General features: G+C 70.7%; 102 protein-coding genes (1 of these 102 cut by a window edge). 58 read left to right on the forward strand and 44 right to left on the reverse strand.

Annotated elements, in window-relative coordinates; all coding sequences use genetic code 11:
- Positions 1–191: 191 nt before the first annotated feature.
- A complete protein-coding gene (locus ACIA5C_RS01730) occupies positions 192–962 on the forward strand; it encodes an IclR family transcriptional regulator (protein WP_396050152.1) in 771 nt (256 codons plus the stop codon).
- A gap of 21 nt (positions 963–983) precedes the next feature.
- Positions 984–2,204, forward strand: a complete 1,221-nt coding sequence (locus ACIA5C_RS01735) for a CaiB/BaiF CoA transferase family protein (protein ID WP_396050154.1) — start codon at positions 984–986, stop codon at positions 2,202–2,204.
- Between the two features lie 4 nt (positions 2,205–2,208).
- Here ACIA5C_RS01735 and ACIA5C_RS01740 read toward each other — a convergent pair whose 3' ends face one another.
- The 5 genes from ACIA5C_RS01740 to ACIA5C_RS01760 all read right to left on the reverse strand — a co-directional run bounded on the left by ACIA5C_RS01740 (position 2,209) and on the right by ACIA5C_RS01760 (position 7,127).
- Positions 2,209–3,057 carry a shikimate dehydrogenase gene (locus ACIA5C_RS01740; protein ID WP_396050156.1) on the reverse strand — a complete coding sequence of 283 codons (849 nt, stop codon included), beginning with the start codon at positions 3,055–3,057 and terminating at the stop codon, positions 2,209–2,211.
- Between the two features lie 80 nt (positions 3,058–3,137).
- Complete coding sequence (gene pqqB / locus ACIA5C_RS01745; RefSeq protein ID WP_396050158.1) at positions 3,138–3,956, reverse strand: pyrroloquinoline quinone biosynthesis protein PqqB; 819 nt, start codon at positions 3,954–3,956, stop codon at positions 3,138–3,140.
- Positions 3,953–5,308, reverse strand: coding sequence for a pyrroloquinoline quinone biosynthesis protein PqqE (pqqE, locus tag ACIA5C_RS01750; RefSeq protein WP_396050160.1), 1,356 nt, complete (start codon positions 5,306–5,308; stop codon positions 3,953–3,955). The genes pqqB and pqqE overlap by 4 nt, the downstream gene beginning before the upstream one ends.
- Positions 5,305–5,985: a pyrroloquinoline quinone biosynthesis protein C gene (locus ACIA5C_RS01755; protein ID WP_396050162.1), complete on the reverse strand. Its 681-nt coding sequence runs from the start codon at positions 5,983–5,985 to the stop codon at positions 5,305–5,307. The genes pqqE and ACIA5C_RS01755 overlap by 4 nt, the downstream gene beginning before the upstream one ends.
- Positions 5,986–6,080: 95 nt before the next feature.
- Complete coding sequence (locus ACIA5C_RS01760; RefSeq protein ID WP_396050164.1) at positions 6,081–7,127, reverse strand: ThuA domain-containing protein; 1,047 nt, start codon at positions 7,125–7,127, stop codon at positions 6,081–6,083.
- Positions 7,128–7,312: 185 nt separating this feature from the next.
- Here ACIA5C_RS01760 and ACIA5C_RS01765 point away from each other — a divergent pair, with 185 nt between their 5' ends.
- From ACIA5C_RS01765 to ACIA5C_RS01775, 3 genes are all read left to right on the forward strand, one after another.
- A complete protein-coding gene (locus tag ACIA5C_RS01765) occupies positions 7,313–9,403 on the forward strand; it encodes a PQQ-binding-like beta-propeller repeat protein (protein WP_396050166.1) in 2,091 nt (696 codons plus the stop codon).
- Position 9,404: 1 nt separating this feature from the next.
- Positions 9,405–10,160, forward strand: coding sequence for a citryl-CoA lyase (locus ACIA5C_RS01770; RefSeq protein ID WP_396050168.1), 756 nt, complete (start codon positions 9,405–9,407; stop codon positions 10,158–10,160).
- A gap of 113 nt (positions 10,161–10,273) precedes the next feature.
- The gene (locus ACIA5C_RS01775; protein WP_396050169.1) at positions 10,274–10,579 is read left to right on the forward strand and encodes a hypothetical protein; all 306 of its coding nucleotides are present in this window, start codon (positions 10,274–10,276) and stop codon (positions 10,577–10,579) included.
- Positions 10,580–10,586: 7 nt separating this feature from the next.
- On the opposite strand, the gene ACIA5C_RS01780 is transcribed toward ACIA5C_RS01775, so the two are convergent.
- Positions 10,587–11,642 carry an acyltransferase family protein gene (locus ACIA5C_RS01780; RefSeq protein WP_396050171.1) on the reverse strand — a complete coding sequence of 352 codons (1,056 nt, stop codon included), beginning with the start codon at positions 11,640–11,642 and terminating at the stop codon, positions 10,587–10,589.
- Between the two features lie 340 nt (positions 11,643–11,982).
- Between ACIA5C_RS01780 and ACIA5C_RS01785 the strand changes: the two genes are divergently transcribed.
- The 3 genes from ACIA5C_RS01785 to ACIA5C_RS01795 all read left to right on the forward strand — a co-directional run bounded on the left by ACIA5C_RS01785 (position 11,983) and on the right by ACIA5C_RS01795 (position 17,017).
- Positions 11,983–13,380, forward strand: a complete 1,398-nt coding sequence (locus ACIA5C_RS01785) for an RICIN domain-containing protein (protein ID WP_396050173.1) — start codon at positions 11,983–11,985, stop codon at positions 13,378–13,380.
- A 79-nt stretch (positions 13,381–13,459) separates the two neighbouring features.
- Positions 13,460–16,486, forward strand: coding sequence for a M14 family zinc carboxypeptidase (locus ACIA5C_RS01790; protein ID WP_396050175.1), 3,027 nt, complete (start codon positions 13,460–13,462; stop codon positions 16,484–16,486).
- Between the two features lie 135 nt (positions 16,487–16,621).
- Positions 16,622–17,017 carry a hypothetical protein gene (locus ACIA5C_RS01795; protein WP_396050177.1) on the forward strand — a complete coding sequence of 132 codons (396 nt, stop codon included), beginning with the start codon at positions 16,622–16,624 and terminating at the stop codon, positions 17,015–17,017.
- A 73-nt stretch (positions 17,018–17,090) separates the two neighbouring features.
- Here ACIA5C_RS01795 and ACIA5C_RS01800 read toward each other — a convergent pair whose 3' ends face one another.
- The 4 genes from ACIA5C_RS01800 to ACIA5C_RS01815 are packed head-to-tail and all read right to left on the reverse strand — an operon-like array spanning position 17,091 to position 20,230.
- Entirely contained in the window at positions 17,091–18,059 is a 969-nt protein-coding gene (locus ACIA5C_RS01800; protein WP_396050179.1) for an aldo/keto reductase, read from the reverse strand.
- Between the two features lie 16 nt (positions 18,060–18,075).
- A complete protein-coding gene (locus tag ACIA5C_RS01805; RefSeq protein ID WP_396050181.1) occupies positions 18,076–18,705 on the reverse strand; it encodes a carboxymuconolactone decarboxylase family protein in 630 nt (209 codons plus the stop codon).
- A 59-nt stretch (positions 18,706–18,764) separates the two neighbouring features.
- A complete protein-coding gene (locus ACIA5C_RS01810; RefSeq protein WP_396050183.1) occupies positions 18,765–19,787 on the reverse strand; it encodes a zinc-dependent alcohol dehydrogenase family protein in 1,023 nt (340 codons plus the stop codon).
- A gap of 35 nt (positions 19,788–19,822) precedes the next feature.
- Positions 19,823–20,230 carry a cupin domain-containing protein gene (locus ACIA5C_RS01815; RefSeq protein ID WP_396050185.1) on the reverse strand — a complete coding sequence of 136 codons (408 nt, stop codon included), beginning with the start codon at positions 20,228–20,230 and terminating at the stop codon, positions 19,823–19,825.
- Between the two features lie 151 nt (positions 20,231–20,381).
- Here ACIA5C_RS01815 and ACIA5C_RS01820 point away from each other — a divergent pair, with 151 nt between their 5' ends.
- Both ACIA5C_RS01820 and ACIA5C_RS01825 read left to right on the forward strand, forming a co-directional pair.
- Complete coding sequence (locus tag ACIA5C_RS01820) at positions 20,382–20,639, forward strand: DUF2255 family protein (protein ID WP_396050187.1); 258 nt, start codon at positions 20,382–20,384, stop codon at positions 20,637–20,639.
- A gap of 246 nt (positions 20,640–20,885) precedes the next feature.
- Entirely contained in the window at positions 20,886–22,277 is a 1,392-nt protein-coding gene (locus ACIA5C_RS01825) for a DUF1996 domain-containing protein (protein ID WP_396050189.1), read from the forward strand.
- A gap of 63 nt (positions 22,278–22,340) precedes the next feature.
- On the opposite strand, the gene ACIA5C_RS01830 is transcribed toward ACIA5C_RS01825, so the two are convergent.
- The 9 genes from ACIA5C_RS01830 to ACIA5C_RS01870 form a co-directional block, all read right to left on the reverse strand.
- A complete protein-coding gene (locus tag ACIA5C_RS01830) occupies positions 22,341–23,345 on the reverse strand; it encodes an MEDS domain-containing protein (RefSeq protein WP_396050191.1) in 1,005 nt (334 codons plus the stop codon).
- Positions 23,342–23,692 carry an STAS domain-containing protein gene (locus ACIA5C_RS01835; protein WP_396051992.1) on the reverse strand — a complete coding sequence of 117 codons (351 nt, stop codon included), beginning with the start codon at positions 23,690–23,692 and terminating at the stop codon, positions 23,342–23,344. Before ACIA5C_RS01835 ends, ACIA5C_RS01830 begins: the two co-directional genes overlap by 4 nt.
- 125 nt (positions 23,693–23,817) lie before the next feature.
- Entirely contained in the window at positions 23,818–25,032 is a 1,215-nt protein-coding gene (locus tag ACIA5C_RS01840; protein ID WP_396050192.1) for an EAL domain-containing protein, read from the reverse strand.
- Positions 25,033–25,132: 100 nt separating this feature from the next.
- Positions 25,133–25,531, reverse strand: a complete 399-nt coding sequence (locus tag ACIA5C_RS01845; protein WP_396050193.1) for a VOC family protein — start codon at positions 25,529–25,531, stop codon at positions 25,133–25,135.
- A gap of 26 nt (positions 25,532–25,557) precedes the next feature.
- On the reverse strand, positions 25,558–26,964 hold the full coding sequence (locus tag ACIA5C_RS01850; RefSeq protein ID WP_396050195.1) for a diguanylate cyclase domain-containing protein: 1,407 nt from the start codon (positions 26,962–26,964) through the stop codon (positions 25,558–25,560).
- 60 nt (positions 26,965–27,024) lie between these two features.
- Complete coding sequence (locus ACIA5C_RS01855) at positions 27,025–27,675, reverse strand: response regulator (RefSeq protein ID WP_396050197.1); 651 nt, start codon at positions 27,673–27,675, stop codon at positions 27,025–27,027.
- Positions 27,672–28,856, reverse strand: coding sequence for a sensor histidine kinase (locus ACIA5C_RS01860; protein ID WP_396050199.1), 1,185 nt, complete (start codon positions 28,854–28,856; stop codon positions 27,672–27,674). Before ACIA5C_RS01860 ends, ACIA5C_RS01855 begins: the two co-directional genes overlap by 4 nt.
- Before the next feature lie 9 nt (positions 28,857–28,865).
- On the reverse strand, positions 28,866–29,573 hold the full coding sequence (locus ACIA5C_RS01865) for a hypothetical protein (protein WP_396050201.1): 708 nt from the start codon (positions 29,571–29,573) through the stop codon (positions 28,866–28,868).
- The gene (locus ACIA5C_RS01870) at positions 29,570–30,475 is read right to left on the reverse strand and encodes an ATP-binding cassette domain-containing protein (RefSeq protein WP_396050202.1); all 906 of its coding nucleotides are present in this window, start codon (positions 30,473–30,475) and stop codon (positions 29,570–29,572) included. Before ACIA5C_RS01870 ends, ACIA5C_RS01865 begins: the two co-directional genes overlap by 4 nt.
- Positions 30,476–30,712: 237 nt before the next feature.
- Here ACIA5C_RS01870 and ACIA5C_RS01875 point away from each other — a divergent pair, with 237 nt between their 5' ends.
- From ACIA5C_RS01875 to ACIA5C_RS01895, 5 genes are all read left to right on the forward strand, one after another.
- On the forward strand, positions 30,713–32,431 hold the full coding sequence (locus tag ACIA5C_RS01875) for a S8 family serine peptidase (RefSeq protein WP_396050204.1): 1,719 nt from the start codon (positions 30,713–30,715) through the stop codon (positions 32,429–32,431).
- A 133-nt stretch (positions 32,432–32,564) separates the two neighbouring features.
- The gene (locus ACIA5C_RS01880) at positions 32,565–35,039 is read left to right on the forward strand and encodes a putative bifunctional diguanylate cyclase/phosphodiesterase (RefSeq protein ID WP_396050205.1); all 2,475 of its coding nucleotides are present in this window, start codon (positions 32,565–32,567) and stop codon (positions 35,037–35,039) included.
- Between the two features lie 216 nt (positions 35,040–35,255).
- Positions 35,256–36,833 carry a methyl-accepting chemotaxis protein gene (locus tag ACIA5C_RS01885; RefSeq protein WP_396050207.1) on the forward strand — a complete coding sequence of 526 codons (1,578 nt, stop codon included), beginning with the start codon at positions 35,256–35,258 and terminating at the stop codon, positions 36,831–36,833.
- Positions 36,834–36,901: 68 nt separating this feature from the next.
- Positions 36,902–37,777 carry an alpha/beta fold hydrolase gene (locus ACIA5C_RS01890; RefSeq protein ID WP_396050209.1) on the forward strand — a complete coding sequence of 292 codons (876 nt, stop codon included), beginning with the start codon at positions 36,902–36,904 and terminating at the stop codon, positions 37,775–37,777.
- A 161-nt stretch (positions 37,778–37,938) separates the two neighbouring features.
- The gene (locus ACIA5C_RS01895; protein WP_396050211.1) at positions 37,939–39,537 is read left to right on the forward strand and encodes a methyl-accepting chemotaxis protein; all 1,599 of its coding nucleotides are present in this window, start codon (positions 37,939–37,941) and stop codon (positions 39,535–39,537) included.
- Here the strand turns inward: ACIA5C_RS01895 and ACIA5C_RS01900 are convergent.
- Positions 39,472–40,569, reverse strand: a complete 1,098-nt coding sequence (locus ACIA5C_RS01900; protein WP_396050213.1) for a glycoside hydrolase family 26 protein — start codon at positions 40,567–40,569, stop codon at positions 39,472–39,474. The genes ACIA5C_RS01895 and ACIA5C_RS01900 overlap by 66 nt on opposite strands.
- Before the next feature lie 168 nt (positions 40,570–40,737).
- Entirely contained in the window at positions 40,738–41,652 is a 915-nt protein-coding gene (sigJ, locus tag ACIA5C_RS01905; RefSeq protein ID WP_396050215.1) for an RNA polymerase sigma factor SigJ, read from the reverse strand.
- 140 nt (positions 41,653–41,792) lie between these two features.
- On the opposite strand from sigJ, the gene ACIA5C_RS01910 reads away from it, so the two are divergent.
- From ACIA5C_RS01910 to ACIA5C_RS01920, 3 genes are all read left to right on the forward strand, one after another.
- Positions 41,793–42,251: a nuclear transport factor 2 family protein gene (locus ACIA5C_RS01910; RefSeq protein ID WP_396050217.1), complete on the forward strand. Its 459-nt coding sequence runs from the start codon at positions 41,793–41,795 to the stop codon at positions 42,249–42,251.
- Positions 42,248–43,528 carry a carboxylesterase family protein gene (locus tag ACIA5C_RS01915; RefSeq protein ID WP_396050218.1) on the forward strand — a complete coding sequence of 427 codons (1,281 nt, stop codon included), beginning with the start codon at positions 42,248–42,250 and terminating at the stop codon, positions 43,526–43,528. The genes ACIA5C_RS01910 and ACIA5C_RS01915 overlap by 4 nt, the downstream gene beginning before the upstream one ends.
- 157 nt (positions 43,529–43,685) lie before the next feature.
- Positions 43,686–44,672, forward strand: a complete 987-nt coding sequence (locus tag ACIA5C_RS01920; RefSeq protein WP_396050219.1) for a phosphotransferase — start codon at positions 43,686–43,688, stop codon at positions 44,670–44,672.
- A gap of 144 nt (positions 44,673–44,816) precedes the next feature.
- Here ACIA5C_RS01920 and ACIA5C_RS01925 read toward each other — a convergent pair whose 3' ends face one another.
- Entirely contained in the window at positions 44,817–47,276 is a 2,460-nt protein-coding gene (locus ACIA5C_RS01925) for a phosphoketolase (RefSeq protein WP_396050220.1), read from the reverse strand.
- 313 nt (positions 47,277–47,589) lie between these two features.
- Between ACIA5C_RS01925 and ACIA5C_RS01930 the strand changes: the two genes are divergently transcribed.
- Positions 47,590–48,315, forward strand: a complete 726-nt coding sequence (locus tag ACIA5C_RS01930; RefSeq protein WP_396050222.1) for a GAF and ANTAR domain-containing protein — start codon at positions 47,590–47,592, stop codon at positions 48,313–48,315.
- Between the two features lie 62 nt (positions 48,316–48,377).
- On the opposite strand, the gene ACIA5C_RS01935 is transcribed toward ACIA5C_RS01930, so the two are convergent.
- On the reverse strand, positions 48,378–48,722 hold the full coding sequence (locus tag ACIA5C_RS01935; RefSeq protein ID WP_396050223.1) for an STAS domain-containing protein: 345 nt from the start codon (positions 48,720–48,722) through the stop codon (positions 48,378–48,380).
- Between the two features lie 247 nt (positions 48,723–48,969).
- Between ACIA5C_RS01935 and ACIA5C_RS01940 the strand changes: the two genes are divergently transcribed.
- Positions 48,970–49,881: an ABC transporter substrate-binding protein gene (locus ACIA5C_RS01940; protein ID WP_396050225.1), complete on the forward strand. Its 912-nt coding sequence runs from the start codon at positions 48,970–48,972 to the stop codon at positions 49,879–49,881.
- A gap of 83 nt (positions 49,882–49,964) precedes the next feature.
- On the forward strand, positions 49,965–50,420 hold the full coding sequence (locus ACIA5C_RS01945) for a DUF4383 domain-containing protein (protein WP_396050227.1): 456 nt from the start codon (positions 49,965–49,967) through the stop codon (positions 50,418–50,420).
- Between the two features lie 75 nt (positions 50,421–50,495).
- Here ACIA5C_RS01945 and ACIA5C_RS01950 read toward each other — a convergent pair whose 3' ends face one another.
- Both ACIA5C_RS01950 and ACIA5C_RS01955 read right to left on the reverse strand, forming a co-directional pair.
- Positions 50,496–51,218, reverse strand: a complete 723-nt coding sequence (locus ACIA5C_RS01950; protein WP_396050229.1) for a hypothetical protein — start codon at positions 51,216–51,218, stop codon at positions 50,496–50,498.
- A 53-nt stretch (positions 51,219–51,271) separates the two neighbouring features.
- Entirely contained in the window at positions 51,272–52,174 is a 903-nt protein-coding gene (locus ACIA5C_RS01955) for a YihY/virulence factor BrkB family protein (protein WP_396050231.1), read from the reverse strand.
- 172 nt (positions 52,175–52,346) lie between these two features.
- Here ACIA5C_RS01955 and ACIA5C_RS01960 point away from each other — a divergent pair, with 172 nt between their 5' ends.
- From ACIA5C_RS01960 to ACIA5C_RS01970, 3 genes are all read left to right on the forward strand, one after another.
- Positions 52,347–53,765: a sugar porter family MFS transporter gene (locus tag ACIA5C_RS01960; RefSeq protein WP_396050233.1), complete on the forward strand. Its 1,419-nt coding sequence runs from the start codon at positions 52,347–52,349 to the stop codon at positions 53,763–53,765.
- 83 nt (positions 53,766–53,848) lie between these two features.
- Positions 53,849–54,778: an ATP-binding cassette domain-containing protein gene (locus ACIA5C_RS01965; protein ID WP_396050235.1), complete on the forward strand. Its 930-nt coding sequence runs from the start codon at positions 53,849–53,851 to the stop codon at positions 54,776–54,778.
- Positions 54,775–55,533, forward strand: a complete 759-nt coding sequence (locus tag ACIA5C_RS01970) for an ABC transporter permease (protein WP_396050237.1) — start codon at positions 54,775–54,777, stop codon at positions 55,531–55,533. Before ACIA5C_RS01965 ends, ACIA5C_RS01970 begins: the two co-directional genes overlap by 4 nt.
- Before the next feature lie 21 nt (positions 55,534–55,554).
- Here ACIA5C_RS01970 and ACIA5C_RS01975 read toward each other — a convergent pair whose 3' ends face one another.
- Positions 55,555–56,187, reverse strand: a complete 633-nt coding sequence (locus ACIA5C_RS01975) for a TetR/AcrR family transcriptional regulator (protein ID WP_396050240.1) — start codon at positions 56,185–56,187, stop codon at positions 55,555–55,557.
- Positions 56,188–56,382: 195 nt separating this feature from the next.
- On the opposite strand from ACIA5C_RS01975, the gene ACIA5C_RS01980 reads away from it, so the two are divergent.
- From ACIA5C_RS01980 to ACIA5C_RS02015, 8 genes are read left to right on the forward strand one after another with little or no spacing between them, the layout of a single operon-like run.
- A complete protein-coding gene (locus tag ACIA5C_RS01980; RefSeq protein WP_396050242.1) occupies positions 56,383–57,735 on the forward strand; it encodes an extracellular solute-binding protein in 1,353 nt (450 codons plus the stop codon).
- Between the two features lie 15 nt (positions 57,736–57,750).
- Positions 57,751–58,689: a carbohydrate ABC transporter permease gene (locus tag ACIA5C_RS01985; protein WP_396050244.1), complete on the forward strand. Its 939-nt coding sequence runs from the start codon at positions 57,751–57,753 to the stop codon at positions 58,687–58,689.
- Between the two features lie 2 nt (positions 58,690–58,691).
- Entirely contained in the window at positions 58,692–59,588 is an 897-nt protein-coding gene (locus ACIA5C_RS01990) for a carbohydrate ABC transporter permease (RefSeq protein ID WP_396050246.1), read from the forward strand.
- 13 nt (positions 59,589–59,601) lie between these two features.
- Complete coding sequence (locus tag ACIA5C_RS01995; RefSeq protein ID WP_396050248.1) at positions 59,602–61,107, forward strand: alpha-N-arabinofuranosidase; 1,506 nt, start codon at positions 59,602–59,604, stop codon at positions 61,105–61,107.
- 35 nt (positions 61,108–61,142) lie between these two features.
- The gene (locus tag ACIA5C_RS02000) at positions 61,143–63,056 is read left to right on the forward strand and encodes a glycoside hydrolase family 127 protein (RefSeq protein WP_396050250.1); all 1,914 of its coding nucleotides are present in this window, start codon (positions 61,143–61,145) and stop codon (positions 63,054–63,056) included.
- Positions 63,053–64,363, forward strand: a complete 1,311-nt coding sequence (locus ACIA5C_RS02005; RefSeq protein ID WP_396050252.1) for an extracellular solute-binding protein — start codon at positions 63,053–63,055, stop codon at positions 64,361–64,363. Before ACIA5C_RS02000 ends, ACIA5C_RS02005 begins: the two co-directional genes overlap by 4 nt.
- 12 nt (positions 64,364–64,375) lie before the next feature.
- Positions 64,376–65,317, forward strand: a complete 942-nt coding sequence (locus tag ACIA5C_RS02010) for a carbohydrate ABC transporter permease (RefSeq protein WP_396050253.1) — start codon at positions 64,376–64,378, stop codon at positions 65,315–65,317.
- Positions 65,318–65,327: 10 nt separating this feature from the next.
- The gene (locus ACIA5C_RS02015) at positions 65,328–66,179 is read left to right on the forward strand and encodes a carbohydrate ABC transporter permease (RefSeq protein WP_396050255.1); all 852 of its coding nucleotides are present in this window, start codon (positions 65,328–65,330) and stop codon (positions 66,177–66,179) included.
- Positions 66,180–66,185: 6 nt separating this feature from the next.
- Here ACIA5C_RS02015 and ACIA5C_RS02020 read toward each other — a convergent pair whose 3' ends face one another.
- Complete coding sequence (locus ACIA5C_RS02020; protein WP_396050257.1) at positions 66,186–67,130, reverse strand: LysR family transcriptional regulator; 945 nt, start codon at positions 67,128–67,130, stop codon at positions 66,186–66,188.
- Between the two features lie 150 nt (positions 67,131–67,280).
- On the reverse strand, positions 67,281–68,324 hold the full coding sequence (locus ACIA5C_RS02025) for an NAD(P)-dependent alcohol dehydrogenase (RefSeq protein WP_396051994.1): 1,044 nt from the start codon (positions 68,322–68,324) through the stop codon (positions 67,281–67,283).
- Between the two features lie 229 nt (positions 68,325–68,553).
- Between ACIA5C_RS02025 and ACIA5C_RS02030 the strand changes: the two genes are divergently transcribed.
- The 4 genes from ACIA5C_RS02030 to ACIA5C_RS02045 all read left to right on the forward strand — a co-directional run bounded on the left by ACIA5C_RS02030 (position 68,554) and on the right by ACIA5C_RS02045 (position 71,223).
- Entirely contained in the window at positions 68,554–68,865 is a 312-nt protein-coding gene (locus ACIA5C_RS02030; protein WP_396050258.1) for a hypothetical protein, read from the forward strand.
- Positions 68,866–68,990: 125 nt separating this feature from the next.
- Positions 68,991–69,749, forward strand: coding sequence for a hypothetical protein (locus ACIA5C_RS02035; protein ID WP_396050260.1), 759 nt, complete (start codon positions 68,991–68,993; stop codon positions 69,747–69,749).
- A gap of 87 nt (positions 69,750–69,836) precedes the next feature.
- Positions 69,837–70,280 (forward strand): nitroreductase family protein, encoded by a 444-nt coding sequence (locus ACIA5C_RS02040; protein WP_396050262.1) that lies wholly within the window; start codon positions 69,837–69,839, stop codon positions 70,278–70,280.
- 100 nt (positions 70,281–70,380) lie between these two features.
- Positions 70,381–71,223 (forward strand): alpha/beta fold hydrolase, encoded by an 843-nt coding sequence (locus ACIA5C_RS02045; RefSeq protein ID WP_396050263.1) that lies wholly within the window; start codon positions 70,381–70,383, stop codon positions 71,221–71,223.
- Between the two features lie 30 nt (positions 71,224–71,253).
- On the opposite strand, the gene ACIA5C_RS02050 is transcribed toward ACIA5C_RS02045, so the two are convergent.
- Entirely contained in the window at positions 71,254–74,013 is a 2,760-nt protein-coding gene (locus tag ACIA5C_RS02050) for a BTAD domain-containing putative transcriptional regulator (RefSeq protein WP_396050265.1), read from the reverse strand.
- Positions 74,014–74,126: 113 nt separating this feature from the next.
- On the opposite strand from ACIA5C_RS02050, the gene ACIA5C_RS02055 reads away from it, so the two are divergent.
- Positions 74,127–74,504, forward strand: a complete 378-nt coding sequence (locus ACIA5C_RS02055; protein WP_396050267.1) for a hypothetical protein — start codon at positions 74,127–74,129, stop codon at positions 74,502–74,504.
- A gap of 276 nt (positions 74,505–74,780) precedes the next feature.
- Here the strand turns inward: ACIA5C_RS02055 and ACIA5C_RS02060 are convergent, their stop codons facing one another.
- Positions 74,781–75,959 (reverse strand): MFS transporter, encoded by a 1,179-nt coding sequence (locus ACIA5C_RS02060; protein ID WP_396050269.1) that lies wholly within the window; start codon positions 75,957–75,959, stop codon positions 74,781–74,783.
- A gap of 41 nt (positions 75,960–76,000) precedes the next feature.
- Here ACIA5C_RS02060 and ACIA5C_RS02065 point away from each other — a divergent pair, with 41 nt between their 5' ends.
- From ACIA5C_RS02065 to ACIA5C_RS02075, 3 genes are all read left to right on the forward strand, one after another.
- On the forward strand, positions 76,001–76,468 hold the full coding sequence (locus tag ACIA5C_RS02065; protein ID WP_396050271.1) for a MerR family transcriptional regulator: 468 nt from the start codon (positions 76,001–76,003) through the stop codon (positions 76,466–76,468).
- A gap of 98 nt (positions 76,469–76,566) precedes the next feature.
- Positions 76,567–78,942, forward strand: a complete 2,376-nt coding sequence (locus ACIA5C_RS02070; protein ID WP_396050273.1) for a glycoside hydrolase family 9 protein — start codon at positions 76,567–76,569, stop codon at positions 78,940–78,942.
- Positions 78,943–78,979: 37 nt separating this feature from the next.
- On the forward strand, positions 78,980–81,202 hold the full coding sequence (locus ACIA5C_RS02075; RefSeq protein WP_396050275.1) for a glycoside hydrolase family 3 N-terminal domain-containing protein: 2,223 nt from the start codon (positions 78,980–78,982) through the stop codon (positions 81,200–81,202).
- Between the two features lie 93 nt (positions 81,203–81,295).
- On the opposite strand, the gene ACIA5C_RS02080 is transcribed toward ACIA5C_RS02075, so the two are convergent.
- From ACIA5C_RS02080 to ACIA5C_RS02110, 7 genes are all read right to left on the reverse strand, one after another.
- Positions 81,296–82,003, reverse strand: coding sequence for a GTP pyrophosphokinase family protein (locus ACIA5C_RS02080; protein WP_396050276.1), 708 nt, complete (start codon positions 82,001–82,003; stop codon positions 81,296–81,298).
- A gap of 93 nt (positions 82,004–82,096) precedes the next feature.
- Complete coding sequence (locus tag ACIA5C_RS02085) at positions 82,097–82,531, reverse strand: nitroreductase/quinone reductase family protein (protein WP_396050277.1); 435 nt, start codon at positions 82,529–82,531, stop codon at positions 82,097–82,099.
- Entirely contained in the window at positions 82,528–83,331 is an 804-nt protein-coding gene (locus ACIA5C_RS02090) for an ABC transporter ATP-binding protein (protein ID WP_396050279.1), read from the reverse strand. The genes ACIA5C_RS02085 and ACIA5C_RS02090 overlap by 4 nt, the downstream gene beginning before the upstream one ends.
- A complete protein-coding gene (mdlC, locus tag ACIA5C_RS02095) occupies positions 83,328–84,929 on the reverse strand; it encodes a benzoylformate decarboxylase (RefSeq protein WP_396050282.1) in 1,602 nt (533 codons plus the stop codon). Before mdlC ends, ACIA5C_RS02090 begins: the two co-directional genes overlap by 4 nt.
- A gap of 17 nt (positions 84,930–84,946) precedes the next feature.
- Positions 84,947–85,750 (reverse strand): ABC transporter permease, encoded by an 804-nt coding sequence (locus tag ACIA5C_RS02100; protein ID WP_396050284.1) that lies wholly within the window; start codon positions 85,748–85,750, stop codon positions 84,947–84,949.
- The gene (locus ACIA5C_RS02105) at positions 85,747–86,526 is read right to left on the reverse strand and encodes an ABC transporter permease (protein WP_396050287.1); all 780 of its coding nucleotides are present in this window, start codon (positions 86,524–86,526) and stop codon (positions 85,747–85,749) included. Before ACIA5C_RS02105 ends, ACIA5C_RS02100 begins: the two co-directional genes overlap by 4 nt.
- Positions 86,523–87,491, reverse strand: coding sequence for an ABC transporter substrate-binding protein (locus tag ACIA5C_RS02110; protein ID WP_396050288.1), 969 nt, complete (start codon positions 87,489–87,491; stop codon positions 86,523–86,525). The genes ACIA5C_RS02105 and ACIA5C_RS02110 overlap by 4 nt, the downstream gene beginning before the upstream one ends.
- A gap of 230 nt (positions 87,492–87,721) precedes the next feature.
- Between ACIA5C_RS02110 and ACIA5C_RS02115 the strand changes: the two genes are divergently transcribed.
- Complete coding sequence (locus ACIA5C_RS02115) at positions 87,722–89,065, forward strand: FAD-binding oxidoreductase (RefSeq protein ID WP_396050291.1); 1,344 nt, start codon at positions 87,722–87,724, stop codon at positions 89,063–89,065.
- On the opposite strand, the gene ACIA5C_RS02120 is transcribed toward ACIA5C_RS02115, so the two are convergent.
- The 6 genes from ACIA5C_RS02120 to ACIA5C_RS02145 all read right to left on the reverse strand — a co-directional run bounded on the left by ACIA5C_RS02120 (position 89,055) and on the right by ACIA5C_RS02145 (position 94,796).
- Complete coding sequence (locus tag ACIA5C_RS02120) at positions 89,055–90,248, reverse strand: PucR family transcriptional regulator (RefSeq protein WP_396050294.1); 1,194 nt, start codon at positions 90,246–90,248, stop codon at positions 89,055–89,057. The genes ACIA5C_RS02115 and ACIA5C_RS02120 overlap by 11 nt on opposite strands.
- An 80-nt stretch (positions 90,249–90,328) precedes the next feature.
- Positions 90,329–90,997 (reverse strand): response regulator, encoded by a 669-nt coding sequence (locus ACIA5C_RS02125; RefSeq protein ID WP_396050296.1) that lies wholly within the window; start codon positions 90,995–90,997, stop codon positions 90,329–90,331.
- Entirely contained in the window at positions 90,987–92,549 is a 1,563-nt protein-coding gene (locus ACIA5C_RS02130; RefSeq protein ID WP_396050298.1) for a sensor histidine kinase, read from the reverse strand. Before ACIA5C_RS02130 ends, ACIA5C_RS02125 begins: the two co-directional genes overlap by 11 nt.
- Positions 92,549–92,923 carry a hypothetical protein gene (locus tag ACIA5C_RS02135; RefSeq protein ID WP_396050300.1) on the reverse strand — a complete coding sequence of 125 codons (375 nt, stop codon included), beginning with the start codon at positions 92,921–92,923 and terminating at the stop codon, positions 92,549–92,551. The genes ACIA5C_RS02130 and ACIA5C_RS02135 overlap by 1 nt, the downstream gene beginning before the upstream one ends.
- 157 nt (positions 92,924–93,080) lie before the next feature.
- Entirely contained in the window at positions 93,081–93,971 is an 891-nt protein-coding gene (locus ACIA5C_RS02140) for a DUF2382 domain-containing protein (protein WP_396050302.1), read from the reverse strand.
- Between the two features lie 42 nt (positions 93,972–94,013).
- The gene (locus ACIA5C_RS02145; protein ID WP_396050305.1) at positions 94,014–94,796 is read right to left on the reverse strand and encodes a hypothetical protein; all 783 of its coding nucleotides are present in this window, start codon (positions 94,794–94,796) and stop codon (positions 94,014–94,016) included.
- Between the two features lie 263 nt (positions 94,797–95,059).
- Between ACIA5C_RS02145 and ACIA5C_RS02150 the strand changes: the two genes are divergently transcribed.
- From ACIA5C_RS02150 to ACIA5C_RS02220, 15 genes are all read left to right on the forward strand, one after another.
- Positions 95,060–95,323, forward strand: coding sequence for a hypothetical protein (locus tag ACIA5C_RS02150; protein WP_396050307.1), 264 nt, complete (start codon positions 95,060–95,062; stop codon positions 95,321–95,323).
- Positions 95,324–95,462: 139 nt separating this feature from the next.
- Positions 95,463–95,636 (forward strand): CsbD family protein, encoded by a 174-nt coding sequence (locus ACIA5C_RS02155; RefSeq protein WP_396050310.1) that lies wholly within the window; start codon positions 95,463–95,465, stop codon positions 95,634–95,636.
- 191 nt (positions 95,637–95,827) lie between these two features.
- Positions 95,828–96,103 (forward strand): GlsB/YeaQ/YmgE family stress response membrane protein, encoded by a 276-nt coding sequence (locus ACIA5C_RS02160; RefSeq protein WP_396050312.1) that lies wholly within the window; start codon positions 95,828–95,830, stop codon positions 96,101–96,103.
- Positions 96,104–96,414: 311 nt separating this feature from the next.
- Positions 96,415–96,618 carry a cold-shock protein gene (locus ACIA5C_RS02165; protein ID WP_203809918.1) on the forward strand — a complete coding sequence of 68 codons (204 nt, stop codon included), beginning with the start codon at positions 96,415–96,417 and terminating at the stop codon, positions 96,616–96,618.
- A gap of 573 nt (positions 96,619–97,191) precedes the next feature.
- Positions 97,192–99,714, forward strand: coding sequence for a hypothetical protein (locus ACIA5C_RS02170; RefSeq protein ID WP_396050314.1), 2,523 nt, complete (start codon positions 97,192–97,194; stop codon positions 99,712–99,714).
- A 228-nt stretch (positions 99,715–99,942) separates the two neighbouring features.
- Positions 99,943–101,388, forward strand: a complete 1,446-nt coding sequence (locus ACIA5C_RS02175) for an exopolysaccharide biosynthesis polyprenyl glycosylphosphotransferase (RefSeq protein ID WP_396050317.1) — start codon at positions 99,943–99,945, stop codon at positions 101,386–101,388.
- A gap of 2 nt (positions 101,389–101,390) precedes the next feature.
- Complete coding sequence (locus ACIA5C_RS02180; RefSeq protein ID WP_396050319.1) at positions 101,391–102,746, forward strand: O-antigen ligase family protein; 1,356 nt, start codon at positions 101,391–101,393, stop codon at positions 102,744–102,746.
- A complete protein-coding gene (locus ACIA5C_RS02185) occupies positions 102,743–104,290 on the forward strand; it encodes a lipid II flippase MurJ (RefSeq protein WP_396050321.1) in 1,548 nt (515 codons plus the stop codon). The genes ACIA5C_RS02180 and ACIA5C_RS02185 overlap by 4 nt, the downstream gene beginning before the upstream one ends.
- The gene (locus ACIA5C_RS02190; RefSeq protein ID WP_396050323.1) at positions 104,280–104,993 is read left to right on the forward strand and encodes a polysaccharide deacetylase family protein; all 714 of its coding nucleotides are present in this window, start codon (positions 104,280–104,282) and stop codon (positions 104,991–104,993) included. Before ACIA5C_RS02185 ends, ACIA5C_RS02190 begins: the two co-directional genes overlap by 11 nt.
- Positions 104,990–106,165 carry a glycosyltransferase gene (locus tag ACIA5C_RS02195; protein ID WP_396050325.1) on the forward strand — a complete coding sequence of 392 codons (1,176 nt, stop codon included), beginning with the start codon at positions 104,990–104,992 and terminating at the stop codon, positions 106,163–106,165. Before ACIA5C_RS02190 ends, ACIA5C_RS02195 begins: the two co-directional genes overlap by 4 nt.
- The gene (locus ACIA5C_RS02200; protein WP_396050326.1) at positions 106,162–107,067 is read left to right on the forward strand and encodes a Wzz/FepE/Etk N-terminal domain-containing protein; all 906 of its coding nucleotides are present in this window, start codon (positions 106,162–106,164) and stop codon (positions 107,065–107,067) included. The genes ACIA5C_RS02195 and ACIA5C_RS02200 overlap by 4 nt, the downstream gene beginning before the upstream one ends.
- The gene (locus tag ACIA5C_RS02205; protein WP_396050329.1) at positions 107,067–108,212 is read left to right on the forward strand and encodes a GNAT family N-acetyltransferase; all 1,146 of its coding nucleotides are present in this window, start codon (positions 107,067–107,069) and stop codon (positions 108,210–108,212) included. The genes ACIA5C_RS02200 and ACIA5C_RS02205 overlap by 1 nt, the downstream gene beginning before the upstream one ends.
- A complete protein-coding gene (locus tag ACIA5C_RS02210; RefSeq protein WP_396050330.1) occupies positions 108,212–109,333 on the forward strand; it encodes a glycosyltransferase in 1,122 nt (373 codons plus the stop codon). Before ACIA5C_RS02205 ends, ACIA5C_RS02210 begins: the two co-directional genes overlap by 1 nt.
- Before the next feature lie 2 nt (positions 109,334–109,335).
- Positions 109,336–110,520: a cytochrome P450 gene (locus tag ACIA5C_RS02215; RefSeq protein WP_396050332.1), complete on the forward strand. Its 1,185-nt coding sequence runs from the start codon at positions 109,336–109,338 to the stop codon at positions 110,518–110,520.
- A 20-nt stretch (positions 110,521–110,540) separates the two neighbouring features.
- Complete coding sequence (locus tag ACIA5C_RS02220; RefSeq protein ID WP_396050334.1) at positions 110,541–111,398, forward strand: family 16 glycosylhydrolase; 858 nt, start codon at positions 110,541–110,543, stop codon at positions 111,396–111,398.
- Between the two features lie 5 nt (positions 111,399–111,403).
- Here the strand turns inward: ACIA5C_RS02220 and ACIA5C_RS02225 are convergent, their stop codons facing one another.
- Positions 111,404–112,009 (reverse strand): DNA-binding response regulator, encoded by a 606-nt coding sequence (locus ACIA5C_RS02225; protein WP_396050336.1) that lies wholly within the window; start codon positions 112,007–112,009, stop codon positions 111,404–111,406.
- Between the two features lie 154 nt (positions 112,010–112,163).
- Between ACIA5C_RS02225 and ACIA5C_RS02230 the strand changes: the two genes are divergently transcribed.
- A complete protein-coding gene (locus ACIA5C_RS02230) occupies positions 112,164–113,807 on the forward strand; it encodes a serine/threonine-protein kinase (RefSeq protein WP_396050338.1) in 1,644 nt (547 codons plus the stop codon).
- A 39-nt stretch (positions 113,808–113,846) separates the two neighbouring features.
- On the forward strand, positions 113,847–114,495 hold the 5' portion of the coding sequence (locus ACIA5C_RS02235) for a hypothetical protein (protein ID WP_396050340.1). Its footprint extends 158 nt past the window's final position; only the first 649 of its 807 coding nucleotides appear in the window; its start codon is at positions 113,847–113,849; the stop codon falls past the right edge of the window.

Here is a 114,495-nt window from a genome sequence, read left to right on the forward strand (position 1 = left end):
TCGCCACGAATGAGGTCCGCTACGTGGACCATTGAGCGCGTATATGGACCACTGTGCGGACTCCGGTGTAACGTACGGTTGGCCGCAAGCCCCTGGCAATAGGTCGAAGCGGAAAAGTTACGGACCGATGAAGTCGCTCTCCGGGCGGCAGAATCGTCGGTGTCCGCCTTCGCGAGAGAAAGTGAGCCACCGTGACCGAGGCCCCGCCCGACAGCGGCGGCGTGCGCAGCATCCAGCGCGCGCTCGACATCCTGTCGCTGCTGACCGAGGACCGTCCGCTGATCGCCGTGCGCGACATCGTCGCGGCCACCGGGCTGGCCAAGACGACCGTGATCCGCATCGTGCAGACGCTCGAACAGAGTGGCCTGCTGTGGGCCACCAGCTCGGGCTACATGGCCGGCCCGGGCCTGTGGCGCTGGGCGCACCTGGCCCGGCGCAGCTGGGAGCTGCCGCCGGAGACCCAGCGGATGATGCGGGAACTGGCCGCCCGGCAGCGCGAGACGGTCAACGTCTACGTCGTACGCGACATCGTCCGCGTCTGCATCGCCCAGCAGGAGAGCCCCCAGCCGCTGCGGCACGTGGTGCAGGTCGGTGACGAGCTGCCGCTGTGGGGCGGCGCGTCGTCCAAGGTGTTGCTGCGCAACGCTTCCGCCGAACTGCTCGAGCGGATCGCCAGGTCCTCGCCCTACGGCCCGGGCCACGCCGGGCAGCTGCGGGAGTGGGCCGACACCGCGGCCGCCCAGGGGTACGCGGTCAGCCACGGCGAGCGGGACGAGGGTCTCTCCGCGGTCGCCGTGCCGATCGTCGGCCGCTCCGGCACCGTGGTCGCCTCGCTCTCGCTGAGCGGCCCGACCGTCCGGTTCACCGACGACCGGGTCACCGGCTTCGTCAAGGACCTGCAGGCCGCGGCCGCGCAGATCACCGAGCGCGGCTTCGAACACCCGCTCGGTTCGTCGTACTAACCCCTCGAAGGAGCGTCGCGCATGCACGATCGTCCGCTGGACGGTGTCCGCGTCCTCGACCTGACCAACGTTCTCGCCGGTCCGTACTGCACCTATCACCTGATGCTGCTCGGGGCCGAGGTGGTCAAGGTGGAGGTGCCCGGCCGCGGTGACCTGGCCCGGCACCTGGGGCCCGATCCGCAGCTGAACGCGGCCGGACTGGGAACCTCGTTCCTGGCCCAGAACGCCGGCAAGAAGTCGATCGAGCTCGACCTGAAGGCGGCGGCCGGGCGGGAGGCGTTCACCGAGCTGGTCACCCACGCCGACGTTCTGGTGGAGAACTACCGGGCGGGGGTGCTGGCGCGCCTCGGCTTCGGTTGGGAACGGCTGTGCGAGCTCAACCCGGCCCTGATCTACTGCGCGATCACCGGGTTCGGCCAGCGCGGTCCGATGAGCCAGGCACCGGCGTACGACCAGATCATCCAGGGGCTGTCCGGGATGATGAGCGTGACCGGGACGCCGGAGACCGTGCCGCTGCGCGTCGGCTTCCCGGTCGCCGACACCCTGGGCGGGCTGACCGCGGCGATGTCGATCGCCGCCGCGCTGGCCGGCCGGCGGATTGACGGGCAGGGCCGGTTCCTCGACGTGTCGATGCTGGAGGCCGCGCTGTCGGCGATGGGATGGACCGTCTCCAACTATCTGATCGGCGGGGTCGAGCCGGCGCCGATGGGCGACCAGAACGCCACGGCCGCCCCGTCGGGCACCTTCGAGGCGGCGGACGGGCCGCTCAACATCGCCGCCAACCGGCAGGAGCAGTTCGAGACGTTGTGCCGCCTGGTCGGCCGCCCGGAGCTGGTGGCCGATCCCCGATTCGCCGAGCGGGAAGCGCGCAAGGCCCACCGCGACGAGCTGAACGACCTGCTCAACGACGCGCTGCGCGAGCGCCCGGCCCAGGAGTGGGAGCAGCGGCTGGCGGCGGCCGGAGTGCCTGCCGCACGCATCCTCACGGTGCCGCAGGCGGTCGCCGTCGACCAGCTGGACGAGCGGGGATTCTTCACCGCGGTGCCGTTCCCGGCCGGGACACCGGGCGAGGCCGGCGGCACGATGCGGGTCAGCGGCAGCGGCGTGCTCTTCGACAACGTCCCGCTGCGCCCGGCTGCCGCGCCTCCCGTGCTCGGTGAACACAACGACGAGTTGCCGGAGCTGCTGCGCCGCTGGCGCAGCGAGGGCTCGCGGCTGCTGGCCGGGGAAGCCGGCCGCTGACGGCTCAGGCATCGCCGGTCCCGGTGAGCTCCAGAAAGTCGGCGAACATCCGATCGCCGTCCGGCCGGTGGCCGGTGAAGAGGCGAAACGCCTCGACGGCCTGATAGACGACCATGCCGCCGCCCGGGACCACCGGGCAGCCCCGGCTCCGGGCCGCCCGGATGAGTTCGGTCTCCAGCGGTCGATAGATCACGTCGGCGACCCAGGTACGGCTGCGCAGGGCGCCCGCGTCCACCGGAACGCCGGGGTGGCCTTCCATCCCGACGGGAGTGGCGTTGATCAGCCCGTCGACCTCCGGCACGAGGCCGGGGACGGCATCGAGCGGCACCGCCTCGACGTTCAGCCGATCGGCCAGCGCGCGGGATCGTTGCGGGTCGGCGTCGGCCAGCAGGAGTTGTCGCGTCCCGGCGCGGATCATTGCCGATGCCACGGCCGCTCCGGCTCCCCCGGCCCCTACCTGCAGGACCCGGCCGAGGGCGGCGTCCGGTAGCGCGCGGGCCAGGTTGGTGCCGAAGCCGTACCGGTCGGTGTTGTGGCCGACCGACCGGCCGTTGTCGAAGACCACGGTGTTCACCGCGCCCAGTTCGGCGGCCTCCGGCGCGAGGTCGTCGAGGTACTTCACGACTTCCTGCTTGCACGGGTGCGTGATGTTCAGGCCGCGGAATCCGAGCTGCCGGGCGGCGGTCAGCAGGTCACCCACGTCGGCCGGCGAGGCACCGAGGGCGTCGATGTCGATGAGCTCGTAGGAGTACCGCACGCCCAGGCGGCCGGCCGCCCGCTCGTGCAGGGCCGGGCTCAGTGACGTACCGATGCCCGCGCCGATGAGACCCACCAGATACCGCTCGCTGCTCACCGAGGAACCTCCGGCGTCGTTTGTACGAACTGGTACGTTAGTTATCGACGCAGGAAGATGTCGATGTCAAGTCCTGACTGTTACAAAGGCAGGACAAGGCCGTCGGTGGCGATGTCCGGCCCGACGGCCGGGTTCGTGTTGTTGAGATGGCCGTAGCGGAAGCGGGTGCCGGGGTGCCTGGCCCGGCGGTGCCGGGACGCTTCGATCGGCAGGTGACCCATCGAGGCGGCGCTGCCCGGCCGGCCGGTGGCACGGGTCAGCTCGTCGTCGGTGCCGAAGGTGCCGTCCAGCAGCACCTCGTCGGCGCCGCGCAGGAACTCGTCGAACTCCTCGGTCCAGGCCGGCAGACAGGTGGCGTAGACGAACGAAGAACCGGTTCGCGCGTCGGTCAGCCGCAGCGCCGATACCCAGTCCCCGCCCGGCAGGCCGGCGGCGTACCGCGGCCGTTTCGTGCCCACCGTCAGACGTTGCACCGTCAGACCGCCGGCGAGCCCCGTCCCGAACGACTGGAAGTCGACCGGGGTGTAAGCCGCGAGCATCTGCCGGACCGGCTCCAACGCGATACGCACCGCCGCGGTCGCGTACACGGTGAGCGCTGTCGCCTCGCGCAGACTGAGCAGGCCGACGGTGTGATCCAGTTCGGCGGTGGTCAGCAGAACGCCCCGTATCGGCGTCTGCCGCAGGCCGGGCCCCGGAGCCAGGTCGGGGGCGGACACGAGTTGCGTGCGGATGTCCGGCGAGGCGTTGATGAGGTACCACGCCGAGCCGTCCCCGCTGACCGCGACCGTGTCCTGGGTGCGCTGCCGGCCCTCGCGGCGTGCGGCGGCACAGACGGCACAGGCGCAGTTCCATTGCGGGCAGCCGCCGCCGGCCGCGCTACCGAGGATGCGGACCTTCACCGGTAACGCCGCGGGACGGCCGGTGGCCGCGGCCGGGAACCGGCGGCTCGGGCAACCCCGGCGAGTTCGGCGTGCCGCGGTGAGAGCGTGCAGGCGGGATCGGTGGCGCCCGGATCGCCGGTGAGGGCGAACGCCTGGCAGCGGCACCCGCCGTGGTCGAGCTCGCGCAGCGCACAGTCCCGGCAGGGCGCGGCCATCCATCCGGTGCCGCGGAAGCGGTTGAACAGCTCGGAATGCTGCCAGATGTCGCCGACGGACCGGTCGCGGACGTTCGGCGCGGGCGGCCCGGGCAGCTGCTGAGCGGCCAGGCAGGGCAGCATCGCGCCGGTCGGGGTGACCGAGAACTGCCGGCTCCCCCAGCCGTTCATGCACGGCTTCGGACGGCCGGTGTGGTAATCGGGTTCGACGTAGACGATTTCGAGCCGGTCGCCGTAGCGGTCGTGCACCCGCACGGCAGCCGCGTTGGCCCGCTCGATCTGCGCACCGGTCGGCATGAGCGCGTCGCGGTTGAGCAGGCCCCAGCCGTAGAACTGGGTGTGGGCCAGCTCGAGCCGGTCCGCACCGAGGCTCACGGCCAGGTCGGCGATCCCGGCCAGGCGGTCGACGTTGCGCGCGTGCAGCACCACGTTGACGGTCAACGGCAGGCCCGCGGTGCGCACGGCCGCGGCGGCCTCCACCTTTCTTGCGTACGCACGTACGCCCGCGACCTCGTCCGCCGCTCCCGCGTCGGAGTCCTGAATGGACAACTGCACGTGGTCGATACCGGCCAGGCGGCCCTCCGACAGGCCCAGCCCGCTCGTGACGAGGTTGGTGTACATGCCGAGCCGCCTCGCATGGGCGGCCAGCTCCGGCAGATCGCGGCGGAGCAGCGGCTCGCCGCCGGAGAAGTGGACCTGGAGGACGCCGAGGTCGCGGGCCTGGCCGAGCACGTCGAGCCACTCGGCGGTGGTCAGTTCCTCGGAGCGCGGGGCGATCTCGAGCGGGTTCGAGCAGTAGGAGCAGCGCAGCGGGCAGCGGTAGGTCAGTTCGGCGACCAGCCCGACGGCGAGTGGGCTGTGCGGGCCGGGCCGGCCGGCGGCGGTCCGGATCCGCGTCGGAGAACCAGAGTCTTCGATCAGGCGTCGCGCGGCCAGATCCCCGATCAGATCCGTGATGTCTTCGACGGTGACACCCTCGTACTCCTGAGAGAGCAAGGCGGCAATCGCCGCCGCGTCGCGACGGCCGTCGCAGGCACGCACGACGTCGGCCGCCGGGCCGTCGAGAACGAGGCTGCCCTCGGGATAAAGCAGGGCGTCGGCGGCGCGGACCGGATCGTGGACCAGCCGTACGCCGCGGACCAGGCCGGGCCTCACCGCACGCCGCCCTGATAGTCGACGGCGTCGAGCATCGCGCCGAGCACGTCGCACTTGAAGGCGAGCGCGGTGATGGCAGCCCGCTGCTGATCGGGGCTGACGCAGTGGGTGAGCACCAGGTCGAGGGTGTAGCCGGCGTCGTCGCGGACCACCGGGATGCGCTTTTCGAAGTACGCGTAGCCGTCCGGCTTGATCCAGTCGTAGTGGGCCCGCCAGGCGAGCACCCGGGCGGCCATGAAGTCCGGGGAGAAAAGCTCGGTGAGCGCGGCGGCGGCCGACTCGGTCCACGGCCGGGTCAGGCAGAAGTGCAGGTAGCCGTCGACCGCGAAGCGGGTGCCACGGGCCACGTGCCGCTCGTCGAGCAGTTCCTCGCGGGCGAGGCCGACCGCGTCGGCGAGCACGAGCCAGTCGTCACCCGCGCCGCCGTCGAAGAAGGTCAGGCGTTCCAGCCAGCGCCGGCGGACCGAGGCAATCGGGCAGTTGGCGATGATCGCGGCGTTCTTCTGCGCGAGAACCTTCTGGTAGTACCAGCGGTTGGCCACCCACGACCGCACCTCGGCCGGCGCGCACCGGCCGGCGTGCAGCCGCAGATGAAACGGGTGCCGGTCCCAGTAGCGGACCGACAACCCGCGCAGGGCCGCCGCGAACTCGTCGCGGGTCAGCGCTGCTTGGCCCACGGCTGGCCGACCCCGGCGTAGGCGGAGACCTCGGGGCGTGATTCCAGGCATTCGGTCTTCGGCTTGGTCCAGGTCTTCTTCTTCATGACATCTCCCTAAACGCAGAAGGGCAGGTTGCCCATGGCGGACAGGATTCCGTTGACGACGTGCTTCTTGAAGAACGCCTGACCGGGATAGCCGGAGCCGTCGGTCCAGGCGAGCGAGTCGTGGCCCAGCGCGGTGATCCAGGAACGGCCGCCGTCGTAGTACTGGCACCACGAGAGCGGATGGAACCTGCCGTGCCCGGGGTGCACCTTCGACTTGGTGGCCAATGTGGACTCGTCGACTCCCAGCAGGAATTTGACCCGGGTCGGGAAGGGCATCCAGTTGTACCACTCGTCCTTGAACGCCCACCGCGCCGGAAGTCCCTCGGTCGAGGAGTCATGGTCGGTGTAGGTGACGACCGTGCCGTCCTGCAGCGCGCCGTGGTCGTAGTACTGCGAGCCGGTCAAACCCTCGAACCAGTGCCAGTTGTATTCGGTGCCGCCGACCGCGTTGTGGATGCCGACGAAGCCGCCGCCGGCCCGCATGTATTGGTGCAGCGCGGTTTTCGCGGCGTCCAGGTGAGCGCCGGTGGTGGTGTTGACCGCGGCGGCCGGATCGACCGCGGTGCCGTGCTTCCACATCGTGTCGCGGCTGGTGCTGCCGAAGACGACCGCCTTGTAGGTGCTGCCGATGCCCGGCATCTGGGTGACGTCCTCGGTCCAGTCGACCTGCACGCCCACCTCGCCCATCCACTTGATGAGCGCGTTCTGCAGCACGTTTGCCGCGGTGAGCGGCGGGTTGAGTCCGGCCGCGAGAGCGGGGCCGAGGTGGGCGTGCCGGGGGCCGGCCGTCCGGCTGTAGAGCAGGACCCGGTCCGCCCGGTTGGTGACCCACGGGTGATAGGACGCCGGCGCCTGGCCGCGGATGACGTTGTAGACCGGGTCGTAGAACTTCTCCAGGTTGTCCGGGACGGGCGTGGTCACCGGCGTCTTGGTGGTGGGTTCCTTCTGCCTCTGCGGAGATGCCGTCGCCGCGGTTCCACCCACGGTGGATGTCGCGGCCGCCGCTGTCGCGGCCGCGGTGCCCTGCAGCATCGCGCGCCGGGAGATCTTTGCCATGCATGCCACCCTTGCTCAGGTCCGCTAGGTGGACCCCAGGTACCACTCTGAGGTCCGGCCCAATATAAAGACGATGTTTCGGGAAACGCAAGGAGCGCTGTTGAACAGCTGCGGCCGGCGGCCCTATATTGACGGGACCTCTAGGCGGATCGATCGGTCCGCTAGATGGACCGAGGAGGTCATTCATGGAGGTTCCCCGCAGACAGGTCCTGAAGGGAGCGCTGGCGGCGGCCGCCGCGGCACCGCTCGCCAAGGTGCCCCTGGCCGCGGGCCACCGGCCCGCGTCGTGCAGCACTCCCGGCGGCCGCGACTTCCCCAAGGTCGGCGGCAACTACGGCAACCAGAACTACTCCGCGCTGCACGACATCGACCGCGGCAGCGTCCGGCGGCTCGGCGGCGCCTGGGTCAACCGCATCGAGGGCGGCCTGACCACGGGCACGAACCAGAGCACCGCGGTCGTCGTCGACGGCGTGCTCTACATCGAATCGGCGCTCGGCAACGTGCATGCGGTAGACGGGCGCACCGGTGCAACGAAGTGGAAGTACACGGCGACGCACGGCACGGTGACCCGGCGCGGTGTGGCGGTCGGCGACGGCAAGGTCTTCACCCACGGCAAGGGCAGCTGGATCATCGCGCTCGACCAGGCCACCGGCACGGTCGTCTGGGAACGGCAGATCACCGGCTTCGGCACCATGGAGAAGGTCGCGGTCACCTACCACGACGGTCTCCTGCACGTCGGCACCCACGACAGCAACCGGGCGGCCGCCCTCGCGCTCAGCGCCGCCGACGGCTCGCTGATCTGGAACTTCTGGGGCGCGCCCGGGCCCGGCGAGCTCGGCAACGAGACCTGGGCCGGTGACTCCTGGCAGACCGGCGGGGCCACCCCGTGGATGCACCCGGCCATCGACCCGGAACTCGGCCTGATCTATTGGACGTTCGGCAACGCGCGCGGCAACAACTCGTCGCAGGACGGCTCCGGCCGCGAGGGGCAGAACCTGTTCTCCAGCTCGATCGTCGCCATGGAGATCAAGACCGGTAAGTACCGATGGCACTTCCAGTCGGTCCACCACAACATCTGGGACATGGACAACGTGATGGCGCCGGTGCTCGCCGACGTGCACATTCACGGACGGCCGCGGAAGATCGTCGTTTACGGCAGCAAGTCCGGCATGTACTTCATCCTCGACCGCACCGACGGCTCGGCGCCGCTCGGCATCGACGAGGTGCCGGTGCCCCAGGAACCGCGGCAGAAGACCTGGCCGACCCAGCCGTTCCCGCGCCAGGGCGGCTGGACCGAGAACCGCGTGGTGGAGCAGCCGCTGGGCACCTCGGTACCGGGCGACCCCAACCGGGCCGTACCCAACTACGTCCCAGCCAAGATCTACACGCCGCACTGGGACGTGCCGATCCTGTCCACTCCCGGACACGGCGGCGGCGCCTGCTGGAACGCGCAGTCCTACAGCCAGCACACCGGGCTGGTCTACACCGGGTACGGCTACGTGGCGGCGGCGCACTCGCTGACCGAGTCGAGCAACGGGCTCCGGCCGCCGGGCGAGTATCAGACGGGCGGCGTGGTCGCGGTCGACCCGTCGACCAACCTGGTGCGGTGGAAGCGGCGGATGCCGTACTCCCTCGCGCACGGCAACGGCGTGCTCAGCACCGCCGGCGGCCTGATCTTCATCGGTCAGCCGGACGGCAACCTGATCGCCATGGACGCCGCCGGCGGGCGCGAGCTCTGGCGGTGGCAGTGCGGAGCGGCGATCAGCAGCAGCCCGATCACCTACGAGATCGACGGGGAGCAGTACCTGGCGGTCTACGCCGGCGGCACCGACATTCCCTACGGCGCCTCGGCACCTCGCGGCGACTTCCTCTGGGCCTTCAAGATCGACGGGAAGGTGCGGCCGGCGACCACGCCGGCACCGCCGACCGTACGCCGGCCCGTGTCGGGAACCGCCGTCGAGGGCAGCGCGGTCAACAACACCGTGGTGCTCGCCCGCACGTACGACCCGGCTTCTTCCACTGTCGGAACGACCGAGTCGACCGCCGTGAACGGCATGGCGCCGACCTGGCTGCGGGTGCCGGTCGGCACGACGGTCACCTTCGTCAACCCGGCCGACAACCCCCACGACCACAGCGCCACCCAGTTCTTCGAGGGCCTGTTCAACGTACGCCTCAAGCCCGGTGAATCGTTCTCCTACACGTTCGGGCGGCGCGGCGAGTACTTCTACAACGACAGCTACAGCCCGCGGCCCACCGGGAAGGTCGAGGTCTACTGAGATGAGCGATGAGCAGGTCGCCGACTGGTGGGGCACCGCGGTGTCCCGCATCGAACCCAACCGCATCGAGCTGAGAGGCCACCCCGTCCAGGATCTGATCGGCACCACCGGATTCGGCTCGATGATCTGGCTGATGGTCCGCGGCGACCTGCCCACCCCCGCCCAGGTACGCCTCCTCGAGGCCGCCCTCGTGGCCGGCGTCGATCACGGACCGCACGCGCCGTCGATCGCCATCGCGCGCATGACGGCCACCTGCGGCGTCGGGCTCAACAACGCCATGGCCAGCGCGGTCAACTCGCTGGGCAACTCCCATGGCGGCGCCGGCGAGCAATGCGTCGAGCTGCTCTCCGAGGTCCACACGGCCGGCGTCGAGGCGACCATCACCCGCTGGCGCGAGCGCGGCGTCCGCTACCTGCCGGGCTTCGGTCACCGTTTCCACACCCGCGATCCGCGCCGCGACCCCCTGCTCGGCCCCGTCGACGAGGCGGTCGCGGAGGGCGTGGTCGAGGGCCACTACCTGCGGGCGGCCCGCGGCGTCGAGGCCGCGATCGCCCCCGTGCCGATGAACATCGACGGCGCCACCGCGGTCATCTACGCCGAACTGGGCTTCGCCGCTCCCCTGGCGCGCGGGTTGTTCGTGCTCAGCCGCAGCGTCGGCATCCTCGCTCACGCCTGGGAGGAGATGGGCCAGGGGCGGCGCAACAAGGGCCCGATGCCGCCATCGATCCTGCCGGCCTTCCTGGACAACGAGCCCTGACACGATTACGCGGCATGCACAAGGATCGGGGACTGAGCCCCGTACTCCGGCGAGTTCCTGGTGCGGTGGCGGATGATGCAGCATGCCGACGTCACGATGAACGGAGGACGGCAGTGGACCCCGATGAGAACACTTACGTCCGGGATCAGAATGCCCGGCCCGACCCGATGCTGACCCTCGGGACGATCACCGTCGCGGGCCTGCGGGACATTCTTGCCGACCTTCCCGGCGATGCCGTCGTGGTGGTGGCCACGGAGGGAGCGGGCGGGGACGACTGTTCGCCCCTGGCCGACGTCGAGGAGGGCTGGTATTTCCCGGTCACCGGCGAGTCAGCTCCGCTCGGACGGGACGGCGACGGCAACGTCCACGAGCCAGGTCCTCATGACCTGTACGCGGTGCTGCTACGTCCCACCCGCTGACGGCGGGTCACGCCGCCCGGGGCAGGAGCTTGGGCCGGCGGCGGGCCGCGAGATCCTCGACCCAGCCGAAGGCGAGCACCGCCAATCCGGTGAGCAACAGGACGGCCGGAAGCTCGACGACGTGCGAGACGTGCACCCGCGCCGTGTGGAGGAACACCGCGATGACGGCGATGGCGGCGTCGTGCCAGATGTAGATGGTGACGGCGCGCGCGTTGACGACCGTGACCGCGCTCCTCAGCCAGCCGCACTTCGTCATCCACGACATGTCGGGATTCCATCGCATCAACACCAGCACCCACGCCGCGGACCACAGGGCGTACCCGACGAATACCGGCCCGGTACTCCCGGACCGGCCGAACGGATAGGCGATCTCCAAGGCCAGGCCGACGGCGCTGAGCGTGGCGACGACAGCACCGCACACCAGAACGGGAAGCCGGGCCAGATAGCCGTCATGCGCGGCGAAGCCCAGAGCCCAGCAGGTGCCAAAGCCGAGAATGTCGATGACGGCCCCGTGTCGGGCCGAGGTGAACGGCGAGGTCAATGCGGCCGCGGGTAGCAATGCGAGCGGCGCGGCCAGGGTCACCACCGGCGCCTTCCGGAAGGCGATCAGCAGCACCGGGGAGAGAATGACGAACCACAGATAGGTTCGCACGTACCAGAGGATGTCGACGTACCCGAATCCGACGGCGTGCGACTCGGGATCACGCAGCGGCAGCAGCCAGAAAAGCAGGTGGAACCACTCGCGCCGGCCCACGCCGACAGCGACCCAGCCCATCGCGATGGCGACGATCCCGAAGGCCCACACCGGGGGCAGGAGCCGGCGCATCCGGGACACCACCACGCGTACGGGCGGGCGGCGCTCCAACGAGTCGGCCATCAAGCACCCGGCGAGCGCGAACATTACGCCCATCGCCGGGACGAGGAGATGCAGCCACGGCCAGCCGACCGTGTGGTAGACGATGACCCGCAGCAGCGCGGCGGCGCGGAGCAGATCGAAGTAGCGGTTACGCCCGCGCCGCCTGCTCAGACCAGCTTCGTCGGGCCTCAGGGCCGTCCTTTGCACCCAACCCCCCATAGCCGTAGATCTCAGGCCGTCTGACACTTCCGGTGAGGCGTGGAACGGATTCTGGTGCGCCTCGGAGCCTGGCTACGCTAGCGCTCCGGATCGGAGCCGGCCGTCCGTCAACCATGCGAATGTGCCAACGGACGCGCCGCCGTAGCCGATCCGAAAGGACAATGACCACTCCCGCGAAAGGTGATATGGCCTCGCCTTGCGGCCCACGTCAGCCGAGGGTCAGGCCGTGCCGCGCCGCGACCGGACCGCCAACAATCACATTCATGTGCTTCAATCAAATGTGAACGTTAACAGCACTACTCCGGCGCGGACGAGAGGGAGCTGGGTCATGGACGCAGGCAGCATCGCAAGAACCGTGCTCGGCGGCGCACTGGCGTTGGGCCTGGCGACTGCCACGATCGCCGCCGGCCAGGGGCCGGCCGCGGCCGCGCCGAACAACGTGGTCAGCGCGCCGCCGATGGGCTGGGCGTCGTGGAACACCTTCGCGGCGAAAATCAACTACAGCGTACTCAAGGGCCAGGTCGACGCCATGGTCTCCGCAGGGCTCAAGGACGCGGGCTACCAGTACGTCAACATCGACGAGGGCTGGTGGCAGGGCACCCGGGACTCCGCGGGCAACATCACGGTGGACCCCACCGAGTGGCCCGGCGGGATGGCGGCGATCGCCGACTACATCCACAGCAAGGGGCTCAAGGCCGGCATCTACACCGACGCCGGCCGCGACGGGTGCGGCTACTACTACCCGACCGGGCGGCCGGCCGCACCGGGCTCGGGGAGCGAGGGCCACTACGACCAGGATTTCCTGCGGTTCTCCCGGTGGGGCTTCGACTTCGTCAAGGTGGACTGGTGCGGCGGCAACGCCGAGGGCCTCAACCCGCAGACCGCGTACACGGCGATCAGTGACTCGATCGCCCGCGCCACCGCACAGACCGGCCGCCCGATGGCCTTGTCGGTCTGCAGCTGGGGCAACGGCAGCCCGTGGAACTGGGCACCCGGCATATCGACCATGTGGCGCACCAGCCAGGACATCATCTACTACGGCGAGAGCGCTTCGATGAGCCGGGTGCTGACCAACTTCGACTCGGCGCAGCATCCCGGCGCCCAGAGCCCCGGCCACTACAACGACCCCGACATGCTGATCGTCGGCATGCCGAGCTTCACCGCGGCGCAGAACCGCACCCACCTCGGTCTCTGGGCCATCTCCGGCGCACCCCTGCTGGCCGGCAACAACCTCGCGACGATGAGCGCGGACACCCGGGCCATTCTCACCAGCCGCGAGGTCATCGCGATCGACCAGGACCCGCTCGGCCGGCAGGGCACCAAGGTCGCCGAGGATTCGACCGGCCTGCAGGTCTACAGCAAAGCCCTCAGCGGTACGGGCAAAAGAGCCGTACTCCTGCTCAACCGCACCGGCGCCACCGCGAACATCACCGCTCGCTGGTCGGACCTGGGCCTGACCGGCACCGTCGCCGTTCGCGACCCGTGGACGGGCACCAACCTGGGATCCTTCGCCACCAGCTACACCACCGGCGTGCCGTCCGGCCAGGCCGTGCTGCTCACCGTCAGCGGCACGGACGGACCGGGCACCGGCAGTCACACCGGAACGATCGTCGGCGGGCAGTCCGGACGCTGCCCCGACGCGAACGGCGCCGCCACCGCCAACGGCACCAAGATCGTCCTCTGGACGTGCGGGTCCGGCACCAACCAGAGGTGGACGCTCACGTAAGCGGTCACCCGGGTCCAGGTATTGATCCGCTGCGGTTTGATGTCCTTGACATCGATCCCCCTGCCCCTCGGAGAGACTCGTGAAGCGACCACGCTGGTCCGTTCTCGGAACGGCCCTGCTCACCGCCGCGTCGATCGTCGCGGCCGCACCGATGGCCCGGGCGGCGCCGGCCGACGGCAGCGGCCTCGACGTCTACGTGGGCACACTCGACAGTGCACAGTGGCAGCGGCTCGGCACCGGAGGCATCGATGTCGACGAGATCAGCCGTCGTCCGGTCGCCGGTGGGAACGTGGCGGTCGAGCTGATCCTCGGCCGGGAACAGGCGGCACGGCTGGTCGCGGCCGGCGTACCGCTGCGGGTCAAGCCCCTGACCGGGCGGATGCGGACGCTGCAGGCGCAGGCACCGAAGGTTTTCCGGCCCTACAGCGGGCCGGGCGGCATCCGGGATGAGCTGGCGACCACCGCGGCCCGGTTCCCGAAGCTGGCGAAGCTGGAAACTGTCGGCCGGACCGTGCGCGGCCTGCCGATCCAGGCGCTCAAGGTGACCGTCGACGCCAATGCCGTGCCGGACGGGCGGCGGCCGTCGGTGCTCTACATGGGTGCCCAGCACGCCCGGGAATGGATCACCCCCGAGATGACCCGCCGGCTGATGCACCACGTACTGGACGGCTACGCCACCGACCCGGCGATCACCAAGCTGCTCGCCACCACCGAACTGTGGTTCATGCCGGTCGCCAACCCGGACGGCTACGACACGACGTTCACCGGCGGCGACTTCCGTTACGTGCGAAAGAACCTGCGCGACAACAACGGCGACGGCAAGTTCGGTCCCGAGGACGGCGTCGACCTGAACCGCAACTTCGCCGAGAAGTGGGGCTACGACAACGAGGGCTCGTCGACCAATCCGGGCGACGACAGCTTCCGCGGGCCCGCGCCCGATTCGGAACCGGAGACCCGGGCGATGGACGCCCTGTTCCGGCGGGTCGGCTTCCAATTCCTGGTGAACTACCACTCCGCCGCGCAGGTGCTGCTGTGGGGCAGCGGCTGGCAGGTCTCGACCGTCAACCCGGACGACCAGATCGCGATGGCGCTGGCCGGCGACCACGCGAAGCCGGCCGTTCCCGGTTACGACCCGGAACAGATCGCCCAGATGTACACCAGCAACGGCGACACGAACACGCACGTGCAGGCCCGGTACGGGACGATCGCGTTCGCTCCGGAGATGTCGACCTGCGATACGGCGGCCGCGTCGGACCCTGACGACCAGTGGAACCCGGACGACTGCCGTACCGAATTCGACTTCCCCGACGACGAGAAGCTGATCCAGGCCGAGTACGCCAAGAACGTGCCGTTCGCCCTGTCGGTCGCCGAGTCGGCGAAGGATCCGGCCGATCCGGTCTCGGTGGTCGGGCGCAGCACCGAGGACTTCGCCCCGCACACGTTCGCCGATTCGTTCGGTTCCAGCCAGCAGGTGTCCGTCATCGCACGGCGGTCGCTGCACGACGTGCGGATGCATTACACGATCAACAGCGGCCCCGAGCGTACGGTCGCGGTGCGCGAATGGCGCGGCGGCAAGCGGTACGGCGGCACAGCGGACAAGTACTTCGCCGAACTGCGCGGCACGGTCCCCCGGCAGAGGGCGAAGGACAAGGTCACCATCTGGTTCACCGCACGCGGTCGCCCGGCGAGCCGGCCGTTCAGCTACACGGTCGCCGACCGGATCGGCGGGGACGTACTCGTTCTGGCCACCGAGGACGTGACCGGCATCGAACCGCCGAACACCGACGGCGCCACCTCAGCCCGGTACGCCGACGAGCACGTCGACGCCCTGCGCCACGCGGGCTACACCGCCGACGTCTACGACATGGACCGGCACGGCCGGCAGGCGCCGGACCCGCTCGGTGTGCTGTCGCACTACCGCGCCGTGGTGTGGGAGACCGGCGACGACATCGTCCCGCGAGACCCGGGCCAACCCGACTACGCCACGACGCGCGCCGCGGCACAGACCCAGACCGCCGTACGCGACTATCTGAACGAGGGCGGCAAGCTGCTCTACGCCGGGCAGTATGCGGGCTACGCCGAGAACAGCAACGCTCTCTACAAGCCCGACGGACCGGGCGAATGTCAGAGCTGGGAAGACGTGACCTGTCAGCTGCTGAGCGACGACTTCGAGCAGTACTGGCTCGGCGCGGGCACCTATGTGGACAACGGTGGCACCCGGGCCGTGGCCGGCCGATCCGGCGGGCTGGACGGCTTCACCGCGCCGACCGGCGCCCAGCAGCACACGGCGTCGTTCCTCAGCATCTCCAGCCAGCTTCCCCCGGCCCAGTTCCCCCAGTTCACCAGCAGCATCCCGCTGACCTGGAAACGCGACACCCCCGGCCCGTACGACCCGGCAAGCGGCGACTGGTACCTGTTCAGCGGACAGGGCAACGCCTCGTACAAGCGGCTGACCAGGACGCTGGACCTCACCGCGGCGAAGAACGCGCACCTGCGGTTCAAGTTCTCCCGCGGCACCGACGGCGACGACTTCCTGTTCGTCGAGGCGCACGAGGCCGGCACCGACAACTGGACGACGCTGCCGGACACCGGGGGCCTCACCACCACCGACACCGGCTTCGCGTGCCCGTCCTTCGGTTTCGATCCGCATCCGTTCCTGGCGCACTACTGGGGCACCGATTGCGGGCCGCAGGGCACGACCGGCACCTGGAACGCGGTGAGCGGCTCGAGCGGCGGCTGGAAGGACTTCGACGCCGACCTTTCCGGGTACGCCGGCAAGCGTGTCGAAATCTCGATTTCGGACGCCTCCGACCGCTTCGCCGACGGTTTCGGCGTGTTCCTCGACGACGTCCACGTCGACGTGGACGCGGCGACGGTCTCGCAAACCTCGTTCGAAACCGACCTCGGCGGCTGGACCGTCGCCGGTCCACCGCCGGGTTCCGCCGCCAACCGCACGGACTGGACCCGCAGCCTTCAGGCGTACGACTTCGGCGCCGCGACCGCCACGGCCGACACCCTCTACCTCGGCTTCGGTCTGGAGAAGCTGTCGGCGTCCGACCGCAACGACCTGATGGCCCGGGCCGTCCGGCATCTGCTGCGGAAGTAGCCGCCCGGGATCTCCGACCTGCGCGCGGTTGTCCGGAGATTGTTGTCCGGCGTGCGTCCACCGACGCCGGACAACGGAACCGGGGTACGACTGCGGGGTCTCCGTCACACGGGGACCAGCAGAAAGGAACGTGACATGAGGCAACGGAACAGGATCGGGGTGACGCTCGGCGCCGGTGTGCTGGCGGTCGCCGCCACGCTCGTGCCGGCCGGGGCGGCGTCGGCGGCGCCCGGCAGCTTCGGGGTCGACACCGGCTCGTCGCCGCAGTGCTCCCGGTACGGAGGAGCGCAGTTCGTCTCCGGTGACCACAGCGTCGGCGTCTACGACGCCTGCAAGGACGGCGTCGGCGTCAAGGCCTGGGTCTGGATCAGCGGAAAGTTGTACGGCGCGCAGCGAAACGGGGGCGGCTTCAATTCCGAGGTCTGGTTGCCGCTGCCCAAGCTGGGGTCGAAGGACACCGTCGGGATCAAGGTGTGCGCCCAGGACGGCCCGGACGGCACCCCGTTCGCCTGCGGGTCGCGTACCGAGTAGGCCGCCGGCCGCGAACCGAGCGGTTCAGCCCATCGCCGCGGCTTGGGAAATCCCGGGCTGCGGCGTTTGCGGATCACCACCAGTAGTTGTCCTGCGGCTGGTAAGGAGCCTCCAGTTCGGCGATCTCGCCATCAGTGAGAACGAGATCCAGGGCGGCGACGGCGTCCGGCAGGTGGTGCGGCCTGGTGGCCCCCACGATCGGGCAGGAAACGACCGGCTTGGACAACACCCAGGCCAGCGCCACCTGGGCCATCGCGACGCCGCGAGCCTCGGCGACGCTCTGGATCGCGTTCACCACCAGCTCGTCGACGTCGCGGTCGAACGCCCGGGCCACGTCGTCCGACGACGACCGGGCCGTCGGCCGGCCCCAGGGCCGGGTGGCCCGGCCTTTGGCCAGCGGGGAATAGGGGGTCAGACCGACGCCCTGGTCGAGACACATCGGGATCATGTCCCGCTCTTCCTCGCGCTTGAGCACGTTGTACTGATCCTGCATCGCCGACAACGTCGTCCATCCATTCAGCACGGCGCTGTGCTGCGCCTTCGCGAACTGCCACGCCCACATCGAGGACGCGCCGAGATAGCGCACCTTGCCCGCCCGGACCAGGTCGTCGAGAGCCCACATGGTCTCTTCGACCGGCGTCTCGGGGTCGAATCGGTGGAGGTAGTAGACGTCGATGTAGTCGGTCCCGAGCCGTCGCAGCGAGGCATCGGCCTGCTCGAGGACGGCCTTGCGGGACAGGCCGCTGCCGCCCGGACCGTCGTGCATCTTGCCGCTGACCTTGGTGGCCAGCACGATCTCCTCCCGTCGCGAGAACCGGTCGATCGCCCGCCCGACGAACTGCTCCGAGGTGCCGCCCTGATAGACGTTCGCGGTATCCCAGAACGTCACCCCCAGCTCGACCGCCTGCCGGAAGAACGGCGCGGCGGCGTCCTCATCGAGGGTCCACCGGTGCATGCCGGCCGCGGCCTCGCCGTAGCTCATGCAGCCCAGCCCGATACGACTCACCTTCAGCCCGGTCCGACCGAGCCGTGTGAACTCCACCGCGGTACCTCCTGAATCAGCCGGCCAGCACTCTGTCGAGGATCCCGGCGGCGCGGTCACCCTGAGCGTGGCCGACGCGGTCGCGTACGACCGTGACGAGGCCACGCAGGTGCGTCGCGGTCAGGCCGGTGTTGAGCGCGATGCCGAAGTGGGACTGTAGCTGGCTTTCCACTCCGTCAAGGGTGGCCAGGGCGGCGACGGTGGCGATCTCGCGGCTCGGCCAGTCGAGGTTGTCGCGGGCGAAGATGTCGCCGAACAGGTGCGTCTTGAGGAACTGATCGATGGCGGGAGCGAACTCGAACAGCGGGCCGGTCACCGGTGCGCCGGACAGCCGGGTCTGATTATCGGTGCCGAGTTTCCGCATGTCCGTGCCGGCGGCCAACGGCCGCGGCTGGTCGCCGGCAGGGTCGGTGATGCCGTCGGCGCGGCGTTGCTCGAGCAAGGCCATGAACGCGCCGAGGGCGTTGAGGCTGCGCGGGAAGCCCGCATAGGCGTACATCTGCACCAGGATCTCTTTGATCTGGTTGACGCTCAGCCCGGCATCCAGGCCGCCGGTGAGCGCGTCGCGTAACTGTGGCATCCGGCCGATGGCGGTGAAGGCGGCGATGGCGGCGGTTGCTTGTTGCCGGGGGTTCAGATCGGTCATGAGTTCCGGTCCTGTGGGGCATTGCGGGTGGTCAGGGCGGTTCGTACGCCGCACGGTCGTCACGGACGAAGGAGCGTCTTGATGGCGCGGCGCTCGTCCATCGCCTGGTAGCCGTCGGCGGCCCGGTCGAGCGGCAGGGTGAGGTCGAAGACCTTGCCCGGGTCGATCTCCCGCTTGACGATCAGGTCGATGAGCTCCGGCAGGAACCGGCGCACCGGGGCGGGGCCGCCGTGCAGATGGACCTCGGCGAAGAACAGCTCGTTGCCGGGAAGTTCGACGTCGTGCGAGACGCCGACGTAGCCGATGTGCCCGCCGGGCCGGGTGGCGCGGATCGCCTGCATCATCGATTCCTGGGTGCCGACGGCCTCGACGACCGAGTGCGCCCCCAGCCCGCCCGTCAGTTCTTTGATCTTCGCGACGCCGTCGTCGCCGCGTTCGGTGACGATATCGGTCGCGCCGTACTCCAGGGCGAGTTTCTGCCGGTCGGCGTGGCGGCTCATGGCGATGATCCGTTCGGCGCCGAGGTGCTTGGCGGCGAGCACCGCGAGCAGGCCGACCGCGCCGTCGCCGACGACCACGACGGTCTTGCCGGGACCGGCCTCGGCGGCGACTGCACCGAACCAGCCGGTGCCGAGTACGTCGGAGGCGGCCAGCAGGCTCGGGACGAGATCGTCGGCCGGACGGTCGGGGGTGGCGACCAGGGTGCCGTCGGCGAGGGGGATCCGGGCGTACTCGGCCTGGGTGCCGAGGGCGCCGACCAGCTCGGCGTGCACGCAGCGGGACTGGTAGCCGGCCCGGCAGATCTCGCAGGTGTTGTCGGAGGCGAAGAACGATCCGACGACGAACTGCCCGGGCCTGATCGTGGCAACGTCGCTGCCGACCTGTTCGACCACGCCGACGTACTCGTGACCCATCGGCGTCGGGCCGTCGACCGGTTCGATGCCGCGGTAGGGCCACAGGTCGGAGCCGCAGACGCAGGCGGCGGCGACGCGGATGACCGCGTCGGTCGGGCGTTCGATCCGCGGGTCCTCGCGGTTTTCGACCCGGACGTCGCCGGGGGCGTGCATGACTACTCCACGCATGGTGGTGATCCTTCTTCCGGTACGCGAAAAGGTGGTCAGTGCTTGTTGGCCTGCTCGTACTGCTCGTCGGTGACCGGTTCGAGCCAGGTGGTGGGGTCGCCGCCGTCGGGCTTGGCCTCGAGCAGCGCCAGGTGGCTCATAAAGGTGTCGGCGGTGGCGCCGTGCCAGTGGTCCTCATCGGGTGGGCAGACGACGGTCTCGCCGGCGTGGATGCGCAGCACCTGGCCGTCGCGGGTGCCGACAAGGCCGACGCCCTCGGTGACGTGCAGCGTCTGCCCGACGGCGTGGGAGTGCCAGTTGGTGCGGGCGCCGGGCGTGAACCGGACAAGGGCGGCGGTCATCCGTGACGGGCCGGTGCCGGTGTAGATCGGGGTCATGTAGACGTCGCCGGTGAACGCCTGGGCGGGCGTCTTGACGGTCGGGCGCACGGGTAGCAGTTCCATGAATGCTCCTTCGATGTGGTGGGTCCGCCGGGTGCGCCGGCAACGTGCCCGCGCTTACGTCATTCATGGAACCCGGCGGCGAGCGCTCGTGGGAGGGCTTGGCTCAGCAGGTAATGACAGAACCCCTCTGCCGCCGGACGGCCGCCGTACGGTGGCTGACATCGACCTTGGAAAGGCGGCCATCATGGCCTGGGACACCACAACTCTCCGGCAGCTCGCCGAAGCCGGCGAGATCGACGTCGTCGTACCGGCATCCGGCCGACCGGACGCCCGCACACCTATCTGGATCGTGGCCGTCGACGACGACCTGTACGTGCGCTCGTGGAAGGGCGAGGCCGGCATCTGGTACCGACGGGCCCGCCGCCTTGGCACCGGCTCGGTCGTCACCCTGCGCGTCGACCCGGCCTGAGGTCCGGATCCGGCTCCCGCTGGCCGGGAAGCGGTTTCTGCGTCCGGCCTCGCTCTCAACTTACAGACCGTAGGAGCTCACACCGCGACATCGTGGATACGAGGCTGCGCCTGCAAATTCATTTACTTTGCTGAATAGACACTTGAGAAAGCGCTTCCTCACGGCGCATACTCCAGGCACCTAATGACGGTCATCTCCCGTCAATCCCCCATCGGGCGGGCAGGTGGCACGACACCGAGGATTGCCATGACCCCATCCCCCTCCCTCCATCGGAGAGCACGTACCCGGACCCTGTTCGCTGCCGCCTCGGCGGCGGCCCTGACCGCCGGCATCGCGTTGATCGCCGGGTCCGGCACCGCCGAGGCCGCGACCAGCGTCGTTCAGGCGGAGAGCTACGCCGCCCAGTCCGGCGTACAGGTCGAGACCACCGCCGACACCGGCGGCGGCCAGAACCTGTCCTACCTCGCCGACGGCGACTGGACCCGGTACGACGGCATCGATCTCGGCACCACCGCCCCGCTGACCGTCTCGGCCCGGGTTTCCTCCGCGGTCGGCGCAGGCTTCGTCGAGTTGCACACCGGGTCGGCGACCGGCCCGCTGCTCGCGAAGTTCCCGATCGCCGCGACCGGCGGCTGGCAGAACTGGGTCACCCTGACCGCGACGGCCGCCACCCACCCGGCCGGCGCGCAATCGGTGTACGCCGTCATGAAGAACACCCAGGCCGGCGACTTCGTCAACATCAACTGGTTCTCGTTCGGCGACGGCACCGGCGGCGGCCAGTCGGATCCCGGCTGGGTGAACATCGACCAGGCCAAGTGGAACGCTCAGCTGGCCGCGTTCCGGGCGATGACGCCACGCCCGGTGCCGGCCGGCTCGGTACGGGTGCCCGAGTTCAACGCCTCCTGCGTCTACAGCCACTCCAAGCCGGACGACCCGATCGTCTTCCCCGGCCTGCCGGGCGCCTCGCACATGCACAGCTTCCTCGGCAACAGCAGCACCGATGCCAACACCACGACCGACACCCTGCTCAGCAATGCCGGCAGCAGTTGCAAGCCGGCCGAGGATCTCTCGGCGTACTGGATTCCCTCGCTGTACGAGCACGGCCAGGTGGTCGAGCCCAAGGACGTGACCGTCTATTACGGATCGCGGCTGATCGACCCGTCGGCGACGGTGCCGTTTCCGCAGGGCTTCCGCATGATCGCGGGCGACGCCAAGCTGCAGGTGCCGACGCCGGCCGGTTCGGTCAACCAGTTCTACTGCGCCGGCGCGGGCGGTGAGATCGGCCGCAGCGCGGACGGCAACTGGCCGCTCTGCGCACCCGGCGCGACCCTGATGTTCCAGCTGGTCTTCCCCGACTGCTGGGACGGCGTGCACCTGGACAGCCCCACCCACAAGGCGCACGTCGCGTACACCTACGACGGCACCTGCAAGGGTGACTTCCCGGTGGCCATCCCGTCGTTGTCGTTCCTGATCGCCTATCCGACCAGCGGCACGGCGGACGGCTTCCAGCTCGCCTCGAAGATGGCCTCGTCGATGCACGGCGACGCGTTCTTCGCCTGGGACAACGCTGCCCTCGGCCACCGGGTCAAGGACTGCGTCGTCCAGCGGGCCAAGTGCAACACCGCCGGCAACTTCTGATACCGACGCCCCGAACGCCGGCCCCCGCCCCTTACGGCGGGGACCGGCGAACGTTCTGCCGACTCACGGGAGGTGCGGAACGTCCAGGTGACGATGGGTCACCGCGTACGGGAAATAGAGTCGTACGGCCGTTCGCCCGTTGTCGGTACGGGTGAGGAGGACGTCGGCGAGTTGCCGGGCGACCCATAGCCCGGCGGCGTCGGCCGGGGTGGTCGGTGGCCGATAACCTGCCTCAGCGGGAACCGGCAGGCCCCCGTGGTCGTCGACGTGGACGATCAAGGTGTTGTCCTGCTGCCATGCTCGCAACCGGACCGGGGGCCGGCCGTGGTGCACGCCATTGGTGATCACTTCGCTGGTCGCCGCGACGACCTGGCTGGTTGCGGCCCGGACGAAGTGTCGACGCCCGGCCCACCGTCCGACCGCGGCGCGGCAGGCGGCTACCTCGTGGGGATGCAGCAAGGTGATGTCGAGATCGGTGACCGGTGGAGTCGCGGTCATGGCCGGCTGTGTCTGCTGACTGAGATATTCGCTCGGCCCGACGTATCCGGGATTGTCCACGGCGCCACAGGGGGTCCATTCCTGCGGGTGAACCTTGCGGACCCCCTCGATGACCGTGTCCGTCCGCTCGCTGGTGTGCCAGATGCAGGTGATCGGGCAGCCGTAACCGGCGAAGACGCCGTTGGCCATCGATTCGTAGCCCAGGTACGCGGCGGCCCGGTCCACCGGCGCCTCCGGTCCGGTGACGAGATCAGGTTCGGTGATGAGGTGGACTACGCGCTGCTGCGAGTGCTCGTCACGCAGATAGCGCAGAAATCTGGCGTAGGTGAAGCCGAGCCGCTGGTAGAAGCGATCCGCCGGGGCCCAGAGCAGCGTGTTCGCGTCGTAGCCGAGCCGTTCACGGACCACGGCTGCGGTCCGGGTGCCGACCACCATGAGAACAGTTTCATGCGCGGCGATCTTGCGCCGGAGTTGCGGCACGAGAACACGCTCGATCGTGTCGTCATGGTCGACGACGAGGGCGTAATGATCGAGGCGTCCACCACGGCGATGATCGGCCGAGCTGGTCATCGCGGACTCCTCGGTCCGTCGGCGTCGTCCCGGTCCAGTACCAGGCCGGGCAGCTCCTGCACGCCGCACAGCTTGATCGTTTCGCTCACCGCCGGTGAGGACTGGAGGTGCACGACCGCGCCCACATCGATGGCGGCCCGACCCAGGTCGGCGAACATGCGGAGGCCGGCGGCGTCGAGGAAGGTGACCTCACGGCAGTCCACGACGATGCTCCCAGGAATCAAGAGGGCAACCATCCGTCGCCCGATTACCCTCGCGTTCGCGAAGTCGATTTCGCCGGACACGGTGATGCATCCGGCCGACCACACCACCTCACAGCCGGTCAACTCCTCTGAACGCCCCTCCATGAACCACAATCGCCACCACACCGACTCGAATCGTCATGACGCGAACGCAGCCAGAATCCATCCGCAACGCCACGGTTTGCAAACGGGCACCACGAAAGTGGAAGACATGCCGGCGTTCGCGGGATTCAGGCTCGCTGCGCGGCGAGCGCGCCGCCGACCGGCTGCAACTGGTAGATGTCGCGCAGGGCGTCGGGCGTAGTCGCTCGATCGAAGTACCAACCCTGGCCGTGGTGCACCCCCAGGCCGGTCAGCGTGGCGGCGTCCGTCGCGGTCTCGATGCCTTCGGCGACCACGTGCGCGCCGATGGCGTCGGCGAGCTCGACGAGCGCCTTGGTCAGTACGGCCAGCACGTGGTCGTCAGCGACGCCGGCGACCAGGCTCCGGTCCAGCTTGACCACGTCGGGGGCGGTGACGACGATGTGCCGCAGCGACGAGAAGCCCGCGCCGACGTCGTCGATGGCAAGCCGCATCCCCCGGGCCCGCAGCGGGGCGAGCGTGGCCCGCAGGGCCTCGTAATCGTCGATCGGGTCGTGCTCGGACAGCTCCAGCACGATGCGCTCGAGAGGCATCCGGCTCAGCAGGTCCTGACAGCTCGCCGTGGCCAGCGTGGCCGGCGAGACGTTCATGGCGACGTAGCCGGTCGTGTCCGGCAGGTGCCGGGCCGCCTGCCGGAGAGCCAGGATCTCGAGGGACTCGCGCTGACCGATCAGTTCGGCGTCCGCGAAGACCAGGTCCGGCGGCTGGTTCCACTGCTGGGGAAAGCGGCTGAGCGCCTCGGCGCCGATCCGCCGCCCGGTCGTCAGCTCGACGATCGGCTGCAACAGTACGACCGGGCCGCCGGCCGCGATCACCGGGTGCAGCCGGTCGGCGATGCCGGCATTGCGGCGCCGCTTGCGGACGTCCGGCTCGATCAGCATGCCGGCGGCCTGAGCGAGCACCTCCATCAGCGTCCGGTCACGCTCGCCCAGATCCTCCCCGGCCTGGAAGCCGGCCGCGCAGAACGTGCCGTACACCGAGCCGTCGCTGAGCACCACCGGCACCGAGACATAGCTACGGATGCCGGCCGCTTGCACCGCCGGCAAGGTCATGGCCACCGGGAAGTCCTCGACGTCCGGGATGACCGACGGAAGCCGCTCCTCCATGATCGCTTGACAGAACGAGGTCTCCTGCGGCTGCGTGAGGCCGTCGGCCGCCAACGAAGGATCGGTGCACTCCACCACCTCCAGGTGCTGAGTGACACCGTCCAGCCGGCTCAGGAAGGCCAGGTTCAGCCCGAGCGAGCTCTGCGCGGTGCGCAGCAACTCCGCGATCTGCTGAGCCGTCTCGTTACGCTTCGCCATTTGATGTCCCCTCGGTTCGCAGGACCACCTGGCCGTCCGCTCATCACCCATCGGCACTGAGGGGCCGCGACTGAGCATCCCGGCCGACCGGGCTTCAAGCTCACGGTCGCGGGGCTCCGAGCAGGTCCCACCGATTGCCGGCGATGTCGAGGAAGACCGCGACGCGGCCGTACGGTTCGATGCGCGGCTCCCGAACAAACGTCACGCCGGCTTCCGTCATTGTTCGATACGCCGTATCGAAGTCGTCGGCGCGAAGGAAGAACCCGACCCGGCCGGCTGCCTGGTCGCCGACGGCTGCAGCCTGACGTTCTCCGTCCGCGCGGGCGAGAAGGAGACCCGTCTGAGCCCCGGGAGGGCGCACGACCACCCAGCGCTTGGGTCGCCCGTCGGTGGTGAGCGACGGCGAGTCCTCGACGAGGTCGAAACCGAGTATCCCGGTGAAGAACGCGATGGCCGGGTCATAGTCGTCAACGATCAGCGCAACCAGGTCGATCTGCACCCCGGCAGCGTATGCGCAGACCCGGACTACAACGGCAGGGTGGCCGCGGCCAGAACTTCCCGTTTGATCTTGAACATCGCCGCGTCGGCCCGGGAAAGCAGCTCGTCGCCGTGCGCGCAGCCAGCGGCCGCGGCCATGCCGATACTGGCCCCGACGTGCAGCGTCGCGCCGGCACCGAGAATGGGCTCGGACACCGCCCGGCGCAGCCGCTCGGCCAGCTCGCCGGCGTCGGCCGGGTCCAGGTCCTGGCACAGCACCGCGAACTCGTCGCCGCCGAGCCGGGCCGCCAGGTCGCCGTCGCGGACCTCGGCCCGGATCCGGCGCGCCACCTCGACCAGGACGGCGTCACCCGCCGCATGCCCGTGCTCGTCGTTGACCGCCTTGAAACCGTCGAGGTCGAGGTAGAGCAGGGCGAGGTCGTCGCGCGGCCGGAAATCCCGGGCCAGCCGTTCGTTGAGCACCCGGCGGTTGACCAGCCCGGTCAGGCTGTCGTGGTCGGCCAGGTAGGTCAGGCGGTCCTGGGCCCGGCCCTGTTCGTGCACCGCCTGGGTGAAGCGGGCCAGGCAGAAGCCGACAGTCACCGCGGTCGCGGTGAGCATCAGCACCCGTTCCTCGATCCGTCCGGTCTCCCGGCCGACGGCGAGGATCGGCCCGGTCAGCATGGCCAGCCCCAGGAACATCAGCCGGGCCGGGTGGAGGCGCGGCTTCTCGTCCGACGCCGGAAGAAGCAACTGATCCCGGTCGCGGCGCAGCACCGACGCCACGATCAGCGCGTTCGCGATCAGCAGGGCGCCGTTGAACCGGTCCCCGTCCTGGCCGGGCAGCTCGTCCGACAGCACCGTGAGCAGGGTGTCCAGCACCAGCGAGAGCGCGTTGCCGGCGATCAGCAGCAGGCTCGGCACGCCGTTGCGGCCCGGCGAGAGCGCCAGATAGACGACGGCGGCGAACAGAACGAGATCACCGGTCGGGTAGAGCGCCCCGACAACGAGGGAAAACGTCGGGCCGCCACCGTGCAGCTCCGGCTCGATGAAGAACTGCCAGGCGGCCAGCCCCGCCGCGGTGGTCAGCGTGAGGCCGTCCTGGAGTGCCGCGCGGCTCTGGCGGGGTGCCCGGCGGCGGACCATGCCGAGGATCGCCGCACCCATCAACGGATAGCCGGCCAGCCAGAACACGTCCTGCAGTCCCACCGAGGGGGAACGGCCGGCCAGCTGGAGAATCACCGTCGTCACGTCCCCGGCCAGCCACGAGGTGACCGCACAGGCGATGAGCGCCCACGGCCGGCGCGGCCCCGGCCGCCGGACCGCCGCCCAGGCCGCGACGACGATGCCGGCGAAGCAGCCGAGATAGGCCACCTGGCCCCAGACCGAATCCGGGGTCAGCGCGGTGATCGCCGCTCCGGCCAGGAGCAGGGTGATGCCGGCCGTCTTTCGCACTTTGAAGGTATCGGCAGCCGCGGCCTCGAGTTGAGCGTCGATGCATCGCCGAACCGGCAGTTACCCGGCCAGGCCCGCCCGGTAGGCGTAGATCGCCGCCTGCACCCGGTTGGTCAGGCCGAGCTTGCCGAGCAGGGCACTCACGTGGATCTTCACGGTCCCCTCGGCCAGGTGCAGACGGCGGCCGATCTCGGCGTTGGACAGGCCGGCCGCGACCAGCGTGAGCACCTCCCGCTCGCGCGGCGTGAGGGCCTTCACCCCGCCTCGGGCGGCCAGCCGGTCCCGCAGTTCACCGCCGTGCAGTAGCCGGACGATCCGGTGGGCGACCGCGGGCGCCAGCACCGTACCGCCGTTCATCGCGGCTTTGATGCCACCGATCAACTCGTACGGATCACCGGACTTGAGCAGGAACCCGTGCACCCCGGCGTCGAGCGCGCGAGCGATGTACCGGTCCTCGTCGAAGGTCGTGATGATCATGACGCGGAGGGCGGGGTGGCCGGCGCGCAGCGACTCGGCCGCGGTCAGCCCGTCCATGCCCGGCATCCGGATGTCGAGCAGCGCCACATCGGGTCGCAGGCGCTCGACCGCCGCCAGCGCGGCCCGGCCGTCCGCCGCCTCGCCCACTACCTCCAAATCGGGGTCGGAGGCGAGCACGGTGTTCAGGCCGGCGCGCACCAGCGGCTGATCGTCGGCCAGCAGGATCCTGATCATCGATCCCGCCCGGTGAGGTCTTCCAACCGGGACACCCGGTTACCCGAGAAGCAGACCACGTAGTTCCCGTACGCCAGCGGATAGTTCCCATCCGTGTAGAAGCGGCATCCCGGCTTGCTCGGGCCACCCCACCGGATCGGCGCCTCCCGCCGGGGAAGGACCTGGACCGCCGCGGTCTCCGGCATTCCGACCCGCAACCCGGCGAACGCCGGGTCGTCCATCGACGCGTCGCGGACCGCCCAGGCGTAGAAGCCGGTCGCGACCACGAGCAGCACCGCGAACGGGATCAGTACCGTGCCGGCCAGCATCCGCCGGACCCGGCGCCGCCGGAACCGGTAGTCGTCGCCCAGCCGGCCATCATCGGTGTCCATACCGGCCGGCACCTCCGCGACCAGCCGGAACCGGCCGTCCGTGAGCCCGGCCGTCAGCGAACCGCCGGCCTGTTCGAGACGCGCCGACAGCATCACCAGTCCGGTGCCCGGCCGGCCCGCGACGGCACCCTCCGGCACCGGGTTGACGATCTCCACGCGGCGGCCGGCGAAGGTGACAGTCACCGTGACGCCGGGCGCGTGCCGGACGGCATTGGACAGCGCCTCGGAGAGCAGCCGCGCCACGAACGGTTCACCGGGCGCAGTGCCCGTGACCTCGAGCGTCATGCCGGCCGCCCGGGCCCGGTCGAGCACCGCCGGGACGTCGGCTTCCGCTTCGACGTCCAGCAGGTCGACGATCCGGCGTACGGTGTCGATCGCCGCCGCCGAGCCGGCGCGGACCGCCGCGGCCCGCTCCCGGGTCTCCGGCTCCCCCGCCGTCACCTGAATGCCGGCCGCCTGCAGCGAGAGCAGCGCAAGGTCGTGCCCGAGGGTGTCGTGCAGGTCGGCGGCGATCCGGGCGCGCTCGTGCAGCCGCGCGTCCCGGGCGTGCGCCCAGCCCTGCTCGACGAACTCGTGTCGCAGCCGGCGGTAGGCGCCGGTCAGCGCCACGAACACTCCGAGCACCACCACGACCTGGTCCCCCAGCCAGGACACGGTGTCCTGGGAGCGCGCGACGGCCGCCGCGGCAGCGACCTCCAGGGCGCTGAGCAGGGCGATCACCGCCCAGGGGCGACCACGCGCGCCGCACAGGTAACAGCCGGCGACCACGGCCGCCGCGGCGAGCGCGTACCACTGGCCCCACCCGTGCATGCCGACAGCCTAGGCATCCCGGCGGGCCAGGATGGGCCCCGCCGCCAACTGGGCGGCGGCGGTCCAGGCCACCAGAACCAGGACATTGCGTACGCCGTCGCCGGCCGCGAACGCCACGGCCGCGCCGCCCGGAAGGTACTGGCCGATCCGGGGGTCGACCAGTTGCAGGCCGACCAGCAGCACGAACATCGTCGTCAGGGTGCCGGCGGCGCTGCGCAGCAGGAACCCGGCCGCGACGGTCAGCATGCAGGCCAGCATCGCCACCACGGCCAGTCGCAGGCACGCCGTGACGGGTTCACCGGGCCGAGCGTGTGCACCCAGCAGCAGTGCGGCCGCCGCCCATCCGGCCGCCGCCGAGGCCAGGCCGGCCGCGAAACCGACGACCGCGGCGACCGCGGTCTTGGCGAGCAGCACATCGCGGCGCCGCGGACGGGCCAGGAAGGTGGACCGGATCACTCCGGTGCCGTACTCGGAGGTGACCACCAGCATCGCCAGCGCGACGAGCGCGAGCTGGCCGACCTGCATCGCCTGGGTCAGCGGATCCAGCACGGCCAGGGTCTCCGATTCGGGCAGGCGTCCCTGCGTGATGTCGTACACGAAGTCATTGGCCAGCGTCGCCGCCATGGCGGCGGTGAGCAGCACCGCCGCGACCAGGCAGAACCAGGGTGAACGAAGGGACCAGATCTTCCCCCACTCGGCCGTGATCGCGTGCTTCACGCGGCCACCGCCACGTACTCGGCCTCGTCCTCGACCAGGCGCACGTACGCGTCCTCGAGGCTCGCCGCCTCGGTTCGCAGCTCGCGCAGCACCGCACCGGCCTGCTGGGCCCGGCGGCCGACCACCGCCGCGGCCAGCCCGCGGACCCGCAGGCGGTCCGCGCCGATCTGCTCCCCGTGCTCGCCCAGCACCGCCACCAGCAACCGGAAAGACTCGTCGTCGGCCGCCGCCACCTCGACGGCGGCCTGCTGCCCGGCGGTGAAGTCGGCGACCGTCGCATCCGCGAGCAGCCGGCCCCGGCCGAGCACCACCACGCGGTCCGCGATCAGCGCCACCTCGCTCATCAGATGGCTGGAGATCAGGACCGTACGTCCCTCGCCCGCCCATCGACGCACCAGCCCGCGCACCCACCGCACGCCGTCCGCGTCGAGGCCGTTGACCGGTTCGTCGAGGATGACCGTGCCCGGGTCGCCGAGCATCGCGCCGGCTATCCCGAGCCGCTGCGTCATCCCCAGTGAATAGGTCCCGGCCCGTTTGCCGGCGACCGTGCCGATCCCGACCGCTTCGATCACGGCCTCCACGCGGGCCCGGGGGAAACCGTTGTAGCGGGCCATCGCGCACAGGTTGGCCCGGCCGGTGCGCCGCGGGTGGAAGGCCCGGGCGTCCAGGTGGGCCCCGACCAGCCGCAGCGGGTTCCGCAGCTCGGCATAGCGCCGGCCGTCGATCAGCGCGGTTCCGGAGGTGGGCCGATCCAGGCCGAGCACCGTGCGCATGGCGGTGGACTTCCCGGCGCCGTTCGGCCCGAGAAGGGCGGTGACCTGTCCCGACGGCACGGTCACCGTGACCCGGTCGACCGCCGTCCGGTCCCCGTATCGCTTGGTCAGTTCGTGAAGCTCGATCATGAAGCCAGCCTCGCGGCGGAACCGGTCGCGCACATCTGCCGTCGGTCAACGACCACCTATGTCGTTCGGCCTACCTCGGGCGGAAAGCCGTTCGACATTCCGCTCATGTTCTGAAGGGTCCGGACGATGGGCGCGGACATGTCGACCGAACTGTCCCGGCGAGACGGGGGCATGTTCGCTAAGGAGCGCATGGTGGATAGCAGGATTCGGGGAAGACTCAGGCTTTCGGCCGGGGGATTGACTGGACTGGCCGTGGTCGCGGCGCTGGCCGGCACGGGGGTGCCGGCGGACGCGAGCTCGCGCACCGGGCCCCTGGTCGGCGTCATCGTCCGCGCCTCCTCCGCCGCGGACCTGACCAGGGTGCAGGCGGCGGTCCGGCATTCGGGTGGCACGGTCGGCCGCCCGCTCGGGTTGATCTCCGGCTTCGCGGCGCAGGTGCCGTCCGGCGCGCTTCCGGCACTACGAGCTGCCGGTGGCGTCGCCGAGGTGAGCGCCGACGGAGCGGTACGGATGAAGGCCGACAAATGGATCGACGACGGCGGAAAGAACATCGCCGTCGACACGGTCAAGAAGGCGGCCGGAGGCAAGAAGAAGGACCAGACGGTCGACACCGCCTCCCTCACGGGTGCCGGGATCGGCGTGGCCCTCATCGACTCCGGCGTGGCGCCGGTGACCGGGTTGAACCAGCCCGGCAAGGTGATCAACGGACCGGACCTGTCGTTCGAGTCGCAGACCCCCGGACTCGCCGACATCGACACGTACGGCCACGGCACGCACATGGCCGGGATCATCGCCGGCAGCGACCCGGCCACCTCGACCGGCACCCCGGGATTCCAGGGTGTCGCCCCGGGCGCCCACCTGATCAGCCTCAAGGTCGCCGCGGCGGACGGTGCCAGCGACGTCTCCCAGGTCATCGCCGGAATCGACTGGGTGGTCAGCCATCGCAACGATCCCGGCCTCAACATCCGGGTACTGAACCTCTCGTTCGGCACCGACTCCAGTCAGGACGAGAAACTCGACCCCCTCTCGTACGCGGTGGAAGCCGCCTGGCGCAACGGCATCGTCGTCGTGGTCTCGGTCGGCAACGACGGGGCATCGGCTACCCGGGTGACCATGCCCGCGGCCAACCCCTACGTCATCGCCGTGGGCGCCGCCGACCCGAACGGCACGGACGTCCGCACCGACGACACCGTCGCGACCTTCAGCAGCCGCGGCAACGCCACCCGGCACGCCGACCTGCTGGCCGCCGGCCGGTCAGTGGTCTCGCTGCGGGACCCCGGCTCGTACATCGATGTCACCTACCCGGGCGCCCGGGTCGCGGATGCCACCGGGCAGCAGCGGTTCTTCCGCGGCAGTGGCACCTCGCAGGCCGCGGCCGTGGTCTCCGGTTCGGTGGCGCTGCTGCTGCAGCAGCGTCCCGGGCTGACGCCGGACCAGGTCAAGAGTCTGCTGGTGCAGTCGGCGGATCCGATGACCGGCGCGGATCCGATCGCCGCCGGCGCGGGTCAGCTCGACATCGCCGGGGCGGCGACACTGAGCGTTCCGATGAACGCCAAGCAGGCCTATCCCGTCGCCACCGGCCTGGGAAGCCTCGAGGGCGCCCGGGGGTCCGCGCACGTCACCGACGCCGGCACCGGGTTGTTGCTGACCGGCGAGAAGGACATCTTCGGCGCGCGGTGGGCGCCGGCGACCTGGACCGTCGCGGCGAAGAACGGCAAAGCATGGACGGGCGGCACCTGGAACGGCAAGGTCTGGACCGGCTCGGCCTTCACCGGAGTGTCGTGGGCCTCGCGGACCTGGGGAACGGTGACCTGGAGTTCGCTGACCTGGTCGGGACAGTCGTGGATGTCCGGCACCTGGACCGGCCGATCATGGGCGGCCGGATCCTGGACCGGGCGTTCCTGGGCCGGGGGTACGTGGCTCGGACGATCCTGGGCCGGGCGTAGCTGGGCATAGCGTCCGGGTTGTCACTGCTGAGCCGGTCGGGCGATTCGCCCGGCCGGCTCGCCTGCCCCTGCGGCCGGGAAGCCTCAACCAGGCCGGGCGTACGCCGACAAGAGGGGTGAGCGACCGGAGAGGAGGTCGGCCCATGGGCAAGACGCCTCCCGGGCGGCTGAGTGCCGACGCCAAAATCGGCGTGCTGACCGCCGTTCTGGTAACGGTGACCCTCGCCGTGCAGGCTACGTGGCTCGCCGACGGCTTCTCACTTGCCGGCCATGACCTCGTACGCCTGGCAGTCGTCACCCTGCTCTTCGCCGCCGCCGAGAAGTTCGTCGTCACGTTCCCGGTCCGCCGCGGGGCACACACCATCAGCCTCAGCGAAATACCCCTCGTACTCGGACTCGCCACCGTCGCCCCGCCGCTGCTCGTCGCCGTTCGGATGATCGGCGGACTGGTCGGTCTGACCGCCTTCCGGCGGCAGCGCGGCAGCAAACTCGCCTTCAACACGGCGCTCTACGGGGTTCAGGCCACCGCCGCCGGTGCCGTCTTCCACCTGGTCGCCCGGTCGTCGGATGCGCTCGGTGCCGTCGGATGGATCGCCGCCTTCGCGGCGACCTTCGCGACCGACGTGATCTCCATCGTGCTGATCAGCGCGGTGATCGCGCTGCACGACGACAGCGAGGAATGGCGGCGGCTGCTGACCGCCGACGTCCGCAAACTCTTCCAGCTGCCGCTGGTGGCGGTCACCACGACGCTGGGGCTGGTCACGGCGATCGTGATCCGCGACCAGGCGCCGGCGGCGGTGCTGCTCGGGGTCCTCTCACTGGCGATCTACCGGGTGCTGCATCGCTACGCCGAGCAGTCCCAGGGCCACACCCAGGTCGAGGCACTGTACGAGTTCACTCGCAGCCTGAACGCGCCCGGGGACGCCGACGAGGTGGCGCGAGTCGTCCTGAGCCAGGTCCGTGACCTGGTCCGCGCGGAATCCGCCGAGCTGGTCCTCGCCGAGGAGGACGCCACCGTCCGGATCCGGCTCGTCGGCCAGAACGACTTCGAGGCCGGCGCCGCCACGGCACCCGGGGACGCGTGGTGGCGCCCGGCCCGCCTCGGCGAACTGGTCTTCCTACCGGTCACGAAGCAGCGCGTGCGCCACCCGTCCGAACCCGTCGACGCGATGGCCGTGCCGGTGGCGCTGGGAGACACCACCGCCGTTCTCATCGTCACCGGAAGCCTGCCCGAGATCGAGACCTTCACGCCGGAGCACCTGCGGCTGATGCAGGCGCTCGCCGCCCACGCCGGAGTCGCGCTGACCAACGTGCGGCTGGTCGAACGACTGCAACACATCAGTGTGACCGACGCCCTCACCGGCCTGCCCAACCGGCGCAAGCTCCTCGCCGAGCTGCACCAGGCCACCGAGGCGCCGGAGATGGTCGGCGTCCTGCTGCTCGACCTCGACCGGTTCAAGGAGGTCAACGACGCCCTCGGGCACGCCATCGGCGACCAGGTGCTTCGCGAGGTCGGCAACCGGCTCCAGCACCGGTTCGCGGGGCGGGGCACCGTTGCCCGGCTGGGCGGCGACGAATTCGCCATGATCATTTCCGGCGCACGGACGCCCGGCGATGTGCTCGCCGTCGCGGACGAGGTGCGCCGCACCGTCGAAGAGCCGATCCCGGTCGGCGATCTCGCCCTGCGGACGCAGGCCAGCATCGGGGTCTGCTTCGCGCCGGAACATGGCACCGATCCCGAACAGCTGCTTCAGCGCGCCGACGTCGCGATGTACGCGGCCAAGCAGGCTCGCTCCGGCGTACGCGTCTATCAGGTCGAGGACGACCAGAACACGCCGCGGCGGCTGTCTCTGTTGACCGAGCTGCGTACCGCGGTCGAGACCGGCGCTATCGCGGTTGTCTACCAGCCCAAGGTCGACCCGATGTCGGGCCGCGTGCTCGGCGCCGAGGCGTTGAGCCGATGGCAGAGCGCGGACGGACCGGTCCCGCCCGACGAGTTCATTCCCCTGGCCGAGCGGTCCGGCCTGATCATGCCCTTGACCCGGCACGTCCTGAACACCGCGCTGGCGTCGTGCGCGGACTGGCGACGGGCCGGACACGAGCTGTCGGTCGCGGTCAACCTCTCCCCGCAAACCATCACCGACCAGGCGCTCATCGGCGAGGTGCAGCAGGCACTCGCGGCGCACGGCGTCCCGGCCGGCGCCTTGACGCTGGAGATCACCGAGACCGGGGTCATGGACGATCCCACGCACAGCCTGGCCATTCTGCAATCGCTGCGAGCGCTCGGGGTCAGATTGTCGGTCGACGATTTCGGCACCGGTCATTCCTCCCTCGGGCGGCTGGCCGATCTGCCGGTGCAGGAGATGAAGATCGACAAGGGCTTCGTCCGGGACCTCACGACGAATCGGAGCCGGCAGGCGGTCACCGACGCCTCACTGCACCTGGGACATGCGCTGGGCCTGCACGTCGTTGCCGAAGGCGCCGAAACCCAGGCGGAATTCGAGCACCTGCGCCGGCTCGGCTGCGACTCGGTGCAGGGCTACTACATCTGCCGGCCGCTACCCGCAGACGAATTCCTGACGTGGCTGACTGTCGCCAGGTCCGTCGCGGTCGGCTGATTCTTCGGTTATCGCCTTGGAACGCGCGCGGGATGACAACCTACTACTTGTAGGCCATCCGCGAACCGGAGATCGTTCGGTGTTCGGCCGCCCTCCGGAGCGAGGGCGCCCGAAGCACTTCAGTTTCCTGCTGCACTGCCGAGTTAGGGCGGTGAGCCGGGCCGATGGACAGGATGATTGATGGCAGCAGTGACGTCGTGGGTCGAAAACCGTTCGGTGCGAACGAAAGTTCTGCTGCCCGTCGTGGTTTCGGCCATCGGTCTGAGCGCCCTGTCGTCGTACGCGGTGAGCGCGCTCGACACCGCCGGCCTGCGCACCGAGACAATGTATGCCCACACCGCACGACCCCTGGCCGATCTGACCTCACTGCGGGACGCCCAGGGCGACTCGAGGGTCGACGTCCGGGACGCCATCCTGACCGCTCCGGGCAAGGACCAGGAAGCGGTCATCACTGATTTCGACGATGTCGACGGCGCCGTGGATCAGGCCCTCGATGCGTACGTCGCGGACCACGGCACCCTGAGTACGTCAGCGGCGGCTCTGGTCGCCCAGGCCCGGGCCGGCCTCGCGCAGTGGCGCGACGTCCGCACCAACCAGCTCGTGCCGCTCGTACGAGCCAACCGGCCGGCCCAGGCCCATGCCCTGCTGGCCGACGACGGCGCCCTCGGCAAAGCCAACTCCACGTTCGGCGACGCGCTCGACACGCTGGCCGACGCCGAGACGGCTCAGGCGCAAATGGTCTCCTCGGCGGCCGGCGCAGCGCAGCGACGCAGCCGAGAAATCTTGTTGATCGTCGCGCTGGCCTGCGTGCTGCTGGCCGTGATCGTGGGCTTGTTCATCGCCCGGGTGGTGGTGCGGCCCGTACGCCGCGTCCAGCAGGTGCTGTCCCGCCTGGCCGCCGGTGACCTGACCGGTGATCCCCAGGTCACCTCCCGCGACGAGATAGGCATGATGGCCGCGGCGCTCGTCTCGGCGAACGCCTCCCTGCGGCAGACCGTCGGCGCAGTTGTCGATTCCGCACAGACTCTTGACGACACCGCGGCGCAGTTGCAGGGCAGCAGTGCCCAGATCGCCAGGCAGGTGACCGACTCGGCGACCCAGGCCGGGTTGGTGGCGGACGCCGCGGGAAACGCCTCGAGCAGCATCAACACCGTCACCGCCGGCGCGACCGAGATGAGCGCGGCGATCGGCGAGATCGCCCAGCGCGCCTCGCAGGCCGCCGCGGTAGCCGGCGAAGCCGTTCAGGCCGTCACCACCACCTCGGCAACCGTCGCTGACCTCGGCCAGACCTCAGCCGACATCGAGCAGGTTCTCGGTGTGATCACCTCGATCGCCCAGCAGACCAATCTGCTGGCGTTGAACGCCACGATCGAGGCCGCCCGGGCCGGCGAATCCGGTAAGGGCTTCGCGGTGGTCGCCGGCGAGGTCAAGGAACTGGCGTTGCAGACCGCTTCGGCCACCGAGGACATCGCCCGGCGGGTCGCCGCCATCCAGACCTCGAGCACGGAGGCAATTGCGGCGATCGGCCGCATCGGCGAAGTCATCAACGAAATCAACGACCACCAGGGCGCCATCGCGGCCGCGGTCGAGGAGCAGACCGCCACCACCGGCGAGATGCAGCGCAACGTCGCCGACGCGGCCGCCGCCAGCACCCGCATTGCCAGCACGATCACCGATGTCGCGGATGCCGCACGCGCCACCGAGGCCGAGGCCCAGGAGTCCCAGAAGGCGATCTCGACGGTCACCGTCATGGCCCGTGAGCTCAGGCAGACCATCGGCCACTTCCAGGCCTGATCCCGGGAGGCGCCCGATCAGGTGGTAATTGCCGGCGGCCGGCAGCGGGTAACCGCTACGTTGCCCGCATGTTGGATGCGCACGAGCAATTTGTCGTCTCCGGGCCGCTGCGGATCTGGACCGAGCAGGTCGGGGACCCGGAACTTCCGGCCGTTCTGATGGTGATGGGGTCGGCTGCTCAGGGTGTCAGTTGCCCGGATGCGCTGGTCGGCCGGCTCGTCGAGCGTGGAGTCCAGGTGATCCGGTTCGATCATCGGGACACCGGCCGGTCCAGCATCGTCGACTTCGATGCCCATCCCTACACGATCGGCGACCTGGCTCGCGATTGCCTCGCTGTGCTGGACGGCTACGGACTGGGTGCCGCTCATGTAGCCGGCGCCTCGATGGGCGGCATGATCGCTCAGTGGCTGGGCGTGCACGCGCCGGACCGGGTCCGATCCTTGACGGTGATGTCCAGCTCGCCGATGGGTCACGATCCGAGGCCGGCACTGGCCCGGGCGCAGGCCGGGGAACCGGCCGACCCGGACGACCTGCCGCCACCGGCGCCGGCGTTTCTCGCGCATCTGGCCGCCGGGCTGCCGCCGGGGGTGGAGTCCGACGTGGCCCTGTTCCGGGTCTTCAACGGGCCGGTCCGGCCGTTCGACGAGCCGGCCGCCCGGGCGATGCTCGAGCTGGCGCTGTCGCGAGCTACCGACCCGGCGGCCGCGGCCAACCACAACCGGGCCGCGTGGAGGGACGACCCAGGCCTGCTCGCCCCGCTGTCGTCGATCACCGCGCCGACCTCGATCGTGCACGGCGACCAGGATCCGGTCTACCCGCTCGGCCACGGCGAGGCCCTGGCCGCCGCGGTCGAAGGAGCGGACCTGCGCGTCGTGCCCGGGATGGGCCATGCCTTCACCTCACCCGGCCTGCCCGAGGAGGTCGCCGACCTGATCCGGCTGTAACCGGCCCACAATCAGCGACACCCCTCGCCGTCGCCCATTCGGCATCGGCCGTACCCGCGGCCACCGATGGCGTCGCTAATGCTCAGCAGATCCCAAACCGCGCCGAACGGCAGGGCGGGGCATCTTTCTACGGATGCTGTTCACGATGCCGGGGGAACGAGATGAATCGCCTCAACGACATGCGCGTCGGCACCAAGATTATCTTGGCGGTGGCCGTGGTAGCGGTGGTCGCGCTGGGTACCGCCGGAGTCGCATGGGCGCGCCTGGGGTCCCTGGACGTCCGGGTGCAAAGTCTGAAGGTCAACAACATCACCCGGCTCGACGCGCTGGCCAACCTGCAGAACGGCATGGCGGACATGTATCGCGCGCTGTTCCTCTATCAGGGCACCCAGTCGGCCGCCGAAAAGGCTCAGGACGAGAAGCTCACCAAGGACGGCCAGGCCGCGGTCGACGCGGCCGGCAACCAGTACGTCTCGGCGCCCGACTCGTCGGCTGTCTGGCAGACGCAGACCAAGGCGTTCGGTGGCGCGTGGGCGCAGTACAAGGCGCTGGTCAACTTCCTGCTGTTCCGGGAGGCCCCGCCCGCCGGGATCACGCTGCCCACCACCCAGGCCGACCAGTACGCCCTGTGGGGCAACGCCGAGAACACGATGAACGGCGCCGTCGACAAGCTGATGACTCTGGAGCGCTCCCAGGCCGCACAGAACGCCACCGAAGCGCACAACCAGGCCACCAGCGCCCGCCGGCTGATCATCATCGTGGTGCTGGCCGGGGTGCTTCTCTCCGTCGCGCTCGCGTTGCTGATCGGCCGCGGCATCTCCCGGCGTCTGGCCGGTGTCCGTGACGTGCTCGACGCCGTCGCCGACGGTGATCTGACCGGAGAAGCCGTTGCCACCGGCCGCGACGAGGTCGGCAAGATGGCCGCCGCGGTCAACCGGGCCACCACCTCGATCCGGCACACGGTGGCCGCGCTCGCCGACTCCTCCCGTACGCTCGCCGCGTCCTCTCAGCAGTTGTCGATGTCCGCGGAGGCGATCGCCGGCAACGCCCACGAGACTTCCACCCAGACCGGTCTGCTCGCCGCCGCCTCCGAAGACGTGTCCCGCAGCGTGCAGACCGTTGCCGCGGGCACCGAGGAGATGGGTTCGGCGATCCGCGAGATCTCCCAGTCCGCCAACGACGCCGCGGGTGTCGCCTCGCAGGCGGTCACCGAGGCCGCCGCCACCAACGCGAGCGTCGCCAAGCTCGGCGAATCCTCGGCCGAGATCGGCAACGTGGTCCGGGTCATCACCGCGATCGCCGAACAGACCAACCTGCTCGCCCTCAACGCCACCATCGAGGCGGCCCGCGCCGGCGAGTCCGGCAAGGGCTTCGCCGTGGTGGCCAGCGAGGTCAAGGATCTGGCCCAGGAGACCGCGAAGGCGACCGGCGACATCTCCCAGCGGGTCGAGGCCATCCAGGCGGACACCGACGGCGCCGTGGCCGCGATCGGCCGGATCTCCGCGATCATCGCGCAGATCAACGATTACCAGACGACCATCGCCTCGGCCGTCGAGGAACAGACCGCCACCACCAACGAGATGAGCCGCTCGATCGGCGAAGCCTCCACCGGCTCCACCAGCATCGCCGACAACGTGGCCAGCGTCGCCAACGCGGCTCGCACCACGACCGCCACCGTTGCCGATACGCAGCGCTCAGCCCAGGAGCTGGCCCGGATGTCGGCCGAACTGGAGTCCGTCGTGGCCCGCTTCCGGGTCTGAACGGGCCAGAGTCCGGCCGCTCCCGGCAGCTGAGCGGGCATAGTCCGCGGCGACGCGGGCCAGTTCGTGACCGCGCCCGCTCATGTACCGCTGCCGTGCCCAGCCGGTGAAGGCGGCGAGCGCGGCCGGTGACGAGCCCGGCGACCAGGCTTCTTCCTTGGTCAGGTCGAAGTAGGTCAGCAGTTTGAGGTCGGGGTAGGCGCCCGAGCGCAGCGTCGCGTCCATGTCCCGGAACCACTGGGCCTTGTCGCCGCCGTCCTCGCTGGACGCGAACTCGCCGAGCATCACCGGCTTGTCCGGCGCGACGGCGCGGGCTTTGGCGTACGCGGTGGCGAAGGTCGCGTCGAAGCTCGCCCAGTGGTCGCCGGTCGGGTCCCACGACGGGCCGAATCCCCAGTTGTAGCCATCGATGCCGACCCAGTCGACGTACTTTTCGCCGGGATAGGCGCCGGCCGGGTCGTTGTAGGCCTCGTCAGGTGACGAGCCGTTGTTGTAGGCCCACACCCATTGGACGTTCCGCGCACCGGCGGCCACGGCGAGGTCATGGACATGCCGGTAGGCCCGTACGTACAGCGAGGGGTCGGCGTCGTTGTTCGCGATGCCCCACGGATACCAATTGCCGTTGAATTCGTGGCCCCACCGGACCAGGATCGGCCGTCGCACGGCGGCGAATTCTCTGGCCCTGCCCCGGATGTAGCCGTCCCACCGGCCGTCGACGATGTCCCGGAGGTGGATCTGCCCGGGGTCGTTCAGGCCGAGGGCGGTGTTCCAGGGCTCCCAGGTGTAGTGCGGCATGATGCCGCGCCGCCACAGCGCCTTGGCCTCGTTCACCGGGAAGGCCAGGCCGCTCGCCCAACTGTCGAACCACATCACGCTGGCGGGGACGACGCCGTACAGGCTCTCGACATCGGCGGCGACGGCGGTCGGATCCTCTTCCCTGAACACGCCCAGATATCTGGTCGGTGACGCGTTCCGGCCGTCGCCCGCCGCGGCCGACGGCGCGTGCGCGTCGGCGGCACCGGCATCGGACATCGCCAGTGTCACAGCGGCCGCCGCCGTGCCTAGAAGTGTTCGCCTCCGCATGCTGCCTCCGAACAGGTCGTGAGAGCGCTCTCTTGCTCGCTGGAGGCCCTTCCGGTCACAAAGTACGACTCATGCCCATCGATGTAAAGAACGCCTTCGGGCAGGCATGCGGACCTTTCACCTTGCGCGAGCGAACCGGGCGCCCCCCGCCCAGAGGTGAAGCTTGTCCGGATTGCGGACGACCCAGATGCGCTGGATCCGGTCGCCGGCGATCTCGAAGGCGTAGACGGCGGCCGTGGCGCCTTCGTCGATCGCCACCAGACCCGGCCGGCCGTTCACCGTGCGCTCGACCAGATTCAGCGTCCCGGCCAGGTCGGCCAGTCCGACCAGGTACCGGGCGACCTCGTCGCCGCCCTCGATCGGGTGCAGGGACGCCAGGGCGAGGCCGCCACCGTCGGCGACGACGGCCGCGCCGGGGTCGAGCAGACCGACCAGGGTGCCGATGTCCTTGGCTTCCCAGGCCTCCTTGAAGTTTCGGACGACATCCGTTCGCCGGCCCACCGGAGTTGGCGCGGGCCGTTCCGTCCGGAGCCGGCGACGCCCGGCTGAGGCAAGTTGGCGGCAGGCAGCCGGCGTACGCCCGACGATCTCCGCGATCTCGGCGAACGGGTACCGGAACACGTCGTGCAGCAGAAAGGTCACCCGCTCGGCCGGGCTCATGGATTCCAGGATGACGAGGAAGGCCATGTCGATCGATTCGTTGAGGGTGATGCGGTCCGCGGGGTCGCCGCCGGCTGCTTCGGCGGGGTCGGGGACCGGTTCGGGTAGCCATTCGCCGACGTACTTCTCCCGCTGTGAGCGCGCCGAGCCGAGCTGGTCGAGACATACCCGGCTGATCACCGTGCTCAGCCAGGCCGGCAGCGACTCGACGGCGTCCTGCTGGGCGGCCGGCATCGCGTACCAGCGGGCGAACGTTTCCTGGACGGCGTCCTCGGCCTCGGTGACAGAGCCGAGGAAGCGGTACGCGAGGTTGAGCAGCCGGCGGCGCTGGCTCATCAACCCGCTCAGCCGCGGGTCGGGGCGGACGTTCATCTGGTCACTCTCCCGGTCGAGGCAGGCGTCGACCGGTCCGACGACGTACGTGGGCGGAATGTGATGTGAGCCGCGGCATCTGACATTTTCGCCGAACCGATCGTCATCCCGCCGAAGGGCAAAATTCAAGGGGGACGACGATGTACCAATTTCACCAGATCGCCGACCGGTTCGAGATCGAGGCGCTGCGCGCCGACTACGCGGATGCGGCGATGACCGGACAGTACGACCGGCTGACCGCACTGTTCACCGACGACGCTGTTTATCGCATCCCGGCCGTCGACGTGCTGCAGACCGGCCGGAAGGAGATCCAAGCGGGCTGCGAACAGCTCGGCGGCCAATGGGAGTACTTCATCCAGACCGTGCATCCGGGCGTCATCCATCTGGACGGCGACGCCGCGACCGGCCGCGGATACGTCAGCGAGCTCGGCCGGATGCGTACCGGCATGTCGATGTACAACTACGGCGTCTTCCACGACCGCTACCGGCGCACAGCGGACGGCTGGAAGTTCGAAGAACGCGTCTTCGAGGTGCAGTACTTCGACGCCACTCCCCTTCCCGGCTCCCCCACTGTGGTGTCGACGGGAGACGGAAAATGAACAGGACGGGCTTGGACCACATCCGGCAGGGACGGCTGCGCGGACGCCGCGGCGACGGCGTCGACGCTTTCCTCGGCATCCCGTACGCGGCTCCGCCGGCACGCTTCCGGCCGCCGGAGCCTCCGCTGCCGTGGGACGGCGTACGCGATGCGACGCGGGTCGGCCCGGCCGCGCCGCAGCCGCGGTCCCGTCTCGCCGAGGTGATCGGCGACCGCGTGCCGGAACAGATCGAGGACTGTCTCAGCCTCAACGTCTGGCGGCCCAGTGAGCCGTCCGCGGAGCCCCGGCCGGTGCTGGTCTTTCTGCACGGCGGCGGTTTCAGCACCGGCTCCGGCGGCCTCGACTGGTACGACGGCGCCCGGCTCGCCCGGCGCGGCGATCTGGTCGTTGTCACGATCAACTACCGGCTGGGGGTGCTGGGATATCTGCCGCTGGAGCAGCCCAACCTCGGCCTTCTGGATCAGATCCAGGCGCTGCGCTGGGTCGAGGAGAACATCGGGGACCTCGGCGGTGATCCGCGTTCGGTGACCGTCGCCGGCCAGTCGGGCGGCGCGATCTCCATCGCCGCGATGATGTCCGGACGGGCGGCTGGCGGGCTCTTCCAGCGCGCCGTCCTGCAGAGCGCGCCGCTCGGTATGCGGCCGCGGACGCCCGGCGAGGCCGGGGTGCTGACCGCCGAGTTCCTTGACGTCCTCGGCGCCGATCCGCACACGGCTCCGGTGAGTGAACTGCTTGCCGCCCAAGGCGAGATGGTTCGCCGGCATCCCGGCGGGATTCCGCCGTTCCACCTGGTCGCGCAGGACGGCATGGTCGCCGGCGACCTGGTCGCCACCGTCGGCGAGAGCGCGGCGGGCAGCGTACGGATCCTGATGGGTTCGACGAACGACGAAGCCGCCGCCTACGGCGCCGGACCTGAAGTCACCGCCCGGCTGTTCCATCGCCCGTTGCGGCGGTTCGCCGACCTGCTCGCGGCCGGCCCCAGCCCGGCCTGGGTCTACCGATTCGGCTGGAGCGCGCCGGGCAATCCGCTCGGTTCCTGCCACGGGCTCGAGTTGCCGTTCGTGTTCGGCAACCTCGCCGCCTGCAAGGACGCCGCCATGCTGGCCGGCGCCGACGAGGCCGTGCTCACCGCGATGGTCGATGTCGTCCAGACCGGGTGGATCGGCTTCGTCCGGGACGGCGATCCGGGCTGGCCGGTGTACGGGCCCGCCGGCCCCGTCGTGGAACTGCTCGACCTGCTCAGCGAGCCCGGAGGTGCCGGATTGATCACGCGGTAGGCACATCCGTGTCGGTGCGCCTGCACGCGCCCGAGCAGCAGGGAACGAACCGAGAACGAGGTCACGCGTCTCTCCCAACCAGGATTCCGTGCGGCTGCCGTTCCCCAGGACCTTCGGCGTCCGCGACATCCGCCGGTCCTGTGATGGGATACCCCGCATGGTCGAATCGCAGGCACCGGTGTTGGAGATGTTGTGGGAGGCGCACGACCCTCGCCAGGCGCTCGACGGCCGGTTCGGCTTCAGCGACGAGGAGTCGGCCGGGCGCTGGGTTGCCGCGATGCTCCACGAGCACTGGGGCGTTCGCATCGGCTCCTGCGAGCGGATCGTGATGAGCGGGGGCAACGCGCTGGCCTGGGTCGGCACGCCGGCCGGCCGGCTGCTCGCGAAGTGGTCGGTGATGCCGGAGCGTTTCCCGCGTCTGGCCGAGACGGCGCGTATCACGAGCTGGCTCCACGACCGGGGGCTGCCGGTTTCAGCGCCGCTTCCGGCGCGGGACGGCCGTCTTCAAGTAGAGGCCGGCCGTGTCTCGATGGGCCTTCAACGCGAGATCGCCGGCGACCTCCTCGACACCGCCGATCTGAACCAGGTGCGGGCGGCCGGAGCCCTGCTCGCTCGTTTGCAGGACGCGCTGGCCGCATATCCGGGCGCTGATCAGATTGCCGCGCTCGCCGGTACGTCGACGCCGCTGACCGCCCGGGTCACCGACTGGCTCGACTCCCGCGCCGGCCATCTGCCGGTGGCGGCTCGCGAAACGCTGCGCGGGCTGGTCGCCGGCGCGCCACCCGACCGGCTTCCGCGCCAGCTCGTCCACCTTGATTTCCGGGCGGCCAACATCTTGTGTGCCCGCGGCGAGGTCGCCGCGATCATCGACTTCGAGGAGGCCCAGCATGACCACCGGCTCGTCGAACTCGCCCGCGCGGCGGTCCTGCTCGGCACCCGCTACCACAACTGGGGGCCGACGCCGGCCGAGGTTCGCGCCGAATTCCTGAACGGCTACCGGTCCGAGCGGCCGCTGACCCCGGCCGAGGCAGACTGGTTGGACATCCTCGTGCTCTGGCAGGCGATGGCGATGGTCCCGTCCGGCGACGACCCGACCGGGTGGGGTCCGTCGGCGCTGAGCCTCAGCCGTTCGGTGGGCGCCTGAAGCCGACCCGTAAGCCCGACCCGTCGCGCTCGTCGAGTCGTGGAGCGAGCTGGCGGCGATGGTTCTCGAGACGGTGTCCGCCGGCTTCGAGTGGGGGCATGACCAGCCGGCTTTCGCTAGATCCGCAACCGATGCGAGGAAAGGTCACGCCGGCCAGGTCCAGTTCGCCACTTCCGGCAGGTCGACGCCGTGTTCGCGCGTCCAGGCACGGGCGGCGAGCCGGGAGTCGACCATGTCCTGTCGCAGACCGGCCGCCCGCGCGCCGAGGCCGGGCACCCGATCGACGACGTCGATGACCAGGTGATAGCGATCGAGATCGTTGAGCATCACCATGTCGAACGGTGTCGTGGTGGTGCCCCTCTCCTTGTATCCGCGGACATGGATTCCGGCGTGGTTCGTGCGCCGGTAGGTGAGGCGGTGGATGAGCCACGGATATCCGTGGAACGCGAAGATCACCGGACGGTCGGTGGTGAACAGGGTGTCGAACTCGCGGTCGGGCAACCCGTGCGGATGTTCGGTCTCGGGTTGCAGACGCATGAGATCCACCACGTTGATCACTCGAACCCGCAGGTCGGGCAGCCGCTCGCGGAGGATCGCCGCGGCGGCGAGCGTCTCCAGGGTGGGCACGTCACCGGCGCAGGCCAGGACGACATCGGGTAGTTCCCCAGGCTGGTCGTTCCCGGCCCACTGCCAGATGCCCAGGCCGCGGGCACAGTGCACGGCCGCGTCGTCGACCGAAAGCCAGTCCGCCTGCGGCTGTTTCCCGGCCACCACGACGTTGACGTAGTGCCGCGAGCGCAGGCAGTGGTCGTACGTCGAGAGCAGGGTGTTGGCGTCCGGCGGGAGATAGATCCGCACGATGCTGGCCTGCTTGTTCAGCACGACGTCGAGAAATCCCGGGTCCTGGTGGGTGAAGCCGTTGTGGTCCTGACGCCACACGTGGGAGGAAAGCAGATAGTTCAGGCTCGCGATGGGTCGTCGCCAGGGCACCGCAGCGCTGGCCTCGAGCCACTTCGCGTGCTGGTTGAACATGGCGTCGACGATGTGGATGAACGCCTCGTAGCAGGTGAAGAGGCCGTGCCGGCCGGTGAGCAGGTAGCCCTCCAGCAGACCCTGGCACATGTGCTCCGACAGCACCTCGACGACCCGGCCGCGGGGGCCCAGCTTCTCATCGAATTCCGCGATCTCGGCCTGCCAGTCCCGCTCGGTGACCTCCAGGATGTCCTGCAGCCGGTTGGAGGCAAGTTCGTCCGGGGCGAAGGTCAGGAAGTTCGTCCGGTTCATGTCGACGACATCGCGCAGCCAGCCGCCGAGCACACGGGTGGCCTCATGGTGCTCACGTCCGGGAGCGGGAACGTCGACGCCGTAGTGGCGCCAGTCCGGCAGCCGAAGATCTTGCAGGACCGTTCCGCCGTTGGCCACCGGGTTCGCGCTCATCCGCCGATCTCCGGGCGGCACCGCGCGCAGCAGTTCTTCCTGCGGACGACCGTCCTCGTCGAACAGCTCTTCGGGCCGGTAGGACCGGAGCCACTGCTCGAGGATCCGGCGGTGGGTGTCATCGGCGCGGGCCTCCGGCAGCGGCACCTGGTGGGCGCGGAAGGTGCCCTCTACCTGCAGGCCGTCGACGATCGGCGGACAGGTCCACCCTTTCGGGGTCCGCAGGATGATCATGGGCCAGCTGGGCCGCGACTGTTCGGCGCCGCTGCGGGCGCTGCGCTGGATGTCCTCGATCCGGCCCAGGCAGGCGTCCAGCGCGGCGGCCATCTGCTGATGGACATCCGCCGGGTCGTCGCCGCTGACCACGTGCGGCGTGTACCCGTAGCCGCGCATCAGCTCCGCCAGCTCCGGCTCCGGGATGCGGGCGAGGATGGTGGGATTGGCGATCTTGTACTGGTTCAGGGCCAGGATCGGTACCACCGCACCGTCCCGCGCGGGGTTGACGAACTTGTTGCCGTGCCAGCTCGTGGCCAATGGACCGGTCTCGGCCTCGCCGTCGCCGATGACGCAGAAGACGGTCAGGCCGGGATCGTCGAGGACCGCACCGTACGCGTGCATCAGCGAGTAACCCAGTTCGCCGCCCTCGTGGAAGGACCCGGGTGTCTCGGGCGCACAGTGGCTCGGCACGCCGCCCGGATAGGAGAACTGCGCGAAGAACGCGGCCATCCCCTCCGCGTCCCGGGGGATATGGCTATAGAGCTCCGAGTACGTACCTTCCAGCCACGCGCAGGCGTTCGGCCCCGGGCCACCGTGGCCCGGGCCCGCGACGAAAACGGCGTTCAACCGGCGCGCCAGGATCTGCCGGTTCGCATGGGCCCACACCAGGTTGAGGCCGGGAACAGTGCCGAAGTGGCCGAGCAGCCGTGGTTTGACATGCTCGGGCAGCAACGGCTCGCGCAGCAAGGGATTGGCGGTCAGATAGATCTGTCCGACAGCCAGGTAGTTCGCCGCGCGCCACCACGCATCCACGCGCTCCAGCTCGTCACGATCCAGCGGACCGGAGGCGTCGCTGAGTACGTACGGGACCGGAGCGACCGATTCCCCACCGCCCGCGCCCTCACTGTCCGCCGACGTGTCTCCACCCATGCTCGCCAGTTGCTGCGTCACGCGACACCTCCACCCGACCCGCCGGCACGTTCCGGCCGGCCATGCGAATGCCACGCGCGAGAAGCTCTAAACGGGTCGTCTGATCCGGCGAGATCGAGTCTCGTCACCTCACGGATGCGCTCGTTGCGGTTCATGCCGGTCTGTGGGGGTATCGGCCGCCACGGGCGGCTCGGTCAGTGGCGGCGCGGCAAATCCCGGCGATTGTCCCGCTCATCCGAGGGTACGCAGGCGGCGCCGAGAAGCCCTATTTGTCCTCAGCTCGAACGAGGCTTTGGCACTGGCCAAGGGCGTACGCCAAGAGAGGTGACCGCAGATGACGCTGCTTGACCCGACCGCCGCATTCGCCGAACTCGGCCATATCAAGCTCGACGAAGCGAACCTTGACCAGGTCTTGTCACGCGTCGCCGACCTGGCCAGGCGCACCTTGCCGGGGGCCTCCGAAGTCTCGGTGACGCTGATCCGCGGTAGCGATGCCCATACCGCGGCATATACCGGGCCCCTCGCATTGACGCTCGATGAATGGCAGTACGACCACGGCCGTGGCCCCTGTCTGGACGCGGCAGCGGCCGCCGCGACCATGTCAGTGCCCGACATGACCAAGGAAACTCGCTGGCGGGACTGGGCGAACCAAGCAGCTGACGCCGGGGCGGGCAGCTCACTGTCGATCGGCCTGCCCGTGCAGGAAAAGGTGACCGGCGCGCTGAACGTTTACAGCGTCGATCCGGAGGCGTTCGACGACGACGCGGTCGCTCTTGCGCAGACGTTCGCCGGATATGTGGCCGTCGCGCTCGCCAACGCGCACCTTTACGACACGACGGCGACTCTGGCCCAGCAGTTGCGGGCAGCGATGGAAAGCCGCGCCATCATAGAACAGGCCAAAGGCATCATCATGGGCGAGCGACGATGCACGGCCGAGGAAGCCTTCTCCCTGCTCCGCAAGGTGTCGCAGGACTCCAACCGCAAGCTCCGGGACGTCGCGACGGCGCTGGTCGCCGAAGCACACGGGCGGTCCACCACCGATGGCGGCAGGTCACACTGAGAAGGTGGCACCAGTGCAATCCGAGATAGCGCACGATCGTTGCGGTGACGACCGGCCGTCGATCAGCGTCGAATCCCCCGCTGCAGGGAAGTGCCGCCGAGGAACTCCGCGAGGCCGGTCAGGTGCAGGACGCGCTCGACGGCACCCCGGGCGTTGATCACTTGGTAGGCGTAGCCCCGCCGCAGGGCGGCGGCACGGCCTTCCAGCAGGCAGCGCAGGCCCACGGCAGCCAGAAAGGTGGTTTCGTCGAGGTCGACGACGATCTCGACGAGCCCGTCCTGATCGGCGGCATCGACGATGAAGTCGGTGAGTATTTCGCTCACGTCCTGATCGATGTCACCACGGACCTTCAACCAGGCGATGCCATCGTCCCCGACGTGCTTGGTGATATCGAACGGCGCCGTCATCGTGCACCCCCGCCCACCTTCCCTGCCGTATCAACCGACAGCGAATCCATCCTCCGGATCGGTGCCTCCGCCGTCTAGTCACCCGGTCGAACTGACGTTAAACACGTGACCATTCCTGGCCAAGGCGCCATTTCGATGACATCAGCTCACCGGCCGGCTGAAGTGTCCATCGAGGCTGACCTATGCGTACTCTGCAGGGGTGATGTTTTCTGTCCGCCACCGCACCCTGACCGTCGCCCTGTCCGTCGTGCTGGTCGCCGGCGCGGCGGCCTGCTCACACAAAGCCGATGACGGCGACGCGGTCACCAGGCTGGACGTCGGCGTCGTGGCCGTCATCGACATCGCCCCGCTCTACCTCGGCATCGAAAAGGGCTTCTTTTCCGCGAGGCATCTTCAGGTGACACCGAAACCGCGCTCGGGCGGCTCGCTGATTGTCGCGGCAGTGGTCTCCGGCAGCCAGCACATCGGCTTCTCGAACAACACCACACTGCTCATCGGCGCTTCCCGGGGACTACCGCTGCGGATCGTCGCGGCCGGCAACCAGGCGGCCGCCGGAGACTACGCCGCGATCTTCGTGCGCCCGGACCGTAAAATTGCCTCGGCCAAGGATCTGGCCGGCAGAACCATCGCCGTCAACAACCTCAACAACGTGGGCCCCCTGACGATCAACGCCGCGTTGCAGGCGAGCGGCGCCGACATAACCCGGGTCAAATTCGTCGAGGTCCCCTTTCCGGAAATGGGCGCCGCGCTGGCACAGGGGCGGGTCGACGCGGCCTGGGCCGTGGAGCCCTTCGCCAGTGCCATCAAGGCGAGCGGCGGTGCGAAGGTGCTCCTGCGACCCTATCCACTCGTCGCGCCGCACTTTCCGGTCGCGTCCTACTTCACCAGCCAATCGTTCGCGGCCTCCGATCCGGACGTCGTGGACCGTTTCCGCCAGGCGATGAACGAGTCCCTGACCTATGCCCAGAACCACCCGGACGAAGTGCGCCGGATCCTGCCGACCTACCTCAGCTTGAAGCCGGAGGTCGCCGCCCGGGTCGTGCTGCCCGAGTGGAGCACCGATGTCGGTGCACCCCTGCTGCGACGCACCGCCGACCTGGCGAAGGAGTACGGCTACCTCAGCACCGAGCCGGACGTGACCCGGTTGATCGGCGGATAAGGGCGGCAAAAATAACGCATTGATCAGGTTAATTGCCGACCTTCGGGGGAAGCCCTCGTGTCCCCTCTGAAGGAGAAGAAACCATGGTCAGCAGAAACCGTGCGACCGACGTAGCAACGACTCGCCGCACCGTACAAAAGGCGGCCCTGGCCGTCGCCGTCGTTTTCCTGCTCGTCGGGATTCTCGGCTTCATTCCCGGCGTCACCACCCACTACAGCACCATGACGTTCGCCGGGCACCACTCCGACGCCAAGCTGCTCGGGTTGTTCCAGGTCTCGGTGCTGCACAACATTGTCCACCTGCTCTTCGGGGTGGCCGGCATCGCGATGGCCCGGACCGCTTCCGCCGCCCGGCTGTACCTCATCGGTGGCGGCGCGATCTACCTGGTGTTGTGGCTGTACGGATTGGTGGTCGGTCAGGACAGTACGGCCAACTTCGTGCCGTTGAACTCGGCGGACGACTGGCTGCACCTGGTGCTGGGGCTCGGCATGATCGCCCTCGGCCTGTTGACCACGCGGCGCACCGCCGACCGGGTCTGATGCGCGGCCGGGTCCGGCCGCCACAGCCGGACCCGGCCGGTCAGGCACCGCTGCCGGGGCGCCGAACTCGAACCGTCAGATGATGACCTGGCTGACCAGCCTGGCCGCGACCTCGGCCAGTCCGGTTCCGGCTTCGCTGGCCCGGAGGCACAGGGTGAGATACGCGTCGTCGGCACCGCAGCGGAATTCGAGCCGGATCAGCTCGATGGCGAGCCGGATGGTCGCGCGGATGTTGAGAGCCTCGGCGTAGCCGCTTACCAGCTCGCGGGCACCGGCGTCCAAGGCGGCCGGATGGGCGGACTGGTCGTGTACCTCGCAAATGCCGGCAATCAGGGGTGCCATCGCGGCGCGATCGTGGCCATAGACGTTGAGCGCGGCCACGGCATCGCCCCGCCCGGCGTACAGCGGCACGGAGACCGAGGCGTGCAGGCCCATCCGCGGCGCTGCCTCGTGGAAGCCGGGCCACTGTACGGTCGCGGCGATGTCCGGTACCCCGACCGGCATGCCGGCGTTGACGGAGTCGACACAAGGGCCGGCGTTCTCGGCGTACTGAACCTCATCTATTTCTTTGATCAGGTCGTCGCTCACCGCGACCGTGGTGTAGGCCCGGCCCCGCAAGGCGGTGACCGATGCGTGGGTCGCCGCGGCGACGCGCGCGACGGTGAGTTGGGGGATCCGCAGCAGCAGGGCCTCAGCGAGCGGCGAGTGCTCCGGGGTGCCGGCCAGGGCGACCATGGCGGCCGCCAGCGGGCCGCGAGCCGGCGAGGGTGAACCGCCGGCGGCCGGGAGCGATGCCATGGTGTCCTCCAGGACGATCGGACGAACTGCGCGCGTACCCGTCCGGGGCCGGATCATTCCGCCGAACTTGGGTCCTCTTCCTCCGCTGCGAGGTCGGCCGGGTGACCGGCGGTGCTGGTCGCGGTCAGGGCGGCGGCGAACAGGACCATCTGGTTGACCGCGTTGAGGAAGACCAGCAGCCCGACCGAGCCGGCCACGAGGTGGTACGTGGGGTTCGCCTCCGTGCGCTGCACGTACCACCGGCCGAGGGTCTTGAGCAGTTCCAGGCCGACCGCGACCAGCAGCGCCGGTCCCAGCAGCCGGCGGAGCGGCATCCGTACGCGCGGCAATCCCGTGAGCATGGCCCCGGCCAGCACGGTGTTCACCCCGATGCCCAGCACGAGCCCGACCGTGGCCAGCAGCCACCGCGACGGGGTGGCACCGGTGTCCGCGGCGTCGACCATCCGGTTCGCGGCACTGGTGGTCACGTAGGCCACCGAGAGCGAGGCGGCCAGCAGGATCCCCAGCCCGGTGAGCACGAGGAGGTCGACGAGCACGCGGACGACCAGCTTGCCCGGGTACTCGGGCAGCCGCCAGATCCTGCGAATGGACGAGCGCAGCACGTCGACCCAGAACCATCCGCTGACCGGCAGGCCGATGAACGCGATGACGCCGACGGTGTCCCGGGCGTCGCGCAACGCCTGCACGTCGATGTGGGGCAGGTTCTCCGCGGTGTAACGCTCCACCGAACGCAGCACCGCAGGGTCGTCGAGGACGAAACCGAAAGCGGCGATGCCCAGCAGACCGAGCGAGAACGTGGCGAAGAAGGAGTAATAGGTCACCGCGGCGGCGAGCCGGCCACCGTCGGCCTCGTCGTACCGTAGGCCGGCCCGGATCAGATGATCGAACCAACCGGCCCGGCGGCGCAGTCGCCGCCAGATCACCGCCACCGACCGTACGAACTGCCGTCCCGTCACGCGGGCCCGAATACCCCGGCAACCGTCCCGTTACGCCGGCCGCTTGCCGGCACCGCTCCAGCCTGGACCGGGTACGCAGCCGGCCCTCCCGATGACCGCTTAGGCATCGAGACTTCGGGTACACGCCGGAGCGCCTGCCGTGGGGCAGACGAAAACTGCGCAGGGGGTCACGATGAGCCAGACCAGACAGGGCCGGCCCGCAACGGGTGCGTCGGCGAGAAGCGATCGGCTCACGGGCTCGGTGATCGTGGTCGCCCTCGTCTCTGCCGTCTCCGGTCTGCTGTACGGGTACGACACCGGGATCATCTCCGGCGCTCTGCTGCAGATCGGCAAGGATTTCGACATCGGCCATATCTGGGAACAGGTGATCGCGGCGTCGATCCTGGTGGGCGCCGTCATCGGCGCCCTCACCTGCAGCCGGCTGGCCGAGCGCCGCGGGCGGCACGGCACCCTGCTGCTCATCGGCATCGTCTTCGTCGTCGGGTCGCTCGCGGCGTCGCTGTCGCCCGATCCGATCACCCTGTCGCTCAGCCGCCTGGTGCTGGGCTTCGCTGTCGGCGGCGCCACACAAACCGCCCCGGTGTACGTCGCCGAGCTGGCGCCGACCGCCTACCGCGGGCGACTGGTGCTCTTCTTCCAGATCGCGATCGGCGTCGGCATCGTCATCGCGACGATCATCGGCGCGGCCGAGATCATCGACTGGCGCGTCGCGATCGGCATGGCCGCCGTACCGGCCGCGATCATGTTCGCCCTGATGCTGAAGCTTCCCGAGAGCCCCCGCTGGCTCGCCCGCGAAGGCCACCTCGACCGCGCCCGGCAGGCGCTGACTCGGGTGCGGCCCGCCGACAGCGACCTGTCCGATGAGATCAACGAGATTCAGGAGAACGTGCGGGCCGAGCGGCGGGCCAGCACCCGCGGCTGGGCCGGGCTCAAAGCGGCGTGGGTACGGCCGGCGCTCGTGGTCGGCTGCGGGCTGGCGATCTTCACCCAGCTGTCCGGCATCGAAATGATCGTCTACTACACACCCACCATCCTCACCGACAACGGTTTCTCGGACTCCACCGCGCTGCGCGTGTCCGTTGCCCTCGGCTTGACCTACCTCTTCGCGCAACTCATCGGCCTGGCCATCATCGACCGCGTGGGACGACGGCGACTGACTCTGCTGACGCTGCCGTGCTCGGCGGCCGCGCTCGTCGTGCTCGGCTCCTTCTTCGTGACCGGCAACGACGGCAAGTCGATGATCCCGTGGATCATCGTCACGCTTGTCGCGTTCATGGCGTTCACCGCCGGCGGGATCCAGCTCATGGGCTGGCTGACCGGGTCGGAGATCTACCCGCTCGCCACCCGGGCGGCGGGCGCCGCGGCGCAGTCGGCGTCGCTGTGGGCGACCAACGTGCTCATCACGCTGACGCTGCTGAGCACGATGAAGGCGATCGGCACCGGGCAGACCTTCTGGATGTACGCGGCGTTCAACGTCATCGCGTTCGCCTTCCTGTACCGCAAGATGCCCGAGCTGACCGGCCGCAGCCTCGAACAGATCGAGGAGCACCTGGAACAGGGGAAGTTCAAGCCGGCGGACTTCGCGGCCTAGACAGTCGTCCCGTTCTCCCTTCTCAGCTGTATATCAGCATCATGAAGCACACTGGCTAGTGTGCTTTTGAGAGGGGATCACACATGTCCATAGCCGGAGCGGTCGGCATTCGCGCGCGGGGCCTCACCAAGAACTACGGCGATCACGTGGCGGTGAAGGATCTGTCCTTCACCGCCAGGCCGGGGGTGATCACCGGGTTTCTGGGGCCCAACGGGGCCGGCAAGAGCACGACGATGCGCATGCTTCTGGGCCTGACCACACCCACGAGCGGGGACATCACCATCGGCGGCCGGCCGCTGGCCGAACTCGACGATCCACCGCGTACGGTCGGCGCGCTCCTGGACGCCCGCGCCACCCACCCGCAACGCACGGCGTTCCATCACCTTCTCGCCTTCGCGCAGACCATGGGCCTGGGCCGCGGGCGGGTCGACGAGGTGCTCGGACTGGTCGGACTCTCGGCGGCGGCCGGCCGCCGGACCGGCGAATTCTCGCTCGGCATGAAGCAGCGGCTGGGCATCGCGACGGCCCTGCTCGGCGACCCGGGCGTGCTGGTGCTCGACGAGCCGCTCAACGGCCTGGACCCGGAGGGCATCCGCTGGGCCCGTACCTTCCTGCGCACCCTGGCGCGAGAGGGGCGGACCATCCTGTTCTCCAGCCACCTGATGTCGGAGATGGAACTCACCGCGGACAACCTCGTCGTCGTCGGGCAGGGCCGGCTGATCGCCGAAGCAACCCTCGACGAGTTCGTCCGGGCCAACACCACCCAGACCGTCACCGTCCGCGCCGCGGCGACGGATCAGCTCGCGCACGCGCTGAGCCGGGCCGGGGTCCGTTTCATCGTCGAACCCGACTCCGCCCTGACCGTCACCGGAACCGACACCTCGACGGTCGGCAAGATCGCCGCGTCGGAGGGTATCGCCCTCGACGAACTGGCACGCATCCGCGAGTCGCTGGAAGACGTCTTCCTCCGGCTGACCCACGACGTCACCGAGTACGAAGGGCGCGCGGCATGAACCTCGTCCGTTCCGAGTGGACCAAGCTTCGCAGCGTCCGCAGCACCTGGATCGCGGCCCTGAGCGCGGTGGCCGCCGGCGTGGCGCTGAGCGTTCTCGGCGCATCCGACATGCTCGGCGCATCGGCATCCGACCTGCCCGGCGACTGGGACCCGACCGCGCAGAGCCTGAAGGGCTTCCTGTTCGCGCAGCTCGTCATCGGCATGCTGGGAGCGCTCAGCGTCACGCCCGAGTACAGCACCGGGCTGATCGGCTCCAGCCTGGTCTTCGTACCGTCCCGTTCCCGGCTGCTCGCCGCCAAGGCCACCGTGGTCGCCGGCCTCGCCCTGGCCGTCAGCCTCCTCACGACCGTGCTGAGCTTCACCGTCGTGCAGCTCATGGTCCGAAGCGCCGATCTTCCGGCCGCCGGCCTCGGTGACCCCGGCGTCGTCCGCGCCCTGGCCGGAGGCACCCTCTATCTGACCCTGGTCGGGCTCCTCGGCCTCGCGGTCGGCTCCCTCGTCCGGTCCGCCACGAGCAGCCTCGCCGTGCTGGTCGGGGCCCTTCTGCTCGTACCGGCTCTCGGTCCCGGCCTGCCCGGCGCCCTGGGTGACTGGTTCGGCCGGTTCTGGCCGATCACCGCCGGTCAGGCGGCCTACACGGTCGTCCATGTCGACGGGAGGACCGCGCCCGGAGCCGGGCTCCTGATCCTGGCCGTCGCCGCCGCCGGGATCACCCTCGCCGCCCACCTGGTGTTCCGCCGACGCGACGTCTAGCGCACAGGGTTCCGCGAGGCGTCAACGGTAGGCGCGGAGGAAGGCGTCCACCCCGTCGGTGATGATGGTGCCCAGATCCGGCGGCTGGGCGCCCTCCGACCGGTTCATGACCGCATCGAGCGCCAGACTGAGCGTCAGGGCGGTGAAGTGCCGTGCCGCGAGGGCGGGGTCGGGGGCGCGGATCGCGTCCTCGGCCGCCAGCCCGGCGAACCGCTCCTCGAGCATCCTCTCCGGACGGTCACTCACCGCCCCGGGCAGGCGGGGCACCGACTGCCGCTGCGAGATCAACCGGCGGAAGGCCAGATATTCCGACGAGGCGAACGCCCGGTCGACGATGCGGTGACCGAAGGCGGTCAAGGCTTCCCGTACGTCCCGGCCCGGAACCAGCTCCTCGTCGATCGCCGCCCGGATGGTGGTCACGAGCGTCTCGTTCACCCGCTCGAGCACGCGCAGGAAGATCGTCTCCTTGTCGCCGTAGTGGTCGTAGACCGTCCGCTTCGACACCCCGGCGCGCGCGGCGATCGCGTCCACACTCGTACGCTCGTAGCTCTCGGAGATGAACAGCGCCTCCGCCGCGTCCAGAATCGCGGCCCTCTTGCCCTCGGACCGCCGCCGGCGCCCCGGCGTCTGCACCTGCGCGATGGCTCTTGGCACGCGGGCCAGCGTACGCCCGGCCGTTCCGCCGCACCGGTTTTCGCAAACTGCAACAGGCCGATCTGTTCTTGCGAAAGCCGATCTGTTGACCGGCCTCGCGGCCCGGCGGCAGGCTCGGAATCGCACCCCGGAAGCCTCTCTGCCAGCGCGGATGCCGGGGGTCGGCGGCTTGCGTGCCCACCGGAGGGACATGACATGGACGTGCCGAACATGCCTCGTGCCGGGCTGAGCCGCCGAGGTCTGCTGCGCGGTTTCACGGCCGCCGCCGGTCTGGGCGCCGCGGGTGCGCTGGCGGGCTGCTCGACGGTGCTGGGCGGGTTGAGCACCTCCCCGGAGGCGGCCGGTTCGCTCGACTACTGGAACCTGTTCGGCGGCGGCGACGGCGTCCGGATGCAGCAGATGCTCGACACCTATCAACGGAACCACTCGGCGGTGGACCTCAGCGCGGTCACCCTCGCCTGGGGCAACCCGTACTACACCAAGCTGTCGCTGGCGACGATCGGCGACAAGCCGCCGGAGGTGGCGATCTCCCACCTCACCCGGATGAAGAACCTGGTGCAGGCCGGTCTGCTGCAGGAGCTCGACCCGGCCGTGCTGGCCCGGCACGGTCTCGCCCCCGACCGGTTCACCACGCGCGCGTGGCAGGCCGGGCTGGTGGACGGGCGGATCTACTGCATCCCTCTGGACACCCACCCGTTCGTCATGTTCTACAACACCGACGTCTGCAAGAAGGCCGGCCTGCTCGACGCCGACGGCAAGCTCGCCCCGCTGAACAGCCCGGAGGCCTTCACCGACGCCATGCGCCGGGCCAAGAAGGTGACCGGGGCGTACGGCGGGGTGGTCGCGTTCATCAGCGAGACCGCCACCCCGTGGCGGATCTTCCAGTCGCTCTACGCACAGCTCGGAGGCCAGGTGATTGCCGACCGGGGGCGGCAGGTGATCATCGACGACGCCAAGGCGACCGAGGTGCTGACCTTCATGCGCAGCCTGACCAGCAGCGGCCTCTTCCCGGCGGCGGCGGACTACCAGGGTTCGATCGCGATGTTCGCCAACGGCCAGGCGGGGTTCTACTTCCAGGGCGAGTGGGAGATCTCGACGTTCCAGACCGCGAAGATGCCGTTCTCGATGACGCTCTTCCCGCACGTCTACGCCGAGGGCCCGTACGCCTGTCAGGCCGACTCGCACACGTTCGTGCTCCCCCGGCAACCGAACGACGATCCCGCCCGCCTCGACCGGTCGCTCGAGTTCGTCACGGCCATGCTGGGCCAGAGCAACATCTGGGCGCAGGGCGGCCACGTGCCGGCCTGGCGGCCGTTCCGGGACAGCGCCGAGTACCGGCAGATGACGCCCCAGTCCAACTACGCCTCCGCCGCCGACTCCGCCGCGTACGACGCCGAGGCCTGGTACTCGGGTTCCGGCTCCAACTTCGAGATCGTCACCGGCTCCGTCATCGGCGCCGTCCTGGCCGGTCAGGTGGCGCCGGCCGCCGCGGTGCGGCAGATGCGCTCCACCCTGGGCAACCTGGCTCGCACCCCGTCACCGATCTGACGACCGGAGGTCATCGTGTCCACCGAGACCGTCACACCCCGCGCCCGGCCGGCCGACGCACCACGCCCGGCCTCGCCGCCGGCCCGCGGGCAGGGAGGCCCGGCGACGGGCTTCCTGGCCCCGTTCGCCGTGCTCTACCTGGCCTTCATCATCGGACCGGCCGTGTACGGCCTGATCATGAGCTTCTTCGACTCCAGCCTCGTGCGGCCCGGACTCGGCCACTTCGCCGGATTCGGCAATTACGCGGAGGCGTTGCAGGACCGGGACTTCTGGTCGTCGCTGTGGCACACCCTGTGGTTCACCATTCTGACCACGCCGCCACTGATCGTGCTGGCGTTCGTGTTCGCCCTGCTCGCCGACCGGGTGGGCCGCGGGCGCTGGTTCTTCCGGCTGGCGTTCTTCGCGCCGTACATCCTGCCGTCCGCCGTGATCGCGCTGATCTGGATGTTCATCTACACGCCGGGGCTGGGCCTGGCCGAGGCAGCCCTGACGAAGATCGGCATCACCGCGCCGGCCTGGCTCGGCGACCCGAACTGGGCGATGCCCTCGCTGGCGATCACCACGGTCTGGTGGACGCTGGGCTTCAACTTCATCCTCTATCTGGCCGGGCTCCAGGAGATCCCGCGTGATCTCTACGAGGCGTCCGCGATCGACGGCGCCACGCCGTGGCAGCAGATCCGGCGGATCACCATCCCGATGCTCGGGCGTACCACCACGCTGGTGGCGGTCCTGCAGGTGATCGCGTCGCTGAAGGTCTTCGACCAGATGTACATCATGACCTCCGGCGGTCCCAACTTCGCCACCCGCTCGATTCTGGAATACGTCTACGACCAGGGCTTCACCAACTTCCGGCTGGGCTACGCGGCCGCCGTCTCGATGTTGTTCTTCATCGTCGTGCTCGCGATCTCGGCCATCTGGTTCTCGATCGTCCGCCGCCAGGAGAAGGAGGTCTGACCGTGTCCAATCCGACCCTCACGGCGCCCGACACGTACCGGGCCGGCACCGGCGCCGCCGGCGTCACGCAGGCGTCGATCGACCGGCGGCACCGGCTGTTCAACCGCATCTGCCTCGGCGTGCTGATCGCCTTCGCCCTGCTGTGGCTGGTGCCGCTGGCGTGGGCGGTCGACACCGGCCTCAAACCCAACGCCGAGACCACCCGCACCACCTGGTTGATCCACAATGTGACCCTGGGCGCCTTCGACCGGGTGCTGAACGGCACCGCGATCCTCAACTGGTTCGGGGCCAGCCTGATCATCGCGACGCTGACCGCGCTGGGCACCGTGGTGACGGCCAGTCTCGCCGCCTTCGCGTTGTCCCGGCTGCGGTTCCGCTACCGCACCGCGGTGTTCTGGGCCATCCTGGCCGGCATCATGATCCCGAGCCAGGTGCTGATCGTGCCGCAGTTCCGGGAGATGGACGCGCTGCACCTGCTCAACACCTTCTGGGCGGTCAGCCTGCCGCAGATTCCCACCGCGGTCGCCATCTTCATTTTCCGGCAGTTCTTCAGCGGCCTGCCGCGCGACCTGGAGGAGGCGGCGCGGATCGACGGAGCCGGCTGGTTCCGGATCTATCGCAGGGTGGTGATGCCGCTCGCCCGCCCGGCCGTGGCGGCGGTCGCCATCTTCACCTTCGTCACGTCATGGAACGACCTGCTATGGCCGCTGCTGGTGCTCTCCAACCCGGACCGGATGACCGTGCCGGTCGGCCTGGCCACCGTGCAGGGCTCGTTCGGGATCCGGTACGCCGACACGATGGCCTCGGCCGTGCTCGGCGCGATCCCGCTGATCGCGGTGTTCCTGCTGTTCCAGCGCCACATCGTCGAGGGCATCGCCGGCACCGGTCTCAAAGGCTGAAGGAGGCTCACCCGTGCACTCCGCATCGCTGATCGTCGATCCGGCCTTCCGGGTCGGAGCGGTGGACCCCCGTCTGTACGGCTCCTTCGTCGAACATCTCGGCCGGTGCGTCTACGGCGGCATCTTCGAGCCGGACCACCCGTCGGCCGACGGCGACGGTTTCCGGCCGGACGTCCTGGAACTGGTCCGCGGCCTGCACGTGCCGATCGTCCGCTACCCCGGCGGCAACTTCGTGTCGGCGTACAACTGGGAAGACGGCATCGGCCCGGTGTCCGAACGCCCGGCGCGCCTCGATCTGGCGTGGCGCTCGGTCGAGAGCAACCGGGTCGGCGTCGACGAGTTCCAGCGATGGGCCCGGCAGGCGGGCACCGAGACGATGATGGCGGTCAACCTGGGCACCCGCGGCATCGACGCCGCCCGGGCCCTGGTCGAATACTGCAACCACCCGTCCGGGACGGCCTGGTCGGACCGGCGGCGGGCGAACGGGGCCGCCGACCCGTACGGGATCAAGGTCTGGTGCCTGGGCAACGAGATGGACGGCCCGTGGCAGATCGGCCACAAGACCGCGACCGAGTACGGGCGGCTCGCGGCCGAGGCGGGCAAGGCGATGCGACTGGTCGACCCCGATATCGAGCTGGTCGTCTCGGGCAGCTCGAACAGCCGGATGCCGACCTTCGGCAGCTGGGAGGCGGTCGCCCTGGCCGAGTCGTACGACGTGGTCGACCACATCTCCATGCACAGCTACTACCAGCAGCACGGCGAGGACCGGGACAGCTTCCTGGCCGCCGCCACCGACATGGACCAGTTCATCGAGGCCGTCGTGGCCACCGCCGACCACGTACGGGCGGTGGGCCGGCACCGCAAGCGCCTCACGATCGCCTTCGACGAGTGGAACGTCTGGTACCAGAGCCGTTTCCCGGGCGAGGAGAACCTGCCGGTCGCCGAGGCGCCGCCGCTGCTCGAGGACGTCTATTCGGTCACCGACGCCGTGGTCGCCGGCAACCTCCTGATCAGCCTGCTGCGGCACGCCGACCGGGTCCGGATCGGCTGTCAGGCGCAACTGGTCAACGTCATCGCACCGATCATGACCGCGGCGGGCGGCCCGGCCTGGCGGCAGACGATCTACCACCCGTACGCCCTCACGTCGCGCTACGGGCGTGGCACCGTGCTGCAGGTCGCGGCGCAGTCGCCGGTGCACGAGACCGCGGCGTACGGAGAGGTGCCGTTGCTCGACGCCGTGGCGGTGCTCGACGACGACGAGGGGCTGGCCGTCTTCGCGGTCAACCGCGACCTGCACGAGGAAATGGCCGTCGACGTCGACGTGCGCTCGCTGCCGCACCTGACGACCGGCGAACACGTCGTGGTGACCGACGACGATCCGGACGCGGTCAACGACCGGGAGCACCCGGATCGCGTCGTCCCGCGACGGCACGCCGACCCCAAGCCGGACGGCGGGCGCCTTCAGGTGGTGCTGCCCCCACTGTCCTGGAACATGATCCGCCTCACCGCCGAGCGGTAGGCGAGCGCTGTTTCGCCGTACGGAAGGAATCCGCCATGCCGAGCCGGCCCGCCGGACCGCTGATGCCCACCACGCAGGCCGTGGGCCGACTTCGGCCGGTGCCGTCCGGTGCCGCCCGGATCACCGGAGGATTCTGGAGCCGGCGCCAGCAGGCCAACCGGGAGTCGGCGATCGCCTCCGGCCCGGAACGGCTGGAGGCGGCGGGAAACCTCGACAATCTGCGGATCGCCGCCGGCCAGTTGGAGGGCCGGACCCGCGGGTTGATCTTCATGGACTCCGACGTCTACAAGTGGCTCGAGGCGGCCGCATGGGAGTATGCCCGGCAGCCGTCCGAGGAGCTCTTGAAGGCTCAGCGCGAGCTGACCGCCGTGGTGGCGGCCGCGCAGCAGCCCGACGGCTATCTCAACTCGATGGTGCGGGGCCGCTACCACAACCTGCCGTGGAGCCACGAGCATTACTGCGCCGGTCACCTGATCCAGGCCGCGGTCGCCCAGGTGCGGGCCACCGGTGACCGGCATCTGCTCGATGTGGCGACCCGGTTCGCCGACCATCTCGTCGCCACGTTCGGCGCGGATCGGCGGCACGACGTCGACGGCCATCCCGAGGTCGAGACGGCCCTGGTGGAGTTGTTCCGGGTGACCGGCAACCGGTCCTATCTCGAGCTGGCGCGATATTTCGTCGAGGCCCGGGGGCACGGCCTGATGGCCGGCTACGGCGAGGAGCCCACCTATTTCTCCGACCGGGTGCCGGTGCGCGAGCAGACCACGGCGGAGGGGCACGCGGTGCGCGCGGTCTACCTCGCCGCCGGCGCGACCGACGTGGCGGTGGAACGCGGCGACACCGGACTGCTGGACGCCCTCGCCCACCAGTTCGCCGAGATGGTCGCGACCAAGGCGTACGTCACCGGCGGCCTCGGGTCGCGCTGGGACCGCGAGTCGTTCGGCGACCCGTACGAGCTGCCGCCCGACCGAGCCTATGCGGAGACGTGTGCGGCCGTCGGCGGGGTGCACTGGGCGTGGCGGATGCTGCTGGCCACCGGCGAGCCGTTCTACGCCGAGGTCGCCGAACGGATCCTGCACAACGGTTTCGCGGCCGGGGTCTCGCTGACCGGCGGGGAGTATTTCTATGTCAATCCGCTGCAGCTGCGTGCGGGCGCCCTCGCGGACGAGAACCGCAGCCCGGCGCACGGGCGCCGCGGCTGGTTCCAGTGTGCCTGCTGCCCGCCGAACGTCATGCGCACGCTGGCCAGCCTGGACAGTTACCTCGCCACCACCGACGACGACGGCGTGCAGCTGCACCTGTACGCGGCGGCCGAGATCACCGCAACACGCGGCGACGGCGTGGTCCGGATGGTCGTGGAGACCGACTATCCGTGGGACGGCCGGATCCGCGTACGGATCGACGAGACACCGGCCGGCCCGTGGACACTCTCGCTGCGGATCCCGTCCTGGGCCGAGGGCGCCACGCTGACCGTGGCCGGTGAGCGCGTGGACGCGGCCACCGGCTCGTACGCGGTGGCCCGCCGGGCCTGGCGGGCCGGCGACGTAGTGGAACTGGTGCTGCCGATGGACGTGCGGGTGGTGTCGGCCGACGAGCGGATCGACGCGGTCCGCGGCTGCGTGGCGATCGAGCGCGGGCCGCTCGTCTACGCGGTCGAGCAGGTCGACCAGCCGGCCGGGGTCCCGGTCGACGACGTCCGGTTCGACCCGGCCGGCGAGCTCACCGCCGAGCATCGGCCGGACCTGCTGGACGGCGTCACCGTCGTCACGTTCACCGGCCGGGCGCGGCGGCACGAGCGCGGCACCTGGCCGTACCCACCGGTGACCGGGTCGGCGGAGCCGGACCGGGCCGATGAGCCGGTGCGGCTGACCGCCGTTCCGTATTTCGCCTGGGCGAACCGCAAGGTCGGCCCGATGCGGGTGTGGCTGCCCCGAGGGGAGGGGCGGTGAACCTCCACCGGCGGGACGCGCTCAAGCTGGCCGGGCTCGGCGCCGCCGGGGCGCTGCTGCCGGCCTGCAGCGCGACGCTGCCCGAGCCGGACGTGACCGCCGCCGGCTTCGGTGAGGGCGCGAGCGGAACCGTCCGGCTCTGGTGCCGGTCCGCCACCCGCACCGGCGTACAGGTCGTCGTCGACCGGTTCAACAAGGCCCAGAAGCGGCTGCACGTCGAGCTCACACCGGTGCTCGACGGCCAGTACGTCACCAAACTGGCGACCGCGATCCGCGGCCGGCGGGTCCCCGACGTGGTCGACATCGACGACATCAACTCGCTGCTGTTCCTCTATCGCGACGCCCTCACCGACCTCACCCCGGTCGTCGACGCATTGCCCTTCCGCAGCCGGCTCAGCCCGGGCCACCTGCGTCTGGCGACGCACAACCAGCGGACGTACGCGGTGCCGTTCCTGGCCGACAACTCGGTGCTGTTCTACAACCGGGATCTGGTGCGCCGGGCCGGTGTCGACGAGCGGTCACTGTCCAGCCTGGACGGTTACCTGGAGGCGGCCCGGCGGATCCGCCGGCTGGGACCGGACATCTACGGCTGGTCGATCGCCGGCAACTCCCCCGGCGTACTCGGCTTCGTCGTGCAACCGCACATCTGGGCCGCCGACGCCCGCACCATCGTCGGCGACGTGGGCGCCCAGAAGGGCTCCGTCGCCGGCAACGCCACGGTCCGCCGCACGCTGGAGTTCTACCGCGCGTTGTGGCGCGAGAACCTGCTGCCCAGGCCGAATTACGCGGACGCCGCCGCGGCATGGGGCAGCGACTTCCGCGCCGGGAAGATCGGACTGTTCCCGGCGAACTACGCGGTCGCGGTGCTCTCGGCCGACGCGCCGATGCGCGCCCGCACCGGCGTCACCCTGCTGGCCGGCCCGGACGGTGGGCAGGCGTTCTTCGACGGCGGCGACAACTTCGCCATCCCCCGCGGGGCGCCGAACGCCTCGGGCGCCTGGGAGTTCGTCAAGTACGCCCTCGACATCGCCCAGCAAGCCGTGCTGCCGACCGGCGGTTACACCCCGGTCCGGGCCGACGTGGCGACCGCGGACTTCGGCAAGGCGTTCCCGCAGGCGGTGGCACCACTGAACCGCCTCGACCGCGGTTACGCCCCACCGACGCTGGCCTACAACCTGCTGTTCAACCAGCCCGACAGCCCGTTCATCGGGATGTTCCGGCGCGCCGTCTTCGCCGGCGACGTCGACGGCGCACTGGCCGCCGGGCAGAAGGGCTTCGACCAGATCCTCGACCAGGCGCAGCTGTGAGGTGAGCGGACCATGGCCCTGCCAGAAGCCACGACGCGTACGCGGGTGGCGGCCAAACCGGACCGCCGCGGCCGCCGCCGCCGGGGGTCGTTGACCCACCCCGCCCCGGTCGCCTGGGCGATGATCAGCCCGGCCCTGCTGTTCGTGCTGGTCTTCGTGCTGGTCCCGCTGGGCTTCGCGATCTACATCTCGCTGACGAACTGGCCGCTCATCGGTTCCTACCGGTTCGTCGGGCTGGACAACTACCGGGCCATGTTCTCCGACACCGCGTTCGGGCAGTCGGTGCTCTACACCCTGCTCTACACGGCCATCGTGACCGTGCCGATCCTGCTCGTCGGCTACGCGATGGCGGTGGTGGTCCGGGCCCGGCGCCGGGGCGCCACGCTGCTGCGGACGATCTTCTTCCTGCCGTACGTCATCGGGTTGAGCACGCTGAGCTTCATCACCGTGCTGGAGGCGCAGCCGGACAGCGGCGCCGTCAACGTGGTGCTGAAAACACTCGGCATCACCGGCGGGAGCACCGCCTGGCTGGTCGACGCGCCACTGGCTACCGGCCTGATCTGTGTGCTGGTCGTGTGGGGGGTATCCGGGCTGACGATGGTCCTGCTGCTCTCCGGAATGCAGGCGATCCCGCCGGAGACCTACGAATCGGCCGAGACCGAGGGTGCCGGTTGGTGGCAGCGCGAATGGCACATCACGATCCCGATGATGCGGCGCACCATCGCGATGAGCCTGATCCTCTCGGTGATCGGCTCGTTCCTGGCCTTCACCCAGTTCTTCATCCTGACCCAGGGCGGTCCGGGCCGGGCGACTACGCCGGTGGTCATGTACATCTACCAGCGGGCCTTCGTCCAACTCCAGGTCGGCGCGGCGACCGCGCTGTCGATCGCCCTGGTGGTCGTCGTCGGGCTGATCAGCGCCGGGCAGTTCTGGCTGCTCCGCGAGAAGGACTGAGGGAGCCGACATGGCCACACGATCCCGTTCCGAGAACCAGGTCAAGATCTTCCTGTACGTGCTGGCGGCCGTTCTCTCCCTGCTGGTGTTCGTGACCCCGCTGGTGTGGGCCCTGCTGCGCTCGCTGCAGCCGAACGCGGTCATCACCGCGGCACCCGACCGGGCGACGTTTCTGCATCTGACGGCCGACAACTTCCACCACATCTCGGCGATCGGCAACATCCCCCGGGCGACCGCCAACAGCCTCATCGTCGCGGTCGGCACCGCCGTGCTGACCGCGCTGCTCGCCACCGCGGCCGGATACGGGTTCGGCCGCTTCCGGTTCCGGGGCTCCGGGGTGGCGTTCGGGCTCATCCTGATCACCCTGATGATCCCGTTCCAGGCGATTCTGACCCCGCTGTTCCTCGAGCTCAACGCGATGCGCCTGACCGACAACCTGGTCGGGTTGATCCTCTTCTACACCACCGTCAACCTGCCCTTCGGCGTGTTCGTCATGCGTACCGCCTTCGCGTCGGTTCCGCACGAACTGGAGGACGCGGCCAACGTCGACGGCGCCGGGCCGGTGCGGACGCTCACCCGGGTGCTGCGCCCGCTGGTGGTGCCCGGTATGGCGACGACCGCGTTGTACGCGTTCCTCGCCTCGTGGACCGAGTTTCTCGGCGCACTGACCTTCCTGACCAGACAGGAGCTCTACACGCTGCCGGTCATGCTGCTCAACCTCCAGCAGGGCGCCTACGGCAGCGTCGACTACGGCCTGCTGGCGGCCGGGGCGGTCATCGCGATGGTGCCTTGCGTCGTGCTGTTCGTCGCGCTGCAGCGTTACTACGTGGCGGGCCTGTCCGCCGGGGCGGTCAAGGGCTGAGCCGGGTCAGCTGGCCAGGCCGACGTCCGCGGTGACCCAGCCTTCCCGCCGGCCCATCCGTCGGGCGGTCGCGACGAGCGCGCCGACGTGCCGCGGGGTGTCGTGCGCCCGCCACAGCAGCGACCACGGGTAGCGCGGGGTGGGCTGCACGAGGGGCCGCCAGCGTACGTCGGCCACCGGGACCGCCGACTCCGGCACCACCATCGCGCAGCTGCCCCGCGCGACCAGGTCGGCGGCCGGGCGCAGGCCCTGCGCGCTGCCGCGGTAGCGGTTCGGTACGAAGCCGGAGGAGCGGCAGAGGTCGGTCAGGAACCGTGCGAACTCCGGCGCCTGCCGCTCGTCGGGCAGCAGGAGACGCTCGCCGGCCAGCATCGACACCGGCACGGCCGCGAGCCGGGCGAGCCGGTGACCGTCCGGCACCAGCAGCCCGAGCGGATCGAGCCGGAAGAGCTCGGTGGCGATCTCCGCCGGCACCGCGGACGCCCGGCCCACGCCGACATCCAGTCGCCCGTCAGCCAGGCACCGGCACTGCTCCGGTACCCCGGCGTGCACCAGGTGTACCTCCGTGTCGGGGTACCGGGCCAGCAGTTCGTGCAGCACCGGGCGCACGGCTTCGTAGCCCTCGTCGAGCACCCCGATGCGCAGTACCGGACCGTTGTCGCCGCCGGACTGGGCGACAGTTGCGGCCCGTTCGACATGGGCGAGGATCTGCCGGGCTTCGATCAGGAACCGGGAGCCGGCCTCGGTGAGCGCGAGGTGCCGGGCGTGGCGGGCGATGAGCGGCACGGCCAGGGCCCGTTCCAGGCGTTGTATCTGCTGGCTGAGCGCCGACTGCACGATGTGCTCGCGGGCGGCCGCCCGGCCGAAGTGCAGCTCCTCCGCGAGGGTGACGAAGTAGCGCAGCTGCCGCAGTTCCACGCGCGGGCTGCCGGTCGATTCGGGGAGCTTCACACCAGTGGCCTCTCACCCTGCTCGTGCTGTTAACGCTAACATTTGTTACGTGGAGGTTACCGCCGCCATCGACGAAGTCAAGTGATGATCCTCGTACGCCCGGTCATCAGCCCCGGGCCGGCCGTGCAGCCGGCCCGGGAGACCGCCGACTCAGCGCAGGCTGTCGACGTCGATGACGAACCGGTAGCGCACGTCCGACCTGAGCACCCGCTCGTACGCCTCGTTGACCGCGTCCGCATCGATGACCTCCACCTCGGGTGCGATGCCACGCTCGGCGCAGAAGTCGAGCATCTCCTGGGTCTCGGCGATGCTGCCGATGCCGGAACCGGCGAACGAGCGGCGGTTGCCGAACAGCGCGAACACCGGCACGGGCAGCGGCTCCGGCGGTGCGCCCACGCTGACCAGCGTGCCGTCCAGACGCAGCAGGCCCAGGTAGGCGGCCATGTCGATCGGCGCGCTGACCGTGTTGATGATCAGATCGAAGGTGTTCCTGAGCGCCTCGAACGTCGCCGGATCGCTGGTCGCGTGGTAGTCGCCGCCGCCGAAGGCCAGGCCGTCGTCCTTCTTGCCGAGCGTCTGCGACAGCACGGTCACCTCGGCGCCCATCGCCGCGGCGATCTTGACGGCCATGTGGCCGAGGCCGCCCATGCCGACCACGGCGACCTTCCGGCCCGGCCCGGCGTTCCAGTGGGCCAGCGGCGAGTAGGTGGTGATGCCCGCGCAGAGCAGGGGCGCCGCCTTCTCGTACGGGATCGACTCGGGCACCCGCAGCACGAAGTCCTGGTCGACCACCACATGGGTCGAATACCCGCCCTGGGTGATCGTCCCGTCCCGGTCGACGCTCGCGTACGTTCCGGTGTTGCCGTTGAGGCAGTACTGCTCCTGCCCGGCCCGGCAGTTCTCGCACTCGCGGCACGAGTTGACCATGCAGCCGACGCCGACCCGGTCACCCACGGCGTGCCTGCTCACCTCGGTGCCGGCCTCGGTCACCCGGCCGACGATCTCATGGCCGACGACCAGCGGATAGGTGATCTCGCCCCACTCGCCGCGCACGGTGTGAATGTCGGAGTGGCAGATGCCGGCGTAGCGGATCTCGATGAGAACGTCGCGCGGCCCAAGGTCGCGCCGCTCGACCGTGGTACGCACGAGCGGGTCGGTCGGCGAGGTCGCGGCGATGGCGTTGACGGTAAGAATGATGTGCTCCTGTCTCAGTGGTTCACGGGCGCGGCCGCCCGTCTCTCACCTTGTACCCGCTGGCGGCCGGTTCATGAGGCGCATGGGAGTCGGCCGCGGGCCGCCGGACGAAGCCGCCGGGCATTCCGCGACGGTGGCTCGTCCTCGAAAGGCTGATCTCGGGTCCGCGAGGGGCGATCTTGGCGCGTGTTGCGTTCGCCGGATCGCCGGCGCTCGGTAAATTTTTGCTATGGCAACCAGGGCGTACCGCGACATGCGGCGCTCGTTGCCCGTGGTGCTGGCACTGTTGCTGGCGCTGCTCGCCGCGGCGAAGGCGCCGCAGGTCGGCGTGGATCACGCTCCCCGCAGCGCGTCGGCATCGTCGGTCGCCCAGACCAGTGAAGATCCGCCGCAGAGTTCGATCTCTGCGATGGCCGGGCCCGCCGCCGCCTTCGTCAGCGCGGCGCTCTGCGGTGAGGCTGCCCGCCATGAGCGTGTTCTCCGCACGCAACTGATCGTCACGGTCCGCGCCGCACGCGCGCCGCCACTCACGCGTATCTGAGAGCCCGACCGGCGGCGACCGAGCCGCCCGGCGGTGACCTCACGTCTCCGGCTTGACGCCGCCCACGGCCGTCGATGCCACGTTGTGCCCCCACGCCCGAGCCCATACCAAGGGACTGTCCTGCCATGAATGTCGTAGCGCAGATGCTGTTGACCGATCCGAAGCCGCTGGTGATCTGGGCGATCCTGGCCCTCATGGCAGCACTGGCGTTCGCCGGGCTGGCCAAGCCCGACGCGTTGCGGAACCTCCACCCGGCGCTCGCCCTGACCGGTCACCATGATCGGCGTGAGCACCGCAGGCAGCAAGCGGCTCACTCGGTGCGGTACGCCGACGAACTGGCGGTGGCCGGCCAGCGCGCCGCTCAGGCCGCCGATCGGTGGCACGCGCACTGGCAGCAGACCGAACGCCAGGCCGCGACGGCGTGGCAGGCCTGGCAGGACGCCGAGCAGCGGCTCGCCCGGCTGCGCACGGCAGCGGTCTTCACGATGCCGGCCGCCCGTACCCCGGACGAGTACGCCGACCGCGAGCGCTTCCTGCACCGCACGGTACGCGCCGCCGTCGACCGCGGTGACCTGCCGTCGACCGCCCTGGCCGACGTCCTCGCGGGTCAGGGCGCCTTCAACCCGTGGCTGCACCCGGTCGATCAGGAACTGGCCGTCCACCGGGCCATCGCCGCGCACCGCTACGAGGTTCACCGGCAGGCCACCGCCGCCGAACAGGCCGCGTGGCACGACGCCCGGTTGGCTGTGTCGTCCCGAGACAGCCTGCGCCAGGAGGCTGCCGCCGCGATCACTGAGGCCGCGTCCGTGCGCCACCTCCTGCCGCTCGCCCCGGCGTCGCTGACCACGAAGCGTCGCCTCGCCCGGGTGCCCCGGATCGCCTGACGCCGGTCCGGCTCGGCGACGTCGGTAAGGGCGTAGCTGACGGACCACTGAGTAGCCCTCAGCGTCGTCCAAGCACAGGCTGCCACCATGGCGTTTGCCGGCGGCCGAGAGGATAAGACGATGGATGTGTACGAGGCCGTCAACAGTCGCCGCGCCGTACGGGCGTTCAGCAGTGACCCGGTGCCGGAAGAGGCGCTCGAACGAGTACTGACGGCAGCGACCCGGGCTCCGTCGAGCGGGAACCTCCAGCCGTGGCTTCTCTATGTCGTGTCCGGGAAGCCGTTGGCCGAACTGAAGCGGCGTGCCACGACCCGGGCGCGGGCCGGAGACCCGGGCGACGAGCGCGACTATCCAATGTATCCGGTGGACCTGATTTCCCCCTACGGCAAGACCGTCAGCCAGATAGTCGGGGCCGGCGACGACCTCCTACTGTTCTGCGGTGTCTCGGTGGGCTTCGAGAAAGCAGGCGTGCCGGGGCCGCGAACCGGGCGGGCCGACATGGCAGAAACGGTCCGCTTCATCGGCGCGTGACCGGGCCGTCAGCCGGCAACATTCCTCAGATGTTCCTCCGCGATGAGTTTCCGGGCGCTGGGCGGTCTACCTGGGTGACTCGGAAGGCAGGAGCGGGCACATGCGGATGAAGGTCAACGGTGTCGAGTTGTACGTGGAGACCGTCGGGAATCCGGCGGATCCGCCGGTGCTGCTGGTCGGCGTCACCACGCTGAGCTGGCCGGATGAGCTGTGCGCGGCGCTCTCCGGCCGGTACGTGGTGCGCTACGACCTGCGCGACGCCGGTCAGTCGACGTTCGTCGACCCGGACGCCCCGGGCTACGACCTGCGCGACCTGGTGACCGACGCGTCCGAGCTGTTGGTGGCGCTCGATCTGGGGCGTACGCACGTGGTCGGGATCGGCGTCGGCGGTTTCATCGCGCAGTTGGTCGCGCTCGACCACCCGGACCAGGTCGCGTCGCTGACGCTGGTCTCCACCCGGCCGGTCGCGCCCGGTCCGGTCGATGCCGACCTGCCCGACCACGCACCGGAGATGATGGCGCAGCTGTTCGGGCGTCCGGAGCCGGACTGGACCGACCGTGAGAGCGTGGTCGACCACATGACCGGTCTCGCGCGGCTGACGTCCGGGTCGCGGGGATTCGATGAGCGGGACGTACGGGCCGCTGCCGGGTCGGTCTTCGACCGGGCGGAACGGACGGCGAAGGCCCAGCGTGCGAGCCAGATGGGCAGCATGTTCGCGGCCATCGACGGCCGGCCGAGGTGGCGCGAACGACTCGGCGGGATCACCGCGCCGACCCTGGTGGTGCACGGGGACGAGGATCCGTTCTTCCCGCTCGGGAACGGCGCGGCGCTGGCCGCGGAGATCCCGGGCGCCACGCTGCTCACACTGCCCGGCATCGGCCGCGGCTTGCCCCGCGTGACGTGGCCGGCCGTGGTGGACGCCCTGCTGCGCCACACCTCCTGACCGACCCCTCGAGCCGACGGGCGCCGCGGACTACCGGAGACCCGCGAGCTGCGCGCGGACGGTTTCGGCGTCCGGGTGGCCGATGGCGTCCAGGCCGGCCAGCGCCTCCTGCCAGGACCGGCGGGCGGCGACCGGCTCGCCGGCCGCCGCCTGGGTGTCGCCGAGGTGCCAGAGGGTGGCCGCGATGTTGTAGCGGTCGCCCAGCGCGCGGTACAGCGTCAGTGCCCGCTCGTAGCGCGCCACCGCGGCAGACCAGTCGCCGAGGCGGTGCTGCGCGTAGCCGATGGTGTCGTACGTCGCCGCCTCCCCGTCGCGGTCGCCGATCTGCTGGTGCAGGGTGAGGGCTTCCTGCCCGCAGGCGACCGCCTCGGCCGGGTCGCCGCTCTGGGCCAGCATCCAGGCGACCGAGTTCAATGCGCTGGCCACCCCGTCGAGCCGGCCCGCCCGGCGATACAACTCCACCGAGCGCCGGGCGTGCCGCACGGCATCCTCCTGCCGCCCGCGGGTGACCAGCACGTGGCTGAGATTGTCGTGTGTGGTCGCCTGCCCGGCCAGGTCGTCGAGCTCGACGAACAGGTCCAGCGCCTGGCGGAACTGCGCGTCGGACTCCTCGTGACGGCCCAGCCGGCTGAGCGCCCTGGCCAGGCTCCGCTGGGCGATGGCCTGGCCGGGCCGGTCGTCCAGCCGGCGTGCGGCGGTCAGCGCCGCCTCCTGGGTGTCGGCCCAGTCCTGCCAGTGTCCCCCGCGCAGCAGGAAGGTCATCAGCGTCCAGGCGAGGTGCTCGGTGAGCCGGTCCCAGCCCAGGGCCGCGCAGCGGCGTACCGCGGCGAGCAGCACGCGATGTTCCGCGGTGAACCAGGCCTGGGCCTGCTTGTGATCGGCGAGCGGGGGCACCGGCACGTCGGGGCCGGGCGGGGAGAGCGCGATCGGTTCCCGGTTCGGGTAGATCAGCATCGCCGCGGCGAAGCCGGTGTGCAACAGGTGATCGATCATCCGGCGATCGGCGGCCTCCCGCTCGGCCGGCGGGTCGATCCGATCAGCCAGCTCGGCCGCGTAGGCCCGCAGCAGGTCGTGCATGTCGTAGCGGCCGGGCTGATGCTCGCGCAGCAGGTGGGCGCGGGTCAGCTCGGCCAGGGCCGCGCCGATCCGGGCGACGGGCTCGCCGGCCCGGGCCGCCGCCGCGGCGACGCTGACGTCCGGACCGGCGTACCGGCCGAGCATCCGGAACAGCCGGGCCGCCGGGGGCCGCAGCGCGCGGTACGACCACGACATCACCGCGCGTACGTCGTTGTCCGGGTCGTCGTCCAGGACGTCCAGCGTGCTGCGGGCGTGCCGCAACTGTGCGGCGACGGCCGAGAGCGGGAACGACGGCCGGGTCGCCGCGCGCACCGCCACCACGGCCAGCGCCAGTGGCAGGCCGGTGCAGCCGGCGACGATCTGGGCGACCGCCGACGGTTCGGCGGCCACTCGTGCCGCACCGATCCGCGCGGCCAGCAACTGCCGTGACTCCTCGGGCGGTAACAGATCCAGGTCGACCGGGCGGGCGCCGTCGGCGAGCAGGCCGGCGAGCCGGTCGCGACTGGTGACCAGGGTCAGGCAGGCGGACGCGCCGGGAAGCAACGGCCGGACGTGCGCGGCGTCCCGGGCGTTGTCGAGCAGCACCAGCACTCGTCGATCGGCGAGCAGGCTGCGGTACAGCGCCGTCTGCTCGTGCAGGGTGACCGGCGCATGCTCGGGCGGCACCCCCAGCGCGGCGAGAAACGTGCGTAACGCCTCGGCGGCGGTCACCAGGGGGCCCTCCGGCGCGAAACCGGCCAGGTCGACGTAGAGCTGTCCGTCCGGAAAACGGTGCCTCACCCGGTGCGCCCAGTGCACGGCGAGCGCGGTCTTGCCGACCCCGGCGGTGCCGGTGATGGCCACGGCCAGGGGTGGGCCGAGCTGCTCCAGCAGCGCGTCCAGCCGGTCCAGGCCCGCGCGCCGGCCGGTGAAATCGGGCAGGTCGCCGGGCAGTTGGGCGGGCACCGGCAGCAGCGGCCGAGGCGCTACCGGGACCGCCTCGTCGGCCTCGCCGCGCAGGATCGCCTGGTGGATCCGGCTCAGTTCGGTTCCCGGCTCGATGCCCAGGTCGTCGACCAGCCGGCGGCGGCTCTCCGCGTAGTGGTCCAGCGCCGCCGCGGTCCGGCCGGTCTGGTGCAGAGCCCGCAGATAGGCCGCGGTCAGCGGTTCCAGCAGGGGGTGCTCGTCGGCCAGGGGCGACAGCCGGTCGAGAACGTCGCCGGCGTCGCCATTCCCGAGCGCGGCCCGCGCCCAGGCGACGACCGCGTCCAGGTACTGCTGGCGCCAGCTCTCCCGGGCCTGCCCGGCCCACCGGCCGGTGACTCCGGCCAGAGGGTCGGCACTCCACAGGTCGATCGCCGTGCGCAGCAGGGAGGCGCGGTCCGGGTCGCCGAGGCCCGGGTCCCGGGACTGCCGCACCAGCCGGCGGAACCGGTGCACATCCACTCGGTCGCGGTCCAGGTCCAGCAGGTACCCGCCGGACCGGCGAATCAGCCCGACGGACTCGTCGAGCCGCTCACAGACCCGCCGGATTCGGGTCAGGTGGGCCTGCAGCGCGCGCCGCGCCTGCTCCGGGGCCTCCTCTCCCCACACCCGGTCCACCAGCGCCTCGACCGACACCGGCCGGCCGGCGTCGACGGCCAGGGCGGCGAGAACGAGGCGCCGCTGCGGGGGTCCGACGTCGACGGCGCCCCCGGAGGTCATCAACTCCACCGTGCCCAGCAAACGGATCATCACCACGTCGCACCTCCCCCGGTGCCGACAACATATCGACAACCTTCCACCATCCGGCCGGTGCCATTCTCGACATCGCGGTACCGAGGGCCGGTACCGGGGAAGGGAACACCATGCACATCCGTACCGGAAGCCGTCCACTTCGGAGCGCCCTCGCCGCGACGGGTATCGCCGCGGCCGCGCTCGGCGTCCTCACCCTCGGCGAGGGCCCGGCGCTGGCCGACAGCTCGGCGTCGGCTGCGTCGGCGCCGGCCACGTCGCTCGCCGTCCGCTCATCGTGCACGGGTCACAATTTCCAGGGCAGCGGCGGCAATTGGGGCGAGAGCATCACCTGCACCGGCGGATTCTTCAAAGGAGGGATCTGGTGCAAGCAGTTCAACACCGGCTACGAATACCAGCACTTCGGGCCGGTCTCCGGGTCCGGCGGTACGTCCACCGTGTACTGCGACCTCAACGCGTACGTCGAGTCCTGGTTCGTGGTCTGGCAGTAGGTGAAAGCGGACAGGCAGGGCGAGGGGGCCCTGCCTGTCCGGCTCCGGGTCAGACGCGATTCAGTGCGATGCCGGCTCGGCGAACAGGGGGGATGTGAGGACATAGCTGTCGGATATCGAAGACCTCGAAGAAAGAAGATCCGGACGGACGCGGGCCGCCGGCGTGAGCAGGTTTGACGACATGGGCCACGCAGCGGCGCGTGTTACGCGCTTCCGCCGGTGGCCGCTCCGGGGTCTTCACCCGGAGATGTCGTCGTCACCTGCCACGATCTGCTCCTACCTTCGCAACGTGAGCAAGGATAACCGACTCGACTTCGATTCCGGGGCACGCCGTCGGACCGCAAGCGCTACCGCGGTGGCGGCCAGGACCGGAACCGCGGCGATGGGACTGAGCCACGCCAGGCCGGGACCGGTCGCCAGCACCACTCCGCCCAGCCCGGCACCCAGCGCGCCGGCCGCACCTGCGACCGAGATGTTGACCGAGGCCACCAGTCCCGCCGCGTGCGGACCGACCCGGCCCATGAGCCAGGTCTGCACCAGCGGGACGACCGCGAACGAGGCCACGCCCAGCAGCACCACCCCGACCACCGCCGCCGGCCGGTAGCGCAGCAGTGCGCCCTGCGCCAGCAACACCAGCGCCAGCGCGCCCACCGGTATCGGCAGCAGCCGCGCGACAGAGCCGGGCGGCACGCGCCCGGCGAGGACGTTCCCCACCACCGTGCCCAACCCGTACCCGACCAGGGCCACGCCGGCCGAGCCGGCGCTGAACCCGGACAGCGAGCGCAGCATCGGCACCAGGTAGGTGAACTCGGCGACGAAGCCGGTCAGCGCGAGCAGCGTGATCAGCAGGCCGCGCAGAATCAGCGGGTCGAGCAGGCTGCGCGCCGTACCGGGAACGTCGCCGGGCTCCGCCACCGGCACGGCCGGGCACAACAGAATCACCCCCAGCAGGCCGGCTCCGGCCAGCGCCGCGACCACCACGAACGTCGCGCGCCACCCGTACGCCTGCCCGACCAGGGCGCCCAGCGGCAGTCCGATGACGGTGGCCAGCGCGAAGCCGCCGAACACCTGAGCGACCGCGGCGGTCCGGCGCGCATCGGGTACGGCAGCCATCGCCACCTGGGAGGCGACGGCCATGAACAGTGCCTGGGCGAGTGCCGAACCCAGCCGCGCGCCGAGCAGGACGACGTAGGAGTGGGCCAGGACGGAGAGCCCCGCGGAAGCGCCGGCCAGCGCCATCGTGGCGACCAGGAGTTCGCGCCGGGGTACCCGCCGGGTGAGGATCGTCGCGACCGGGCCGCCGACGGTAACCACCAGCATGTACACGGTGACCAGCTGGCCGGCCACCGGGAGCGACACACCGAGGTCGCCGGCGATCTGCGGCAGCAGGCCGACCAGGACGAACTCCGCGGTGGCGACCGCGAACGAGCAGAGCATCAACACGTAGATGATCACGCTTGGACGCTAAAGCCTCACATCGACGTTAGAGTCAACGCATGCAGGTCGGTGAACTGAGCGCGCGCACCGGAGCCACCGTACGGATGCTGCACTACTACGAGGAGCAGGGCCTGCTCAAGCCACAGCGGACGGCATCCGGATACCGGGTGTACGCCGAGGCGGACGTCGACCGGGTCGCCCGGATCCGCTGCATGCTCTCGGCCGCGCTCCCCTCCGGTGTCGTGGCGACGGCACTCAAGTTCCTGCTCGACGGGCACGCCACCATCCCGGAACTGCCCGAGGAACGGGCCCGGCTGGCCGACATGCTCGACGGTGAGCTGGGGACGCTGACCGAGAAGATCGAGGCGCTCCGGCACAGCCGTGACCTGCTCGCGCAGATCGCGGCGGACGTGCGTACCGCAGCAGTCGGACCCGACCGACCGGGCGATCCGGGCACCGCCACCGTGCGCACTTCGGTCAGCAAGACCGCGCCGGCGGTCGGTGCCTCCCGCGGCCGTAAGCGCTAAGACGTACTTCACAAACGACGAACCTGCCAGGTACCTTGTGGGAGCGCTCCCATAGCTGAGCGTCGATAGCTCACCACTTCGACGACAGGGTCGGTCTCATGCGGGCAATCCATCGGTATCGCCGCGCCGCCGTCGCGGCCGTGGCCGCGGCGCTCACCGCGGCGGCCCTGCTGGTCGGGAACGATGTGGGGCCGGCCTCGGCCGCTCCGGCGTTCAACTACGGCGAGGCGCTGCAGAAGTCGATGTTCTTCTACCAGGCGCAGATCGCCGGCAAGAAGCCGGCCTGGAGCAAGGTGTCGTGGCGCGGCGACGCGGCCATGGCCGACGGCTCCGACGTGGGGCTCGACCTCACCGGCGGCTGGTTCGACGCCGGCGACCATGTCAAGTTCGGCTTCCCGATGGCGTTCAGCACCACGATGCTGGCCTGGGGCGCGGTCGAGTACCGAGACGCATACGCCGCGTCCGGGCAGCTCAACACCTTCCTCGACAACCTGCGGGTACCCAACGACTACTTCATCAAGGCGCATCCGTCGGCCAACGTCCTCTACGGACAGGTGGGCAAGGGCGACGACGACCACAAATGGTGGGGTCCCGCCGAGGTGATGCCGATGGCGCGACCCGCGTACAAGATCGACGCCAGCTGCGGCGGCTCGGACCTCGCCGGCGAGACGGCGGCCGCGATGGCCGCCAGCTCGATGGTGTTCCGGCCCACCGACGCGGCGTACGCCGACAAGTTGCTCACGCACGCCAGGCAGCTCTACACGTTCGCCGACACGGTGCGGAAGGCGTACAGCGACTGCATCACCGACGCCGCCGCCTTCTACAAGTCGTGGAGCGGCTACCAGGACGAGCTGGTATGGGGCGCCATCTGGCTGTACCGGGCCACCGGCGAGGCCGCGTACCTCAACAAGGCGGAGAGCGAGTACGACGCACTCGGCACCGAGCCGCAGACCACGACCCACTCCTACAAGTGGACGCTGTCCTGGGACAACAAGCAGTTCGGCGCGTACGTGCTGCTGGCCGACCTGACCGGCAAGCAGAAGTACGTCGACGACGCCAACCGCTGGCTCGACTGGTGGACGGTCGGCGTGAACGGGGACAAGGTGCGCTACTCCCCGGGCGGCGAGGCGGTGCTGGACAGCTGGGGATCGCTGCGTTACGCGGCCAACACCGCGTTCGCCGCGCTGGTCTACAGCGACAAGACCACCGACACGACGCGCAAGGCGCGCTACCACGACTTCGCGGTCCGGCAGATCGACTACGCGCTCGGCGACAACCCGCGCAAGTCCAGTTACCTGATCGGGTTCGGGACCAACCCGCCGCAGAACCCGCACCACCGTACGGCGCACGGCTCCTGGTGGGACAACATCGGCACGCCGACCAACACCCGGCACGTGCTGTACGGCGCGCTGGTCGGCGGGCCGTCCTCGCCCGACGACGCGTACCAGGACGTGCGCACCGACTACGTGATGAACGAGGTGGCCGACGACTACAACGCCGGGTTCACGTCCGCGCTGGCCCGGCTCTACGCGGAGTACGGCGGCACACCGTCGGCGACCTTCCCGGTGGCCGAGAAGCCGGACCTGGACGAGATCACGGTGGAGACCACGGTGATGCAGGACGAGCCCCGCGACACCGCCCTCAAGGTCATGATCTACAACAAGTCGGCGTTCCCGGCGCGCGCGCTCACCAAGGCCTCGTACCGGTACTACTTCCGCCGGGAGGGCACCGCGGCGATCCAGGTGACCCCGGGTTACACGCAGGGCTGCCCGTCGCCGGCCACGGCCAAGCAGTACTCCGGCGACCTCTGGTACGTGGAGGTGAACTGCGCCGGCTACACGATTGCTCCGGCCGGCCAGTCGGCGTACCGCATGGAGGTGCAGTTCAAGGTCGGCGTGGCCGACGGCGGAACGTGGGATCCGAGCAACGATCCGTCCTACCTGCCGGGCACCGCGGTGAACCCGAAGGTGCCGCTGTACGAGGACGGCACCCGGATCTGGGGCCAGGAGCCGGGAACGACGACCACTCCCCCCGCCACCACGCCTCCCGCCACCACGCCTCCCGCCACCACTCCTCCCGCCACCACTCCTCCCGCCACCACTCCTCCGGCAACCACGCCTCCGCCGAGCCCGACGGTCACACCGACTCCGGCCGGCGCCGGCTGCGGCCTGACGTACAGCGTCAACGACTGGGGTGGCGGCTTCAGCGGAACCATCGCCCTCACCAACACCGGTGGCACGGCGTGGACGGGATGGACTCTCGCCTTCGCCTTCGGCGGCAACCAGAAGGTCACCCAGGGCTGGTCCGCCCAATGGAGCCAGACGGGCACCCAGGTGACGGCGACCAACCAGTCGTGGAACGGGTCGGTGGCGCCCGGCGGGACGCTCAGTCTCGGCTTCAACGGGTCGTACAGCGGCAGCAACCCGAAACCGACCGCGTTCACCGTCAACGGCACCACCTGCACGGTGACCTGACCGGCCCGGATCCGTACTCACAGAGCAGGACCGCCCCATGCGTACCCGATCCCTTGCCGTCTGCGGCGCCGCCACCGTCCTGATCGCCGCCGTCGCCCTGCCCGCGCCGCCGCCCGCGGCGGCGGCCGGCCTGCCCTACCAGGATCCGTCCCGGCCGGTCGCCGAGCGGGTCAGCGACCTGCTCGGCCGGATGACACTCGACGACAAGATCGGTCAGATGACCCAGGCGGAACGCGCTTCGGTGACCGCCTCCGACCTGACCACCTACCGCCTCGGCTCGCTGCTGTCCGGTGGCGGCTCGGCGCCCGCGCAGAACAACGCGGCGGGCTGGGCGGACATGTACGACGGCTTCCAGCGCGGCGCCCTCGCCACGCCCCTGCAGATCCCGATGATCTACGGGATCGACGCCGTGCACGGCGACAACAACGTGCTCGGCTCGACGATTTTCCCGCACAACATCGGGCTGGGCGCGAGCCGGGATCCCGCGCTGGCGCAGCAGATCGGCCGGGCCACCGCCGAGGAGGTCACCGGCGCCGGCCTGGACTGGACCTTCGCGCCGTGTCTCTGCGTCGCCCGCAACGACCGGTGGGGCCGCACCTACGAGTCCTTCGGCGAGAAGCCGGAGATCCCCACCGCGATGACCACGATCGTCACCGGCTTCCAGGGAACCACTCTCGGCGGGCCGGCCTCCGTCCTGGCCACGGCCAAGCACTACATCGGCGACGGCGGCACGACCAACGGCACCGACCAGGGCGACACGCAGATCAGCGAGAGCGAACTGCGGGCCATCCACCTGCCGCCGTTCCAGGCGGCGGTGCAGCGCGGCGTCGGCTCCGTGATGATCTCGTTCAGCAGCTGGAACAGCGTCAAATCCCACGGCAACAAATATCTGATCACCGACCTGCTCAAGGGTGAGCTCGGGTTCACCGGCTTCGTCGTCTCCGACTGGGCCGGAATCGACCAGCTCGACGGGCAGAAGGGGTTCACCCAGGCGGAGGTCGTCCAGTCCATCAACGCCGGCCTTGACATGATCATGGTGCCGAACGACTGGAAGACCTTCCTCGGCTATGTGCGCACCGCCGTGCAGGCCGGGCAGATCCCGATGAGTCGCATCGACGACGCCAACCGGCGCATCCTGACCAAGAAGTTCGAGCTCGGACTCTTCGAGCATCCGTACGCCGACCGCAGCTACGCCGGCACCATCGGCAGCGCCGCGCACCGGACGCTCGCCCGGCAGGCAGTGCGGGAGTCGCAGGTCCTGTTGAAGAACGACGACAACGTGCTCCCCCTGGCCAGGAACGGCGGGAAGCTGTTCGTGGCCGGCAAGAACGCCGACGACATCGGCAACCAGAGCGGCGGCTGGACGCTGAGCTGGCAGGGTGCCAGCGGCAACACCGTGCCGGGCACCACCGTTCTGCAGGGCATCCGGGCCGCCGCCGGCAGCGGCACGACGGTCACCTACCAGCGCGACGGCGTGGGCATCGACAGCAGCTACCGCGCGGCCATCGCGGTGGTCGGCGAGACGCCGTACGCGGAAGGGCAGGGCGACCGGCCCGGTTCGATGGGACTCGACAGCACCGATCTGGCCACCCTCAACCGGCTCCACGCCGCCGGTGTGCCCGTGATCGTCGTGCTCGTCTCCGGACGCCCCCTGGACATCGCGGCGGAGCTGCCCGACTGGAGCGGCCTGCTGGCGGCCTGGCTACCCGGCAGTGAAGGGGCCGGCGTCGCGGACGTCCTCTTCGGCGACTATGCACCCACCGGGAAGCTGCCGATGACATGGATGCAGTCGGCCACCGAGGAACCGATCAACGACGGCGACGGCAAGGCCGCGCTTTTCCCGTACGGCTACGGACTCACCTATGCCGGCGGCACCGATCCGTCGCCCAGCCCGACCCCCACCCCCACTCCCACTCCGACGACTCCGACGACGGCCGGACCCGACGGCTGCCGCGTGGCGTGGACGACCAGTGACTGGAACACCGGCTTCACCGGCAACGTCACGGTCACCAACACCGGCACCGCCACCTTGAACCCGTGGTCGCTGCAGTGGACCTTCACCGCCGGGCAGACCGTCACCCAGGGCTGGTCGGCCCGAGTCACCCAGAGTGGCACAACGGTCACCGCCACCGGCGAGAGCTGGAGCCCCTCGCTGGCGCCCGGCGCGTCAACCGTTTTCGGCTTCAACGCCAACCGGGGTACGGACAACCCCCGGCCCAGCTCGTTCCGGCTCAACGGAACACCCTGCGAGTCGAGCTGAGCCAGGTGGTCGTCGTACCGCCTTGGTGCGGTTGTTATGCAGCCGCCGCGAGGCACGCCGGGAACTACACAACTACCTCGGCGAAGACTGAGGTCAACGACGCGGGCCGTGAATCTCCCGGTGCAGCCGCTCCATCCGCTGGTCGAGACGGGCGGCGTCCTCCGCGGCGGCCACCAGCTCATCGCGCAGGGCGGGCGGGATGTCCGGGTCGTACTTGTAGTAGATCTTGTGTTCCAGGCTGGCCCAGAAGTCCATCGCCACCGTACGCAGCTGCACCTCGACCGGCACCGGGACCACCCGGTCGGACAGAAACACCGGGATCTCGACGATCAGGTGCAGGCTGCGGTACCCGTTCTCCTTCGGCTCGGCGATGTAGTCCTTGGTGACCACCAGGTGCACGTCGGGCTGACGGGTGAGCATCTCCGCGACCGTGTAGACATCCGAGACGAAGCTGCACACGATGCGGATGCCGGCGATGTCGCGGATGCGGGAGCGCAGGTCCTCGAAGGTGAGCGGGCAGTCGATACGCCGGGCCTTGGCGCTGATGCTGGCCGGAGTCTTGAGGCGGGGCAGGACGTGCTCGATCGGGTTTCCCCGGCCCTTGTGCGCCAGCTCCTCGGCCAGGATGGTGACCTTGGTGTTGATCTCGGCCAGGCCGAACTTGTAGACCAGCAGGAACTCGGTCATGCCGCCGCCCGGCTCGCGGAAGGTCCCGTCGTACACCGACGTGGCGGTCTCGCCCGTGCCCGGCGGCGTCCAGCGGACGATGCCGGGATCGGGCTGCTCAGTCGTCACGGTCATACGGTAGGCGCCTCGTACCACGCCACACCCACCCGTCCGGAAAAGTAGTCGATCTGCCGGTCTGCGGCTTTCCGCCGCGGTTCGGTGCGACTCTCAGGACAGCCGGACGACCGGGATCAGGCGGTCGGTCTTCGTCCGGTAGCCGGCGAACTGCGGCGCCTCGGCCGCGATCCGCTGCCAGGCTGCGTCGTACTCGGCGCCGTGCAGCTGCTCGGCGGTGACCGCCTTCTTCTCCCGCCCGATCTGGATCCAGACCCGGTCGGGGTGGGCCTTGAGGTTGTAGTACCACGCCGGATTCTTGGCGGCGCCACCGGCCGACGCGACGATCAGCCACTCACCGTCGCCGCCGAACCAGCGGACCGGGCTCTGCCGCTCCTCACCGCTCTGGCGGCCGATCGTGGTCAGGACCAGCAGGGAACCGCTCGCGCTCCGGCGGATGCGGCCCATGGCCACCTTGTTCGCCAGCTTGATGAGCAGCCCCTGCGGCTGCCGAGCGCCCCGGGTTCCGTTACGGCCGTCAAAAGTCATGCCACCGACTCTGGCAGAAACCCGTCGCCGCCTCCACCCCGTTCAGCTGCGCCGCTGCGAACCCGGCGCCCGACCTCGGCGCGGAGGCGGACGAATTCGGGCTGCTCCCGGGTCGCGATCTGGTCTCCGCGGATCGGCAGGCGCACCGGCAGGTCGGCGACGACGGTGCCCGGCGCCGGCCCGAGCACCACCACCCGGTCGCCCACATAGACGCTCTCGTCGATGTCGTGGGTGACGAACAGGATGGTCATGTCGGTACCGCGCACCTCGAGCAGCAGGTCCTCCAGATCCTCCCGGGTCTGCGCATCCACCGAACCGAACGGCTCGTCCATCAGCAGTAGCGACGGCCGGTAGGCGAGCGCCCGGGCGATCGACACCCGCTGCTGCATGCCGCCGGAGAGCTGCCACGGGTACTTGTGCGCGACGGCCGCGAGGCCGACCGCCTCGAGAGCTCCCGTCGCGTCGGCCCGCCGTTGCGCCCGGCTGCGGCCGCGGCGCCGCAACGGCAGCGCCACGTTGTCCCGCACCGTGAGCCACGGCAGGAGGGAGCGGCTGTACTCCTGGAAGACGACGGCGAGGTCGTCCGGCACTCCGGCCACCGGGCGGCCGTCGATGGAGAGGCTCCCGGCGCTCGGCCGGACCAGCCCGGCCACGCAGCGCAGCAGGGTGGACTTGCCGCAGCCGGACGGGCCGACGATGCTGACGAGCTCGCCGCGCGCGATCCGGAGGTCGACCGCGTCCAGCGCCACGTGGCCGTCGTACGCATGGCCGAGACCGGCGATCTCGAGCATCGCGGTCATCCGAGCTCGGCTTCATAGGCTGCGGAGGCCTCCGCCACGACCGGGACCACCACCAGGAACGGCCCGTCCGCGGCCAGTGCGTCCGCGAGCGCCGGGGCCAGGCCGGCCGCCGCCGACACGCGGGTCCCCGGGCAGCCGAGCCCGGCGGCCACGGTCACGACGTCGATGCCGGCCAGCTCGGTGCCGACCGGGTCCGGCGTGCCCAGGCGCCGGCCGAGCTGCCGGACCGCGGTGTAGCCGCCGTTGTCGAGCACCACGAACGTCACGGCGGCCCGGTAGCGCGCCGCCGTCCACAGGGCCTGGATGGAGTACATGCTGGAGCCGTCACCGATCACGCAGACGACCCGCTCGCCCGAGCCGGCCAGGGCGCGCCCGACCGCCAGCGGCATCCCCCAGCCGAGGGCGCCGCTGCCGGTGGTGAGGAAGCCTCCGGGCCGGGTGATCGCCAGCCGGGCGTGGAACTCTTCGCGGTGACTCGGCGCCTCCTCCACGACGACCGCGCCGACCGGCAGCAGCGCCCGGAGGGTCTCGATCGCCAGGGCGGCCTCGATCGGGTCCCCCGGCGAGGCCGGCGGCGGGACCGGCCGGGGCGGCGGATCCGGGCGGTCGCGCTTCTCCGCCAGCTCCAGCAACCCCCGCAATCCACTTCGGACGGTGGTCAGCACGCTGGTGCCGCCCGGCGCCCAGGCCGCCTGCAGCGGATCGCAGTCGAGGTGGAAAAGGCGCGTGCCGGGCGGCAGGAAAGGACCCGGCGTGTCCACGTGGTACTTGAAGAACGAACCACCGAACGCCACCACGACGTCGTGGCCGTCGAGCCGGCGGGCGATCTGGTCGCGCACCGGCGGCAGGAATCCGCGGAACAGGCGGTGGTTCTCGGGGAAGCCGGACCGCGCCGACAGCGGTGTCAGCCAGACCGACGCCGAGGCGCGTTCGGCCAGTTCGACCGCGAGCTCCTGGGCGTTGTCCTCGTCGACGCCGGCACCGATGACCAGCGCCGGATTCCGGGCGCCGTTGAGCGCATCGGCCACCTCGCGCAGGTCGTCCGGGTCGGCGCGGTAACCCGCGCGGACCTCGCGGGCGGCGACCGGCTCAGCAGGACGGTCCCAGTCGTCCTCCGGCACGGACACGAATACCGGCCCGCGCGGCGGCATCATCGCCATCCGGTACGCCTCAGCCACCGCCGCCGGCACATCCTCCGCGCGGTCCGGCTGGGCGCTCCACTTGACGTACGGCCGGGGGAAGCTCGCCGGCTCGTCGGCGGCCAGGAACGGGCGGGTCGGCAGCATCCCCCGGGTCTGCTGCCCGGCGATGATCAAGAGCGGGACCCGATCGCGGTACGCGTTGAAGACAGCGCCCAGCGCGTGCCCCACCCCGCCGGCCGAGTGCAGGTTGACCACCGCGGCCCGCCCGGTGCCGATCGCGTAGCCGGCCGCCGTCGCGACGGCCACCGACTCCTGCAGCCCGAGGACGTACGTCAGACCGCTCGGCCAGTCCCGGAGCATGCGCAGTTCCGTCGAGCCCGGGTTGCCGAAGATCTTGTCGACGCCGCATTGGCACAGGAACTCGAAGACGGCATCGCGAACCGTGAACTGCTCCATGGTGAAGCTCCTCTCGGTCACCGGTCGGTGCCGCCCAGCGCGGCCCGATACGAACGCAGAACCCGTCGTTCCAGCACCAGAAGCAGCGTGTTGAGCAGATAGCCGAGAATCCCGAGCAGAACGACGGCCGACCACACGGTCGGCAGGTCGGACCGGCTCTGCGCGTCGGTGAGCTCGAAGCCGATGCCGTCGGCGGTGCCCGGCAGCAGTTCGGAGAACACCATGAGGATCAGGGCCAGCGAAAGGCTCAGGCGCAGACCGGCGAAGATCTTGGGCAGGGCGGACGGCACGATGATCCGCACCAGCCGGTCGGCGGCGGACAGCCGGAACACCCGCGCGGTGGCGATCTGGAGCGGATCGACCGAGCTCGCCCCGTCCGCGGTGTTCAGCAGGATCGGCCAGAGGGCGCTGACCGCGATCGACACGATCTGCATCGGCGTGCCGAGGTGCATCAGCACGACGAAGACCGGCACGAGGGTCGGCGGCGGGACGGCCCGGCCGAACTGCAGCAGCGGGTCGAGGTAGGCCCGGACCCGCTCGGAGCGGCCCAGCACGAGACCCAGGGTGACGCCGGTGACCAGCGCCCCGGCCAGTCCGGCGGCCATCCGGCCGAGGCTCGGCAGGACGTTGGCGACCGCGTCGGAGGTCAGCCAGAGATGCGTGGCCGGGCCGGAGAACCAGAGGTCGTACATCCGGGCCGCGATCCGCGACGGCGGCGGGAAGAACACGTCCGCCGCCCGGCGGGTGGCCAGTTCCCACGCGGCGACCGCGACCACCAGCAGGGCCCACCGTTGAACCAGCGCGCGCAGCCCGGCGGTCATCGTCCGTCCCGGATCTGGTTGACGTGCCAGTGGAAGAGCCGCCGCTCACCGCCGGCCAGGACGGCGTTGATGACCAGGCCCAGCCCGCCGGCCCAGACCATGCCCGCCAGCACGTCGGTGGTGCCGTCCGGCGCCAGCTGGGCCTGCGCGATGACAACGCCGATCCCGTCGCCGAAGCCGGCCAGGATCTCGGTGCCGACGGCCAGGATCAGGCCGATCGCGGCCGCGAGCCGGATGCCGGTGGCGATGAACGGGGCGGCGGCCGGCAGCGAGACCCGCCAGAGCACCGCGAGGCGGCCGAACCCGAAGACCCGCAACGTCTCGCGCGGGACCGGATCGACGCCCTGCAGGCCGTACACGGCGTTGAAGAGCACCGGCCAGACCGAGGCGTACACCACGAGCGTGACCTCGGTGGCGAGCCCGGCGCCCAGGATGAGGCTGACCAGCGGGATGAGCGCGACGGACGGGATGGGCCGCAGGAACTCCAGGACCGGCCGGACCGCGGTGCCGACCGCGGGGATGCTGCCCAGCAGCAGGCCGAGGGGCACACCGATGGCCACCGCGAGCGCCACGCCGGTCGCCCAGGCGCGGACCGTGACGGCCACCTGCCGCAGGAACTCCGGGTCGCCGCCGAGGCGTACGGCCCGGGTGAGCACGTCGAGCGCCGTCGGCAGGAACTCCCGGGGCACGGCACCGGTCACGGCGAGCAGCTGGCTGAGCGCCACCACGACGACGAGGCCGGCCAGTCCCCGTAGCCCGCGGCCGGCTCGCGTCATGGCCGCCAGATCACGCTCGGCACGTCGATCGGCGTCTTCAACAGGCCCTGCTGCACCATCAGGTCGGAGAGCCGCTGAAGCCCGGCCGGGTCGACCGCGGTCGGGTACGCGGGGAGGTCGAGCTTCGCGGCGGTCGCCGCGTCGACCTTGGCGTAACCGGGCAGCACCCGCTCGACCTGCTTGCGATCGCCGGCCGCCAGCGCCTGGGCCTTCTCGAGCGCCCGCTGGAACGCGGCCGCGGTCTTCGGGTACCTGGTGACGAAGTCGTCGGTGGTGACGTAGCCGCTCACCGGCAACCCGGCGTTCGGGGCGGCGCCGCCGTCGATGACCATCCGGGCCTTGAGCTTCGACTGGATGACGGTGCCGAACGGTTCGGCGGTGTGCACCGCGTCCACGTCGTGGTTCGCCAGGGTCTTGTCCATCAGCGGGAACTGCACCGCACGGTATTTGACGGTCGCCGGATCGACGTGATTGGCCTTGAGGATCTCGTTGAACGTCAACGACTGGACGTTGTTGAGCAGGTTGACCGCCACGGTCTTGCCGGCGAGGTCCGACACCTGCCTGATCGGCGAATCGGGCAGCACCAGCAGCTGCATGAAGCCCGGCGCGACGGCGGCGGCATCCGCGATGATCTTCAGCTTGAGAGTTCCCTGCCGGTAGGCCTGCAGAAAGGTGACGTAGTTGGCCCCGGCGATGGCGTCGACCTGCCCGTTCTTCAGCGCGGGCAGCGCGGCCAGGCTCTGCGCCACCGGCTCGATCTTGACGGTCAGGCCCTCGGCCGCGAAGAACTTCTGGTCCTGTGCGATGTGGACGGCGGCGGCGTCCAGCAGCGGCAGCGAGGCCACGGTGATGGTCGACTTCTCCAGTGTGGCGGACCCGGTGGATTTCGTGCCGCCGCAGGCCGCGGTCAGGAAAGAAGCAAGCAGACAGGTGACGGCCACCGCGGGAAAGCGATTTCGTCGCATAGTCGCTAGTCAATACCGTGCGGCGCGCGGGCACAAGACAAATCGGCCGCGCCCTCCATATTGGATCTCTGCCGGCCTTTCGGGTAACCGCAAACCCGGGGCTTCCTCTTGCGGTTTGCGCATAGCCGTCGGCCCGCGCCGGACGCGAGGCTCATGAAGGTAGGCATTCCGGCGGCCGGCGAGCCGCCACGACGCGGGAGAAGAGACCGATGACGGTATGGCTGACAGAGATGGCAGGCGAAGTCGCGCGGGCCGGGGACGAGGGATACGAGGCGGCGGCACGGTCGTTCTTCGCGACCGGCGCCCCGGCAGTGGTGGTACGGCCGCGCGGACCGGACCAGGTTGCGGCCGCGATCGCCCACGCCGGACGCAACGCCCTGGCGGTCTCGGTGCGCTCGGGCGGGCACAGCCCCCTCGGACACGGCACCAACACCGGCGGGATGGTCATCGACCTGGCGCATCTGGACGACGTCCAGGTCCTCGACACCGGCCGTCGGCTGGTACGGGTCGGCGGCGGCGCCACGTGGGGCCGGGTCGGCTCCGCGCTCGACCCGTACGGATGGGCCGTGACCGCCGGCGACACCGCCGATGTCGGCGTCGGCGGCCTCACCCTGGGCGGCGGCATCGGCTGGATGGTGCGCCGGTACGGGCTGACTATCGACAACCTGGCCGGCGCCCGGGTGGTGACCGCCGACGGCAGGCTGCTCTCCGCGTCGCCGGACGAGCACCCCGACCTGTTCTGGGCGCTGCGCGGCGGCGGCGGCAACTTCGGTGTCGTCGTCGACTTCGACTTCGTCGCCCAACCGGTCCGCATCGTGCACTTCGGGATGGTGGTCTACCGGCTCGGCGACCCGGCCGACCTGATGGCCCGGTGGCGCGACGCGATGCGGGCCGCGCCGGAAGAACTGTCCAGCACGCTGGCGCTGCCGCCGCGGGCACCGGACGGGCCGGCGTCCGCGGTGGTGCTGCTCTGTTTCGCCGGTGCCCCCGGCACCACGGCCGGCGAGGCCCGCGCCGCGATCGAGCCGCTGCGGGAACTGGGCACCGTGACCGCTGTCAACGTCTCCGAACGCCGGTACTGCGAGATCCTGGAAAACGCGACCCCACCGCCGAACCTGCGGCGGGCGACCCGCGACACTCTCGTCGCGCACCTCGATGACGCGCTGATCGCCGACGTCGTCCGTCTGCACGCCGGCCCGGTTCCTGCCGCCGTCGCGGTGCGCAGCCTCGGCGGGGCGTTCGGCCGGGTGCCGGCGGACGCGACCGCCTTCGCGCATCGCGACGCCGAGGCGATGATCGTCGCCCTGCTGACGCTACCCGGCACGGCGGCCGACCAGGAGGTCGAGCAGGCGCTCAGGCCGTGGCACGCCGTGGCCGCCCACGGCACCGGCACCTACGTCAACTTCCAGGGCTCGGCGACGGCGGCGGACCTCGCGTCGGCGTACCCGGCCGCGACCTACGCCCGCCTGGCCGAGGTCAAGCGCGCGTACGACCCCGGCAACCTGTTCGCGCTCAACCACAACATCGAACCGGCCGGTCGCCGCCGTCATCGCCGGGACGGTGTCACGGGTTGAGCACGCCGTACAGCCGTACGGCCGCGGCGAGCTCGGCGCTGCGGGCAAGGACACTGCGTCCGAGCAGGTCTTCGACGCCGTGCACGCGGTACGCCACGGTGCGGTCGCTGACGTTGAGCAGCACCGCGGCGGCGGCCGCGTTGAGACCGGACCGCAGATAGCCGCCGAGCGTCTCCAGCAGCACCCGGTTGCGCGGGTCGGGCGAGGTCAACGGGCCGAGCTCGCGTTCGACGAAGCGGCGCGCGGCCCGGACGTCGCACAGCAGCGTGGCTTCCAGCGCGACGTCGTCGTAGTGCGTGACCGGCTGCGGCAGATGCGTGGCGACCCGCTGGGCGGCGAGCGCCTGCTCGTGGCTGTCCCGGAATCCTTCGATGCCCCACGCCGGTTCGCCGACGGCGTACCGGGTCCGGCCCGCGACCTGCGCCCACCCGGCATCATGGCGCGGGCCGGGTGCCGAACGCCGGAGCGAACCCAGCCAGGCCCACACGGTGTCGTCGGTCATCGCGAGGGTGAGCAGGCTCCTCTCCATCCGGCGCGCCAGGTCACGCAGCGACGCGTCCGCGTCCGGCCCGGTGGCGATCACCGCGAGGTGCTCCTGTCCGAGGCGGTAGCCGAGTTCCACGCCGTCGACGCTGGCCCCGCCGAGCAGGTCGCGGACGAGCTGGACGCGTCGCTGGATGCTGCTGCTGAGCACCCGTTGACGTTCGGCGGTGTACTCCTCGGACACCTCGCCGACGACGCGGTCGACGTACGCGAAAAGGTATTTGGACCCGATCAGCGTGGCGCTGTGCCGCTGCGCCGAGGACAGGTCCATGTCCTCGATGAGCACGAAGAACCGTTCGAGCACGACGGCGTGACCGATGCGGTAGGTGTGCAGCAACGGCTCGAGGGCGATGTCGGCGCGGGCGGTCGCCCGCGCCTCGCTCAAGGCCGCGGCCGGGGCATGGCGGGGCGGCCGGCGGTCGCCGCCCAGGGCGGGCAGCGCGACCTGAACGTTGCCGTAGCACGACGCGCGCAGGCCGTCGGCGAGTTCGGGCCGCGAGGCGGTGTCGAAGTCGGGCGCTTCGTCGCGCATCCGGGCGAGCATGGACTCGACCAGCTCGTCGGTCTCATCGTGCAGCTTCTCGGCGACGGCCCGCAGCGTCTCGTCGATGCCGATCATGCTCGGTGTCCTGGAGTACACGATCGCTCCTCTCGATCCGCCGCCTACGCAGCTCCCGCAGCCTTTCTATCCGCGGCGGGAGTCACGGGCAACCGGCCGGCCTACCTGAGCAGCCCGGCGCGATGTGCCAGCAGAGCCGCCTGCACCCGGTTGTCGCAGCCCAGCTTGAGCAGGATCCGGCTGACGTGCGACTTGACGGTGCTCTCGCTGATGACCAGCCGTTCGCAGATGCCGGTGTTGGGCAGCCCTTGGGCGAGCAGTCTCAGCACGTCGCGTTCGCGGTCACTGAGCTGGGCCACCCGCGCCGTGTCACCGTCGCCGGCGGGCGTCGGCAGCAGGCGCCGGAGCCGGGTGACCGCGCGGCGGGTGGCCGGCGGCGACAGGAACATCTCACCGGCCGCCGCCGCCCGCAAGGCCGGTGGGAGCTCCTCGGCGGCCGAGCTTTTGAGGACGAAGCCGGCCGCACCACCGGCGAGCGCCTCGTCGATGTACTCCTCTTCACCGAAGGTGGTCAGCATGAGGACCGCCGACCCGCAGTGACGGCCGATCTCCCGCAGGGCGGCCAGACCGTCCAGCACGGGCATCCGGATGTCCATCAGCACGACATCCGGGCGGTGCCGGATGGCCAGGTCGCGGGCCCGCGCGCCGTCGGCCGCCTCGGCGACGACCTCGACATCGGGAAGGCCCGCGAGGATCATGCGGATGCCGCCGCGGGTCAGCTCGTCATCGTCGGCGATCAGGACCCGGAGCATCCGCGACTCAGCCGACATCGTCGAGTGTCTCCTTGGAGATCAGTGCTCCGGCTCGGAAGCAGAAACGGTATCCCGCCGGCGCCCGCGCCGCCTTGGTGTCCGGGGCGGCCCGGTAGACGGCACACTGGGCGCCGGGCGGCGCCGGCGAAATCCGGGACGGGTGCAGCTCGGCGGATCGGTCCGGCAGTTTCTTTCGTACGGTCGTGGTCGCTTCGCCGACGCGCAGCCCGTCGTAGGTTTCCCGGCTGACGGTCTGTTGACGGACCGTGAGCCAGATGCCTCCGGCGCACAACCCGAGGACCAGGATCAGGCCGAAGCCGGCGGCGACCGTCCACAGGCGGCGGCGCTGATCGGCCCGTCGCAGGTCGTCGCCGAAGTCGTCGGGCGGGGCCGGCTCGGCGGTCCACGGCTCGGACGCCCGCGGCGCGGTGCTGGTCAGCGGAAGGGTGGCCGCCAGCCGGAAACCGCCGTCCGGCTCGGTGCCGTGGTAGAGCACTCCCCCGGCGAGGCGCACCCGTTCGGCCAGCCCGTACAGGCCTTGACCGCTGGTCGGCGCGTCGTGCCGGTGGCCGGGCCCGTTCACCACCTCGACGACCAGCGCGTCCTGTTCGTACCGGAGAGCGGCGTGCACGAACGCACCGCGCGCGTGCCGCAGAGCATTGGTGACGCCTTCCTGAACCGTGCGGTACGCCGCCTGATCGATCATCGGCGGAAGGTCGACCGCCTCGCCGGAGCGGGTCACCTCGATGCCGACCCCGGCCGCCCGGGCGTCGTCGATCAGACTCTCGACGTCGGCCGTCGTGCTCCGCCGCGGTGGTTCCTCACCGACCGTGTCGTCGCGCAGGACCGTGACGATGGTGCGCAGTTCGTCCATGGCCGACACCGAGGTGGCGTGCAGCAGTTCCACGGTTTCGTCCGCGCTGCCCGGCGAGGACCGCAACGCGCCCGTGTAGAGCGAGATCAGCGTGAGCCGGTGACCCAGCGAGTCGTGCATCTCCCGGGCGATCCGGTTGGCTTCGCGGACCCGGGCCTGCTCGGCGACGATCTGCTGCTGCCGGGTCAGGTAGACCGTACGTTCGTGCATGAGGCTCAGAATCCGGCGGCGCTGAGCCGACAGCCGGGCGAGGATCGCCGGGAAGACGATCACGAGGATGAAGAGTCCCGCACCGACCAGGAGCAGCGCGGAGCCGATCACACCATCCTTGAACCAGTTGCCGGCGGTCTGCGCGACCAGGGCCGCCGCCAGCGCCGCGGTGAGATGCCAGGGACCGCGGATGCGGAATCCCGTCGAGTAGGCCAGTCCGAACAGCAGCACCTGGTCGACCTGGCCGAACGCACTGCCGAGCACCACCGCGACGAGCAGAACGGTGGCCGGGAACCGGCGCCGGAGCGCCACCAGAACGGCGTCGGCCGCCGCCAGGGCGACGACCAGCCACAACGGCAGACTGCCGGGGCGCGCCGAGAGCCAGGCGGTCAGCGCCGGCAGGGCGGCGGCCAGGGCGATCTCGTACGCCAGGCGGCCGGGCGGCACCCCGCGCAGGTGCCCCCACCAGGCCGCCGCCCGGGCCATCAGCCCTCGACCCGGATCTGCTTCTTCTCCGCGAGCTTGCCGTCGGTGAAGCAGAACCGGAACATCGGCCGGTCCTTGCCTTTGCTGAGCGGCTTGATCGCGTAGTAGATGCACGAGGCGCCGGACGGCCGGCCCTGGTCCGCCGGATCGTTCTTGGCGTAGAGGTCCCGCTCGTCGACGTCTTTCATGGGTGTCGGCAGGGCGTCCCGCACCGCGGTCTCGTCCCCTCCGACGCGCTGCGCGTCGAACTGCTGCTGGGTGATCGACGACTTCGCGATCTCGCGGCCGAGCTTGACGGCCCGGTAGCCGAAGAAGCCGCCGACTCCGCACACGACCACGACCACACCCGCGATGATCAGAAGAACCTTACGCATGACCGATGCCTCCTCGCTGCTGGCGGACTACTCCAGCCTCGCGAGAAGGTCGTCCCGATTCGACCGACCATCGACTGATCTTCATGTCCGGCCAATGGTACGAAAGTGCCACCGGTCCGACCGGAGCTTCGACGCCGGCGAGCTCAGGCGGGCGGGGTCAGGAGCCGCGGCCCTCGTCGCCCTGGAAGTCGATCTGCTCCTTGCGCACTTCACCGCTGACACGCTGCTGATCGGTCACGGTCTCCTTGGCGAGACGCACGCGCTCGACCGGGACGGTCTCGGTGTTCACCACGGGCCGTTCGGCGTGCAGGATGACCTCGTGCTCGGATTCACCCAGGTCGGATCCGGACGTAGCCTCGTCGCGGTTCGCGCCGGCGACCGGCTCCCGCTCGAGGCGTACTTCTTCCCGGCGGACCGGGACGTCGACCTGCTGCCGCTCCGTCACGATGTGTTTGCGCAGCCGTGCCTTCCCGGCGTTCTCCGTGCGCGTCCCGGCAACGAGCCGCTCCTCGGACCGGGTCATCGCGTTGTCCTCCGCACCGTCATCGGAGCGGTGGCGCCCGGGCCCGCCGACGCCGTCGCCCTCGGCCGCGGCATCGCGCGTCCCGGTCTCCCGATCATCGGTCTGCCGGTCGGCCTGGCGGTCATCGGCCTGACGGTCATCGGTCTGGCGGTCGGTCTGGCGGCCGGTCTGGCGGCCGTCGGCCTCGCGGTCGTCGGCCTCACGGTCGTCGGCCGAGGTGAGCCCATAGTGCCGGTAGAGCTCATTTTCGTCGGCCGAACTGAGTTCGCCGTCCTCGTCGATCCGCGGGGCGCCCTTGACCTGGTCCTTGCTGTAGGGCACCTCGACGCGTTCGCCGGAAAGTCGGGCATTGTCCAGCGGGACGAACGTCTCCTTCGTGCCGAACAAGCCGGTCTTCACCGTCACCCACTGCGGGTCGTCGGTGCGGTTGTCCAGATAGACCTGGCCGACCGACCCGATCTTGTTGCCGTCGGAGCCGTACACGGTGGCGCCGGTGAGCTTCTGAACGTCGCTATTGGTGATCATGATGGTCCTTCCGGGGACGTGGCTGAATGGTCCAGCGGCTGGTCAGGCGCCGAGACCGGCCCGGTCGACCTTGCGGTGGAACCGCATGCCCGCGAGACCACCGAGGACGGCTCCGACCAGGGTGGCCACCACCGCGATCACCAGAGCGACGACCGCGGCCGTCGTCACGTCGCCGCCGCTGAACGGCAGGCGCGGGAAGCCCCCGAGCCTGGCCAGGACGTCGTACTTGTCGCCGAGAACCTTGCCGGCGATCGCGACCACCACCGCGATGACGATCCCCCAGATCCAGACGGCGACGCCCTGCTTCACGCCGTTGAAACGGGCCATCCGGCCGGCGACGTAGCCGCCGCAGAAGTAGGCGACCAGCAGGACCACCAGCAACGCGACCGCGCCGCCGACACCGATCTTGGCGGCCTGCCCGGCGGTGTCACCGATGCTGGTGTTGACGCCGACCGCGGCGCCGCCGGCGATCAGCAGAGCGGTCAGGATGACCGCCGCGCCGGTGGCGGTGATCCAGCCGAAGAACGCCGAGCCCCACTTGATGCCGCCGTAGCGCTTCTTCTCGCGGTCGACGACCGACCGGCGGTCCGCCACGATCGCGACATGCGAGCCGCCTTCGGAACGGCCGAGGTCCCGCGCGGGCGCGTCCCCGTCCGTACGGTCGGCGTCCGCAGCGTGCGCACCCTGCCCGGCCCGCTCCCGCCCGGCGGCGTGGGCGCCGCCGGCGTCCGGCGAGTCGTCGGCGGGCCCGGCGTTCGGGACGCGGTCACGCGCCTCGGCGCGTTCGCTGGCACCGTGTGCGTTCTTTTCCTGAGGGGAGGTCATGCCGGGCTCCGAGGGGGTTGTCACGCAAAAGGTGACCGGACCCGGCCACCGGGCGGGGATGACGCCCTGACATTCATGGGAGTGCCCACCGATCGACCCGGTAAACGCCGCGTGGCCACGACCGGAGCAGCGTCCGGTCGCACAATCTGTCTGTTGTTCGCATGGTTCGGCGGCGCGGCCCCGGAGCATGGCTACGATCGGTGCATGCCAAATCTTCACGACCGTGGCGACGCATGCCTTTTTCCCCGCGACGGGGCCACGGCATGACGGCCGGCCCCCAGGCGACGTTCGTCGTCGAATATCCCTGTGACCAGTTCTGCCGCATCGAGGTCGACCTGAGCGGCGAGCGTGGGCAGTTCACGCTGCAGCAGATGCTGGAGAAGGCCGAGAAGTCGCACCAGCTGGTCCACGAACCGGAGCGCGCCGAGGATGACCAGCCGGCCGCCGAGCCGCCGGAGGCGACGGCGCGGCCGGCGGCCACCGTGTTCCTTTCCGCGCCCGGACGCGGTGGAGACCGGCGACGCTGAACCGAAACGCCGAGGCGTGCATCGAAACGCCAAGTTGTGTTTCGGGTGGCCGGCCTGGGGCACCCCGGCGGTGAGCTCCGCTGCTCCAGCGAGACGTCGTCAGCCGACGGGGTCCGCGGGTGCGCGGGAGAGGATCGTCATGGGACTCGACGACAAGATCGGCAACAAGGCCCAGGAGGCCGAGGGTAAGGCCAAGCAGGGCGTCGGCGAAGCCACCGACAACAAGGACCTGAAGGCCGAGGGCAAGGGCGACGAGACGTCGTCCGACGTCAAGCAGGCCGGCGAGAAGATCAAGGACGCGTTCAAGAACTGATCGCGCCACGCAGCATCTGAGCCGGCCCCGTCCGTCGATGGGGCCGGCTCGATCTTTCCGCGGGAGGGTCTTCCAGCCCTCGCCACGGCCGGCCTGACAGCGACGGCACAGGGAATTCGTTTCCGTTCGGGCCGCACGGGGCAACCCCTCGGTGTCCTCATCCCGAGCCGTCCCCCTGGAGGCGTCTGACCATGCACATCACCCTTGCCGTGATCATCTGGACCATCATCATCGGTGCGATCATCGGCGCCCTGGGGCGGCTGGTCGTCCCTGGTAAACAGAACATCAGCATCGTGTTGACGATCGTCATCGGCATCGTCGCCGCCTTCATCGGCTTCCTGATCGCGTCCGCGCTGGGCGTCGCCCACACCAGCGGCATCAACTGGATCGAACACCTGATTCAGGTCGTCCTCGCGGCCGTCGGCGTCGCGCTGGTCGCCGGCGTGCGCGGCCGTCGGCGGGTCTGACCTGGCGATTCGCCCGGCCGTGCCGCCACGGCCGGGCGACCCCCTCGATCAGCGGACACTGCACGCCGTGGCGTGCCGGCCGCGGCGGCGAAGACACGCGGCGGCGTGTTGCCACCAAGTCCTGGCAGATGTGATAGCGTGCCTTCGTTGCAGTTTTGATTTCCGTAGACGTCTTGGCGCCTGATGGGTTATCTAAATCCCCCCATTCCAGGCGCCTTTTGCGTGTCGTGTCGGTTCGGCGCGGGTGATCAACGCGGCGGCACGCAAGACCGCACAGTGCGGTTTAGAAACAGCCTGCTAAGGAGCAGACAATGACTACAGGTACCGTCAAGTGGTTCAACGCTGACAAGGGCTTCGGCTTCATCACCCCGGACGACGGTGGAGCGGACGTTTTCGCCCACTTCTCCGCGATCTCGACGAGTGGCTACCGCAGCCTCGACGAGAACCAGAAGGTCGAATTCGACATCACCCAGGGCCAGAAGGGCCCGCAGGCGGAAAACATTCGTCCGCTCTGACCTACGCTTCAAGAACGGCGGCCCACTGGTTTCAGTGGGCCGCCGTTCCGCGTTTCCACCGATCGTGGCGCCGACCCGGAGCGACAGGGATGTCCATGCCGAATGCGACGCGCGAGCGCACGATCGAGGCGCTGTACGACGCCACCGGCAACCGGCCCACCGGCAGCGCCCGCTACCGGAAGTAGCTGGCGCCTCAGGGGTACGGCGACGAGTTGCGGGCCGCCTCGCCCCGGCGGCACCACCTGGGGTCTGCTCGACCTGTACCGGGATCGTTCGTGAACCCCGTTCAGCCACCGCGGGTGCGAGCAGATTCAGCAGATCGCGCCGGTGGTCGCGGGTGCGCTGCGGGCCTTCGCCTCGGAGGCGGCCGCCGCAGTGGCCGCGGCACACCGGCTCATCTGACGACCCGATAGGTGGCAATTGTTTCGCCCGGGAGGATCCCGGTGTGTGGCCTTTTGAGGGCTCCGGAGAACACCGCGTGGCGGATCTGAATGCTGCCGAGCACTTGCGCCCGGGGACGTGACCGGACCAATGTCGGATTTGATCAGCGACGATCGATGCCGGGAGAGTGTCATGGCGCAGTCCTCAGTCAACCTCCGCCGATTCCTCGCCACCGCCACGGCCGCGGTGACCGCAGTCCTCGGCTTCGGGCCGCCCGCGGCTGCCCACCCGCCGAATGCCGGAACGCTGTCGGAGACCAGCCAGCTCGGCAACCGGCGTTTCGTCGTCACCGGCGACCGGGCGTACGAGGTGGGCGCCGAGGACGGCACCTACCCGGGCACCGGCTGGCACATCCGCGGCGAGATGGGCGGCATCTGGAGTCAGCCGATCAAGCTGCTCGACGGCGTCTGGTTCGGCGTGAACGGCACCTGGCTGACCGCGAGTCAGTTCACCTCCGCCCCTGGCTACACGGAGATGAGCCTGGCCGGACCAGGGGGTGTGCGCATTCAGCGCACCGATGTCGTGCCGGACGGCGGCCGGGCCGTACTCATCGGCCTGACCGTGCCGGCCCAGGCCGGCAACCTGAGGCTGACCGTGGACGCGCACTCGGAGCTGATGTCGGTTTACCCGTGGGGGTCCACCATCCCCGGCCAGACGCAGGCCAACCTGCCCGACGCCGGCTCGTTCGACGGCCGCAACCTGGTCTTCCGCGACCGGGGCACGCCACCGGTGACCGGCGCCCGGGCGCACGACTGGGCCGCGCTGGTCGGCAGCAGCCTCACGCCGGCCGGGCACGCGCTCGGTGCGGGCATGCGCGGGCCGCAGGGTGACGTGGTCTGCGGTGACCCGGCTCCGGCGGTGTGCGACGACAGCGCGTACGGCAAGGGCACCGGTGGCCGATTGTCCTACCAGGTGACCGGCGGCCGCACGGTCTGGTTCGCCGTCGCCGGCTCCGACCAGGGCCTCGGCGCCGCCCGTGGCGAGCTGGCGAAGGCGCTGCGCGACCCGGCCGGGGCCCTCGCGGCCAAGAAAGCCGCGCGGCAGGCCGTGGCCCGGCGGACCACCGTGGACCTGCCCGGCGACCGGCTGCTGCAGCGCAGCGTCGAGCAGTCGAAGCAGAACCTGGCGGATTCCGTCCAGGAGTCGCGCGACCTTCACGTGTTCGCCAGCAACCAGGGCACCCAGTTCCCGGCGCCGGCGGGCACGGTCGCCAAGGTGCGGTGGATGGGTGCCGGCTGGCCGGACTATCCGTGGATCTTTGCCACCGACGGTGAGTACAGCGCGTTCGCCGCCGTCGCGGCCGGGCAGTTCACGGCGATCGAGGACCACCTCCGGGCGCTGCGCGACATCAGCGACCTCGCCAACGGCCACTCGGGCAAGGTGGTGCACGAGGTCACCCCGGACGGGCAGGTCTATTACGGTACGAACGCCGACCCCGGCAACACCGACGAGACGGTGAAGTTCCCGAGCACGGTCGCCCTGGTCTGGCGGTGGACGGGAGACAACCGGTTCCGCGACGACATGTACGACTTCGCGGTGCGGAACATGAAGTACGCGTTGTCGCTGGACGCCGACGGCGACGGGTGGCCCGAGGGCAGTGGCAACGTCGAGCGGGCGGGCATGGGCGCGGAGAAGCTGGACGTCGCCGTCTACACCATCCGGGGGCTGCTCGACCTGGCCGACATGGCCGCGTCCCGGGGCGACACGGCGACCACGTCGTGGGCGACGGCGCAGGCCCGCACCCGCGAGCAGAAGTTCGAGGCGGCCTGGTGGTACGGCGGCGACGCCAACTCGTACGCCGATTCGCTGGCCGACCCCGGCAACGTCAAGCTCTACCAGCGCTACTGGATCGGTGCCGTGCCGATGGAGGCGGAACTGCCCGGCGGCGCGTCGGTGGCCGACCCGGCGCACGCGAACACGGCGCTGACCCAGCGGGAGCGGGACTGCTTCACCGGCGAGTTCGGCTTCTTCCACACCGGCACGGGCCCGACCAGCGACCCGGCCGGGAACAAGGGCCCGTCCTGTGACAGCGTGGTCTCCGCGGTGCCGTCGGAGCGGGACATCTTCTCGCTCGGCAACGCCATCATGGCGGTGGCCGAGGGCAATTACGGCCGGCTCGCCGAGCAGGCGACCTATACCACCGCCAACGCCCGCAGCCAGCTCGATCCGTCGGTGTGGGAGATGCCCGGCGCGATGCCGGAGATCCTGCCGTCGCCGGACTTCGGCACCAACATGAGCCTGGACTTCCTGTCCCGATCCAGTGTGCTGCAGACCTGGGGGACGTACGGGATCCTCTGGCCGGTGGTGCACCAGCAGCTCGGCGTGCAGCCCAACCTGGGCCGCGGCCTGGTCACCGTGGTGCCGCAGCTGCCGGCCGGCCAGACCCGCATCGCCGGCTCCGACATCGCGGTGGGTAACGGCCGGCTGGACGTACGGGCCGAGCAGCGCGGCAGGACACTGACCGTGACCGTGAACGCGGCCGTGCCGGCGCGGCTCGCCACCGGTGTCGTGCTGCCGGTCGGCGCCACGGTGACGTCGGCGACGCTGGACGGTCACCGGGTCGGCACCTCGACGGTGCTCACCCCTCGCGGCACCGAACTGGTGACCACGCCGGGCGGCGGCGGCCGGCACACGCTGGTGGTCCGCCTGCGCTGACCGCCGCACATCCCGCCCTGCCTGTCCGGCCCGGTTTGCCGATCAGGCAGGGCGTCTTTCGCCCGTTTCGTGTTGACCGAACGCCGGAGCGGCACTCTGGAGTGCGCCCAAATTACATGAAGATCATTCACTTTCTGCCTGACATTTTGAACTGTAGGCGCCCCTCGTCGGGCTGACAGTCTTTTGAGCGAACGTTTCCGCGTGCCACCTCGCCACATCGGGAGTGCCGTGTTCCAGTTCGCTTCGTTGACTCGCGAGGGCAGTTCGTCCGCCGTCGCGCTGCGCACCGACAGACCCCGGCCCACCGCATCGGCGGCCCCGGCGCCGGCGTTGCGCCGGCCGATGCGGGGAGCGATCGGCGAGGCCGTCCTCCTGCTCACCCTCGACACGACCGCCCTGCTGGGCGGCACGTACGCGGTGGGGTGCCCGCTGCCGGCCGTCGCAGTCCGTGCGCTCGCCACACTGCTCATCTTCGGGCTGGCCGGCCTGTACCGGGCCCGGCTGCAGTTCTCGGTCCTCGATGACCTGCCCCGGCTCATCCTCGGGGTCGCGGCCGTCGTGGCCGGTGGGGCCTGGCTGGCGGCCCGGGCCGGGGGTGGGCTGGTCGGCCGTTCGCTGACCCCGGTTACGCCGCTGGGGGCGGCCGCCCTGCTGACCGCGCTGGTGCTGGCCCGCACCGCCGGCTACCGCCTGCTGCGCCGGCACCGCCGACGCTCCCCCGGCAGGGTCACCCTGCTGTTCGGCTGTGACGGCGTGGCCCAGATGCTGGCCGAGGCCCTGCGCGCCGACCGGGCGTACGGACTGGTCCCGGTCGGCTTCGTCGGCACCCGGCCGTTGACGCCGCCGCGCCTGCCGGTGCTGGCGTCCGCGGACGGGCTGGAGAAGGCGATCAAGAAGTACAAGCCGGTCCACCTGATCGTCACGTTTCCGCCCGGCTCGGACACCGACCTGGTCGCCCGGCTGCGGCAGTGCCGGCGGGGCGGCCTGAGCGTCCACATCGTCCCCCGCCTCCACGAGATCGGCGGCCTGACCGGCGCCGAGCACGTGCACGGCATTCCACTCGTACGCCTGCGGCCCGAGCCCGCACAGACCCGGCGGTGGGCCGTCAAGCGCATGATCGACGTGGCCGGCGCCGCCCTCGGTCTTCTGCTGCTCTCACCGATCCTGCTGATCTGCATGCTTCTGGTGCGGCTCGAGTCACGCCGGCACGGGGTGCTGTTCCGGCAGGAGCGCATCAGCCGCGACGGCCGGCCGTTCACCATCCTCAAGTTCCGCTCGCTGACCCCGGCCACCGCCCTGGAGTCGCAGGTCAAGTGGAACATCAACGAGGACGTCCGGCTCGGCCGGATCGGCAAGCTGCTGCGGTTCAGCTCCCTGGACGAACTGCCCCAGCTGTTCAACGTGCTGCGCGGCGACATGTCGCTGGTCGGGCCGCGGCCCGAGCGGCCGTACTTCGTCCAGCAGTTCCAGCGCACCTACTCCGGCTACGCCGACCGGCACCGCGTGCCGGCCGGGATCACCGGCTGGGCACAGATTCACGGGCTGCGCGGCGACACCTCGATCGAGGACCGGGTGCGCTACGACAACCACTACATCGAGCACTGGTCGCTCGGCCTCGACCTGAAGATCATCCTGCGGACCGTCGGCTCGATGCTCAGCATCCACCGGGTTTGACCGTGTACGCCGTCGTCCGCTCCCCCGCCCGGGTCGCTCTGAGCCCGCTCGCCTGGCTGCTCGCCGGGATCGACTTCGCGATCCGCCGCCCCAGCGCGCTCGTCGCCGGAACGCTGCTGCTCACCTGCCTGCCCAGCGGCATCAGCGACGTCGCCGACTCCGGTCACGTCACCCCGGCCGACCTCGGTGCCGGCCTGGTCGTCGCCGCGGTCGCCGTACGCATGCTGACCGGAACCGAACGCTCGGCCGTGCGCCGCGGCTGGCTGCCGTTCGCCGCGGTCCTGACCGCGCTGGCCCTGGCCACCGTCACCGCCAGCGACGTCTCCGCCAGCATCATCGGCTTCGCCCGCTACGCCGAGCTCTTCGTGCTCGTCCCGGTCGCGGTGGCCATGTCGCTGCGCGACCGCCTCGACCTCGCGCTGATCGGCGGGGGCATCGCCGTGGTCACCGTCGCCGAGGGCGTGGTCGGCATCTACCAGGCGCTGACCGGGACCGGCGCCACCTACGGCGGCTCCTACACCCGGGCGGTCGGCACCTTCGGGCCGGACCAGGTGCTCGCGCTGGGCGCGCTGATCGGGTACGGCCTGGTGGTCACGCTCGCGCTGGGGTTCGCCGTACGCGGGAAGCTGCGGATCGCCCTGCTGGCCGCCTCCGCCTTCCTGCTGATCCCGCTGGGGCTGACCCTGAGCCGCGGCGCCTGGATCGCCACCGCCGTCTCCGTGCTGATCCTGCTCACGCTGGCCAGCTGGCGCGTCGCTCTGGTGCTCGGCGGTGCGGCGGTCCTGGTGGCCGCCATCGTCGTGCTCGGCGCCTCCTCGTCGGGCACCGGCGCGGTCGATCAGCGGGTGGCCAGCATCGCCTCGGTCGGCAGCGCCCCGGACCAGTCGGTGCGTGACCGCTACGCCCTGTGGCACACCGCGATCGCGATCTTCAAGGACCATCCCGTGGTCGGGGTCGGGCTCAAGGACTTCGCCGAATACCGCGACAGCTACGCCTCGGTCGAGCTCTCGGCCGGCAGCGACGTCGGCGACAAGGCCACCGGCATCAGCCGCGAGCCGCTGCTGTCGGCGCACAACCAGTACCTGATGGTCCTCAGCGAGCAGGGCACCGTCGGCATCCTCGCGTTCGGCGGCCTGCTGGCCGCCCTCACCGTGGGCGCCCTCAGGCGGCGCGACGTCCGGCTGCCGTCGCCCGGGCAACGGTTCCTCGATCTCGCCGGCCCCGCGGTGATGGTGTGGACGCTTGTCGACTTCGCGTACGGCGACATCGGCGCCGGGCCGACCAGCGTGCTGCTGGCGGTGGTGCTCGGCCTCGCCGTCCGCCGCACCCTGATCGTGCCGCAGGCGGTGAGCCGATGACCGCGACCGAGACTCGCCCCGCGCTGATGCGGGCCGCCGTGGTGACCGTGGTGGTCACGCTCAGCGGTTCCGCCCTCGGGCTCGTCCGCGATCTGCTGCTGGCCCGGTTCTTCGGGGCGAACGGCGGCACCGACGCGTTCCTGGTCGCCTGGACAGTGCCGGAGACCGCGTTCACGCTCGTCGTCGAGGGCGCGATGTCGTTCCTGATGATCCCGCTGTTCAGCCGGGCCCTGGCCGGCGCCGGACCGGGTGAGGCCCGCGCGGCGACCCGGCGGATCGTCGCCTCGACCCTGCCCCGGGTGGCGGTCGTGCTGGTGGCGGCCTCGGCGGCGGTCGCGCTCGGCGCCCCGCTGCTGGTCCGGGCGATCGCGCCCGGACTGGCCGACCCGGCTCTGGCGGTCACCTGCACCCGGCTGACCGCGCTGACCGTGCTCACGTTCGGTCTCGCCGGGTACGTCAGCGCGGCGCTGCGGGCCAACCACGTCTTCGGCGCGCCGGCCACCATCCACCTGTCCTACAACATCGGCATCCTCGCTCTGATGGCGACGCTCGGCGGCCGGCTGGGCATCGTCAGCGCGGCGGCCGGGGTCGCGGTCGGCAGCGTGCTGATGCTGCTCGCTCAGCTGCCCAGCTTCCTGCGGCACGTGGGGTTGCCGCGCTCCTGGCGCGCGGCCGGCCCGACCGTGACGCTGGGGGCCTTCGCGCCGCTGGCCGTCTACACGATCGCCCGGCAGGCGCAGGTCTTCATCGAACGCTTCCTCGGCTCCTCGCTGCCGCCGGGCACGATCTCGCACCTGAACTACGCGCAGAAGGTCGCCCAGATGCCGATGCTGGTGGCCCTGCTCGTCTGCACGGTCACGTTCCCGGCGCTGGCCCGCAGCGTGGCGGCCGGCGAGGCGCAAGCCGCCCGGGAAAGGCTCGAGTCCGATCTGCGTACGGTGATCGCACTGATCCTCGTGTCGGCGGCGTACCTCGTCGCGTTCGCCCCGCAGGTCGTGGCGGCGCTGCTCGGGCACGGCGAGTTCACCGCCGCCGACACCGCCGCGACCGCCGCCATCCTGCGGGTCTACGCGTTCGGCCTGATCGGCCACGCCCTGGTCGGCGTGCTGTCGCGCGCCTTCTACACCGGCGAGCGGCGCAGCTGGTACCCAGCGGCCGCGATGGGCGCCGGGCTCGCGGTCACCGCGCTTCTCGCGGTGGGCGGGGTCGCGCACTTCCACGCGTACGCGATCGCCGCGGCCAACGGCGCCGGCATCGTGACGACGGCCGTTCTGCTGCTGATCGGCCTGCGCGACCGGATCGTCGCCGTGTCGCTGCGGTCGGTCGGCGCCGCGACGGCCCGGCTGGCGGTCGCGGCCGGTACCGCGGGCACCGCCGGCTGGCTGGCCGGCCGTCTCCTGACCGGTTGGCCGGCCCTGTTCTCGGCCGCCACCGGTGGAGTGCTGGTGCTGCTCGTCTTCGCCGTCGCCGGCCGGCTGGCCGGGGCGGACGAGATCGCCGTCGTCACGGCCCTGATCCGCAGGAGGCTCGCCCGTGCCCGCTGATCCCCTGATCCTGATGTACCACTCGGTCGAGCCCTACCAGGCCGATCCGTACCGGGTGACCGTGCACCCGCGGCGGTTCGACGAGCAACTGCGCTGGCTGCGGCGCCGGGGGCTGCGCGGCGTCGGCATGCGGGAGCTGCTGGCGGCACCATCCGCCGCCGGCCTGGTCGGGCTGACCTTCGACGACGGCTACCGGGACTTCGTCACCGAGGTGATGCCGGCCCTGCAGCGCTACCGGTTCGGTGCCACGGTGTTCGTGGTGGCCGGCGGGATCGGCGGTCACAACTCGTGGGACGAACCGGGCCCGCGCAAGCCGCTGATGAGCGCGGCCCAGGTGCGCCGGGCCGCCGGGGCCGGCTTCGAGATCGGCTCGCACAGCCTCGTTCATCGGCGGATGCCGGCGCTGAGCGACGGCGAGCTCTTCGATCACGTACGCCGGAGCCGCCTGATCCTGACCGAGCTGACCGGCGCCGAGGTCACCGGCTTCTGCTACCCGTACGGCGCGGCCGGCGCCCGCGAGGCCGAGGCGGTCCGCGACGCCGGATACGACTACGCGTGCGCCGTGCAGCCGGTCGACCCGGCCGGCCGGCACACCCTTCCGCGCACGTTCGTCGGCGACCGCGACGGCGGCGCCCGGCTGTGGGCCAAGATGGCGCGCCACCGGCTGCGCGCCGCCCGGCAACCGGCGGTGACGACGCGATGAGGGTGCTGCATGTGATCACCGGTCTGGCCGCCGGCGGCGCCGAGCATCAGCTCCGCCTGCTGCTGCGCCGGTTGCCGCAGGACTGCGAGGTGGTGACGCTGTCCCACCCGGGTGCGGTCGCGACGGCGATCCGGGCCGACGGCATCACCGTGCACGAGCTGACGATGTCGAGCAACCGTGACGTCTCGGCGGTCGCCGGGCTGCGGCGGCTGATGCGGGCGGGGCGCTTCGACCTGGTGCACACCCACCTCTACCGGGCCTGCGTGCACGGCCGGGTGGCGGCCCGGCTGGCCGGCGTGCCCTGGGTGGTGGCGACCGAGCACTCGCTGGGTGACGGCGTCATCGAGGGCCGCCGCACGAACGCGGCCGTGCGGGCGCTCTACGTCGCCACCGAACGGCTGGGCCACGCCACCATCGCGGTCTCCGAGTCGGTCGCCGCCCGCCTGCGGGCCTGGGGCGTGCCGGACGAACGGATCGAGGTGATTCCGAACGCGATCGACGCGGCCGAGTTCCGTTTCGACCCGCAGCTGCGGGCGCGGACCCGGGCCCGCCTCGGCATCGCGCCCGGCGCGCTGGTGATCGGCGGCGTCGGCCGGCTGGAGCCCACCAAGCGCTTCCAGCGTCTGATCACCGCTGTCCGCGGGATTCCCGAGGCGACATTGCTGCTGGCCGGCGACGGCTCGGCCCGTCCGGCGCTCGAGCAGGCGGCCCGCCGGGCGGGTGTAGCCGGCCGGGTGGTCTTCGCCGGCGCGGTCGAACACGCCCGCGAGGTGCTCTGCGCGACCGACGTCTTCGCGTCCCCGTCCGATCAGGAGACCTTCGGCCTGGCCGTGCTCGAGGCGCTGGCCTGCGGCCTGCCGGTCGTGTACGCCGTCTGCCCGCCGCTGGACGAGCGGGCCGCCGCGGCCGGGGTGAAGGACCGCAGCACCGCCCCGGGCGCCCGGCGACTGTCCAGCCTGGACCCGGAGTCGCTGTCCCGCACGCTGCGCGCCGAACTAGCCGTTTTCGAACTGCGCGGCCGGCAGCGGCTGCCGGTCCCGGAGGTGGTCGCGCACTACGACATCGAACGGCTGGCCGCCTCGGTGGCCGGCCTCTACGAGCGGATCAGCCGGCCGCTGCCCCGGTCCGCCGATCGCCACCGCCATCTCGAGAGCGAGGGAACACAACCGTGAACGCACGCGAGATCCTCCGGAGACTCATCCGGCGGTTCGGCCTGGTCCTGCTGCTGACGGTGCTCGGCGGCATCGCCGGCGCGGTGTACGGCGCGGTGAAGACACCGACGTACACCGCGAAGGCGTACGTCGTGGCGATCGGCGACGCCGGCGACCCCAACACCGCCCTGAACTTCGCCCAGGCGTACGGCCGGGTCGCCACGACCGGGCCGGTGCTGGTGAAGGCCGGCGCGCTGCTCGGCAGCGACACCGACGGGCTGGACCGGGTGACCTCCTCGACCTCGCCGGACGCGCCGGTCATCGAGATCGACGCCACCGGCCCGTCGGCCGAGCACACCGCGGCGGTCGCGAACGCGGTCGGCCGGGCGTTGTCGGACTACGGCAGCGATCGCAAGGCGGACACCCATGTCGGTCTGGCGTTGCTGGCCGGCGCCACCACCCCGAGCCGGCCGACCTCGCCCAAGCCGCCGCTGGAGCTGCTCGTCGGTGCGGCCGGCGGCCTGCTGATCGGCGGCCTGGCCGTGCTCGCCGGAGCCGGCCGCTCCGACACCCGGACGGCGGCGGGCGAACCCGAGCCGGTGGCCGGCCCGGAGCAGTACACGGCCGAGGTACCGCGGCCACCGTTCGACCGGCCGGCCTTCGACGGCCCGGGCCTCGACGAACCGGCCGAGATCGAGGGGCACCTGGGCGTCTGGCGGGCCCAGTACGGCCAGAAGGCGATCACCTCGTACCGCAGCTCGGCGGCGAGCGCCGACCCGGCCGAGGACGAGGAACCGGCGCCCGAGGAGACGCCGGCCAAGGCCGAACCGGACGGGGACGAACCGCGGGCGATCAACGGGGCGGCGTTCACCGGCCCGATCGTCGGCCGGGCCACCGTCGCCGGCATGGAGGACGACGACTGATGCTCAGCGAATCCCGCCGCCTGGTCGGCCTCGGCTGGTCGGCCGAGGTCCGGCACAACGACGACGCGTTCGACGACCTGGAGGGCGACTGGTCCGACCTGGTCTCCCGGTACGCGGCGGCCACCCCTTTCCAGTCCTACGCCTGGCTGCGCTCCTGGTGGCGGGCGTACGGCCGGCCCGGTGCGCTGCGGCTCGCGCTCGTACGCCACGACGGCCGGCTGGTCGCCGCCGCACCGCTGACCCTGCGCCACCGGGCCGGCTGCCCCGTGCTGGCCCCGCTCGGCGAGCCGTTCGCCGACTTCACCGACGTGCTGATCGCCGACGATGACGCCGGGGCCGCATCCCGGCTGACCGGTGCCCTGCTGCGGCAACCGGGCTGGCAGGCGATCGACCTGCCCGAGGTGCGACCGGGTTCGGCCGCCGGCACCCGTCTCGCGCCGGCATGGCCGGGACGTCGATGGCGTACGCCGGCCTCGCTCTGCCTCGAATTGCCCGCTTCCGAGATAGCGGACCTGGTCCGCGCTCTGCCCGCGCACAGCCGCAAGACCGTCCGGCGGCGGCTCAACCAGCTCGACCGATCCGGCATCGAGGTGCGCGAGGTCGAACCGGCCGACGCCGCACGCGCGACCGCGGACCTGTTGCGCCTGCACGCCCGCCAATGGCAGGGCCGGGGCGGCAACCCGGAGCACCTCACCGGGCGCTTCCAGGAGTTCCTCGCCACGGCGGCCGGCGACATGCTGGCCGACGGGTCGGCGACGCTGTTCGAGTACCGCCTCGAGGGCCGGCTGACCGCCTCCTCGCTGGTGCTGGTCGGCCGCGAGCTGGCCGGCGGCTACCTCTACGGGGCCGAGCCGGAGCTGCGCGAGCGGGTCGACGTGACCACCATGCTGCTGGCCGACGTGCTGCCGCTGGCGCTCCGGCAGGGCTGCCCGACGATGAGCATGCTGCGCGGCGCCGAGGAGCACAAACGCCGCTGGCGACCGGCCGAGTCGCAGCACGAGGGTCTGCTCCTGGCCCGGCCGGGCAGCGCGCGCGGCGCCGCGTACGGTGCCGGCGTCTCGGCGATGCGCCGGGCCCGCCGTACCGCGCGCGACCGCGCGCCCTGGCTGCGTGCCGTCCGCGACCGGATCCGCGGGCGGCGCTGATGACCGTCTCCGTGCTGCACGTCGCCCAGCCGCGCGAGGGCGGGGTCGCCCGCTACGTGCTCGACGCCTGCCGCGACCAGCTGTCCCGGGGCTGGGACGTGACGGTCGCCTGCCCGGACGGCGGCCGGCTGGCCGGCGAGCTGGCCGAGGCCGGCGTACGCCGGATCAACTGGCCGGCCGTCCGCCGGCCGGGTCCCGAGGCGATGGCCGAGGCGGTGCGCCTGCGGGCGCTGGCCGGCCGGGTCCGCCCGGACGTGGTCCATCTGCACGCGTCCAAGGCCGGCCTGGCCGGGCGGCTGGGCCTGCGCGGCACCGGGCTGCCGGTGCTGTTCCAGCCGCACGGCTGGTCGTGGCTGGCGGTCGAGGGGGCGATCCGGGCGGCCTCGCTGCGCTGGGAACGGCTGGCCGCCCGGTGGACCGATCTGATCCTGTGTGTCGGGGAGACCGAGCAGGAAGCCGGCCGGGCGCTCGGCGTCCGCGGCCGGTACGCCGTGATCCACAACGGCGTCGACCTGACCCGGTTCCGTCCCGGCGGACCGCACGAGCGGGCGGCGGCCCGCGCCCGCCTCGGGATCGCGGCCGGCGCGCCTCTGGTCGTCTGCGTCGGCCGGCTGACCCGCCAGAAGGGTCAGGACGTGCTGCTCGCCGCGTGGCCGGCGGTCCGGGTCCGCTGCCCGGGCGCTCAGCTGGCGCTGGTCGGCGGCGGCGACCAGCGGCCCGGCCTGCGCGCTCTGCACCCGGCCGGGGTGACCTTCGCCGGTGAGGTCGGCGATGTGCGGGACTGGCTCCACGCGGCCGACGTGGTCGCGCTGCCGTCCCGCTGGGAGGGCCTGTCCCTGGCCGTGCTCGAGGCGCTGGCCAGCGGCCGTCCGGTGGTGGCCTCCGGCATCCCGGGGCTGGGCGAGATGGTCGCGCCGGGCACCGGAGCCACGGTCACACCGGACGATCCGGCCGCGCTGGCCGCCGCCCTCGCCGACCGGCTGATCGATCCGGCGCGGGCCCGGGCCGAGGGGGAAGCCGCGGCGCGGCACGCCCGCCGGTTCGACCTGCGCGACACCTACCAGCGGCTGGCCGCCGAGACCGCCGCACTCGCCGAGCACCGGGAGCGTGTGCCGTGGTGACCATGCCGCGAACGGATCTGACCGACCCCGCCTTCTGGGCCCGGCCGCCGCAGGACCGCCTGGACGCCTTCCGGGCGTTGCGCCGGCTGGACGCCCCGGTCTACTTCCGGGAGCGGGACGGCGGCTTCCACGCCCTGGTGCGGCACGCCCACGTCGTGCAGGCGAGCCGGCACCCGGAGCTGTTCATCAGCGGGACCGGGGTGACGACGCCCCGGCCCGCCCGGTGGGTGCGGACGGTCTTCGGCGACTCGATGGTCAACCTCGACGACCCGCGGCACGCCCGGCTGCGCGGGGTCGTCTCCCGGGCGTTCACCCCACGGGTGCTGGCCCGCATCTCCGCCGACGTCGAACGGGTGGCGGCGACGCTCGCCGACCGGGTCGCGGCGGACCGGCCGGCCGACTTCGTGACCGCGGTGGCCGGCCCGATGCCGTTGCAGGTGATCTGCTCGATGATGGGCGTGCCGGAGACCGAGCGGCGTGCGCTGCTCGCCCAGGTCGATCACGCCACCGCCGGTTCGGGAACGCGGCGCCGTCTGCGCGTACCGGGAAAGAGCCTGCGCGGGCTCGCCCGCCTGCACACCGTGATGGCGAAGGTGGCGCGGCAGCGCCGCCGGGAGCCCGCCGACGACCTGATCACCGCTCTGGTCTCCGCCGATCTCGGCGCGCGCGAGCTCGGGGCGTTCTTCTCGTTGCTGCTGGTGGCGGGCGTCGAGACCACGCGCAACGCGATCGCGCACGCCCTGCACCTGCTCACCACCCATCCGGACCAGCGCGACCGGCTGGCCTCCGACGTCGAGCGGTACGGCGCCGGCTTCGTCGACGAGGTGGTCCGGTTCAGCTCGCCGATCGTCCAGTTCCGCCGCACCGTGGCCGCCGACTGCGAGCTCGACGGGCACCCGCTGCGCGCGGGCGACGACGTGGTGCTGTTCTACGCCTCGGCCAACCGGGACGAGGCGGTCTTCACCGATCCCGATGCCTTCGACCTGACCCGCCGGCCGAACCCGCACGTCGGCTTCGGCGGCGGCGGCCCGCACTTCTGCCTCGGGACCTCGCTGGCCCGGCAGGAGATGACGGTCCTGTTCCGGGAGCTGTTCGCCCGGTTCCCGGCGATCCGCTCGGTCGGGCCGCCCGAACCGGCGCCGTCCAGTTTCGACAACCGCGTCCGCCGACTCGAGTTCACCTTCTGACCGCCGCTAGGGGTGAGGTAATGAAACACCCGCGCCGGCTCGCCGCCGCCATGGCGATCCTCGTGCTGTCCCCGCTCGCCGCCTGCACCGGGCGGTCCGAGGCCGAGATGCCGCCCGCCGCGGCCACGTCGCCCCCGCCGGCCGGCGCCGGACCGGCCGAGGGCGACCCGGCCCCGATGCCGGCCGGCCAGGACGGCGGCTGGAAACTCGCCTTCAGCGACGAGTTCGACGGGGGCTCCCTCGACACGTCACGCTGGGCCGACCGCTCCAGCGCCGAGCCGGACAGCGGCCGCGGCAACCCGGGTAACCAGCAACTGGAGTGGAATCAGGCCGCCAACTGCCAGGTCGGCGGCGGCGAGCTGACCATGACCGCCAAGCGTGAACCGGTGACGTCGCCGGACACCGGGCAGCGCTACGACTGGACGTCCTGCCTGATCACCACCCGCAAGTCGTACGCGTTCCAGTACGGCTACCTCGAGGAACGGTCGATCCTGCCGGCTGCGCGCGGGTTCTGGCCGGCGTTCTGGACCTGGCAGGTGCGCGGCACCGACCAGCAGGTCGAGACCGATGTCTACGAGTTCTACTCCGACAACCACACCAAGCTGTACAGCACGCAGTACTCCGGCGCGCAGGGCCGCTGCGACTGGCAGCCGTCCTTCGACCCGAGCGCCGGCTGGCACACCTACGGCGTCGCGATCGAACCCGGCGGAACCACCTGGTACGCCGACGGCAGGCAGGTGTGCCACACCGGTGCGACCTCGGCCGGTCCCACCAACATCATCTCGAACCTGGCGGTGTACTCGAAGATCCCACCGGACGCGTCGACGACCTCGGCGGTCAAGCGTGTCGACTACATCCGGGCCTGGTCGCGGTCGTGACCGCCTCAGAACAGCCAGCCGTCGCGGCGCACGATCCGGATGGCGTCGACGCGGTTGCGGGCGCCGGTCTTGGTGATCACGGCGGACAGATAGTTGCGGACGGTGCCGCCGGACAACGACAGCCGGTGCGCGATGTCCCGCACCGAGTCACCGTCGGCGACCAGCCCCAGCACCTCCAGCTCTCGGGTGTTCAGGTCGCGCTGGGTGTTCATCGAGGCCATCTGCAGCCGCGGCTGCACGATGCGCTCGCCGGCCGCCATCCGGCGGATCGATTCGGCCAGGTACTGCGACGAGGCCTCCTTGAGCAGGAAACTCACCCGGCCGCCGCGGTGCCGGGGCGGCAGCATGCCCCGTTTGGCCGGGTCGCACAGCACCAGCACCGAGCAGCCCGGCACCCGCTGGTGCAGGTCGGTCGCGATCGGCAGCACCTGCCCGACCATCAACTCGGTGTCCGCCACCACCACGTCGGGCGCCAGCCCGACCGCCCGCATCGCGAAGTCGCTGTCCAACGGCAGGGTGCCGACCATCTTCAGATCCGGCTGCGCGCTGAGCAACACGCGCACCTCGACGCCGAAATATCCGGCATTGCGGGCAACCAGGACGCGAATCATGGGCACTCCTCTCGTGGTCGACGCGGGGTATTCGATGCCTTCTGGCGGACGGATGGGTTCCGCTCGATATTTCTTCGACTCGATCGCCAATCCGGCGCCCACCCGGCTTCGAAGTCCCTCTTGATCCGCGCGTTGCCGGACGGGAAGTGGTGGCATGAATAACACGAGCGGGACCGGCACGGCAGCGCTCGGCGGCGACCTGGTCGCCGACCGGTACCGGCTGAACGAGGTGCTCGGCTCCGGCGGGATGGGCCGGGTCTGGCTGGCTGAGGACGAGTTGCTGCGGCGGCCGGTGGCGGTCAAGGAGATGCTCGGGCCGGCCGCCGACCGGGTGGAGATCCAGCTGCGTACGGTCCGGGAAGCCCGCGCCGCGGCGCGCCTCGACCACCCGGGCGTCGTGAAGGTCTTCGACGTGCTCTGGCTCGACGACCGCGCCTGGATCGTCATGGAGTACGTCCGGTCGCGCTCCCTGCAGATCGCGCTGCAGGCCGATGGGCCGTTCGAGCATCGCGCCGCGGCCCGGATCGGCCTGCGGTTGCTGGCCGCGCTGCGCGCCGCGCACACCGCCGGTGTGCTGCACCTCGACGTCAAGCCGCAGAACGTCCTGCTCGGCGACGACGGCCGGGTCGTGCTCAGCGACTTCGGCCTGGCCGTCACCCGCGACCCGGACGGCGGTCCCGAACCGGTCGTGATGGGCTCGCCGTTCTACGTGGCGCCGGAACGGCTCACCCCGAAGGTCCGGCCGAGCCCGGCCACCGACCTGTGGTCCCTCGGGGCCACGCTGTACGCCGCGGTCGAGGGCCGGTCGCCGTTCGTCCGCACCGACACCGACGCTTCGCTGCACGCGGTGCTGCACGAGGAGCCCACGGTCATGCGGCACCCCGGTCCGCTCACGCCGGTGCTGCTCGATCTGCTGGCCAAGAACCGCGACGAACGTCCGACCGCCCCCGAGCTGGAGCGGCGGCTGCGGCAGATCTCCGACGGCGCCGTTCCACGGCCGCGGAACCCTTCCGAGAGGCCGGCTCGCGGCCTGGCCCGGGTGCCGGCCGTTCTACCGGCCGCGCCGGCCGATCTCGTCCCCGCGATGACCGAGCCCGCGGCCGACGCCCACCCGGCCGGCAACCGCCGCCGGAAGCGCTACGTGCTGGTGGGTACCGCCGCTGTGGTACTGATCGGCGCGGTCGGCACCGCGGTCGCCCTCGACGATCAGCGATCGGGTGGAGCGGTCGCGCCCCGGACGGCCGCGGCCGCCGCGCCGGGCGCCGCGCCGACCGTATCGACGGTCGCACCGACGGCCGGGAACTCGTGCGGCTTCGGCGTCGCGGCCGCCGCGGTCAAGGCCGCCTCGACCCGCGTTCCCGCCGGTCTGCCGAGCGGCTGGGTATGGTTCCGCGATCCGACCGGGTTCTCGCTCGCCCTGCCGTCCGGCTGGCGGCGCTCGATGTCCGGCACCGCGGTCTGCTTCACCGATCCGGCCGGCGCGGGCGCCTTCACCGTGGACAGTGCGGCGCTGGTCACCCGGAAACCCCTCGACTACTTCCAGTCCCAGGAGAAAGCCGCCCAGCTGCCCGGCTATCACAAGGTCAGCATGGACGTGCTGCTGCTGCGCCGGGGCGGCGCCGACTGGGAGTACACGTGGCGGCCGGACTCCGACACCACCCAGCACGTGCGCCGGGTGCTGCTCGCGGTCACCGACACCCGGTCGTACCTCCTCAAATGGGCCACCTCGGACGCCGACTGGGCGCGCAACGTGAAGCTCGAACGCCAGCTGGTGACCCTGTTCGACTCCGCCGCCTGAGCACTCCATCCCCCTTCCCTTCCGCAAGGAGATCTCGCCATGAAACTGCGCCGGGCACTACTCGTCCTCCCCGCCGCCGCCGCGGCCCTGCTGCTCGCCACGCCGACCGCCGCGCTGGCCGACGAGAGCGTGCAGGTCAAACTGCTCCAACTCAACCACTCCGGCGCGACCGGCACCGCGACCCTGACCGCGATGGACGACGGCGATCTGAAGGTGAGCATCCGCTCCTCCGGACTGGTGCCGAACTCCCCGCACGCCCAGCACCTGCACGGCTCGACCCAGGGCATGGACTTCCACTGCCCCGACATGTCGGCCGACACCAACCACAACGGCTACCTCACCACCGAGGAGGGCATGCCGGTCTACGGCGACATCTTCATCTCGCTGACCACCAAGGGCGACGTCGCCAAGGCCAGCGGACTGGCGATCGACCGGATGCCGATGTCGGACGCCAAGGGCAACCTCAAGTACGACCGGACCATCCCCGGCGCCGACCTGCCGCCGGGCACCATCGCCCACCTCAAGGACCTGCACATCGTCCAGCACGGCATCGACGCCAACCACAACGGCAAGTACGACGTGGCCGCCCTCGGCGAGTCGACGCTCGCCAAGTCGGGGGGCCTCAACGGCATTCCCGAGGAAGCCACCGCCCCGGCCCTGTGCGGGATGGTCTCCGGTGCCGCCGTCG

It is taken from the genome of Actinoplanes sp. NPDC051343 (genome assembly GCF_044455125.1).
Taxonomy (GTDB): Bacteria; Actinomycetota; Actinomycetes; order Mycobacteriales; family Micromonosporaceae; genus Actinoplanes.

Excerpts from the sequence above, each read along its gene's own strand:
- ACIA5C_RS02165 (WP_203809918.1), top strand. The coding sequence starts at position 96,415 with ATGACTACAGGTACCGTCAAGTGGTTCAACGCTGACAAGGGCTTCGGC.
- ACIA5C_RS02030 (WP_396050258.1), top strand. The coding sequence starts at position 68,554 with ATGGCAACCAGGGCGTACCGCGACATGCGGCGCTCGTTGCCCGTGGTG.
- ACIA5C_RS01945 (WP_396050227.1), top strand. The coding sequence starts at position 49,965 with ATGGTCAGCAGAAACCGTGCGACCGACGTAGCAACGACTCGCCGCACC.
- ACIA5C_RS01965 (WP_396050235.1), top strand. The coding sequence starts at position 53,849 with ATGTCCATAGCCGGAGCGGTCGGCATTCGCGCGCGGGGCCTCACCAAG.
- ACIA5C_RS01960 (WP_396050233.1), top strand. The coding sequence starts at position 52,347 with ATGAGCCAGACCAGACAGGGCCGGCCCGCAACGGGTGCGTCGGCGAGA.
- ACIA5C_RS02010 (WP_396050253.1), top strand. The coding sequence starts at position 64,376 with ATGGCCCTGCCAGAAGCCACGACGCGTACGCGGGTGGCGGCCAAACCG.
- mdlC (WP_396050282.1), bottom strand. The coding sequence starts at position 84,929 with ATGGAGCAGTTCACGGTTCGCGATGCCGTCTTCGAGTTCCTGTGCCAA.
- ACIA5C_RS02195 (WP_396050325.1), top strand. The coding sequence starts at position 104,990 with ATGAGGGTGCTGCATGTGATCACCGGTCTGGCCGCCGGCGGCGCCGAG.
- ACIA5C_RS02205 (WP_396050329.1), top strand. The coding sequence starts at position 107,067 with ATGCTCAGCGAATCCCGCCGCCTGGTCGGCCTCGGCTGGTCGGCCGAG.
- ACIA5C_RS01815 (WP_396050185.1), bottom strand. The coding sequence starts at position 20,230 with ATGGAACTGCTACCCGTGCGCCCGACCGTCAAGACGCCCGCCCAGGCG.
- ACIA5C_RS01805 (WP_396050181.1), bottom strand. The coding sequence starts at position 18,705 with ATGACCGATCTGAACCCCCGGCAACAAGCAACCGCCGCCATCGCCGCC.
- ACIA5C_RS01735 (WP_396050154.1), top strand. The coding sequence starts at position 984 with ATGCACGATCGTCCGCTGGACGGTGTCCGCGTCCTCGACCTGACCAAC.
- ACIA5C_RS02150 (WP_396050307.1), top strand. The coding sequence starts at position 95,060 with ATGACGGCCGGCCCCCAGGCGACGTTCGTCGTCGAATATCCCTGTGAC.
- ACIA5C_RS01930 (WP_396050222.1), top strand. The coding sequence starts at position 47,590 with ATGACGCTGCTTGACCCGACCGCCGCATTCGCCGAACTCGGCCATATC.
- ACIA5C_RS02170 (WP_396050314.1), top strand. The coding sequence starts at position 97,192 with ATGGCGCAGTCCTCAGTCAACCTCCGCCGATTCCTCGCCACCGCCACG.
- ACIA5C_RS02075 (WP_396050275.1), top strand. The coding sequence starts at position 78,980 with ATGCGTACCCGATCCCTTGCCGTCTGCGGCGCCGCCACCGTCCTGATC.
- ACIA5C_RS02100 (WP_396050284.1), bottom strand. The coding sequence starts at position 85,750 with ATGACCGCCGGGCTGCGCGCGCTGGTTCAACGGTGGGCCCTGCTGGTG.
- ACIA5C_RS02225 (WP_396050336.1), bottom strand. The coding sequence starts at position 112,009 with ATGATTCGCGTCCTGGTTGCCCGCAATGCCGGATATTTCGGCGTCGAG.
- ACIA5C_RS01970 (WP_396050237.1), top strand. The coding sequence starts at position 54,775 with ATGAACCTCGTCCGTTCCGAGTGGACCAAGCTTCGCAGCGTCCGCAGC.
- ACIA5C_RS02160 (WP_396050312.1), top strand. The coding sequence starts at position 95,828 with ATGCACATCACCCTTGCCGTGATCATCTGGACCATCATCATCGGTGCG.
- ACIA5C_RS01835 (WP_396051992.1), bottom strand. The coding sequence starts at position 23,692 with ATGGAGGGGCGTTCAGAGGAGTTGACCGGCTGTGAGGTGGTGTGGTCG.
- ACIA5C_RS01895 (WP_396050211.1), top strand. The coding sequence starts at position 37,939 with ATGAATCGCCTCAACGACATGCGCGTCGGCACCAAGATTATCTTGGCG.
- ACIA5C_RS01785 (WP_396050173.1), top strand. The coding sequence starts at position 11,983 with ATGGACGCAGGCAGCATCGCAAGAACCGTGCTCGGCGGCGCACTGGCG.
- ACIA5C_RS01910 (WP_396050217.1), top strand. The coding sequence starts at position 41,793 with ATGTACCAATTTCACCAGATCGCCGACCGGTTCGAGATCGAGGCGCTG.
- ACIA5C_RS01870 (WP_396050202.1), bottom strand. The coding sequence starts at position 30,475 with ATGATCGAGCTTCACGAACTGACCAAGCGATACGGGGACCGGACGGCG.
- ACIA5C_RS01770 (WP_396050168.1), top strand. The coding sequence starts at position 9,405 with ATGAGCGATGAGCAGGTCGCCGACTGGTGGGGCACCGCGGTGTCCCGC.
- ACIA5C_RS02115 (WP_396050291.1), top strand. The coding sequence starts at position 87,722 with ATGGCAGGCGAAGTCGCGCGGGCCGGGGACGAGGGATACGAGGCGGCG.
- ACIA5C_RS02125 (WP_396050296.1), bottom strand. The coding sequence starts at position 90,997 with ATGTCGGCTGAGTCGCGGATGCTCCGGGTCCTGATCGCCGACGATGAC.
- ACIA5C_RS01880 (WP_396050205.1), top strand. The coding sequence starts at position 32,565 with ATGGGCAAGACGCCTCCCGGGCGGCTGAGTGCCGACGCCAAAATCGGC.
- ACIA5C_RS02130 (WP_396050298.1), bottom strand. The coding sequence starts at position 92,549 with ATGGCCCGGGCGGCGGCCTGGTGGGGGCACCTGCGCGGGGTGCCGCCC.
- ACIA5C_RS02045 (WP_396050263.1), top strand. The coding sequence starts at position 70,381 with ATGCGGATGAAGGTCAACGGTGTCGAGTTGTACGTGGAGACCGTCGGG.
- ACIA5C_RS01950 (WP_396050229.1), bottom strand. The coding sequence starts at position 51,218 with ATGGCATCGCTCCCGGCCGCCGGCGGTTCACCCTCGCCGGCTCGCGGC.
- ACIA5C_RS02210 (WP_396050330.1), top strand. The coding sequence starts at position 108,212 with ATGACCGTCTCCGTGCTGCACGTCGCCCAGCCGCGCGAGGGCGGGGTC.
- ACIA5C_RS01765 (WP_396050166.1), top strand. The coding sequence starts at position 7,313 with ATGGAGGTTCCCCGCAGACAGGTCCTGAAGGGAGCGCTGGCGGCGGCC.
- ACIA5C_RS02040 (WP_396050262.1), top strand. The coding sequence starts at position 69,837 with ATGGCGTTTGCCGGCGGCCGAGAGGATAAGACGATGGATGTGTACGAG.
- ACIA5C_RS01830 (WP_396050191.1), bottom strand. The coding sequence starts at position 23,345 with ATGACCAGCTCGGCCGATCATCGCCGTGGTGGACGCCTCGATCATTAC.
- ACIA5C_RS01840 (WP_396050192.1), bottom strand. The coding sequence starts at position 25,032 with ATGGCGAAGCGTAACGAGACGGCTCAGCAGATCGCGGAGTTGCTGCGC.
- ACIA5C_RS01810 (WP_396050183.1), bottom strand. The coding sequence starts at position 19,787 with ATGCGTGGAGTAGTCATGCACGCCCCCGGCGACGTCCGGGTCGAAAAC.
- ACIA5C_RS01920 (WP_396050219.1), top strand. The coding sequence starts at position 43,686 with ATGGTCGAATCGCAGGCACCGGTGTTGGAGATGTTGTGGGAGGCGCAC.
- ACIA5C_RS02110 (WP_396050288.1), bottom strand. The coding sequence starts at position 87,491 with ATGCGACGAAATCGCTTTCCCGCGGTGGCCGTCACCTGTCTGCTTGCT.
- ACIA5C_RS01980 (WP_396050242.1), top strand. The coding sequence starts at position 56,383 with ATGGACGTGCCGAACATGCCTCGTGCCGGGCTGAGCCGCCGAGGTCTG.
- ACIA5C_RS01825 (WP_396050189.1), top strand. The coding sequence starts at position 20,886 with ATGACCCCATCCCCCTCCCTCCATCGGAGAGCACGTACCCGGACCCTG.
- ACIA5C_RS02065 (WP_396050271.1), top strand. The coding sequence starts at position 76,001 with ATGCAGGTCGGTGAACTGAGCGCGCGCACCGGAGCCACCGTACGGATG.
- ACIA5C_RS02230 (WP_396050338.1), top strand. The coding sequence starts at position 112,164 with ATGAATAACACGAGCGGGACCGGCACGGCAGCGCTCGGCGGCGACCTG.
- ACIA5C_RS02220 (WP_396050334.1), top strand. The coding sequence starts at position 110,541 with ATGAAACACCCGCGCCGGCTCGCCGCCGCCATGGCGATCCTCGTGCTG.
- ACIA5C_RS01900 (WP_396050213.1), bottom strand. The coding sequence starts at position 40,569 with ATGTCCGATGCCGGTGCCGCCGACGCGCACGCGCCGTCGGCCGCGGCG.
- ACIA5C_RS02185 (WP_396050321.1), top strand. The coding sequence starts at position 102,743 with ATGACCGCGACCGAGACTCGCCCCGCGCTGATGCGGGCCGCCGTGGTG.
- ACIA5C_RS01890 (WP_396050209.1), top strand. The coding sequence starts at position 36,902 with ATGTTGGATGCGCACGAGCAATTTGTCGTCTCCGGGCCGCTGCGGATC.
- ACIA5C_RS02000 (WP_396050250.1), top strand. The coding sequence starts at position 61,143 with ATGCCGAGCCGGCCCGCCGGACCGCTGATGCCCACCACGCAGGCCGTG.
- ACIA5C_RS02140 (WP_396050302.1), bottom strand. The coding sequence starts at position 93,971 with ATGATCACCAATAGCGACGTTCAGAAGCTCACCGGCGCCACCGTGTAC.
- ACIA5C_RS02090 (WP_396050279.1), bottom strand. The coding sequence starts at position 83,331 with ATGACCGCGATGCTCGAGATCGCCGGTCTCGGCCATGCGTACGACGGC.
- ACIA5C_RS01795 (WP_396050177.1), top strand. The coding sequence starts at position 16,622 with ATGAGGCAACGGAACAGGATCGGGGTGACGCTCGGCGCCGGTGTGCTG.
- ACIA5C_RS02085 (WP_396050277.1), bottom strand. The coding sequence starts at position 82,531 with ATGACTTTTGACGGCCGTAACGGAACCCGGGGCGCTCGGCAGCCGCAG.
- ACIA5C_RS01915 (WP_396050218.1), top strand. The coding sequence starts at position 42,248 with ATGAACAGGACGGGCTTGGACCACATCCGGCAGGGACGGCTGCGCGGA.
- sigJ (WP_396050215.1), bottom strand. The coding sequence starts at position 41,652 with ATGAACGTCCGCCCCGACCCGCGGCTGAGCGGGTTGATGAGCCAGCGC.
- ACIA5C_RS02135 (WP_396050300.1), bottom strand. The coding sequence starts at position 92,923 with ATGCGTAAGGTTCTTCTGATCATCGCGGGTGTGGTCGTGGTCGTGTGC.
- ACIA5C_RS02015 (WP_396050255.1), top strand. The coding sequence starts at position 65,328 with ATGGCCACACGATCCCGTTCCGAGAACCAGGTCAAGATCTTCCTGTAC.
- ACIA5C_RS02050 (WP_396050265.1), bottom strand. The coding sequence starts at position 74,013 with ATGATCCGTTTGCTGGGCACGGTGGAGTTGATGACCTCCGGGGGCGCC.
- ACIA5C_RS02070 (WP_396050273.1), top strand. The coding sequence starts at position 76,567 with ATGCGGGCAATCCATCGGTATCGCCGCGCCGCCGTCGCGGCCGTGGCC.
- ACIA5C_RS02155 (WP_396050310.1), top strand. The coding sequence starts at position 95,463 with ATGGGACTCGACGACAAGATCGGCAACAAGGCCCAGGAGGCCGAGGGT.
- ACIA5C_RS01935 (WP_396050223.1), bottom strand. The coding sequence starts at position 48,722 with ATGACGGCGCCGTTCGATATCACCAAGCACGTCGGGGACGATGGCATC.
- ACIA5C_RS02035 (WP_396050260.1), top strand. The coding sequence starts at position 68,991 with ATGAATGTCGTAGCGCAGATGCTGTTGACCGATCCGAAGCCGCTGGTG.
- ACIA5C_RS02145 (WP_396050305.1), bottom strand. The coding sequence starts at position 94,796 with ATGACCTCCCCTCAGGAAAAGAACGCACACGGTGCCAGCGAACGCGCC.
- ACIA5C_RS02105 (WP_396050287.1), bottom strand. The coding sequence starts at position 86,526 with ATGACGCGAGCCGGCCGCGGGCTACGGGGACTGGCCGGCCTCGTCGTC.
- ACIA5C_RS01860 (WP_396050199.1), bottom strand. The coding sequence starts at position 28,856 with ATGCACGGGTGGGGCCAGTGGTACGCGCTCGCCGCGGCGGCCGTGGTC.
- ACIA5C_RS02080 (WP_396050276.1), bottom strand. The coding sequence starts at position 82,003 with ATGACCGTGACGACTGAGCAGCCCGATCCCGGCATCGTCCGCTGGACG.
- ACIA5C_RS02055 (WP_396050267.1), top strand. The coding sequence starts at position 74,127 with ATGCACATCCGTACCGGAAGCCGTCCACTTCGGAGCGCCCTCGCCGCG.
- ACIA5C_RS02215 (WP_396050332.1), top strand. The coding sequence starts at position 109,336 with ATGCCGCGAACGGATCTGACCGACCCCGCCTTCTGGGCCCGGCCGCCG.
- ACIA5C_RS01760 (WP_396050164.1), bottom strand. The coding sequence starts at position 7,127 with ATGGCAAAGATCTCCCGGCGCGCGATGCTGCAGGGCACCGCGGCCGCG.
- ACIA5C_RS01855 (WP_396050197.1), bottom strand. The coding sequence starts at position 27,675 with ATGATCAGGATCCTGCTGGCCGACGATCAGCCGCTGGTGCGCGCCGGC.